Source organism: Paraburkholderia fungorum, assembly GCF_046027215.1.
Lineage (GTDB): Bacteria > Pseudomonadota > Gammaproteobacteria > Burkholderiales > Burkholderiaceae > Paraburkholderia > Paraburkholderia fungorum_D.
This window is the reverse complement of record NZ_JAQQEN010000001.1, coordinates 921,797-1,035,595: the sequence shown is the minus strand read 5'-3', so window position 1 is coordinate 1,035,595 and position 113,799 is coordinate 921,797. Positions and strand designations below refer to the sequence as shown.

The 113,799-nt window shown below is 62.8% G+C and carries 104 protein-coding genes, 1 tRNA gene and 1 pseudogene (2 of these 106 only partly in view); 50 read left to right on the top strand and 56 right to left on the bottom strand.

Annotation, left to right across the window (positions count from 1 at the left end):
* The 6 genes from PQR27_RS04645 to PQR27_RS04620 all read right to left on the bottom strand — a co-directional run.
* Positions 1–559, bottom strand: the beginning of a protein-coding gene (locus PQR27_RS04645) for an FAD-dependent oxidoreductase (RefSeq protein WP_408522553.1). 665 nt of this gene lie to the left of the window's left edge; the window shows 559 of its 1,224 coding nt (coding positions 1–559); its start codon is at positions 557–559; the stop codon falls past the left edge of the window.
* Positions 556–723, bottom strand: coding sequence for a rubredoxin (locus PQR27_RS04640; protein WP_408522552.1), 168 nt, complete (start codon positions 721–723; stop codon positions 556–558). The genes PQR27_RS04645 and PQR27_RS04640 overlap by 4 nt, the downstream gene beginning before the upstream one ends.
* A gap of 27 nt (positions 724–750) precedes the next feature.
* Positions 751–1,818, bottom strand: coding sequence for an aromatic ring-hydroxylating dioxygenase subunit alpha (locus PQR27_RS04635; protein WP_408522551.1), 1,068 nt, complete (start codon positions 1,816–1,818; stop codon positions 751–753).
* 186 nt (positions 1,819–2,004) lie between these two features.
* Positions 2,005–2,505, bottom strand: coding sequence for a free L-methionine (R)-S-oxide reductase MsrC (gene msrC / locus PQR27_RS04630; protein ID WP_408522550.1), 501 nt, complete (start codon positions 2,503–2,505; stop codon positions 2,005–2,007).
* 155 nt (positions 2,506–2,660) lie between these two features.
* Positions 2,661–3,086, bottom strand: a complete 426-nt coding sequence (locus tag PQR27_RS04625; protein WP_408522549.1) for a TOBE domain-containing protein — start codon at positions 3,084–3,086, stop codon at positions 2,661–2,663.
* Between the two features lie 177 nt (positions 3,087–3,263).
* Positions 3,264–3,389 (bottom strand): hypothetical protein, encoded by a 126-nt coding sequence (locus PQR27_RS04620; RefSeq protein WP_408522548.1) that lies wholly within the window; start codon positions 3,387–3,389, stop codon positions 3,264–3,266.
* An 11-nt stretch (positions 3,390–3,400) separates the two neighbouring features.
* Between PQR27_RS04620 and PQR27_RS04615 the strand changes: the two genes are divergently transcribed.
* From PQR27_RS04615 to PQR27_RS04605, 3 genes are all read left to right on the top strand, one after another.
* Positions 3,401–5,005, top strand: a complete 1,605-nt coding sequence (locus PQR27_RS04615) for an SH3 domain-containing protein (RefSeq protein ID WP_408522547.1) — start codon at positions 3,401–3,403, stop codon at positions 5,003–5,005.
* A 172-nt stretch (positions 5,006–5,177) separates the two neighbouring features.
* Positions 5,178–5,648: a VOC family protein gene (locus tag PQR27_RS04610; protein ID WP_408522546.1), complete on the top strand. Its 471-nt coding sequence runs from the start codon at positions 5,178–5,180 to the stop codon at positions 5,646–5,648.
* 42 nt (positions 5,649–5,690) lie between these two features.
* A complete protein-coding gene (locus tag PQR27_RS04605) occupies positions 5,691–6,164 on the top strand; it encodes a VOC family protein (RefSeq protein WP_408522545.1) in 474 nt (157 codons plus the stop codon).
* A gap of 721 nt (positions 6,165–6,885) precedes the next feature.
* On the opposite strand, the gene PQR27_RS04600 is transcribed toward PQR27_RS04605, so the two are convergent.
* The 4 genes from PQR27_RS04600 to PQR27_RS04585 all read right to left on the bottom strand — a co-directional run bounded on the left by PQR27_RS04600 (position 6,886) and on the right by PQR27_RS04585 (position 11,568).
* On the bottom strand, positions 6,886–7,689 hold the full coding sequence (locus PQR27_RS04600) for a transglutaminase-like domain-containing protein (protein ID WP_408522544.1): 804 nt from the start codon (positions 7,687–7,689) through the stop codon (positions 6,886–6,888).
* Between the two features lie 157 nt (positions 7,690–7,846).
* Complete coding sequence (locus PQR27_RS04595; RefSeq protein ID WP_408522543.1) at positions 7,847–8,746, bottom strand: transglutaminase family protein; 900 nt, start codon at positions 8,744–8,746, stop codon at positions 7,847–7,849.
* A 357-nt stretch (positions 8,747–9,103) separates the two neighbouring features.
* Positions 9,104–10,525, bottom strand: coding sequence for an HdeD family acid-resistance protein (locus tag PQR27_RS04590; RefSeq protein ID WP_408522542.1), 1,422 nt, complete (start codon positions 10,523–10,525; stop codon positions 9,104–9,106).
* A gap of 116 nt (positions 10,526–10,641) precedes the next feature.
* Complete coding sequence (locus tag PQR27_RS04585) at positions 10,642–11,568, bottom strand: recombination-associated protein RdgC (protein WP_408522541.1); 927 nt, start codon at positions 11,566–11,568, stop codon at positions 10,642–10,644.
* A 214-nt stretch (positions 11,569–11,782) separates the two neighbouring features.
* Between PQR27_RS04585 and PQR27_RS04580 the strand changes: the two genes are divergently transcribed.
* Both PQR27_RS04580 and PQR27_RS04575 read left to right on the top strand, forming a co-directional pair.
* Complete coding sequence (locus tag PQR27_RS04580) at positions 11,783–12,337, top strand: ester cyclase (RefSeq protein ID WP_408522540.1); 555 nt, start codon at positions 11,783–11,785, stop codon at positions 12,335–12,337.
* Between the two features lie 88 nt (positions 12,338–12,425).
* A complete protein-coding gene (locus tag PQR27_RS04575; protein WP_408522539.1) occupies positions 12,426–12,746 on the top strand; it encodes a hypothetical protein in 321 nt (106 codons plus the stop codon).
* A 33-nt stretch (positions 12,747–12,779) separates the two neighbouring features.
* Here PQR27_RS04575 and PQR27_RS04570 read toward each other — a convergent pair whose 3' ends face one another.
* From PQR27_RS04570 to msbA, 3 genes are all read right to left on the bottom strand, one after another.
* Positions 12,780–13,625, bottom strand: coding sequence for a glycosyltransferase family 2 protein (locus tag PQR27_RS04570; RefSeq protein ID WP_408522538.1), 846 nt, complete (start codon positions 13,623–13,625; stop codon positions 12,780–12,782).
* 63 nt (positions 13,626–13,688) lie between these two features.
* Complete coding sequence (locus PQR27_RS04565) at positions 13,689–14,612, bottom strand: glycosyltransferase family 2 protein (RefSeq protein ID WP_408522537.1); 924 nt, start codon at positions 14,610–14,612, stop codon at positions 13,689–13,691.
* A gap of 446 nt (positions 14,613–15,058) precedes the next feature.
* Positions 15,059–16,852, bottom strand: coding sequence for a lipid A export permease/ATP-binding protein MsbA (gene msbA, locus PQR27_RS04560; RefSeq protein ID WP_408522536.1), 1,794 nt, complete (start codon positions 16,850–16,852; stop codon positions 15,059–15,061).
* Positions 16,853–17,025: 173 nt separating this feature from the next.
* Between msbA and PQR27_RS04555 the strand changes: the two genes are divergently transcribed.
* A complete protein-coding gene (locus PQR27_RS04555; RefSeq protein ID WP_408522535.1) occupies positions 17,026–17,787 on the top strand; it encodes a glycosyltransferase family 2 protein in 762 nt (253 codons plus the stop codon).
* A 13-nt stretch (positions 17,788–17,800) separates the two neighbouring features.
* Here the strand turns inward: PQR27_RS04555 and dnaE are convergent, their stop codons facing one another.
* Complete coding sequence (gene dnaE, locus PQR27_RS04550; RefSeq protein WP_408522534.1) at positions 17,801–21,379, bottom strand: DNA polymerase III subunit alpha; 3,579 nt, start codon at positions 21,377–21,379, stop codon at positions 17,801–17,803.
* A 420-nt stretch (positions 21,380–21,799) separates the two neighbouring features.
* On the opposite strand from dnaE, the gene PQR27_RS04545 reads away from it, so the two are divergent.
* Both PQR27_RS04545 and gluQRS read left to right on the top strand, forming a co-directional pair.
* On the top strand, positions 21,800–22,663 hold the full coding sequence (locus PQR27_RS04545; protein ID WP_408522533.1) for a sulfurtransferase: 864 nt from the start codon (positions 21,800–21,802) through the stop codon (positions 22,661–22,663).
* Between the two features lie 255 nt (positions 22,664–22,918).
* Positions 22,919–23,800 (top strand): tRNA glutamyl-Q(34) synthetase GluQRS, encoded by an 882-nt coding sequence (gluQRS, locus tag PQR27_RS04540; protein WP_408525402.1) that lies wholly within the window; start codon positions 22,919–22,921, stop codon positions 23,798–23,800.
* A gap of 433 nt (positions 23,801–24,233) precedes the next feature.
* Here gluQRS and PQR27_RS04535 read toward each other — a convergent pair whose 3' ends face one another.
* The 6 genes from PQR27_RS04535 to purT form a co-directional block, all read right to left on the bottom strand.
* A complete protein-coding gene (locus PQR27_RS04535) occupies positions 24,234–25,724 on the bottom strand; it encodes a DEAD/DEAH box helicase (RefSeq protein ID WP_408522532.1) in 1,491 nt (496 codons plus the stop codon).
* A 449-nt stretch (positions 25,725–26,173) separates the two neighbouring features.
* Positions 26,174–27,610 carry an aldehyde dehydrogenase family protein gene (locus PQR27_RS04530; RefSeq protein ID WP_408522531.1) on the bottom strand — a complete coding sequence of 479 codons (1,437 nt, stop codon included), beginning with the start codon at positions 27,608–27,610 and terminating at the stop codon, positions 26,174–26,176.
* Between the two features lie 80 nt (positions 27,611–27,690).
* Complete coding sequence (locus PQR27_RS04525; protein ID WP_408522529.1) at positions 27,691–29,343, bottom strand: acetolactate synthase large subunit; 1,653 nt, start codon at positions 29,341–29,343, stop codon at positions 27,691–27,693.
* A 243-nt stretch (positions 29,344–29,586) separates the two neighbouring features.
* Entirely contained in the window at positions 29,587–29,955 is a 369-nt protein-coding gene (locus PQR27_RS04520; protein WP_408522528.1) for an MliC family protein, read from the bottom strand.
* Positions 29,956–30,032: 77 nt separating this feature from the next.
* Complete coding sequence (locus PQR27_RS04515; protein ID WP_408522527.1) at positions 30,033–30,245, bottom strand: DUF6726 family protein; 213 nt, start codon at positions 30,243–30,245, stop codon at positions 30,033–30,035.
* 93 nt (positions 30,246–30,338) lie between these two features.
* Entirely contained in the window at positions 30,339–31,553 is a 1,215-nt protein-coding gene (gene purT, locus PQR27_RS04510) for a formate-dependent phosphoribosylglycinamide formyltransferase (protein ID WP_408522526.1), read from the bottom strand.
* Between the two features lie 229 nt (positions 31,554–31,782).
* Here purT and PQR27_RS04505 point away from each other — a divergent pair, with 229 nt between their 5' ends.
* Positions 31,783–32,322, top strand: coding sequence for an META domain-containing protein (locus PQR27_RS04505; RefSeq protein ID WP_408522525.1), 540 nt, complete (start codon positions 31,783–31,785; stop codon positions 32,320–32,322).
* Between the two features lie 132 nt (positions 32,323–32,454).
* Positions 32,455–36,174 (top strand): DNA translocase FtsK, encoded by a 3,720-nt coding sequence (locus tag PQR27_RS04500; protein WP_408522524.1) that lies wholly within the window; start codon positions 32,455–32,457, stop codon positions 36,172–36,174.
* A 93-nt stretch (positions 36,175–36,267) separates the two neighbouring features.
* Here PQR27_RS04500 and PQR27_RS04495 read toward each other — a convergent pair whose 3' ends face one another.
* A complete protein-coding gene (locus PQR27_RS04495) occupies positions 36,268–37,563 on the bottom strand; it encodes a lactonase family protein (protein WP_408522523.1) in 1,296 nt (431 codons plus the stop codon).
* 227 nt (positions 37,564–37,790) lie between these two features.
* On the opposite strand from PQR27_RS04495, the gene PQR27_RS04490 reads away from it, so the two are divergent.
* A complete protein-coding gene (locus PQR27_RS04490; protein ID WP_073429502.1) occupies positions 37,791–37,943 on the top strand; it encodes a DUF3096 domain-containing protein in 153 nt (50 codons plus the stop codon).
* A 206-nt stretch (positions 37,944–38,149) separates the two neighbouring features.
* On the opposite strand, the gene PQR27_RS04485 is transcribed toward PQR27_RS04490, so the two are convergent.
* The gene (locus tag PQR27_RS04485; protein ID WP_408522522.1) at positions 38,150–38,395 is read right to left on the bottom strand and encodes a hypothetical protein; all 246 of its coding nucleotides are present in this window, start codon (positions 38,393–38,395) and stop codon (positions 38,150–38,152) included.
* A 230-nt stretch (positions 38,396–38,625) separates the two neighbouring features.
* On the opposite strand from PQR27_RS04485, the gene PQR27_RS04480 reads away from it, so the two are divergent.
* Together PQR27_RS04480 and PQR27_RS04475 are read left to right on the top strand one after the other, a co-directional pair.
* Positions 38,626–40,506, top strand: a complete 1,881-nt coding sequence (locus PQR27_RS04480) for a glycoside hydrolase family 15 protein (RefSeq protein WP_408522521.1) — start codon at positions 38,626–38,628, stop codon at positions 40,504–40,506.
* 180 nt (positions 40,507–40,686) lie between these two features.
* On the top strand, positions 40,687–41,964 hold the full coding sequence (locus PQR27_RS04475) for a polyhydroxyalkanoate depolymerase (RefSeq protein ID WP_408522520.1): 1,278 nt from the start codon (positions 40,687–40,689) through the stop codon (positions 41,962–41,964).
* Positions 41,965–42,056: 92 nt separating this feature from the next.
* Here PQR27_RS04475 and PQR27_RS04470 read toward each other — a convergent pair whose 3' ends face one another.
* The gene (locus tag PQR27_RS04470) at positions 42,057–42,689 is read right to left on the bottom strand and encodes a TetR/AcrR family transcriptional regulator (protein ID WP_408522519.1); all 633 of its coding nucleotides are present in this window, start codon (positions 42,687–42,689) and stop codon (positions 42,057–42,059) included.
* A 360-nt stretch (positions 42,690–43,049) separates the two neighbouring features.
* Between PQR27_RS04470 and rsxB the strand changes: the two genes are divergently transcribed.
* From rsxB to PQR27_RS04455, 3 genes are all read left to right on the top strand, one after another.
* Positions 43,050–43,886 carry an electron transport complex subunit RsxB gene (gene rsxB, locus PQR27_RS04465; protein ID WP_408522518.1) on the top strand — a complete coding sequence of 279 codons (837 nt, stop codon included), beginning with the start codon at positions 43,050–43,052 and terminating at the stop codon, positions 43,884–43,886.
* 53 nt (positions 43,887–43,939) lie between these two features.
* Positions 43,940–44,584 (top strand): endonuclease III, encoded by a 645-nt coding sequence (gene nth / locus PQR27_RS04460; RefSeq protein ID WP_408522516.1) that lies wholly within the window; start codon positions 43,940–43,942, stop codon positions 44,582–44,584.
* Positions 44,585–44,823: 239 nt separating this feature from the next.
* On the top strand, positions 44,824–45,258 hold the full coding sequence (locus PQR27_RS04455; RefSeq protein WP_408522515.1) for a DUF1841 family protein: 435 nt from the start codon (positions 44,824–44,826) through the stop codon (positions 45,256–45,258).
* Between the two features lie 131 nt (positions 45,259–45,389).
* Here the strand turns inward: PQR27_RS04455 and PQR27_RS04450 are convergent, their stop codons facing one another.
* Together PQR27_RS04450 and PQR27_RS04445 are read right to left on the bottom strand one after the other, a co-directional pair.
* Complete coding sequence (locus PQR27_RS04450) at positions 45,390–45,773, bottom strand: c-type cytochrome (RefSeq protein WP_408522514.1); 384 nt, start codon at positions 45,771–45,773, stop codon at positions 45,390–45,392.
* Positions 45,774–45,832: 59 nt separating this feature from the next.
* The gene (locus PQR27_RS04445; protein WP_408522512.1) at positions 45,833–46,201 is read right to left on the bottom strand and encodes a c-type cytochrome; all 369 of its coding nucleotides are present in this window, start codon (positions 46,199–46,201) and stop codon (positions 45,833–45,835) included.
* A 386-nt stretch (positions 46,202–46,587) separates the two neighbouring features.
* Between PQR27_RS04445 and PQR27_RS04440 the strand changes: the two genes are divergently transcribed.
* From PQR27_RS04440 to PQR27_RS04420, 5 genes are all read left to right on the top strand, one after another.
* The gene (locus tag PQR27_RS04440) at positions 46,588–47,430 is read left to right on the top strand and encodes an AAA family ATPase (RefSeq protein WP_408522511.1); all 843 of its coding nucleotides are present in this window, start codon (positions 46,588–46,590) and stop codon (positions 47,428–47,430) included.
* 56 nt (positions 47,431–47,486) lie between these two features.
* Positions 47,487–48,662 (top strand): vWA domain-containing protein, encoded by a 1,176-nt coding sequence (locus tag PQR27_RS04435; RefSeq protein ID WP_408522510.1) that lies wholly within the window; start codon positions 47,487–47,489, stop codon positions 48,660–48,662.
* A 40-nt stretch (positions 48,663–48,702) separates the two neighbouring features.
* Positions 48,703–49,923, top strand: coding sequence for a benzoate/H(+) symporter BenE family transporter (locus PQR27_RS04430; protein ID WP_408522509.1), 1,221 nt, complete (start codon positions 48,703–48,705; stop codon positions 49,921–49,923).
* Between the two features lie 235 nt (positions 49,924–50,158).
* On the top strand, positions 50,159–51,112 hold the full coding sequence (tal, locus tag PQR27_RS04425; protein WP_408522508.1) for a transaldolase: 954 nt from the start codon (positions 50,159–50,161) through the stop codon (positions 51,110–51,112).
* 233 nt (positions 51,113–51,345) lie between these two features.
* Complete coding sequence (locus tag PQR27_RS04420) at positions 51,346–51,765, top strand: VOC family protein (RefSeq protein ID WP_408522507.1); 420 nt, start codon at positions 51,346–51,348, stop codon at positions 51,763–51,765.
* A 67-nt stretch (positions 51,766–51,832) separates the two neighbouring features.
* On the opposite strand, the gene PQR27_RS04415 is transcribed toward PQR27_RS04420, so the two are convergent.
* The 6 genes from PQR27_RS04415 to PQR27_RS04390 form a co-directional block, all read right to left on the bottom strand.
* Positions 51,833–52,957 (bottom strand): FUSC family protein, encoded by a 1,125-nt coding sequence (locus PQR27_RS04415; protein ID WP_408522506.1) that lies wholly within the window; start codon positions 52,955–52,957, stop codon positions 51,833–51,835.
* 123 nt (positions 52,958–53,080) lie between these two features.
* The gene (gene mctP, locus PQR27_RS04410) at positions 53,081–54,631 is read right to left on the bottom strand and encodes a monocarboxylate uptake permease MctP (protein WP_408522505.1); all 1,551 of its coding nucleotides are present in this window, start codon (positions 54,629–54,631) and stop codon (positions 53,081–53,083) included.
* A complete protein-coding gene (locus PQR27_RS04405; protein WP_408522504.1) occupies positions 54,631–54,870 on the bottom strand; it encodes a DUF3311 domain-containing protein in 240 nt (79 codons plus the stop codon). The genes mctP and PQR27_RS04405 overlap by 1 nt, the downstream gene beginning before the upstream one ends.
* A 415-nt stretch (positions 54,871–55,285) precedes the next feature.
* Complete coding sequence (locus PQR27_RS04400) at positions 55,286–56,209, bottom strand: class I SAM-dependent methyltransferase (RefSeq protein ID WP_408522503.1); 924 nt, start codon at positions 56,207–56,209, stop codon at positions 55,286–55,288.
* A complete protein-coding gene (locus tag PQR27_RS04395; RefSeq protein WP_408522502.1) occupies positions 56,206–56,679 on the bottom strand; it encodes a DNA-deoxyinosine glycosylase in 474 nt (157 codons plus the stop codon). Before PQR27_RS04395 ends, PQR27_RS04400 begins: the two co-directional genes overlap by 4 nt.
* A complete protein-coding gene (locus PQR27_RS04390) occupies positions 56,679–57,416 on the bottom strand; it encodes a chorismate--pyruvate lyase family protein (protein ID WP_408522501.1) in 738 nt (245 codons plus the stop codon). Before PQR27_RS04390 ends, PQR27_RS04395 begins: the two co-directional genes overlap by 1 nt.
* Positions 57,417–57,628: 212 nt before the next feature.
* Here PQR27_RS04390 and PQR27_RS04385 point away from each other — a divergent pair, with 212 nt between their 5' ends.
* Positions 57,629–58,132, top strand: a complete 504-nt coding sequence (locus PQR27_RS04385) for an OmpA family protein (protein WP_408522500.1) — start codon at positions 57,629–57,631, stop codon at positions 58,130–58,132.
* A 102-nt stretch (positions 58,133–58,234) separates the two neighbouring features.
* Here the strand turns inward: PQR27_RS04385 and PQR27_RS04380 are convergent, their stop codons facing one another.
* Positions 58,235–60,034 (bottom strand): hypothetical protein, encoded by a 1,800-nt coding sequence (locus tag PQR27_RS04380; RefSeq protein WP_408522498.1) that lies wholly within the window; start codon positions 60,032–60,034, stop codon positions 58,235–58,237.
* 288 nt (positions 60,035–60,322) lie between these two features.
* Between PQR27_RS04380 and PQR27_RS04375 the strand changes: the two genes are divergently transcribed.
* Positions 60,323–60,592 (top strand): hypothetical protein, encoded by a 270-nt coding sequence (locus PQR27_RS04375; RefSeq protein ID WP_408522497.1) that lies wholly within the window; start codon positions 60,323–60,325, stop codon positions 60,590–60,592.
* Positions 60,593–60,734: 142 nt separating this feature from the next.
* On the opposite strand, the gene htpG is transcribed toward PQR27_RS04375, so the two are convergent.
* Together htpG and PQR27_RS04365 are read right to left on the bottom strand one after the other, a co-directional pair.
* The gene (gene htpG, locus PQR27_RS04370; protein ID WP_408522496.1) at positions 60,735–62,633 is read right to left on the bottom strand and encodes a molecular chaperone HtpG; all 1,899 of its coding nucleotides are present in this window, start codon (positions 62,631–62,633) and stop codon (positions 60,735–60,737) included.
* A gap of 109 nt (positions 62,634–62,742) precedes the next feature.
* Positions 62,743–64,200: an aminotransferase-like domain-containing protein gene (locus tag PQR27_RS04365; protein ID WP_408522495.1), complete on the bottom strand. Its 1,458-nt coding sequence runs from the start codon at positions 64,198–64,200 to the stop codon at positions 62,743–62,745.
* A 276-nt stretch (positions 64,201–64,476) separates the two neighbouring features.
* Here PQR27_RS04365 and PQR27_RS04360 point away from each other — a divergent pair, with 276 nt between their 5' ends.
* The 6 genes and pseudogenes from PQR27_RS04360 (at position 64,477) to PQR27_RS04335 (ending at position 71,634) form a co-directional block, all read left to right on the top strand.
* Entirely contained in the window at positions 64,477–65,166 is a 690-nt protein-coding gene (locus tag PQR27_RS04360) for a VOC family protein (RefSeq protein ID WP_408522493.1), read from the top strand.
* A 75-nt stretch (positions 65,167–65,241) separates the two neighbouring features.
* Positions 65,242–66,438 (top strand): aminotransferase-like domain-containing protein, encoded by a 1,197-nt coding sequence (locus tag PQR27_RS04355; RefSeq protein WP_408522492.1) that lies wholly within the window; start codon positions 65,242–65,244, stop codon positions 66,436–66,438.
* Positions 66,439–66,481: 43 nt separating this feature from the next.
* Positions 66,482–66,946, top strand: a complete 465-nt coding sequence (locus PQR27_RS04350; protein ID WP_408522490.1) for a RidA family protein — start codon at positions 66,482–66,484, stop codon at positions 66,944–66,946.
* Between the two features lie 159 nt (positions 66,947–67,105).
* Positions 67,106–67,205, top strand: a pseudogene (locus PQR27_RS04345) (PhzF family phenazine biosynthesis protein); the annotation flags it as partial.
* Between the two features lie 593 nt (positions 67,206–67,798).
* Positions 67,799–70,180, top strand: coding sequence for a bifunctional diguanylate cyclase/phosphodiesterase (locus PQR27_RS04340; protein WP_408522489.1), 2,382 nt, complete (start codon positions 67,799–67,801; stop codon positions 70,178–70,180).
* A gap of 245 nt (positions 70,181–70,425) precedes the next feature.
* Positions 70,426–71,634: a chromate transporter gene (locus PQR27_RS04335; RefSeq protein WP_408522488.1), complete on the top strand. Its 1,209-nt coding sequence runs from the start codon at positions 70,426–70,428 to the stop codon at positions 71,632–71,634.
* Positions 71,635–71,702: 68 nt separating this feature from the next.
* Here the strand turns inward: PQR27_RS04335 and PQR27_RS04330 are convergent, their stop codons facing one another.
* The 5 genes from PQR27_RS04330 to PQR27_RS04310 all read right to left on the bottom strand — a co-directional run bounded on the left by PQR27_RS04330 (position 71,703) and on the right by PQR27_RS04310 (position 79,569).
* Entirely contained in the window at positions 71,703–72,161 is a 459-nt protein-coding gene (locus tag PQR27_RS04330) for a CopD family protein (protein WP_408522487.1), read from the bottom strand.
* A gap of 291 nt (positions 72,162–72,452) precedes the next feature.
* Positions 72,453–74,777, bottom strand: coding sequence for a DNA topoisomerase IV subunit A (gene parC / locus PQR27_RS04325; protein ID WP_408522486.1), 2,325 nt, complete (start codon positions 74,775–74,777; stop codon positions 72,453–72,455).
* Positions 74,778–74,842: 65 nt separating this feature from the next.
* Positions 74,843–76,828: a DNA topoisomerase IV subunit B gene (gene parE, locus PQR27_RS04320; RefSeq protein WP_408522485.1), complete on the bottom strand. Its 1,986-nt coding sequence runs from the start codon at positions 76,826–76,828 to the stop codon at positions 74,843–74,845.
* Between the two features lie 231 nt (positions 76,829–77,059).
* Positions 77,060–78,994: an ATP-binding cassette domain-containing protein gene (locus PQR27_RS04315; protein WP_408522484.1), complete on the bottom strand. Its 1,935-nt coding sequence runs from the start codon at positions 78,992–78,994 to the stop codon at positions 77,060–77,062.
* 173 nt (positions 78,995–79,167) lie between these two features.
* On the bottom strand, positions 79,168–79,569 hold the full coding sequence (locus PQR27_RS04310; RefSeq protein WP_408522483.1) for a DUF4399 domain-containing protein: 402 nt from the start codon (positions 79,567–79,569) through the stop codon (positions 79,168–79,170).
* 300 nt (positions 79,570–79,869) lie between these two features.
* Between PQR27_RS04310 and PQR27_RS04305 the strand changes: the two genes are divergently transcribed.
* The 3 genes from PQR27_RS04305 to PQR27_RS04295 all read left to right on the top strand — a co-directional run bounded on the left by PQR27_RS04305 (position 79,870) and on the right by PQR27_RS04295 (position 80,724).
* Positions 79,870–80,088 carry a rubredoxin gene (locus PQR27_RS04305; RefSeq protein WP_408498495.1) on the top strand — a complete coding sequence of 73 codons (219 nt, stop codon included), beginning with the start codon at positions 79,870–79,872 and terminating at the stop codon, positions 80,086–80,088.
* Between the two features lie 241 nt (positions 80,089–80,329).
* Positions 80,330–80,404 (top strand) — tRNA-Arg (locus PQR27_RS04300).
* Positions 80,405–80,544: 140 nt separating this feature from the next.
* On the top strand, positions 80,545–80,724 hold the full coding sequence (locus PQR27_RS04295) for a hypothetical protein (protein WP_408522482.1): 180 nt from the start codon (positions 80,545–80,547) through the stop codon (positions 80,722–80,724).
* A gap of 282 nt (positions 80,725–81,006) precedes the next feature.
* Here the strand turns inward: PQR27_RS04295 and PQR27_RS04290 are convergent, their stop codons facing one another.
* Positions 81,007–81,840 (bottom strand): oxidoreductase, encoded by an 834-nt coding sequence (locus PQR27_RS04290; RefSeq protein ID WP_408522481.1) that lies wholly within the window; start codon positions 81,838–81,840, stop codon positions 81,007–81,009.
* Positions 81,841–81,934: 94 nt separating this feature from the next.
* Here PQR27_RS04290 and PQR27_RS04285 point away from each other — a divergent pair, with 94 nt between their 5' ends.
* Positions 81,935–82,906: an AraC family transcriptional regulator gene (locus PQR27_RS04285; protein WP_408522480.1), complete on the top strand. Its 972-nt coding sequence runs from the start codon at positions 81,935–81,937 to the stop codon at positions 82,904–82,906.
* 115 nt (positions 82,907–83,021) lie between these two features.
* Here PQR27_RS04285 and PQR27_RS04280 read toward each other — a convergent pair whose 3' ends face one another.
* Together PQR27_RS04280 and PQR27_RS04275 are read right to left on the bottom strand one after the other, a co-directional pair.
* Positions 83,022–83,564 carry a carbonic anhydrase gene (locus tag PQR27_RS04280; protein ID WP_408522478.1) on the bottom strand — a complete coding sequence of 181 codons (543 nt, stop codon included), beginning with the start codon at positions 83,562–83,564 and terminating at the stop codon, positions 83,022–83,024.
* A gap of 115 nt (positions 83,565–83,679) precedes the next feature.
* Positions 83,680–84,666 (bottom strand): nitrilase-related carbon-nitrogen hydrolase, encoded by a 987-nt coding sequence (locus tag PQR27_RS04275; RefSeq protein WP_408522477.1) that lies wholly within the window; start codon positions 84,664–84,666, stop codon positions 83,680–83,682.
* Positions 84,667–84,884: 218 nt separating this feature from the next.
* Here PQR27_RS04275 and PQR27_RS04270 point away from each other — a divergent pair, with 218 nt between their 5' ends.
* From PQR27_RS04270 to PQR27_RS04255, 4 genes are all read left to right on the top strand, one after another.
* Complete coding sequence (locus PQR27_RS04270) at positions 84,885–85,841, top strand: GlxA family transcriptional regulator (protein ID WP_408522475.1); 957 nt, start codon at positions 84,885–84,887, stop codon at positions 85,839–85,841.
* Positions 85,842–86,231: 390 nt separating this feature from the next.
* The gene (locus PQR27_RS04265) at positions 86,232–86,573 is read left to right on the top strand and encodes a DUF4148 domain-containing protein (protein ID WP_408522474.1); all 342 of its coding nucleotides are present in this window, start codon (positions 86,232–86,234) and stop codon (positions 86,571–86,573) included.
* Between the two features lie 608 nt (positions 86,574–87,181).
* On the top strand, positions 87,182–87,304 hold the full coding sequence (locus PQR27_RS04260) for a hypothetical protein (RefSeq protein ID WP_408522473.1): 123 nt from the start codon (positions 87,182–87,184) through the stop codon (positions 87,302–87,304).
* 126 nt (positions 87,305–87,430) lie between these two features.
* Positions 87,431–88,528, top strand: coding sequence for a porin (locus PQR27_RS04255; RefSeq protein ID WP_408522472.1), 1,098 nt, complete (start codon positions 87,431–87,433; stop codon positions 88,526–88,528).
* Positions 88,529–88,600: 72 nt separating this feature from the next.
* Here the strand turns inward: PQR27_RS04255 and PQR27_RS04250 are convergent, their stop codons facing one another.
* The 3 genes from PQR27_RS04250 to PQR27_RS04240 all read right to left on the bottom strand — a co-directional run bounded on the left by PQR27_RS04250 (position 88,601) and on the right by PQR27_RS04240 (position 90,117).
* A complete protein-coding gene (locus PQR27_RS04250; RefSeq protein ID WP_408522471.1) occupies positions 88,601–89,305 on the bottom strand; it encodes a glutathione S-transferase N-terminal domain-containing protein in 705 nt (234 codons plus the stop codon).
* Positions 89,306–89,493: 188 nt separating this feature from the next.
* A complete protein-coding gene (locus PQR27_RS04245) occupies positions 89,494–89,715 on the bottom strand; it encodes a hypothetical protein (RefSeq protein ID WP_408522470.1) in 222 nt (73 codons plus the stop codon).
* A 210-nt stretch (positions 89,716–89,925) separates the two neighbouring features.
* The gene (locus PQR27_RS04240) at positions 89,926–90,117 is read right to left on the bottom strand and encodes a CsbD family protein (RefSeq protein WP_408522469.1); all 192 of its coding nucleotides are present in this window, start codon (positions 90,115–90,117) and stop codon (positions 89,926–89,928) included.
* A 175-nt stretch (positions 90,118–90,292) separates the two neighbouring features.
* Here PQR27_RS04240 and PQR27_RS04235 point away from each other — a divergent pair, with 175 nt between their 5' ends.
* The 5 genes from PQR27_RS04235 to PQR27_RS04215 all read left to right on the top strand — a co-directional run bounded on the left by PQR27_RS04235 (position 90,293) and on the right by PQR27_RS04215 (position 94,859).
* Entirely contained in the window at positions 90,293–90,610 is a 318-nt protein-coding gene (locus PQR27_RS04235) for a hypothetical protein (RefSeq protein WP_408522468.1), read from the top strand.
* Positions 90,611–90,884: 274 nt separating this feature from the next.
* On the top strand, positions 90,885–92,183 hold the full coding sequence (dcm, locus tag PQR27_RS04230) for a DNA (cytosine-5-)-methyltransferase (RefSeq protein ID WP_408522467.1): 1,299 nt from the start codon (positions 90,885–90,887) through the stop codon (positions 92,181–92,183).
* Between the two features lie 18 nt (positions 92,184–92,201).
* Positions 92,202–92,648, top strand: a complete 447-nt coding sequence (locus PQR27_RS04225) for a very short patch repair endonuclease (RefSeq protein WP_408522466.1) — start codon at positions 92,202–92,204, stop codon at positions 92,646–92,648.
* 162 nt (positions 92,649–92,810) lie between these two features.
* The gene (locus tag PQR27_RS04220; RefSeq protein WP_408522465.1) at positions 92,811–93,314 is read left to right on the top strand and encodes a YbhB/YbcL family Raf kinase inhibitor-like protein; all 504 of its coding nucleotides are present in this window, start codon (positions 92,811–92,813) and stop codon (positions 93,312–93,314) included.
* Positions 93,315–93,401: 87 nt separating this feature from the next.
* On the top strand, positions 93,402–94,859 hold the full coding sequence (locus PQR27_RS04215; RefSeq protein ID WP_408522464.1) for an MFS transporter: 1,458 nt from the start codon (positions 93,402–93,404) through the stop codon (positions 94,857–94,859).
* A 154-nt stretch (positions 94,860–95,013) separates the two neighbouring features.
* Here the strand turns inward: PQR27_RS04215 and otsA are convergent, their stop codons facing one another.
* The 6 genes from otsA to PQR27_RS04185 all read right to left on the bottom strand — a co-directional run bounded on the left by otsA (position 95,014) and on the right by PQR27_RS04185 (position 99,759).
* Positions 95,014–96,438, bottom strand: a complete 1,425-nt coding sequence (gene otsA, locus PQR27_RS04210) for an alpha,alpha-trehalose-phosphate synthase (UDP-forming) (RefSeq protein ID WP_408522463.1) — start codon at positions 96,436–96,438, stop codon at positions 95,014–95,016.
* Between the two features lie 212 nt (positions 96,439–96,650).
* Complete coding sequence (locus tag PQR27_RS04205; protein WP_408522461.1) at positions 96,651–96,863, bottom strand: hypothetical protein; 213 nt, start codon at positions 96,861–96,863, stop codon at positions 96,651–96,653.
* Between the two features lie 153 nt (positions 96,864–97,016).
* On the bottom strand, positions 97,017–97,268 hold the full coding sequence (locus PQR27_RS04200; protein WP_408522460.1) for a hypothetical protein: 252 nt from the start codon (positions 97,266–97,268) through the stop codon (positions 97,017–97,019).
* A gap of 114 nt (positions 97,269–97,382) precedes the next feature.
* Positions 97,383–98,783 carry a sigma-54-dependent transcriptional regulator gene (locus tag PQR27_RS04195; RefSeq protein ID WP_408522459.1) on the bottom strand — a complete coding sequence of 467 codons (1,401 nt, stop codon included), beginning with the start codon at positions 98,781–98,783 and terminating at the stop codon, positions 97,383–97,385.
* 313 nt (positions 98,784–99,096) lie between these two features.
* Positions 99,097–99,390, bottom strand: a complete 294-nt coding sequence (locus tag PQR27_RS04190) for a hypothetical protein (protein ID WP_408522458.1) — start codon at positions 99,388–99,390, stop codon at positions 99,097–99,099.
* Between the two features lie 51 nt (positions 99,391–99,441).
* Positions 99,442–99,759: an ElaB/YgaM/YqjD family protein gene (locus PQR27_RS04185; RefSeq protein WP_408522456.1), complete on the bottom strand. Its 318-nt coding sequence runs from the start codon at positions 99,757–99,759 to the stop codon at positions 99,442–99,444.
* Between the two features lie 320 nt (positions 99,760–100,079).
* Between PQR27_RS04185 and PQR27_RS04180 the strand changes: the two genes are divergently transcribed.
* The 3 genes from PQR27_RS04180 (at position 100,080) to PQR27_RS04170 (ending at position 102,586) form a co-directional block, all read left to right on the top strand.
* Positions 100,080–101,141, top strand: a complete 1,062-nt coding sequence (locus PQR27_RS04180) for a sigma-54 interaction domain-containing protein (protein ID WP_408522455.1) — start codon at positions 100,080–100,082, stop codon at positions 101,139–101,141.
* A 312-nt stretch (positions 101,142–101,453) separates the two neighbouring features.
* Complete coding sequence (locus PQR27_RS04175) at positions 101,454–102,032, top strand: hypothetical protein (protein ID WP_408522454.1); 579 nt, start codon at positions 101,454–101,456, stop codon at positions 102,030–102,032.
* Entirely contained in the window at positions 102,029–102,586 is a 558-nt protein-coding gene (locus tag PQR27_RS04170; RefSeq protein ID WP_408522453.1) for a hypothetical protein, read from the top strand. Before PQR27_RS04175 ends, PQR27_RS04170 begins: the two co-directional genes overlap by 4 nt.
* A 68-nt stretch (positions 102,587–102,654) precedes the next feature.
* On the opposite strand, the gene PQR27_RS04165 is transcribed toward PQR27_RS04170, so the two are convergent.
* A complete protein-coding gene (locus PQR27_RS04165) occupies positions 102,655–104,001 on the bottom strand; it encodes an ABC transporter ATP-binding protein (RefSeq protein ID WP_408522452.1) in 1,347 nt (448 codons plus the stop codon).
* Positions 104,002–104,020: 19 nt separating this feature from the next.
* Positions 104,021–105,772 carry an ABC transporter permease gene (locus PQR27_RS04160; RefSeq protein ID WP_408522451.1) on the bottom strand — a complete coding sequence of 584 codons (1,752 nt, stop codon included), beginning with the start codon at positions 105,770–105,772 and terminating at the stop codon, positions 104,021–104,023.
* A gap of 698 nt (positions 105,773–106,470) precedes the next feature.
* Between PQR27_RS04160 and PQR27_RS04155 the strand changes: the two genes are divergently transcribed.
* Positions 106,471–108,162, top strand: coding sequence for a sensor domain-containing diguanylate cyclase (locus PQR27_RS04155; protein ID WP_408522450.1), 1,692 nt, complete (start codon positions 106,471–106,473; stop codon positions 108,160–108,162).
* Between the two features lie 160 nt (positions 108,163–108,322).
* Positions 108,323–108,589, top strand: coding sequence for a hypothetical protein (locus tag PQR27_RS04150; RefSeq protein WP_408522449.1), 267 nt, complete (start codon positions 108,323–108,325; stop codon positions 108,587–108,589).
* 96 nt (positions 108,590–108,685) lie between these two features.
* On the opposite strand, the gene PQR27_RS04145 is transcribed toward PQR27_RS04150, so the two are convergent.
* Positions 108,686–110,005 carry an ATP-binding protein gene (locus PQR27_RS04145; protein WP_408522448.1) on the bottom strand — a complete coding sequence of 440 codons (1,320 nt, stop codon included), beginning with the start codon at positions 110,003–110,005 and terminating at the stop codon, positions 108,686–108,688.
* The gene (locus PQR27_RS04140) at positions 109,989–110,714 is read right to left on the bottom strand and encodes a response regulator (protein ID WP_012432166.1); all 726 of its coding nucleotides are present in this window, start codon (positions 110,712–110,714) and stop codon (positions 109,989–109,991) included. The genes PQR27_RS04145 and PQR27_RS04140 overlap by 17 nt, the downstream gene beginning before the upstream one ends.
* A 218-nt stretch (positions 110,715–110,932) precedes the next feature.
* Here PQR27_RS04140 and PQR27_RS04135 point away from each other — a divergent pair, with 218 nt between their 5' ends.
* Positions 110,933–111,460, top strand: coding sequence for a Spy/CpxP family protein refolding chaperone (locus PQR27_RS04135; protein WP_408522447.1), 528 nt, complete (start codon positions 110,933–110,935; stop codon positions 111,458–111,460).
* 166 nt (positions 111,461–111,626) lie between these two features.
* Here the strand turns inward: PQR27_RS04135 and PQR27_RS04130 are convergent, their stop codons facing one another.
* Positions 111,627–112,337 (bottom strand): pirin family protein, encoded by a 711-nt coding sequence (locus PQR27_RS04130; protein WP_408522446.1) that lies wholly within the window; start codon positions 112,335–112,337, stop codon positions 111,627–111,629.
* A gap of 600 nt (positions 112,338–112,937) precedes the next feature.
* Between PQR27_RS04130 and PQR27_RS04125 the strand changes: the two genes are divergently transcribed.
* Entirely contained in the window at positions 112,938–113,627 is a 690-nt protein-coding gene (locus PQR27_RS04125) for an ABC transporter permease (protein ID WP_408522445.1), read from the top strand.
* Positions 113,624–113,799, top strand: partial view of an ABC transporter permease gene (locus PQR27_RS04120; RefSeq protein ID WP_408522444.1) — the 5' portion only. 538 nt of this gene lie beyond the right edge of the window; 176 of the gene's 714 nt are visible here — the first part of the coding sequence; it begins with the start codon at positions 113,624–113,626; the stop codon falls past the right edge of the window. Before PQR27_RS04125 ends, PQR27_RS04120 begins: the two co-directional genes overlap by 4 nt.

The window sequence follows — 113,799 nt, the reverse complement described above, 5'->3', positions numbered from 1 at the left end:
ACGGCGTCGAAGCCGGATCGATCAGACTGACGGCATAACCCGCCGACGCCAGATCGTTGGCGAATTCGCAACCAATCAGCCCCGCGCCCAGAATCGCCACCGACCGGCACCGTGTCAGCGCCAGCCTGAAGCGCGCGTAATCGTCGAGATCGTTGATCGACAGCACGTCGGCTGCGCCGTCGCCTTCCACGCGCAGGCGGCGCGGATCCGCTCCCGTGGCTAGCACCAGCCGGCTATAACCCAGCAATGCGTTATCGACGACCAGCGTGCGCTGCGCCGGCAAAATACGCTCGACGTGCTGCTGCACGCGAATCGACGCACCCAGTTGCGCGGACATTGCCACGGCATCGAAACTCGCCAGCGCGTGCGGCTCTTTCTTCATCGCCAACGCGTTCGACAACATCGGCTTCGAATAAAAGCTGCCGTCGTCGCGGCTGATCATCACGATCGGTACAGTGCTGTCGAGCTTGCGCAATTCGCGCGCGACCGTATAACCCGCCATGCCGGTGCCGACGATCACCACCGGATGGCCATTGTCCTCATGCTGGTTCGTCGTCATGCGACCACCTGCATTTCGAAGTCGTGTTTGCCGGTTGCGCAGTCCGGGCACAGCCAGTCGTCGGGTACGTCTTCCCAGCGCGTACCTGCGGCGATGCCCGCTTCCGGCAGACCCAATGTCTCGTCATAGCGAAAACCGCAAATGACACATTCCCATACTTTCATTGCCTCTCTCCCGAATCACAGCACGAACTAGCGCACATACGCCTGGCCGAGACCAGTCTCGGCCAACGCCCGCCGGTATGCACCCGACGAGCGGTCGGCCAGAATCGGCGCTTCTGCCGCGCGGTCGATCGGCAAATCTTCGGGGCGTTGCTGTTCGACGATCGCGCGGTCCTCTTCGAACACCTGGCGGTTGAACGCGTAGACATCCTCGAGCGGCAGATCCTTGTCGAAGTTTCTGACGATCGGCACGAACAGGCGCGTCTTGCGCGCGGACACCGGGCTTGCGGCATTCAGGATCGACAGCCGCCCGTTTTCGGGAAAGTGCACGGTCAGGCGTGCGAAGAACGGCACATCCACGTCGAAGAAACGGCGCCACAGGTAGCCCTCCGGCGCACGATGCTGCATCGACTTCGGGAAGTTGCTGACCGTGCTCACATACTCCGCGTGCATGCCGCGCTCGCGTCGTTCGACCGAATACTGCGGCACCATCGGGTTCTGCCGGTCCGCGAAACTATCGTGATGAATCCACGCGAAGTGCGCGACGTCGATAAAGCCTTCCGTCTGACGTCCGGCCGATGCGTTGATATCGATCGAGGGTGGCAGGATCTGCTGGAAGTCGGGATCGTCCCAATGGGGAAAGGCGGGCAACGGTTCGGTGCCGCCGCCGAGCGAAACCCACACGAGGCCGTACGCTTCCTGCGTCGCGTAGGTGACCAGATGCAGGCGGTCTGGAATCGGGCCGTCCGTTTGCGACGGAATGTGTTTGCACTTGCCCTCGCTGTTGTAGGCGAGGCCGTGGTACGGGCACACGATATTGCCGTTATCAACCCAACCCTGGCTCAGCGGCGCGCCGCGATGCGGACAGATATCGCGCGCGCTCACCAACTGGCCGTTCGAGCGGAACACCACCAGCGGCTCGTCGAGCAGCGTTACGCTGATGGGTTTGTCGGCGACGTCGGCGGCGAATGCGACCGGATGCCAGTAACGGCTGAGAATCTCCCAGTCGTGGCTATCGAACGTGCAGTTGCGGGGTAGCGCGGCGGAGCGCTGGAATGTCAGCGGCGCAGTGGTGGCTGTAGCGGTGGCGGAACTCATGCATGTCTCCAAAACCTGGTGGGGGTTCGTCGCGGTCATGCGTCGTCTCCCGAGAAGACTGCCTTCGGGATGTCTTGACCGCGTGGAGAGAACGATAGCGGGATGAGGTCCGCCGACCCATCCCCTGACGTGCATCTAGTCTATGTGCGAACGTGCATAGGGTGCTGCCGGCCGGTATCGATGTCTTTACGATGCACGCGGCAATGCGGCTTCGATGAACACCGCGCACAGCGCTTCCATGCCCTTCGCGTCTTCTTCGTCGAAGCGCGCGACGAGCGGGCTATCGACATCCCATACGCCGATCAGCGTGCCATCCGGCGCGACGAGCGGCACGACGATTTCCGATTGCGACGCCGAATCGCAGGCGATATGGCCGGGAAATTCGTGCACGTCGCGCACGACCTGCGTTTGACGGGTTTGCGCCGCGGTGCCGCAGACGCCCTTGCCGAGCGGGATGCGCACACAGGCGGGTTTGCCCTGAAACGGCCCGACCACCAGCTCCTGGCCGTCGTGAAAGTAGAAACCGGCCCAGTTCAGATCGCGCAACGAGTGAAACACGAACGCGGAAAAATTCGCGGCATTGGCGATCCAGTCGGATTCGCCGGCAAGAAGCGAGCGCGCCTGGGCGACCAGTTCTTCGTATTGCGCGGCTTTGGGGAGGTGCGAGGCAGAGGAAACTTCGAACATGACGGTGTCCGTGGTGGAAGCGGAAAGAGGAACAGCAAGGCGTGCAGTTTAATGCAAGCCGCCGTTTCGTTCAGGGCATGCCACGGTGCATGCCGCCCTGTTTCCGTCCAGCTTGCGTGAGGCGTCGTGCAAAACACCTCACGCAAAGGTGTCGCTTACTGATCGACGCCGATGATCACGCTCGATGCCTTGAAGATCGCGGTGGCCGGCTTACCGTTCGCGAGATCGAGGCGCTCAGCGCTTTCGTTGGTGATGATCGCGGCGATCTGCGCGCCATTCGCGCTAATCGTCACTTCCGAATTGACCGCACCCTTCGTGACAGCCGACACCGTGCCGGCAATGCAGTTGCGTACCGACACCTGGCTCTTCACCACGTCGACCATGATGATCACCGACGACGCCTTGACCAGCGCGAACGCCTGCTTGCCAGCCGCAAGCCCGAGCGACGCCGCGCTGCCATGCGTGATGACCGCGACGATCTCAAGACCGTCCTGAGTGCGCAACGTGATTTCGTCGTTCACGGCACCTTGCTTGACTTCGGCCACTTCGCCGGCGAATTGATTGCGTGCGCTGGTTCGCATGTTGCTCTCCTGTTTTGCGGCCTCGCGGATTCCTTTCGAGGCCGGGTGTTAGTTGGATGAAACCACTGTAACGGAACGTTGATCGCCGGCGACCGTGTGCACATGAAGTGCGGTGTGACGCAGCCGCTTTTGACGATTCAAGCTCAATGAAAACACACAAACGTTGTGTATATGCGGTCATAACGCGATGGCGATACAACGCGTGACACGCATGATCCATCGTTCACTTCCGTACAACGCATGCCGCCAGCGGAAGCCCGGCGTGCCGCCCGACACCGTATCATCGAGTCCTTGGCTCATCATCGTCGAACCTCATGCCCGTCGCCGTCCTGTCCCGCCTCGCCGTCAGATTGCCGAATGCCTGCCGCAGCGCTGCATTTTGTGCGGCCCTTGCCGCCGTCACCACCCTCGCCGCCTGCAGCAATCCGGCGCCGACGCATGATGCAAAGGTGCCAGTCGAGACGATCACGCTGTTCCCGATGGCCCATTACGACCAGAACGTCGATCACTGGCTGGACCCGGACGGCCCAGGCTACGACCAGCCGTTTCTGAGCGCGGCGGACCAGCAGGCCCACTTCAGAGCCCTCTACGCGCGCTACTTCGGCACCGGCACGAATGCGCCCTCGCCATGGAACGCCAGCTTTGTGACGATGCGGGTCTACCGCCAGCAAGGCGCGGACATTGCCGCGCTGCAACATCGCCGGCTCGTCAAGTTCGACAATACCGGCAAGAACGGCAGAGAAATCGGCTACGGCGAAAACTTCCGTCCGCACGACAAGGCATGGATCGACGCCATCGCGCAGAACATGGACGTCAGCCAGTTCGAGCACGCGGGCGTCTATCAGCCTGAACGCCGCGCGATCGCCACGGGCAACCTGCTGGTGCGCGAGCTGCCGACCATGGATCCGTCGTTCTACGACCACCGGCTGGCCGGCGAAGGCTATCCGTTCGACAACCTGCAGATCTCGGCGGTGCGCCCCGGCACGCCTCTCTATGTGCTGGGCAGCAGCGTCGACGGTGGATGGCGGTATGTGCAGACGCCCGACGTGCAAGGCTGGGTGCGCAGCGACGGCGTCGGCATGACCGACGACACCTTTGTCGGCACATGGCGCGCGGCGACCGCCAGATCGCTGGGCGCGGTGACCGTTGCCTCGGCGCCGCTGCGCGACAGCCGCGGCGTGTTCCGCTTCGACGCGCCGGCCGGCACGTTGCTGCCGCTCGCGCCGGAGAACGCCACGGCAGGTTCGAATACAGCCTCAATGCCAGGCACGGCTGCGGGCGAACCTGCCGCCCGCAAGCTCTTCGTCCCGGCTCGCGACGTGGACGGTCAGGCGATCATCCGCACCGCGCAACTGAACGACACCCAGATCGCGCCGATGCCGCTCGCCGCCACGCCGCGGCACCTTGCGATACTGATGAAAACGCTGATCGGGCGGCCGTATGGCTGGGGCAATAGCGGCTTCTACAACGACTGTTCGTCGGAACTGCAGAGCATCTTTGCGAGCTTTGGCGTATGGTTGCCGCGCCATTCGTCGACGCAGATGAGCGCCGGCCGCACGGTCGATCTGTCCGCGTCCACGCCGGCGCAGCGGCTCGACTATCTTGCCCAGCATGGCGAGCCATTGCGCACACTGATCTATATCGGCGGCCATGTGATGCTGTACATCGGCAATACGACCCGCAATGGCGTCACGATCCCGGTTGTCTACCAGGATGTCTGGGGCCTACGGCCGGCCGACAACAGCCGGCGCGCGGTAATCGGCGGCTCGGTGATTCTGCCGCTGTTCGAACACATCCCGGAGGATGCGGCGTTGCAGTCGCTCGCGGCGACCTCGACGTTCCAGATCAGCATCCTCGGCGCGCCGGGCGGCGCAGCCGCGCCCGCCACGCCACCGGACGAGGACAATCCCGCCGGTTGAGCACAGCGGGCATGGCGTCCGCAACGGGCGGGAACAAGCCGCACGCCCGTGCGCAAAAATATTTTTTCCGGAGTGTCGATTCAACGATGGTGCAATCGTCGTAATGTTGAAGGCCTGGCTCACGTAGTGGGTCTTTCAACTCACGAACCTGTCATTTCAAGGAGTCGCCGTCATGTCCAGCCCCGCTGTCAAACCGATCCCGGACGGGATGCACTCGCTTACCCCGTATCTGATTTGCGCCAACGCCGCTGACGCCATTGCGTTCTACACCAAGGCTTTTAACGCCGTCGAGCAATACCGCCTGCCGGGCCCGGATGGCAAAGTGATGCACGCGTGCCTGAAGATCGGCGACTCCATGCTGATGCTGACTGACGAATGGCCCGACCACAACGCGTTGGGGCCGAACACACTGAAAGGCACGCCGGTTACGATTCACCATTACGTGGAGGATGTCGACGCCAGCTTCAAACGGGCCGTCGATGCCGGCGCGACCGTGACGCTCCCTGTCAGCGACATGTTCTGGGGCGACCGTTACGGCCAGCTGCAGGACCCGTTCGGCCACCGCTGGTCGCTGGCCACGCACACTCGTGACCTGAGCCCGGAGCAGATCCAGGAAGGCATGCGCAATATGCAGTGCGGCTAGCAATGACCCACATGCTCCATCCATCTTGGACAAGGAGATCGTATGCAGAAGATTGCACCCTGCCTGTGGTTCGACGGTAACGCGGAAGAAGCCGCGCGTTTCTATACCGGCGTATTCGGCAATTCACGCATCGCCACCACGATGCATCACACGGACGCCGGTCCTGGCCCGAAGGGCAGCGTGCTGGCCGTCACGTTCGAGCTTGAGGGTCAGGAGTTCATGGCCTTGAACGGCGGCCCGCAATTTACCTTCACGCCGGCTATTTCGTTGTTCGTGCACTGCGGTTCGCAGCAGGAGATCGACAGCTATTGGGCGAAGCTCTGCGATGGGGGCGCGCCGCAGCAATGCGGCTGGGTTCAGGACAGGTTCGGTGTGTCGTGGCAGATCGTGCCAGATGCGCTTGGACGGATGCTGAGGGATCCGGATGCCGGTAAGGCGAAGCGTGTGATGGAGGCCATGATGGATATGGTAAAGCTTGATATTGGGGAGCTTGAGCGCGCCTATCGGGGCGCGTGAGGCCTCTTTTTGTTTTGCTTTTGGTGTTGTTTGCCTTTTGCGGTGGCATTTTTTGTGGTCGTGCCTGCGGCGTTGGGTGTTTCTATTCTTATTGGTTTATTAGCGTTCCCCCTGTGCGGGGGGGCACCTACTTTTCTTTGCCGGCCGCAAAGAAAAGTAGGCAAAAGAAAGCGGCTCACACCGCCAATTCTTAAGTGGCTCCCCTGGCTTGGAGGGTGTAGTGGCTCCGTAGAGATCGGGCCTGCGCACCTGCTCTCGTGAGTGACCAGGCCGTCATGCTTCCGGCGACGCTGCGCGCGCCGAGGCGGTACTTCACAAAACCAGTCCGATTGGTGTTTTCGGCGCCTCGCCGAGGCGAAGCCGATGGCGCCCACCGCGCGCAAACGAAGCGCCCGGTATCCCTGGCAGACCCGTCCGCGACGCACGTAGTGCGGAGTGGGAGCGGATGACGGCTGTGTCACGGGCGCTAATGGACCGAGGTGTGATCCGTTAATCGCACCACCAGCCCCTCCAAGCCAGGGGACCCACTTAAAAATTAGCGGTTTGAGCCGCTTTCTTTTGCCTACTTTTCTTTGCGGCCGGCAAAGAAAAGTAGGTGCCTGCCCCGCACAGGGGCGAAGCTAATAGACCAATAACAAATCAAGGAAAGGCCAACGCCGTACGCACAAGAACAATGCCGCCGCCAAAGGCAAAAAAAACCACCCACCGCTACGCGGAACCCTTATACGGCTTCACAAACAACCGCGAACTTCACCAACTCAGTCGCCCCAAACGCATTACTAATCGCCACATCCGCGGCATCCCTCCCCCGCGCCATCAACACCCGCCCCGTCCGGGGCGCATTATTCCGCGGGTCGAAGGTCTGCCAACATCCCCCGATATAAGCCTCAAACCACGCAGCAAAATCCATCGCCGCATACGGCGGCGGCAACCCGACATCGCTGATATATCCCGTGCAATACCGCGCCGGTATATTCATCGCCCGGCATAATGTCACCGCCAGATGCGCGAAATCCCGGCACACACCTTTCCTCTCCTGCCACGCCTGCCACGCGGTCTTGGTCGGCCGCGCAAAATCGTAGCCAAACACAATATGCCTGTGCACGTAATCGCAAATCGCCTCCACGCGCACACGCCCAAGCGGCAACTTGCCAAACGTCTGCCAGGCAAATTCGGATAACAAATCAGTCTCGCAATAACGACTGCCCAGCAGAAACACCAGCGTATCGTCAGGCAACGCCTCCACCGGATGCTGCTCGGTAAAGGGCGGCCGCATCTCCGGTTCGGACGACACCTCGAGCACGGCACTCGTAGATAACGCAATCAGCCCCTGCGGCGCCACAATCCGGCTGCACAGATTGCCGAAGCCGTCCCGGTACTGGTTGATCGGCACAGGCGGATTAACCGACAGCAAGTCCGGAATCAACACCTCTTTCGCATGCGAAAAGTGCGTGTTCAACATCAGCATCATCGGCGTCGGTTGCACGCACTTGTAAACCAACTCGTAACCCACGCGCAGTTTCATCGCGGCGCCCTCTTCCAGTTGAAAACGTAAAATCGACGCGCCCGATCAACACCCTCGGTTAGCACCTTCAGTTAGCACCCGCAGTTAGCACTCTCACTTAGCACTCCCTGCCAACCCGCCCGATCATTACAGCCAACCCAACACTCCACGCACACCGTCATCCACCTTCCGTCACGCTCACATCCACCTGCAAGCCGCGAAACGAATGCGGCGCGCCGTGCCATGTGCCCCACAACGGCAACGCCTGGTAGTAATTCCACGCTACCGCCACCCGGATCAGATGGCGATTGCCGACGATGCTATTGGTCGGATCAAAATCGACCCACCCGGCGCCCGGCAAATAAATCTGCAGCCAAGCATGAGTCGAACCGCCACCCTGCGTCGCGTCATGGTCCGGCACGAAGATGTAGCCGCTCACAAAACGTGCCGCGAGGCCGAGCGAGCGCACCGCATCCATCATCAGCACCGCGAAATCGCGGCAACTGCCGCGGCGGCTGCGCAAGGTGTCGCCGGGACGGTTCACGCCCTTCTCCGTGCGACGCGTATAGGCGAAAGTGTTCTTGATCTCGAGCGTCATTGCTCTCAACAGCGCCATCGTGCCGCCGCTGCCAGGCTTTGCGCCCGCGCCGGCACTCGCGAGTCCCGGCACGAAACGGCGTGCCCACGCATCCACTTCGCTGTCCGGATACTGGCGGCTGCGCGCGTTCACGAGATCGGAAGCCTCCTCGTTGGTGTACGCAAACGGCCAGTTCACCGCGTACGGTTCGAGCGCGTAGTCGGGCATGGGCGTTTCGAAATGCTCCAGCGTCGCCTCACTGTCGAAGCGCAATTCGCGCGCCACGCCCTCGAAACTGGCGACCGCAACCGAGTTGTCGAACACGTCGTGCAGCCAATGCAGCCGCGACGGCGTCGGCGTAATCACCAACTGGTTTGTGACAAGACGCAAATCGTGGCTCGCGCGCGGACGGAACATCATCCGGTGTTCGCCGAAGCGCACCGGTTCCGAGTAGCGGTAGACACTGACGTGATGTACCGTGAAACGCTGCGGCTCAGTCATGTGGCCAGCCCTTCGTTGCAAATGGGTTCGTGGTGACCATCACGTTCAAGCGGGTGATACCACTGCGGCCGCAAATAGTCAGCGCCCGACGCGGTGTGATGCTAATGAGCCACGCTCAAGGTTCGGCGTGGTTGAGCGCTCTCGCCGACATGCTTCGCTTTGAGCATACACCCGCCATATTGATTGAAATCACTCATTTCGCCGCGGCGCTTTGCGCGCGGAGTTATCAACAGAATCTGTTCAGAAGCCTGTGCATAACTGTCCGGCAAAATCCGCAAACCATTGATGCATCTAGCGTTTTTACCGTCACGTCGAGATTGGGCAGGCACCGCGCCAGATCCGCTCACAACCCGTGCGCTACTCACGCACGGTGCCCTCCACGCCACCACGCCCTGCGGCTGATTCAGCCGGCGCGCCGCGCGCTTCTTCGCGCCACTGCTGACGCGAGCGCATCATTCTGCGCACGGCGAGCCGTGCCATCTTGACCCAGCCCGACGGCCGCGGGTCGGCCAGCATGCTGAGCGCGCGGGCATAGTCAAGCGTGAGGCCCGGTGTCCACGCCATCGTCGCGGCGCGTTTGCGCAGTTGCGCGGCCACCCACAGTTCCGGTGTCGTGATCACGCGCAGAAACGGCCGCCAGCCGCCAAGGCGCCCCCATACGCGCGCCGATGCGCCTTCGATCGCCGCTTCCAGTGCACGCGACACCGTGCTCGAACAGTTGCGATACGTGAGGTTGTAGGTCGTGTCCTGTCGATAGGTATCCCAGAAGCGGCGCAGGCGCGCCGGATCGTAGTTGCGGATGCGCACCTGGACGGTCGACGGACACCACGCTTTCGATTCGGTCGCGTAGTCCGGCTGGAACAGACCGGGCACGTCGTTCTCGCGCGTGGCGCGCAGGAGCCGCGCAAAATCGTCGGGCGAACGATCGATCTCCACACCCGGATACAGGCTGATATAAACACCCTCAGGCGATTCGAGCGCGGCGTGCCCAGTCGAAATCACCCCGTTGCGATCCACCGCAGCAATATAGCGATCGACGATCAACTGCCGACGCGCCTCGCCTCTCGCCGAACCGACCGGCGTCCAGACATGCACGGTCAACGCGGCCTCATCCGCGGCGGGCGGGCCGTCCCATTCGCGTACCGATGCCCGCCGAGGCGTCGCCTCGCTCGAGGCGGAATTCGCCACTCCCACCGCTTCATCGGCCGAAGCAACGGCGGGGTTCGACGCCAGACGCCGCACGCGCATGCTCAGCAAGAGCATGTTCCAGCCGCCAAATATCAGACCAAGGCCGAGACAGTACGGCACGGTGCCCACATAGTGCGTCGGATACGGTTGATAAAAGAAAATGGCGAGGGCGATTTCGAGGCCGCCGCCGATCATCGCAAGACGCCACGTCCGGTAGCGCACCACCTTCGCGGAGACGATCTGCAGCAGGCCGTCAGCCAGAAACAACGTGCCGAAGATCATCGACAGAATGAAATTGCCGTGCTGATGCCCGACGAGAATCAGCAACGCCGCAAAGCAGAATGCGAAACCCTTCACATAGCGCAGCGTGCGTTGCCCGCCCATGCCGGTCCATGCGACCGCGAGTGTGGCGAGGCCTTCGAGCAGCAGCAACAGGACAAACGGCGTGATCGGGAAATAGAGCGCGCTATCGAGCGCGTCGATGAACACCACCACGCCTAGCACCAGGCTCGCCCAGCCGACCAGTTGCAACGAGCGCCAGCGTGTGCGCAGATAGTCGACACCCAGCAGGATCATGACCAGACGAACCATCGCAAGCCCTCCGTGATTGATGGGGCCATCCGATCACAATCTTATACAGATTCGGCGTGCGCGGCGGCACGCGGTCCGCCTCGCTCGGCGCGCCTCACGTCGACGGGAAAGCCCGCTCAGGCAGCCGCGGCTTGCGGCATCGCCTCGCCGCCCTGCTCGCCGCCGAGCACGTCGAGCAGATCGCTCAGCATGCGGTCGAGCTCGGCCGTCATGAGCGTGACGTCGGAGTCGAAGCGCTCGTCGTCGTTTTGCGCGGTGGGATCGCCCGCCTCCTTGATGACGTCGAGCGGCACGATACGCTTGATCGTCAACGAAGGCGTCAGCACGAACGACACGCGGTCGTTCCACGTCATCGCGAGCCGCATGCACTGCTTGCCGGCTTCGATATGACGGCGCATATCTTCGGCGTCCAAAGCATGGCCGACGTAGCGCACCGTCGCGTTGCCTTCCGCCGGCGAGCGCAATTCGGTGTCCTGGTCGAGCGTGAAGCCGGCAGGGCCTTCGCCGGAAAGCAGCCATTCGGTCATCGCCGCGACCGGCGACTGCGTGACGCGCACGGAGCCGAGCGGCAGTTGATCGATGGATTTGACCAGCAGGCCGCGCACCTCGTCGGCCACCGCTTGCGATGCCGCGTCGATCACGAGCCAGCCGTTCACCGTGTCGATCCACACGCGCGTATCGCGGCGGATGCTGAACGCGCGGGGCAGCAGTTCGTCGGTGACCTGCTCCTTGAGTTCGCGCATCTGCTTGCGGCCGGGTTTGAAGCCCTGCTGCTCTTCGAGTTCGAGCGCGCGCGCCTTGGTCACCTGGGTGACGACCGAAGCCGGCAGCAGTTTCTTTTCGGCGCGAAACACCAGCAACATCTGGCGATTGAGCGAGTACACCAGCGACTCGTTGTCGCGCGGTGACGCCCAACCGTGGCTTTGCATCTCGACGCTATTGCCGGGCGCGAACGCGTGCGGCGCAAGCCACTTCTCCATTTGTTCAGGGGTGACGGACCACGGAGCGGGAAGGCGGTGAAGCTGAAGGTTTTTGAACCACATGGGCGATGTCGTGTACGGGCAAAGCGCGTCATTCTATATGACGGCGGAGCTCACACGTCCGCTCGGCCCGCTTTACCCGGTTGCCGATTGCGCCGCGCCGCGTCACGTATTTTCAAATTAAAAATGAAAATCCTTTAAACAGGAGACCGATTATCAAATCCGGCGATTAGCCAGAGAATGCACCTCATCCACTCACCACTTCTCTGAGCCAGCCATGTCCACCACGCGATCCACCCTGTCCACCATCGCCCGTCACGCACTGATTGCCGCCGCCCTCGCCGGCGCAGCGGGCGCCCACGCTGCCAGCGCGGACAGCTTGCCCGTTCCGCACCACATCGCCGTCGACTCGAGTTCGGCAAAAAGCGCCGCCGTCGTGCTGACTGCGCGCCGCTACGCCGCGTTCTGGAATACCGGCGACGAAATCTACGCGAAGCTCGCGCTGTCGCCGGATTTTATCGACCGCACCTTGCCGGACGGACGCCCGCAAGGCCCCAATGGTCCGCTGCAGGCGTCGAAAGGCTTTCGCGCGGCCGTACCCGACCTGCACGCCGAGATCGACGACCTCGTAGTAGCCGGCGATCGCGCCTCGGTGCATCTGCATTTCTACGGACACTTCACTGGGCAGTTCCAGAATCTCAAAGGCGCGGGCCAGACGGTCGACTTTCAGGCCTTCGATCTCTATCGCGTAAAGGATGGCCGGATCGTCGAAAACTGGCACCTCGAAGACAACCTGACGCTGCTCAAGCAACTCGGCGCGATCAAGTCATAGTGGTTTTGCCGCATCCGTCTTCGAGCCCGCTTGGCGCCGAAATCACCTAGACTTTTTGGGAGACGCGCGACATAAAACGGAGCCGGCCATGTCCGATGAAACCGCCCCCTGGCAGACGGTGGAATACGAGGGTTTTGAAATTCACGTGGCGCCGTTCCCCAAGAACCCGCCCGACGCAGCGAATCCACCGGCGGTGGCCGATAACCGCTACACGTATGTCGGTTACGTCTGTCATCCGGGCGCCGACCCGACGATTCCCGGGCATTCCGTACCATTTCACGCGGACGGCGAAGAGAGCTTCGCCGGTCACGACGAAGCGCTGTATGAAGGGGTGCACGTAGGGCGCAGCATTATTGAAGGCACGCATCCCGACTTGTCCGTGCTGCCACTGGTGACGGGCGGCGTGTGACGCACGCGTATCCACTCGCGCGCGTCTCTGGTGTCAACTGAACGCGCGCTTGATGCGTGACTTGAGCAGCGCGCGCCGCAAGCGGCCGGTCTGCTCGGGGTCGCTCACAGCCTGGCCGCCGTCGACCGGCGTGCCGCGCCGCAGGTAGTAGCGATCGAAAGTGGCTTGAGTCATGCCCCACTTGTTCAGAAACTGGCGGCGTCCGTCGTTCTTGACGACCTTGCCGGTGCTCTTCTGCTGGAAGTGATACACGAGACTGTCGCCGACGCCGAGAAACACCCGGCACCCCGCGTCCCACAGTTTCATCGAGAAATCGTTGTCGCTGCTCATCCCGGGGCTCAATTCGCTGCTGTAGCCCCCCACCTTATGCCACCAGTCGCGGTGCACGAGCGTGGGCGGCCATGTGGCGCCGCGCCAGTCGGCACGCACGAGTTTGGGCGTGGCGGCCACCAGTTCGTCGGCGCGGAAATTCTCGACCTCGCGGCCGAAATTCTGCACGACCACGCACGGGTTGCCGCTGTCCACCGGTTCGATCATCGTGCCCGACAGCATGAACAGGTTGTCGGCCGGCATCTGCGCGAGGCGCTTGACGAGCGCATCGTCCCAGCCGGGGCAACAGTACATGTCGTCGTTCATGTAGACGATGAAATCATGCGTGGCGCGCGCCGCCGCCAGATTGACCGCGTGACAGATGCCGATGTTGCCCGGCGACGCGGTGTGTTCAATGCCTTCGTCGCGGACCCAGGCGAGCGAGCCGTCCGAGCCGTCGTTGACGTGCACGATGATCTGATGCGCGTGCGTCGAATGGCGCCGCAGGCTGTCGATCACGAGCCGCAGGTAAGGCAGGTTGTTCCAGGTCGGGATGATGATTGAGAACATCGAATGTGAATTCCGTGGTGGTTACCCGGTAAGCAGAGCGAGCCTGACCGGCAGCGGTCTGGATCAATTGCCGTCGGGCTTGTCGTCGAACGGCGTCATCAAGGTGAGCTTTGCCGGAAGATCCGGCTCCCAGCCTTCGAGGTCCTCGAACGGATACCGGCCGAGTGCATGGAGCGCGCGCTTGAAGCGGCTTATGAAGGGCGCGCGCGGAACATTGGGCAGCGTGCCCGGCGCGGCGGAAGCCGTCTGCCGGATATAGTCGCGCGTGAAGTCGCGCTGCGAAATGCCCCACTTCATCAGAAACTCGCGGCCTCCACGGTTGCGGCGGATGCGGCCGGTCGATTTGCAGCCAAAGTGATAGATGCGGCTCGCACCGACCGACCGAAACACGCGGCAGCCGACCAGCCATAACTTCATCAGGAAGTCGTCGTCGCTACTCATGCCGGGGCCGAACTCGATGCTGTAGCCGCCCACCGCGTGCCACAGTTGACGGCTGACGAGCATCGGCTGCAAGGCGACGCCGTGGCGATCGGCCGACTTCATGTTCGCTGTGTAGGCAAGCAGCCGCGCTTCGTCGAAATTGTCCGGCCCGGTGCCAAAATTGGCGGCGATGACATTCCCATTGCCGGTATCGATCGGCTCGATCAGCACCGAAGACAGATATGCCGAAGAATGGCCGAGCGTGCGCAGGCTGGCCTCGAATGCGAGATCCCAGCCCGGCGTGCAGAACATGTCGTCGTTCAGGAACAGGATCCAGTCGCGCGTGGCCAGCCGTGCAACATCGTTCAGCGCCAGACAGACGCCGACATTGCCTTCGCTGCGCGTATGGCGGATGCCTTCCGAGCGCACCCATTCGAGCGTGCCGTCGCTGCCTTCGTTGACGTGCACGATGATCTCGTGGTCGAACGCCGAATGGCGGCGAATGCTGTCGATACACAGCTTCAGATACGGCAGGTTATTCCAGCTCGGAATCAGGATACTGAACATGAGGTGGCAAGGTAATTCATTGAAGACGACCGCGCGATATCGGCACGGTCCAACTGGAGCGACGACAAGCCAGGCCGGGCTTTCGGCAAGGCCGGCAATGCAAGCGACATAACCGCGGCTGCGATCGACAACGCGCTCCCGGCACCGTGTGTCAGCAAGGTAGCCGACAGGTACGTAAGCAGGAGTGACGCTGGCAGCAGGCTTCGTAGGTTGACGCTCAGGGAAGAATTTTTGGCGGGCGTCGACATGTCTCTGGAATTTGACCGGTCAGCGCAACGACTGGCGCGCGCATCCGGATACAGTGGCGGCTCCATTGTACCGGGTTCCCGTTCTTATCCGTTTAATCAGGCGGCACGCACGACCCCGTCCTGCGGCAACGATTCGCGGCCCGCTGTCGCAATGGAAAACCGGGGCATTGGAGCGTGTGTCGCCGATGCCCGCGCGGTTCACGCCGCGTTCTGCTGGAACTGGATGCGATGCAAGTGGGCGTACAGCCCGTTTTGCGTGAGCAGTTCACGATGACTGCCCCGCTCGACGATCCGCCCTGCTTCCATGACCAGAATCCGGTCCGCGCGCTCGATGGTCGACAGACGGTGCGCGATCACGAGCGTCGTGCGGCCCTTCATCAAGGTTTCCAGTGCGGCCTGCACATGGCGCTCGGACTCCGAATCGAGCGCCGACGTGGCTTCGTCGAGGATGAGAATCGGCGCGTCCTTGTAGATCGCGCGCGCGATTGCCAGACGCTGCCGCTGCCCGCCCGAGAGCATCATGCCGTTGTCGCCGACCAGCGTCTCGATCCCGTTGGGCATCGCCTCGACGGTGTCCCACAGATTGGCCGCGCGCAGCGCCGCCTTGACCTTGTCCGGATCGGCCGTCTGGCCGTACGCGACGTTGTTCGCCACGGTGTCGTTGAACAGCACCACGTCCTGGCTCACCATCGCGATCTGGCTGCGCAGCGCGTGCAGGCCGTATTCGGGCAATGCGACGCCATCGACCAGAATCTGGCCGCCGGTCGGATCGAAAAAGCGCGGCAGCAGATTCACCAGCGTGGTCTTGCCGCTGCCCGAGGGACCGGCCAGCGCGACCATTTCGCCCGGCGCCACCTTGAACGACACGTGATCGAGCGTGTGGCGGTTTTGGGTGGCGTTGCTGCCGTACACGAACGACACGTCGCGGAATTCCACTTCACCTTGGGCGCGCTCGAGCGACTTGCCGCCGCCGGCCGGCTCGGACGGCTCGTCGATCAGACCGAAGATCAGTTCGGCCGCGGTCATGCCGCGTTGCAGCGGCTGGTTCACGTCCATCAGGTGCTTCAGCGGCGAGATGATCAGCAGCATCGCGGTGACGAATGCGACGAAGCCGCCCACCGTGGTCTGGTCCGACGACGACTGCACCACCGCGATCGTAATCACCACCGCGAGCGCGATCGACGCCAGGAACTGCGTCAACGGCTGCGCGAGGCCGCCGGAGACGGTCATCCGCATCGCGTAACCGCGCAGACGGCGGCTCATCGACGTGAAACGATCGATCTCGTACTGCTCGCCGTTGTGTACCTTGACGACCTTGTAACCGCCCACCGTTTCTTCGACGATGTACGACAGTTCGTTGGTCAGCAGCTGATGCTCGCGATTCAGGCGCCGCAGACGGCGGTTGATCTTGCCGACCAGCCAGCCGATCCCCGGCAGCAGCACCGCGACGATCAGCGTCAGGCGCCAGTTCAGATAGAACAGGTAGCCGAGCATAAACAGTACCGTCAGCGAATCGCGCACCAGCGTGACCAGCACGCTTAGCAGCACGTTGAGAATCTGGTTCACCTCGAAGACGATCGCGTTGATCACCGTGCTCGCGGTTTCGCGCTGGAAAAACGCGACGCTCGTGTGGATCATCCGGTCGAACATCTTCAGGCGCAGTTCGAGCAGGATCTTGTTCGACACATACGCGAGCAGATAGCCGGAGGCGTATTGCGACACGCCGCGGATCAACGCCAGGCCGATCACCGCGACCGGCACAAACCACTTGGCGTTGTCACTGGCATGCGCGCCGAAGCCCTTGTCCAGAAGCGGTTTGAGCAGCGCGGGGATGGCCGCGTCAGTACCGGCGCTCACGGCCATCGCAGCGATCGCACCGATCAGCACCCACAGGAGCGGCTTGACGTACGGCCACAAGCGCCGCAGGAGGACGGTAGGCGAGGACGCCTCACCTGAACCGATGGGTTTGCTTAACGTTGGCTTCGCGCTCAAGGAATCCTCTGGGAATGCGGGACGGCATATGCGCCTTGGACGGAATGTCTGCCGCGCGGAATATCAAAGACAGCATTGTAAACGCTCGGGCATGGCGAAGCGCAGGCGAGCGCGTGTGCTGTGTATACTTGCGCGACCCATTCCGTCACTCTGTCCCTCCACGCAATTCAGGTATGCAAGAAACCACCCTCGGCGTCGCCATCATCACCAAAAACGCGGCGGCGCGACTGGCTGAATGCCTGCAAGCGGTGGCCTTCGCCGATCAGATTGTCGTGATCGACGGCGGCAGTACCGACGGCACCGCCGGGATCGCCCGCGCGCACGGCGCCCGCGTGCTGGAGCAGACCGATTGGCCAGGCTTCGGTCCGCAAAAAAATCGCGCCGTGGATGCGCTGACCACGACCTGGGTTCTCTCGATCGACGCCGACGAGATCGTCTCGCCAGAACTGGCGGCAGCGATCCGCCAGGCCTTGACCGCACCCGTTGCCGAGGTGTACGCGGTGGACCGGCTGTCGAGCTTTTGCGGCCACTGGATTCATCACAGCGGCTGGTATCCGGACTGGATTCCGCGCCTGTTCAAACGTGGCGCGGCGCGCTTTTCCGACGACCTGGTCCACGAGCGCCTGGTGTTCGACACGCCGGCGCAGCGCCTGACCGGCAAGCTGATGCACTACTCGTACGAAGACTTCGAGGGCGTATTGCGCAAGCTCGACGCTTACTCCACGGCGGGCGCGCAGCAACGTCATGCGGCGGGCAAGCGCGGCAGCTTCGGCAAGGCACTTGCCCGCGGCGCCTGGGCGTTCGTGCGGACCTATGTCTTGCGGCGTGGATTTCTCGACGGCCGCGCCGGCTTCATGATCGCGGTGTTCAATGCGGAAACGGTGTACTACCGGTTTCTGAAGCTGGCACGGCTGGGAGAGAAGGCGCGGCGGTAGTCCGCCGGCAGCCTCAATAGACGATTTCGATCGAGCTTCCCGTGAATTCGCCGCGCAAGGCCGCGAGCAGTTCGTCGGTCGGCTTCACACGCCATGCGTCGCCCAGGCGCATTTCTCCTTGTGCGTTCTCGCTGCGGTAGACCACCTGCACGGCCAACCCGTTCGGAATCTGCACGGCCTGACGCTGACGACCGTTGTCGCCCCCGCCATAGCCACCGCTGCGCCCACCGCCGCCACCGCCGCCGCGCGATGAAGCGGCCGGTGCCGCCGCGGCTTGCGGCTCGTCCTTACCCGCGCTATGCGCTTCGAGCACGCGGCGCAACGCCAGTGCGTCCGCATTGCCGTTCATCTGCACCTTGACGGCTTCCGCATAACGGCAGCGCGCACGGCCGAGATCCATGACCGTATCCACGGTGAAGCGGATGCCGCCCGTGAAAGCGTCGTTACGGGCCTGACCTTGCACGACCAGTAATTCGTCTTCCTTGAACAACTGCTTGTGCGCTTCGAAAGTCTCGTTGAAGACGGTGACTTCGCACTGGCCCGTACCATCGTCCAACAGCGCGATCAGCATCTTGCCGCGCTGGGTCATCTGCGTGCGCAGCGACGCGATCACGCCAGCGACCAGTTTGTCACGCCCTTCCTTCAGCTCGCCGATCTTCTGGCGCACGAAGCGGCGCACTTCGTCCTTGTAGGCATCGAACAGGTGCCCCGACAGGTAGAAACCGAGCGCGGCCTTCTCTTCCTGCAACTTCTTTTTCTCGGGCCATTCCGGCTCGTCGACCAGTTCGTGACCTTGCGACGGCGCGTCGCCCATGTCGAACAGACCTGCCTGCATGGCGTTGGCGCTCGCCTGCTCCGCCGCTTCCATGGCCAGCGACACCGATGCGATCAATTGCGCGCGATTCGCATGCAGGGTGTCGAAGGCGCCGGCGCGGATCAGCGCCTCCACCGTGCGGCGGTTCACTACACGCCGGTCGATCCGGTTGCAGAAATCGAAGATGTCGATAAACGGACCGTCTTCGCGCGCGCGCAGAATTTCTTCGATCGCGTTCTGCCCGCTGCCCTTGATCGCGCCCAGACCGTAGCGGATCGTTCGCGAGCGCTTGCCATCCGCTTCGGCGACCGGCTCGAAGCGATAGGCGGACAGATTGACGTCCGGCGGCAGCACGGCCATCTTGTTCGTCAGGCAATCTTCGAACAGGATCTTGACCTTGTCGGTATCGTCCATGGCGAGCGACATATTCGCCGCCATGAATTCGGCCGGATGGTGCGCCTTCAGCCACGCCGTGAAATACGCGAGCAACGCATAGGCCGCGGCGTGCGACTTGTTGAAGCCGTAGCCCGCGAACTTTTCCATCAAGTCGAAGATTTCGTCGGCTTTCTCGGCGGTCAGGCCGTTCTTCGCGGCACCCTCGCGGAACAACGCGCGGTGCTCGGCCATTTCCTCGGCCTTTTTCTTACCCATCGCGCGACGCAGCAAGTCCGCGCCACCAAGCGAGTAGCCGCCGATGATCTGCGCCATCTGCATCACCTGCTCCTGATAGACCATGATGCCGTAGGTCTCTTTCAGGATGGGCTCGACGCGCGGATCGGGATACTCGACCACTTCGCGGCCGTGCTTACGTGCACAGAAGCTCGGGATCAGGTCCATCGGGCCCGGACGATACAACGCCACCAGCGCGATGATGTCCTCGAAACGGTCTGGCTGGGCGTCTTTCAGCATGCCCTGCATGCCGCGGCTTTCCAGCTGGAACACGGCGACCGTATTCGCTTTCTTCAGGATCGAGAACGATGCCGGATCGTCGAGCGGCACTTGCGCGAGCGACCAGTCTTTCTTCGACGGATCGAGGCGGCGAATGTAGCGCTCGGCCCAGTCGAGGATCGTCAGCGTGGTCAGACCCAAAAAGTCGAACTTCACAAGACCGACGGCTTCGACGTCGTCTTTGTCGTACTGGCTCACGACGCCGCTTTCGTCGCCTTGCGTGTAGAGCGGGCAGAAATCGGTCAGCTTGCCCGGCGCGATCAGCACCCCGCCCGCGTGCATGCCGACGTTACGCGTCAGGCCTTCCACACGTTGCGCGAGTTCGAGCAGCTGATGCACTTCGTCTTCATTGTCGAAGCGCTCCTGTAGCAGCGGCTCTTCCTTCATCGCGTCCGCGATCGTGACGTGCTTGCCTGGCTTGAACGGAATCAGCTTCGCGATGCCGTCCGTGAACATATAGCCGAGATCGAGCACGCGGCCGATGTCGCGCACCGCCGCCTTCGCCGCCATCGTGCCGAAGGTGGCGATCTGCGAGACGGCGTCCGCGCCGTACTTTTCCTTCACGTACTGAATCACACGGTCACGGCCGTGCTGGCAGAAGTCGATGTCGAAGTCGGGCATCGACACGCGTTCCGGATTCAGGAAACGTTCGAACAGCAGGTTGTAGCGCAGCGGATCGAGGTCGGTCACGCCGAGCGCGTAGGCGACCAGCGACCCCGCGCCCGACCCCCGGCCCGGTCCCACCGGCACGCCATTGTTCTTCGCCCAGTTGATGAAGTCCGCAACGATCAGGAAGTAGCCCGGAAAGCCCATCTTGATGATCGTGCCGCATTCGAATTCGAGGCGCTTGTAGTACGTTTCGCGCTGCGCGTCGCGTTCGGCCTCGACTGGATACAGCTGTTCGAGGCGCTTCTCCAGCCCCTCTTTCGATAGCTGCACCAGGTAGTCGTCTAGCGACATGCCGTCTGGCGTGGGGAACAGCGGCAATTTCGGCTTGCCGAGTTCGAGCGTCAGATTGCAGCGTTTGGCGATTTCAACCGTATTGGCGAGCGCCGACGGAATGTCCGCGAACAACGCGGCCATTTCTTCCTGCGTTCGGAAGTACTGCTCGGACGTAAAACGCTTGGAACGGCGCGGATTCGCCAGAATGTCGCCTTCGGAAATGCACACGCGCGCTTCGTGCGCGGTGAAATCGTCCGGCGTCATGAACTGCATGGGGTGCGTGGCGACGACCGGCAATTTCAGCGACGCCGCGAGCGCCACCGCCTGCTGGACATACGGCTCGCCGCCCGGCTGGCCACAGCGCTGCAATTCGATGTAAAAGCCGCCCGGAAATACCTTCGCCCAGCGCAGCGCGTTGCGCCTGGCCGCCTCTTCGTTGCCGGCGGCGAGCGCGAGCACGACATCGCCCTGCTGCGCACCGGATAGTGCGAGCAGACCTTCAGCCAGACCGGATTCGAGCCAGCCGGCCTCGACTTCCGCGCGGCCGCGATACTGATTTGTGAGCGAGGCCTTGCTGAGCAGCTCGCACAGATTCAGGTAGCCACGCCGGTCTTTGACCAGCAACAGAAGACGCGAGGGCTTGTCGCGGTCGTCCGGATTGGTGATCCAGACGTCGCAGCCGGCAATGGGTTTGACCCCTTTGCCACGGGCTTCCTTGTAAAAACGGACGAGGCCGAACGCGTTGCCGAGGTCGGTGAGGGCGAGCGCACCCTGACCGTCTTTGGCAGCGGCCTTGACGACGTCGTCAAGACGCACGATGCCGTCGGCAATCGAGAATTCGGAGTGAACACGGAGATGAACGAAGCGGGGATCTGACATGGGCGACATTGTAACTCCACCCTTCCGGAGTTTTCCGGCCAAAACCGCGCGTTAGCCGTTCGGCTTAGGCCTTGGCCGCGCGAGCGCCACGCACCGGTGTTTTGCGGGCCGCTGTGGGACTCGGCGACTGCACGCGGGCGATACACCTTGCGTGCTCGAACGGACCCACCGCAGCCAACGCGGCACGATATCTCACGCGCCAAAACGCCCGGCCCCGAAGCGAATGTGGGGCAAATCCGGCGCAAGTTCGCAGGCCATTTGCGCTGCCGCAATGGCTTGGCCATTCGGCCGAGTCGGGCGAATGGCCAGCTTGAGGGATAATACGGGTTTCGCCTATTCGAAGTGGCCGCGCCGCATGGAGTCCGAATGCGGGCGAATCAATGCGCCCCTTTTTCGCGCCGCCGGCCACCTCTTACCGCTGGACAATTCATGAGTATCGTCAATCTCGCCGCCTATCATTTCGCGACCATCGAAAACACCGCCGACTGGCGCCCGCTTGTCACCGAGCGCTGCAATACGCTCGGCTTGCGCGGCACCATTCTGCTGGCGCCGGAAGGCGTCAACCTGTTCGTCGCCGGTACGCGCGAGGCCGCGGACGCGTTTATCCACTACATCCGTCACGACGCGCTGTTCGAAGGCAAGTTCGCGAATCTGCAATTCAAGGAAAGCCTGTCGGAAAAGCAGCCGTTTCGCCGCATGCTGGTCAAGCTCAAGCGCGAGATCATCACAATGAAAAAGCCGGCCATCCGCCCCGAACTGGGCCGTGCGCCGTTCGTGGACGCGCCCACGCTGAAAGGCTGGCTCGACCGTGGCCATGACGACGCGGGCCGGCCGGTCGTGATGCTCGACACGCGTAATGCATTCGAAGTGGACGTGGGCACCTTCGAGAACGCGCTCGACTACCGCATTACGAAATTCAGCGAGTTTCCCGAGGTGATCGAACAGAACCGTGCTGATCTTGAAGGCAAGACGGTCGTGTCGTTCTGTACGGGCGGGATTCGCTGCGAGAAGGCCGCGATCCATATGAAGGAAGTCGGCATCGAAAACGTGTACCAGCTCGAGGGCGGCATCCTGAAGTATTTCGAGGAAGTGGGCGGCGCGCATTATCACGGCGATTGCTTCGTGTTCGACTACCGCACCGCGCTCAATCCGCAACTGGAACCGACCACGACCGTGCAATGCTTTGGCTGCCGCGCGGTGGTGATGCCGGGGGCGCAACAATCGCCGCTGTATGTGGCAGGCAAGACGTGCCCTGAATGCCACCCTGACAGCAAGGCCGCGCACGCCGCGTGATGACGGCGCCCGGCGTCGCACCATAGCGGCCGAGCGCACACCGAATGGCCGACACGCAGAGCGCTGCAACGGCATGCAACGCGATCGGCGTGGAAACGGCTACGGCTACGGCTACGGCTACGGCTACGGCTACGGCTACGGCTACGGCTACGGCTACGGCTACGGCTACGGCTACGCAATGGTATGCGACCAACTGCCGTCGCGCGGGTGGACAAGACCGCGCGGATTGCCGTCAATAACCTACCGACGAATCTCATGAACTATCGCGGACGTTTCGCACCGTCACCCACGGGGCCATTGCATATTGGCTCGCTGGTGAGCGCGCTCGCGAGCTGGCTGGATGCGCGTGCGCATGCTGGCGCATGGCTTGTGCGTATTGAGGACATCGATGGCCCGCGCACGGTCCCGGGCGCCGCCGAGGACATTCTTTCGACGCTTGAGCGTTTTGGTATGCGTGCGGACGAGCCGCCCGTGTGGCAAAGCGAGCGCATGGCGCGCTATCGAGATGCGCTGGAACAGTTAAAGGCTGACGGCCTGGTTTATCCGTGTGGCTGCACGCGCAAGGAGATTGCCGATTCGCTCCTGAATACGCACGCGCGCAACACCACGCTCGCCTACCCTGGCACCTGCCGCGGCGGCCTGCACGGCAAGCCTGCGCGCGCATGGCGTTTGCGCGTACCGGACGGCGAGGCGGCCGTGATCACGTTCCAGGACCGTTGGCAGCGTCTGCAGACGCAGAACCTGGCCACTGAAGTGGGCGACTTCGTCCTGAAACGCGCGGATGCCCAATGGGCATATCAACTGGCGGTGGTGGTTGACGACGCCGACGCCGGGATCACGCACATTGTGCGAGGCGCGGACCTGATGGACTCGACCGCACGTCAGATTTATTTGCAGCGATGCCTGGACCTACCGACGCCTGAGTATTTGCATGTCCCCGTAGTCACAAACGACCATGGCGAGAAATTGAGCAAGCAGAACGGCGCAACCGCGCTGGACGCGAACACCCCCCTGGACGCACTAACTGCGGCGGCCCACCACCTGGGCCTTAACATAGGCGACGTTAAACAGAAAACGCTGGACGACTTTTACGCAACCGCAACGGCGGCATGGGCCAGGCGAATGGGGATGCGGTAGGAATAGGGATGCGGTAGAAACGGCGAGACGCTTGAACAAGGCGCTAGCGAAGAAGAAAACTCAGGCAACAAACCAAGCCGCAGCACCAGGCAAAAAAAACCAAAACAGGCAACCAACCAGACCGCTGGTTTAATGAAGTACCGCGACAGCGCGCGCAGCGCCGCGGGAGGCATGACGGCCTGGTCACTCACGTGGAAGGGTACGCGGGCTCAATCTCTACGGAGCCAAGATCCCCTCCAAGCCGCGGACCCACTTAAGAATTGGCGGTTTGAGCCGCTTTCTTTTGCCTACTTTTCTTTGCGGCGGCGCCCCGAAGGAAGTCCACTTGGTGGGCAAAGAAAAGTAGGTGCCGCCCCGCACAGGGGCAACACTAATAAACCACAAACAAATCAAGAATCAAAAACGAAAAACGAAAAACGAAAAAACCAAAACCTTAGGAAGAAGACGAAGAAACCTTCCGCGGCATCCCAAACCCACCCAACAGCGCAGCCAACGGCTGTTTGGAAGACGACGACTTCTGCGGAGCACCCCCACCACTACTCGCATCTTCAACCTTCCGCATGGAAGCAGCCGAAGGCTCATAAGGCTTGAGGAAAAAATCATCCACAGGCTGGGCCCGATGATGATGCGGCCGATCGAACGAGCCCGAAGACGAAGCCCCCGAACGCCGGCGACCGCCCCGCTCGTCACGCCCCTCTGCACGGCCATCAACGCGCTCACGCCGCGGCGGACGCTCTTCATGGTGATGCCGAACCGGCGTATCAACAGTCAACCGTTGCACATCCAAAGGCCGCTTGATCAGCTTTTCAATATCAGCAAGCTGCTTGCGCTCATTCGGGCTGCACAACGATAACGCATCGCCGGAAGCCCCCGCACGCCCAGTGCGCCCAATCCGATGCACATAATCTTCCGCGTTAAACGGCAGATCGAAATTGATCACCGCCGGCAATTCGGCGATATCGAGCCCGCGCGCAGCGACATCGGTCGCCACCAGCGCTTCGATCTCACCACGCTTGAACGCATCCAAAGCCTGCATACGTTCATTCTGCGTGCGATCACCGTGAATCGCGGTGGCCACCACGCCGTCGCGTTCCAGACTGCGCGCCAGACGACTCGCGCCGATCTTGCTGTTGCAGAACACGATCACCTGCTTGAGACCGCGCTCACGAATCAGTTGAACGACCGCGCCGGTCTTGTCGCCCTCGGCTACTTCATAAACGATCTGCGTCACGTTGGTGGCAGTCGAATTGCTGCGCGCGACTTCGATCGTCTGCGGATTGCGCAGATACGTGGCGGCCAGTTTCTTGATTTCGCCCGAGAACGTGGCCGAAAACAGCAGCGTCTGACGTTCTTTTGGCAGCAGGTTCAGGATGCGCTGCAAATCCGGCAGGAAGCCCATGTCGAGCATCCGGTCGGCTTCATCGAGCACGAGGATCTGCACCTGACCGAGGTTGGCCGTTTTCTGTTGCACGTGATCGAGCAGGCGGCCCGGCGTGGCGATCAGAATTTCGACACCGCGGCGCAATTGCTCCGACTGCGGATTCATGTCGACACCGCCGAACACCACCGCGCTGCGCAGCGCTGTGTGCTTCGCGTACGACTGCACGTTCGCGGCGACCTGGTCGGCCAGTTCACGGGTCGGCGTGAGGATCAGCGCGCGCACCGGATGGCGGGCGGGCGATGCGCTCGTGCTGGCCTGCGGAAGCAGCCGCTGGATGATCGGCAGCGAAAAACTCGCGGTCTTGCCGGTGCCGGTCTGCGCGGCGCCCATCATGTCACGGCCGGCCAGCACAACAGGAATTGCCTGCTCCTGGATCGGCGTAGGGATGGTGTAGCCCGATTCTTTGACGGCTTTCAGGATGTCGGGCGCGAGGCCGAATTGATCAAAAGTCGCAGTGCTGGGCGTGACGGCTGTGTCGGACATGGTGGCTTTCGCTAAAAATGCGCTTGGCGCGGGTGCGCGCGGCAGCGGTCGGAACCGCAGAGGGCATCAGGATGAAGGCGGAGCCACGGCGTTCCGCACGGAACCCGTCAGTACGACCAGGACGGGAAAAAAATGCGGCCGGCTCCGGCCGGCGGAAACACCCGCCGGAAAGGCCGGTATTGTAGCACTTCAGCAAAAACACTCATGGCGCATCTGGCGGCTTTCTGCTTACGCCCGCGAAAGCCGGCCGTCTGGCCCTGCGTGCGGGCTTCGACAAATCGCCGCAGAGCGCCGGGGCGCCCCGCTGGCAGCGTAGTTCGAACACACGACAGTTACGTGACAAAGGGTCCCGATCTCGCCGGCCGCCCGACACCGGAAACGGGTGCTCAGCCCGCTTCGAGCCCATCATCGCGGCTGAGCGCCGCGGCCCTCGGGGCCAGGCAAGCCCGTTACCACGTCTCACGCATCACCATCAGCCGCATCTCCGTCATGTCCTCGATCGCATAGCGCACGCCTTCCCGCCCAAGCCCGGAATCCTTCACACCGCCATACGGCATGTTGTCGACCCGGAACGACGGCACGTCGTTGATCACCACGCCGCCTACGTCGAGCAGATCCCACGCGCGATGTGCATGCGCGAGCGAATCGGTGAACACGCCGGCTTGCAGACCGAAGTCGCTGTCGTTGACGGTTGCCAGCGCCACATCGAAATCGTTGAAACGCTCCAGAATCGCCACCGGCCCGAAAGCTTCCTTGCGATACAGATCCGTGTCGCGCTTCACGCCTTCGAGCAGCGTGGCTTCGAACATGGCTCCATCCACCTTGCCGCCCGCGACGATCTTCGCGCCCGCCTGCACCGCGCCGTCCATCCAGCCGGCGAGCCGTCTGGACTCGGACTCGGAGATCATCGGCCCGACAAAGGTCTTTTCGTCCTTCGGGTCGCCCATGACAAGCGACTTCGTTTTGGCAATCAGCTTCTCGCGCAGCGCATCATAAACTTGCGCATGCACCAGAATCCGCTGCACGCCGATGCAACTCTGCCCCGACTGATAGAACGCGCCGAACGCGAGCCGGTCGACGACGTAATCGAGCTTGCCACCCTGATCGCCGTCGACGATCGCCGCAGCGTTGCCGCCCAGTTCCAGAATCACCTTCTTCTTGCCGGCCTTTTTCTTCAGTTCCCAACCCACCGCCGGCGAGCCCGTGAACGACAGCAGCTTGAAGCGTTCATCGGTCGTAAACAGATCGGCGCCGTCGCGATGCGCGGGCAGAATCGAGAATGCGCCTTTCGGCAAGTCCGTTTCCGCCAGAATCTCGCCCATGATCAGCGCGCCGACAGGCGTGCGGCTCGCCGGCTTCAACACGAAGGGCACGCCCGCGGCGATCGCCGGCGCGACCTTGTGCGCGGTCAGATTCAGCGGAAAGTTGAACGGCGAAATAAACGAGCACGGCCCGATCGGCACGCGTTTCACGTACCCGTGATAACCCGTTGCGCGCGGCGAAATCTCCAGATTGATGATCTCGCCGTCGATGCGCACCGACTCCTCCGCTGCCACCTTGAAGGTATCGATCAGCCGCGTGACTTCGCCTTTCGAATCGTTGATCGGCTTGCCCGCTTCGATACACAGCGCCAGCGCCAGTTCGTCGTAGCGCTCGCGAAAGCGCTTCACGCAGTGTTCGAGCACGGCCTGGCGCTTGAACGGCGGGAACACGCGCAGCGCGGGCATGGCGTCGACGGCGCAACCGATCGCCCGATCGATCGCCGCGGCGTCGGCCATCGCCACGCGGGTCGCCACTTCGCCGCTGAATTTATCGGTGACTTCGAGATCGGTGTTGGCGGCCACCGCTTCGTTCGCGAGATAGTACGGGTAAGTCTTCTGCAACATGACGCGTTCTCCTTGTTCCGATGCCTGGCCACTCAAACTCAAACGTCATCGCAATCAGCAAGCGTATGCCCCGCCGCGCCTCATAGCTGCGCGGAGAGCCGCTTGATCTCGCGATTGAGCACACGCTCGTTGTCCGAATAGTCGATTGGCAGGTCGATCACGTGCACGCCCGGCGTGGCGAAACATTCGCGCAGCAGCGGCGCGAACTCCGCCGCCGATTCGATGCGATGACCCAGCGCGCCGTAACTCTGCGCGTAAGCGACGAAATCGGGGTTGCGCAGCGTCATGCCGTAATCCGGGAAGTTCATGTTTTCCTGCTTCCAGCGGATCATGCCGAACGCGTCGTCGCGCAGAATCAGGATCACCAGATCGAGCTTGAGGCGCACCGCCGTTTCCAACTCCTGCGAATTCATCATGAAGCCGCCGTCGCCGCATACGGCCATCACCTTGCGGTCCGGATGCACGATTTTGGTCGCGATCGCCGACGGCAAACCGGCGCCCATCGAAGCCAGTGCGTTGTCGAGCAGCAGCGAATTCGGTTCGTGGGCGCGGTAATAGCGCGCGAACCAGATCTTGTACATGCCGTTGTCCAGACACACGATGCCGTCTACCGGCGTGGTCTCGTAGACGTCGTTGACGATCCGCACCGGATACATCGGGAAGCGGTCGTCGTGCTGGCCTTTGACCAGATGCTCCTCGAAATGCTGCTTGATCTCCTTGAAGCGCGCAAAGTCCCAATGCTCCTTGCGCTCCTTGAGACTTTCCTTGAGCTGCCACACCGCGTTCGCGATATCGCCCACGACTTCGATCTGCGGGAAATACACTGTGTCGACTTCCGCGCCGAGGAAGTTGACGTGAATCACGGTCTTCTCGCCCGCCTCGCCACTGCGCATGAAGAATGGCGGCTTCTCGATCACGTCGTGGCCGACATTGATGATGCAGTCCGCGTGGTCGATCGCGCGGTGCACGAAGTCACCGTCGGACAAGGTGGCGTTGCCGAGCCACATCGGGTGCGATTCGTCGATCACGCCCTTGCCCATCTGCGTCGTAAAAAACGGAATGCCGATCTGGTCGACGAATTCGCGCAACATCTTGGTGGTGGTCTTGCGATTGCCGCCCGCGCCGATCATCAGCAAGGGATGCTTCGCTTTCGTGATCGCCTCGACCGCGCGCGCCACGGCCTTTTCCTCCGCGACGGGGCGGCGGCTGAAGCTCTTCGGAATCGGCTGGCCGTCGCCCTCTTCGTGCGCAACGTCTTCGGGCAATTCGAGGTGCGTGGCGCCGGGCCGCTCTTCCTCTGCCTGCCGGACCGCCTCACGGACCGCCGCCGGAATGTTGGCGATCGACACGATCTGCCGCGTGTACTTGGTGAGCGGCTCCATCATCCGCACCACGTCGACGATCTGGAAATGGCCCTGCTTGCTCGACTTGATCGGCTTCTGACCGGTCACCATCAGCATCGGCATCCCGCCCAGCTGCGCGTAGGCGGCTGCGGTCACGAAGTTGGTCGCGCCCGGGCCGAGGGTGGCGAGACACACGCCGAGGCGTCCGGTCAGCCGCCCATACGTGGCGGCCATGAAACCCGCGGCCTGCTCGTGCCGCGTCAGGATGAGACGGATTTTCGAGCGGCGCAGCGATTCCAGCAGATCGAGATTTTCTTCACCGGGGATACCGAACACGTACTCGACACCTTCGGCTTCCAGCGATTTGACGAACAGGTCCGATGCTTTCATGGAGGGTCTCGCTTGATGAAACGGTCGCGGGCCGTGCGCCCAGCTGTTGAGATCTGGGGACGGACTATTAACGGTAGCCACCACCGCGCGAACGAGCCACGGGATGACACGGCGGAAACAGCGAATGCCACGCCGGACAGCTTACTACTCGAACGGGAAAGATGCGCAGCGACGGACAAGACCGCGAGACAGCGGTAAGTCGAGGCGGGCGGCGGCATGATGACGGAGGCCGCCGCATGCTGCTCAGCGATTGATGGTGACGCAGTCTGACAGGATCGGCGGGGCGTTTTCGCCGTCGGTCGCGTCATAGAGATCGGCGCGCGGACCCTTGGTCCACCAGGTGTAACTGCCGGCCTGATATTTCGCGCCCGAGCCCGACAGCGTGTTGACGAACAGCAGTTGCTGCCCCTTGACCGGGACGAGCGCGAAGCTCTGGCCGTTCGCCGTGTTCCAGTATGTCACTTGCAGAATCTTGCCGGTCGCGCAGGTGTATTTGTGCGTTTGCCGGTTTTTCGGCTGAATCTGGGCAAGCTGCGATGGCGCGGACCATGCGTTGCCGCACAGCGCCACGAGACCCGCTGCCACGGTTACCGCAACAAGCGATTTCTTCATTGGATGCCTCGATGGTTGTCGCAGGTCGTGCAGGATGGTGGCACGCCTGCCGCCCAGCCGCACACTTTACGAACCGCTTATGGATCGATCACCGCGGCGCACGCATCGGTCGGCGCGGCGGCAACGTGACCGACCACCGGCACGATCTTCAAACCCGCCGATGCGACCCGGCACGGCGCGGCAGCCAGCCCGCAACCTGTCATCCCGGTGCATAACGCAAGCAGCACACCCAGTGCCCCAAGACGGTTCAACCTCCCACGCCGCGTGTTCCTGCGGAATTTCAGGGCCATGCGTACCTCTACTTCAGTCGGTCAGATTCCGCGCGCTGCGAATTCGCGAGGCGCGCGGGTATTGCGTCGCACTTCAGGACACGTTGATACGTATTACTTCGCGGACACCGGCCGCACCGCCGCCGCAGCCTGCTTCGCACGCGAGCGCGCCTCGTCGACGGACTCACCGGTGGCAAGCGCGACACCCATGCGGCGCTTGACGAAGCTCTCCGGCTTGCCGAACAGACGCAGATCGGCATTCGGCACGGCCAGCGCCGCTGCGACGCCTTCGAACGCGATACCCGCTTCGTCGAGCCCGCCGTAAATCACCGCCGACGCACCCGGCGCGCGCAGCGACGTATCCACCGGCAAACCGAGAATCGCGCGCGCATGCAATTCGAATTCCGAAAAACGTTGCGAGCACAGCGTGACGAGACCCGTATCGTGCGGACGCGGGCTCACTTCCGAAAACCATACGTCATCGCCGCGCACGAAAAGTTCCACCCCGAACAGGCCCCTGCCACCCAATGCCGCAGTTACCTTATGCGCGACTTCGCGCGAGCGTTCGAGCGCGAGCGGGCTCATCGGCTGCGGCTGCCACGATTCGACGTAGTCGCCCGCCACCTGCACGTGGCCGATCGGGTCGCAGAAATAGGTGCTGACGTCGCCGCTCGCCGAATCGATCGCGCGCACGGTCAACTGGGTAATTTCGTATTCGAAGTCGATAAAGCCTTCGACGATCACCCGGCCGTGATTCACCCGGCCGCCGGCCATGGCATATTGCCAGGCGGATTCGACGTCCGCATCGCTCTTCAAGACCGATTGCCCCTTGCCCGACGACGACATCACCGGCTTCACCACGCACGGATAGCCGACCTTGGCGATGCCCGCGCGCAGTTCGCCGAGCGAATCGGCGAATGCATAGGGCGAGGTCGGCAGGCCGAGTTCTTCGGCCGCGAGGCGGCGGATGCCTTCGCGGTTCATGGTGAGCTGCGTGGCGCGCGCGGTCGGGATGACTTCGGCGAGGCCGTCGGTTTCGATTGCGGCGAGCGCGTCGGTCGCGATCGCTTCGATCTCGGGGACGATCAGATGCGGGCGTTCCTGTTCGACCAGCGCGCGCAGCGCAGCGCGGTCGGTCATGTCGATCACGTGCGAGCGGTGCGCGACCTGGTGACCCGGCGCGTTCGGATAACGGTCGACCGCGATCACTTCGACGCCCAGCCGTTGCAGCGCGATGATCACTTCCTTGCCGAGCTCGCCGGCACCGAGCAGCATGACGCGCGTGGCGGATTCAGTAAGGGGCGTGCCGATCCGTTGGCCGATCTGCATGGGAACTCCAGATAAAAGTCGGATAAGAGGTGGGATTGAATAGACCACGATGTTAACATGCGGGCCCCTCGCCGCGCCTTGCTCGCCGCCGGTGCGCTCCGGTCTGCGCGCAGGGTGCGCGCGAACTCCGGAACGCATTGAGTCAGCGCTTTGCACGCGGTCGCCCTCGCGTATGGCGCACTTAGTGCGTTACCCTTACGCCTTCGCCAGTTTGAAGAGGAACGACGCCATGCTCCAAAGCTCCTCCGCGCGACGTGTTGCGCGCTTCATCCCTTATGCGCGCACGGCTATCGCCGCGTTGAGCGTGGCCGCGTTATGCAGCGCCTGCGCGATCCCGAAACATCCCGATGCCGAAGCGGCGCCGCCCGACCCGTTCAACCCGGCCGCGACGCAGTTGCTCGACGACACGAGCTGGGTGCTCAGCGGCTGGAAACAGGCGAATGGCACCGCGCGCGCGATTCCGCCAGCGGATCAGGGCGCGCCAATCACGCTCGTGCTCTCCACCGACAAAGGCCAGCGCCACGCCAGCGGCTTTTCCGGCTGCAACCGCTACATAGGTTCGTACGCGCTGAAAGACGGCAAGCTGAGCTTCGGCACGCTGGGCGGCACGCGCATGGCGTGCATGACGCCGGGCGGTCAGATCGAAGGCGCCTATCTCAACGCGCTGACTCACATCGACCGCACCGGCGTGCAGATGCGCGCACCGCAGCAGATGCAACTGGTGCTCGATAACGGCGATACACTCACGTTCGACCGCAGCGCCAAATGACCGCCGCACGGGTCGATGCGCGGCGCGGCAGGCGGTTGCGCCCGATTGTGTCTGCTTTCGAAGCAGCGGGCTTCGCCGGTTTAAACTCGACGGATTGCGTTCTTGCGCGTCCGTCATTCGTTGATGTCTAGCATGCACACGGTAGTTTTCGGCTGGTTCGGCGGGTCAGCCGTCTGGTTCACTCCTCTTTTGTGGCGCCTCGTGAAGTCGGTGCTGCCAGGCGGCGCAGGCTTGCGCGGCCCAGGCACGATCCGCCTGTGGCTCGGCTTCGTCTGCGTGATGGTGGCGAGCTGTACGCTGGAGGCCTCGCTGCTCGGCGTGGCGGGCGTAAATGGCTTCGGTCACGCGCTGGCCGCGGGCTTTGGCCATCTGCTCGGGCATATCGGCACGCCGCTCGCGGCGCTCGCCGTGCTGCTGATCAGCTTGCCTTGGCTGATTGACTTCCGTTGGCGTGACGTCGCAGTCTGGGCCGATGCCGCGTTCGGCCTCGGCCTGTCACGCGGCCTCGCCAAACGCGACGAGGAAGCGCGCCGGCATCGCAGCGTCGACGATGGTTTGCCCTCGCACGTTTCGCCGTCCACCAACACGATGGCGCCCAAAACCAACGGGCGTTATGCCCGCCCGACGGTCTGGCGACCGCCCGCGAACGGACGCGGCGCGACTGCGGGGGCGGCTGCCTCCACAGTTGGCAAGGACGCGGCGGCGCGAGGCGCGGGGCCGAGCTGGCGCGCCGGCACGGTGAAACCGCGCGGTCCCGCCGCGCCGCTTGAGCCGACTGTGCGCGCGCCTGCCGGAACGCCACCGCGTCAGGCGCCGCGGCGAGCGCCGTTGCAGACACAAGCGCTGAAGGCGGACAAAGCCGCCTGGATGCCCGCCGAGCCGGTTGCTCCAGCAGGTTGGCTGGGCGATCCGGTAACGGTGCCGCGCGCGCCGGCCCCGGCAGGCGGTGTCCATGCCGGATCGGGTCTGCCGCCGTCGACGGTGCGGGCGGTGCGTGAAATGCGCGAAGGCGGCTCCCAGGTAGGCCGGCGCTCGGCGGGTGAGCAACGTCCGGCAGGATCGTCGAACGCCGCCGCGGGCATCGCGGGCATCGCGGGTTTGGCGGCTGCAGCCGCCGCGCCAGCAGTCGCGGCGCAAGCCGCGCACGCGATGGCCGCAATGCCGGCGGCAGCGCGTCGCCCGGCTCCGCTCAAATCACCCGCGCCCAGCTACACGCGGCCGATGGCGACGATACCGCAGGTCACGCCGCCCGCCAGCGTGCAGGAAACGCTTCGCAGCATCGCGGAAAACGCCGCGCGCTGGACCGACATAGCGGGCGTCAGCCTGGCGCGCAGCACCAGCGCGGAAAGCGCGAAGGTGACGCCAGTGCCGGCGCATGCCGGGACGACGGTCGATGTCGTGCAGTCTGAAGCGGCTGCGTCGGTTGCGAACGAAGCTGCCGCCACACCGGCGCCGGACGCGAACGCGCCGTCGCATGAATCGGTACAGGTTCCCGCCGACACCCATCATGGGGAAGCCGCCTCCGAAGCAGCGGTTCCGGAAAGCGCCGCGCCAGTCGTGCAATGGCCGATCGAGCCGCCCGTCATCCAGCCGCCGTCGGTCGCGGGATCCGTGCCGCATCACGCGACGCCCGTCGTCGCCGCCACCTCGTTCCAGATGTTTGCCGCTGAGTTGCAGGCGAGCGTCACATCGGCGTCCATTCCGCCGGAGGCTCCTTCGCAGACCGCCGCAGCGGATGCCGTCATTGCGCCCGACAGCACGATCGCTGCGCACGCGGAGCACGCGGAACACGCCGAGCTCGTCACTTCACCAGCTGTCGAACAGCCAGACGCAGTGATCACCACTGAGACGCGGGTCCCCCAGATCGACCAAGACCACTCGCAAAACGAGGCGCAAGCGCCCGCCGTGACTCCCGCGCCGATCGCCGAAATCGTCACGGCTACCGAAGACGCCGAACTGGCGCCCTGGGAAACCCAGATCGACACCATTGCGTCAGTGCGCTCGGCATCGTCGGCCGGCGGGCCGCGCGTCACCACCGCCGCGTCGAGCGAGTCCGTGTCCCCACGTCATGCCACGCCCTCGCTGCATGTCGTGAGCGCGAGCGAAGCCGACACGGAAGACTCCCCTGCCCTCGCGGACGCGGCGCCCGTGGCAAGCTCGGCGCTCGTGTCGAACGTCGTCCGCTTCCCCGGCTTTGCAGCTCAGACGGAACCGCCGGTCGCCATCCGCCTTACCGAAGCGGCGACCACAGAAGCGCCCGCGCCATTCAACGACGCGCCATCCTCGCAACCTGCCGAGCCCGCAGTCCAGCCCACACCCCTGCGTGGCCACAGCCCGGCCAATGGTTTCGAATTCCGTGCGCCGGCGGCATCGATGGTCGAATTGCCGACGCTCGATCTGCTCGCGCGCGCCGACACCGACGTCGAACCGGTCTCCGAAGAAAAGCTCGCCGAAACCGGCCAGCTGATCGAACAGCGCCTGCAGGAATTCAAAGTGCCCGTGACGGTGGTCGGCGCCTCGGCGGGCCCGGTGATCACGCGCTTCGAAGTCGAACCGGCGCTCGGTGTGCGCGGCAGTCAAATCGTCGGCTTGATGAAGGACCTGTCGCGCGGCCTCGGCCTCACGTCGATTCGCGTCGTCGAAACGATTCCCGGCAAGACCTGCATGGGTCTCGAACTGCCGAACGCGAAGCGCCAGACGATCCGCCTGTCAGAAATCCTCGAAGCAGGCGTCTACCAGAATTCGCATTCGAATCTGACGCTTGCCATGGGCAAGGACATCACCGGTCACCCGGTGGTCGCCGATCTGGCAAAGGCGCCGCACATGCTGGTGGCGGGCACCACCGGTTCGGGCAAGTCGGTGGCGATCAACGCGATGATCTGCTCGCTGCTCTACAAGGCGACGCCCGAGGAAGTCCGCCTCATCATGATCGATCCGAAGATGCTGGAACTGTCGGTGTACGAAGGCATTCCGCATCTGCTCGCCCCGGTGGTCACGGATATGAAGCTGGCAGCCAACGCGCTGAACTGGTGCGTGGGCGAAATGGAAAAGCGTTACCGGCTGATGTCCGCAGTTGGGGTGCGCAACCTGGCTGGCTTCAACCAGAAAATCCGCGACACCGAAGCCAAGGGCAAAAAGCTCGGCAACCCGTTCTCGCTGACACCTGAAGCCCCTGAGCCGCTCGCACCGCTGCCGCTGATCGTGGTCGTGATCGACGAGCTGGCCGACCTGATGATGGTCGCCGGCAAGAAGATTGAAGAGCTGATCGCGCGGCTGGCACAAAAGGCGCGCGCGGCCGGCATCCATCTGATTCTGGCGACGCAGCGGCCGTCCGTGGATGTGATCACGGGGCTCATCAAGGCGAACATTCCGACGCGCGTGGCGTTCCAGGTGTCCTCGAAGATCGACTCGCGCACGATTCTCGACCAGATGGGCGCCGAATCGCTGCTCGGCCAGGGCGACATGCTGTTCCTGCCGCCCGGCACAGGCTATCCGCAGCGCGTGCATGGCGCGTTCGTGGCCGACGAGGAAGTGCATCGGATCGTCGAGTATCTGAAGCAGTTCGGCGAGCCGCAGTACGAGGACGGCATTCTCGACGGTCCCGCCACCGAAGGTGCATCGCCCGACCTGTTCGGCGAAACGCCGGACGCCGAAGCCGATCCGCTCTACGACGAAGCCGTCTCGTTCGTCGTGCGTACGCGGCGCGCGTCGATTTCATCGGTGCAGCGGCAATTGCGCATCGGCTATAACCGCGCGGCGCGCCTCGTCGAGCAGATGGAAACGGCGGGCCTGGTGTCGGCCATGGGCATCAACGGCAGCCGTGAAGTGCTCGCACCCGGACCGGCCGAATAAGGGCGAGCAACCAGCCGCGAAGAAATCGGGCCGCTCAAAGCGGCCCGTTTTCTTATTGAACGCGCAGTTTCAACTCACGCTCCCAGCCGCGACTCACGACGGCGACACCAGCTTGAAATCCACCGGCGAACCAATCTCGATGCGCTTCGGATTCGCGTCGAGCAAACCGCTCTGCTGGTTGCGTCTGAACACGTACACCGTGTCGCTGTTCTGATTGCCGACGATCAGCCAGTTGCCGGTCGGGTCGATGGCAAACTCGCGCGGCGACTTGCCGAGACTCGGTTGATGCCCGATCTTCTTCAGATGACCATTGGCCGGATCGACCGAGAAGATCACGATGTCATTCGCGTCGCCGCGATTGGAGGCGTACAGGAAGCGCCCGTCCGGCGACAGATGGATCGCCGAGGCGCCCACTGCTCCCTTGAAGCCGGGCTCGGTCAGCGACAGGGTCTGCACTTGCGTGAGCTTGCCGTCGTCATAGTTGAAGGTGCTGACCGTGCCGGCCAGTTCGCTAGTCAGGTACGCCTGCTTGCCGTTCGCACCGAATACCAGATGGCGCGGCCCCGTCCCCGCCTTTTCCTGGGTGTAGCGCCAGTCGGTCGGGCCGAACAGGCCGCGGCTGCCATCGGGCGTATAGCGGTACGAGTACAGCTTGTCGGCACCCAGGTCCTGCGCGAACAGATAATGGCCGTCCGGCGAGAACACGGTGGAGTGAACATGCGAATTGTCCTGACGCCCCTTCACCGGACCGCCGCCTTCATGATGCACCGTCAGTACCGATGCGCCGACCTGACCGTCCGCCTGCAGCGGGAACACCGCGAAGCTGCCGCCGGGATCGGCCGCCACCGAATAGTTCGCGGTGAGCAGGTATTTGCCGTCCGGCGACAGGCTCAGATAGCACGGATCATTGCCGTCCGACGAGACCTTGTTCAGCAAGCTCAGTTGACCGCTCGCGGCGTCGAACCGGAACGCGCTGATGCCGCCGCGCTGCGTTGCCGGGCCGTTGTCGCCGGGCAATTCGTTGACCGCGTACACGAAGCGGCGGTCACGGCTGACCACCAGATACGACGGATTGACCGTCTGCGCGACCGACACGCGCGTCGCGTCGCCGGTCTTCGTGTCGAAGCGATAGACATACAGGCCCTCGCTCTTGCCGCCGGTGTAGGTGCCGACCAGCAGGTCGTAAACGCCGTCGGCGGGAACCGGGCCGGCATCTTGCGCAAACGCGTGGGAAGCAACAATCGAGACCATAAGCACGAAACCTTTTATTATCGAGCGGACGGAGCGCAGAGGAGCTGGCCGTCCAGCGCGCCATGAGGTGGATTCTGAAACAGCAGGAAAACGACAGCTCGAATCGGCACGCACTGCGCCCCGGTCGCTACGAAGCATAAGAACTCCTGACATCGGTTATCGGGTTGATCCGGTTATTACGGTGTCTCTGGTCTGCCGCGCGGTTCGGCCGATCTGTTTTTATCGAGGCAAGTATAAAAGCGTTACGCCGGATCATGTAGGCCATCTGGCTCACGGCTTCCGGCATGCCTGTATCGCTGCACGTGCAGCAGTTGTCCCGCCTGGCGGGTCGTTTTTTCAATCGAGTCTCACACCACGGAGTCTTCATGAACGTCACACTCAGCCTGGGCCCGCTCGTTTCGTTGATCGCCGGTATTCTGATTCTCGTCATGCCGCGCCTGTTGAACTACATCGTCGCGCTCTATCTGATCATCATCGGCATCATTGGGATCTTCGGCGTGGGGGCATCGCACTTCTGAGCGGCGTCGACGGGTTGTCCAGCCGACGACAGCAGGCGGCAAGCGGCCGCAGGAGCCGAACGACCGGGCGCAGTGCCGGCCCGGCGCCGGCTCGCATGAATGCGGCGCGCAGCGCAAAACGGCACCCGTATGGACGGTTGCTCCAAGGTAAACAAGAGTGCGGCGTGGCGCCCAACCCGCGTGGAGCCGGCCCGCGCCGCCGATGATCAGCCGTTCGAAAGCTGGTCGAGCCGCAAGCGCCCCTGCAGCGACAGCCCGCCGACGGCATAATGGCCGTCACCTTCCCGATAATGGCGGAAGCAAGCCCGTTCGATCAGAAACGCCGCGGCAGCCAGCATGCCGTTGCGGCTCAGGCCCAGCCGGCCATAGTCCAGCGGCAGCATCGAATCGTCGGCAAGTTCACTGGCAGCCGAGAGAATCGTGATGCAATCTGATTTCGACGGGTTCACCATAGCTTTCTTCCTCGGAAACGGCGTCTCAATGCGCCATGAGCAAGGCCGATGCGCGCTCCGGATGATCGTACGCATCGGTTTGAAATCCGATTGTAGGCAGTGGTTTGCCAGATTACCAACCCGAGTTTTGCCCCATGGCGTGCTGAACCAAAGCCCATGGCGCCGGTCCGGTAATAACAATGACCCCGAGCGCGGCGGCCCTCGCCGCGCCCACGACTGACACACTCCCCATGCCCGCACTCATCGAAGACTATGCGCTCATCGGCGACGGCCACACGGCCGCGCTCGTTTCCCGCGAAGGTTCCGTCGACTGGCTTTGCTGGCCGCGTTTCGATTCCGGCGCCTGCTTCGCCGCCCTGCTCGGCACGCCCGACAACGGACGCTGGCTGATCGCGCCGGTCAGCGACACGCCGCCCACGATTACGCGACGCTATCGCGGCGAAACCCTGATCCTCGAAACCGATTTCGAAACGCCCGAAGGCGCGATCACGCTGATCGACTTCATGCCGCCCGGCAACGGCTGGTCGGAAATGGTGCGCATCGTCGTCGGCAAACGCGGCACCGTAAAGATGCGGATGGAACTCGTGCTGCGCTTCGACTACGGCTTTTCGATTCCGTGGGTCGACCGCCTGAAGCACGATAGCGGCGTCAAGGCGATCGTCGGCCCGGATACCGCAGTGCTGCGCACGCCGGTCGAGTTGCGCGGCGAGGACATGAAAACCGTCGCCGAATTCACGGTGAGCGAAGGCGAGCGTGTGCCGTTCTCGCTCACCTATGCGGCCTCGCATCTGCGCATTCCGCCTGGACACGATCCGCACACGGCGCTCGCGCGCACCGAAAATCACTGGCTGGAATGGTCGGCGCGCAGCACCGTCGAAGGCAAATGGGCCGAGCCGATCCGCCGCTCGCTGATCACGCTGAAGGCACTCGCCTACGGACCAACCGGCGGCATCGTCGCGGCGCCCACCACGTCGCTGCCGGAACAGCTCGGCGGGATGCGCAACTGGGACTACCGCTACTGCTGGCTACGCGACGCCACCATCACGCTGCTGGCGATGATGCGTGGCGGCTACTACGACGAAGCGCGCGCGTGGCGAGCCTGGCTTGGCCGCGTGATGGCGGGCGCACCGGATCAATTGCAGATCATGTACGGGATTGCTGGCGAACGGCGGCTGCCCGAGTTCGAAATTGACTGGCTGCCGGGCTACCAGGACTCCAAACCCGTGCGGATTGGCAACAACGCGGTCGGCCAGCGCCAGCTGGATGTATATGGCGAAGTGATGAACGCGCTGCATCTCGCGCGCGTCGGCGGCCTGCAGGCGGACGACACCGCATGGAACGTGCAACGCGCGCTGCTCGGCCACCTCGACACGATCTGGGGAGAGCCGGACGAGGGCATCTGGGAAACCCGCGGCGGCCGCCAGCACTTCACCTTCTCGAAGGTGATGGCGTGGGTCGCCTACGATCGCGCGATCAAGTCGGCGGAACTGTTCAAGCTCGAAGGCCAGCTCGACGAATGGCGGGCGACCCGCGCGAAAATTCACGCGGAAGTCTGTGCGAAGAGCTGGAATCCGGCCCTCAACGCGTTCTCCCAGTACTACGGCAGCGACCAGCTCGATGCGAGCTGCCTGCTCATGCCGCTGGTCGGCTTCCTGAAGCCGCAGGATCCGCGCATCAAGGGCACCGTGGAAGCGATCGAAAGAGACCTGATGCGTGACGGCTTCGTGATGCGCTATCGCACCACGGAGTACGACGACGGCCTGCCCCCGGGAGAGGGCACTTTTCTTGCGTGCTCGTTCTGGATGGTGGACAACCTGGCGTTGCAAGGCCGCATCGACGAGGCCCATACCATGTATGAGCGCCTGCTCGCGCTCTGCAATGACGTTGGTTTGCTGTCGGAAGAATACGATCCTGCGGCAAAACGCCTGGTAGGCAATTTTCCGCAGGCGTTTTCGCATGTCGCATTGGTACACACCGGCCTGAATCTGATGAAACACGAGCAGGAAATGGCGAAGGCAACCGGTCAGCCGTCCCATAACGGCATCATGGAAGAACAACTGAAGGCTGCGGCAACTCCCGATGGCGGCGCAGCAGCAACGCCAGTAGCATGATTTAATGACGGTTTGCGCGCAGCCCGCACGCAAATTGCTGCATTGCACAAGTACGCTTTGTTCGATATCATCGATCAGTTTGTTGGCCGAAAATCAATGTGCCCACAACCAGAATGGCCCGCCGCAACGCCACACGCGTGTTTGCGAAGCCCCATGCGAACCGCTTAAAACGGAGCACCTATGCTCTACCAACTGCACGAATTCCAGCGGGCGATGCTCAGCCCCCTCACCGCCTGGGCCCAAGCCGCGTCGAAATCGTTCGCGAATCCTGCCAGTCCTTTGGCCTATGTGCCCGGCGCCACCCGCCTCTCGGCCGGTTACGAACTGCTCTACCGGCTCGGCAAAGACTACGAAAAACCCGAATTCAACCTGCATCAGATTGTTAAAGATGGTCATAACATTCCGATCATCGAACAGACCATTATCGAGAAGCCGTTTTGCCGGCTGATGCGCTTCAAGCGTTTCGCGGACGACAGCGACGCTGTTACCCAATTGAAAGATGAACCGGTCGTGCTGGTGTGCGCGCCGCTGTCCGGGCATCACGCCACGTTGCTGCGCGATACCGTGCGCACGTTGCTGCAGGACCACAAGGTCTACCTGACCGACTGGATCGATGCGCGCATGGTGCCGCTCGAAGCCGGCAGGTTTCATCTGGACGACTACGTCGCGTATATCCAGGAATTCATCCGGCACATCGGTGCGAAGAATCTGCACGTGATCTCGGTGTGTCAACCCACCGTGCCGGTACTTGCCGCCATTTCGCTCATGGCGAGCCGCGGCGAAGACACGCCACGCACCATGACGATGATGGGCGGCCCGATCGACGCGCGCAAGAGCCCGACCGCTGTCAACTCGCTCGCCACGCAGCACTCGTATGAGTGGTTCGATAACAACGTGATCTTCACGGTGCCGCCGAACTATCCGGGCGTGGGTCGCAAGGTGTATCCGGGCTTCCTGCAGCACACCGGCTTTGTGGCGATGAATCCGGAGCGCCACGCGGCGTCGCACTGGGATTATTACCAGAGCCTGCTGCGCGGTGACGAAGACGACGCTGAAGCGCATCGTCGCTTCTACGACGAGTACAACGCGGTCCTCGATATGGACGCCGACTACTATCTGGACACGATCCGCGTGGTGTTCCAGGAGTTCCGTCTTGCCGAGGGCACGTGGGACGTCGACGGCGAACGTGTACGCCCGCAGGACATCACGAAGACTGCTCTCTTCACGATTGAAGGCGAGCTGGACGATATTTCCGGCGACGGCCAGACGTTCGCCGCACAAGGTTTGTGCAGCGGCATTCCAGAGCAGAACAAGCGGCACTTCACCGCCGAGAAATGCGGCCACTACGGCATTTTCTCTGGCCGCCGCTGGCGCACCATCATCTATCCGCAGTTGCGCGACTTCATCCTGGAGCACAACAAGGCGCCGAAGGTAGCGAAGGAAAAAGCCGAAGCCTGAGCTTTGCAGCACAGGTAGAAGCAACAACAGACAACGGCCTCTTCGGAGGCCGTTGTCGTTTTTGAAGCGATCTTACGTGGCGGTCGCGCGGCTTATTTTCGCAACAGATAAGCGAGCAGCAACTCGGTGTTCATCTGTATGACTTCGCTACGTTCGCTGGCGCTACTGAAATCGCGGCCGAGCGTCGCTTCGAGCGTGAAGCGGTTCGATACGATGTAGTAACCCATACCCGAGAGCGTCACGTAAAAGCGCAGCGGGTCGACGTTGGTGCGAAACAGACCGGCGCGCTGGCCACGCTCGAGGATGCTGCCGAGCGTAGCGACGATCGGCGAGATCATTTCGCGGATGCGTGTCGACTTCTGCATGTAGCGTGCCTCATGCAGATTCTCATTGTTGATGAGACGCAGCAGCTCAGGATGGTCCCGGTAGTAATCCCAGACGAAATGCGCGAGACGTGTGACAGCCTCGACCGGCGCAATGCCATTCAGTTCGAGCGTGCGCTCTGCTTCGTTCAACGCACTGAATGCGTGCTCGAGTACGGCAGTGAAAAGCTGCTCCTTGCTACCGAAGTAGTAATAGAGCATGCGCTCATTCGTTTCCGCGCGGCGGGCTATCTGATCGACGCGCGCGCCGAACAACCCACCATTTGCAAACTCTTCGGCCGCCGCAAGCAGAATGCGGCGCCGCGTGCCTTCAGGATCTCTTTTGATTTTCGGCTGATTCATGGTGGCATCGTCTTCGTGAGCCGCGTTATCCGGATCGCGCCGCCGGCCTCTCCTCGGGCCTTGCACCGACAGCACTGAACGGGCTGGTTGGGGGAACACCCTTCTGCGGTCTTTCGAAAAAGCGCTTCGATTATGGCACATGGATTGCGGATCGCAATTGGGGAAATCGGCGATAATGTGCTATTTAGTTCAAGCCCCGCGCGCGCGAGCGCTTGCGTGTATCCGCCCGCACCGGCGTGTGTTTACGCGCTCTCGCCGCGCTTTTGTGCGCTTTTCTGTTGCCCCGCCTGCCGCAGGCTTTCCCCAACACCCATCGTAGGCGTGCTGCGCGGCCGCGAGGCAAGCTCCAACGTCGTGACCGTGACTGATTCCATAACACTCGCAGATCGCATTGAAGATCTGCTGCCCCAGACGCAATGCACGAAGTGCGGCTATCCGGCATGCCGTCCGTATGCCGAAGCCGTCGCCCATGGCGAGGCCGATTACAATCAGTGCCCTCCGGGCGGCGCCGACGGTATCGCGCGCCTTGCCGCTCTACTCGGCAAGCCGGTCATTCCGCTCAATTCCGCCAACGGCATCGAACGGCCGCGTCCGTTGGCGGTTATCGACGAACAACTTTGCATCGGCTGCACGTTGTGCATGCAAGCCTGTCCGGTCGATGCAATAGTTGGGGCACCGAAACAGATGCATACGGTCATCGTCGAACTCTGCACCGGTTGCGATCTATGTGTGCCATCCTGCCCGGTCGACTGCATTGCGATGCCGGCCGTCACCGGTAACGCCACTGGCTGGAACGCGTGGAGCCAGAGCCAGGCCAATGCCGCGCGCGAGCGCCACAACCAGCACGAAGCCCGTCTTGCACGCGAACGCGAAGCCGCCGAAGCGCGTGCTGCAGCGCGGCGAGCAGCAAGCAGCGCACCCGTGCAGAGTGCCGCGGCCGGCGCTTTTGCGGCGGCTAGCGCTTCACCCGCCACACCAGCAGCAGATGACGCCGAGGCAAAAAAACACGCGATCATCCAGGCCGCGCTCGAGCGGGCGCGTCAGAAGAAAGAGGAACTGGCTGCCAAAGGCCAAGGCCCGTTGAACACCGAGCGCATCAGCGCCGACGTGCAGGCTCAGATCGACGCCGCCGAAGCGCGCCGCCGCCGTCTCGGACTCGCCGCGGACGACGCCGACGCACCGCCCACGAAGCGCTGACCGCAATCTCACGCAACCAATCGCAACCGCACGCACACACCCGCACGCTCCGCATGAACGCGAACAAACGCCGCGCCATCTACGAGACGCTTCAGAGTCTCAACCCGCATCCCACGACCGAACTCGAGTACACCACACCGTTCGAACTGCTGATTGCCGTGCTGCTGTCGGCGCAGGCAACCGACGTGTCGGTCAACAAGGCGATGCGCAAGATGTTTCCGGTCGCGAACACCCCGCAGAAAGTCTTCGATCTCGGCGAAGAAGGTGTCACCAGTTACATCAGGACGATTGGCCTGTTCCGGACCAAGGCGAAGAATGTGATTGCGACTTGCCGCATCCTGCTCGACCAGTACGGCGGCGACGTGCCGGAAGATCGCGAGGCGCTGGAGAGTTTGCCCGGTGTCGGCCGCAAGACGGCGAACGTGATTCTGAACACGGCGTTCGGCCATCAGACCATCGCTGTCGATACACACATCTTTCGGGTTGCCAATCGAACCGGCCTCGCGCCGGGCAAAGACGTGCGCACCGTTGAAGCGGCGCTGGAGAAATTCACGCCTGCAGAGTTCAAACAGGACGCGCATCACTGGCTGATTCTACATGGCCGCTATGTCTGCAAGGCGCGCCGGCCGGAGTGCTGGCATTGCGTGATTGAGCCGCTGTGCGAATTCCGGCCGAAAACTCCGCCACCCGATCTCTGAGCCCGGCACGCGCGCGGCCGTGCAACTGCTGCCAAAGTACGCAAGCGTTGCAGCCGCGCGACGTGGCCGCACTATTGCCGTGCGCCTGCGGCCGCCGCCAGCAGACCACTCCGCGCCCCGGCGTAAAAATAACGCCCAGCGTAAAATAACGCCCAGCGTAAATAACGCCCAGCGTAATGACGCCCAGCGTGAAATGACGCACGGCAAGCCCGCTCCACCCCAAACGCACCGGTCCCACGATGTTCAATCCCAGCCGCGACGAAGTTCGCCTTTTCTTCACCGACACCTGGCGCAAGCAGCGTCAAGGCGAGATCCTGACGCCGCTGGAGGCGATCGCCGCCGACTGGATCGTTGAGCACCCCGAATACCACGCCGATCTGACCGACTCGCAAGCCGCGCCGACCCAGGATTACTCGCCCGAACGCGGCCAGACCAACCCGTTCCTGCATCTGTCGATGCATCTGGCGATCACCGAACAGTTGTCGATCGACCAGCCGCCCGGCATCCGCGCGGCGCACGAGCGCCTTGCCGCGCGCCTCGGCTCGACGCACGACGCGCAACACGCAATCATGGATTGCCTCGGCGAAACCATCTGGGAAGCGCAGCGCACCGGCACGCCGCCCGACACGGACGCGTATTTGCAGCGTATCGAACGGCGCGCCACCCGCGACTGAGAGCGATTGGCGCACGGCCGGGGGTGGCGGCCATCAGGCAAACCCACCCCAAAAAACGAAACCGCGGCCCTAAAAGCACAACACCCCGCCGAAGCAGGGTGTTTGTTCAATCGGAAAACAGCGCGACGCTGTTACTTCTTCTGCACCAGATCGCCGTCCAGCGATTCGACGTAGGCCGCGATGTCCTTCATGTCGCTGATCGACAGGCTTTGCACCTGCGCCTGCATGATCGCGTTGTTGCGACCGAGGTGCGGGTTGCCATTGCCCATCTGGTACTGGCGCAGCGACCAGTAGACGTAATCGGCGTGCTGACCGGCGAGCTTCGGATATTCCGGGCTGACCGGATTGTTCAGCTTGATACCGTGGCAAGCCGCGCAGTTGTGGCTGTCGGCCAGCACCTTGCCGTTGCCGGCGTCAGCGGCGTGCGCGACGTTCGCTGCAACCAGACCGATCAGTGCCGCCGACGCGCATGCAGCCTTGAACACCGTGTGGAGTGCCTGTTGGGGCTTATTCATGAATTCTCCTATCCCGCGAATATAAATAACCGAGTGACCAGACGGATGACCGCAGCCGATCACTTGTCGGGATTGCTCTTCGAAGCGGAATTTTGCGCTGCGTAGTAGGCAGCGATATCGGCGATGTCCTGATCCGACAGCGACGCGGTGATCGCGCGCATCGTTTCGAAATGGCGGTCGCCCTTCTTGTAGCCGTGCAAGGCATTCACGAGGTATGCCTGATTCTGGCCGCCGAGCATCGGCACGCGGTAGACCTCAGGGTAAGCCGTGCGGTATTCAGGGATGCCGTGGCAGCCAATACACATCGCGACCTTGCCTTGGCCCGCCTTCGCGTTGCCGACGACATCCGCTGCCTGCGCACTGGCCGCATAGCCCGCGAGCACCGACAGCGCTGCGATCACGACGTGTTTGCCGACGAATTTATTCATAGCATGTAACCTGGCATGAGGGGAAACGGGCGCCCAAAAAGGCAACGGCCCGCGCCGTTATTCTTATAGGGTAGCCACGCAGGCCAAAAAAATCGGGCTAATTGTACCGCGACGCCGCGCCGAACGTCCACCTAGCGGGCCAGAGGCGCATCCGGCCACCGCAAAGCCATGGCTAGTGCGGCTCCGCTGCGCGGACGGCCGATGCGCCGCCCGCGCCTCACCAGCCACGATCCGCGCCCGCGCGCCACGCGCCCACCGCGCGGCAGCCGCCCAGCGCGGGCCGGCGCGGTGTCCGACACCGCGGGTGACACCATACGCGAGCCCGTTTCAGCGCAACAGGCCTTCTGACTTATACTGGGTTTTTTCTCAAAAAAGAGCATCTCGCCATGCGTTTCGAAGGCTCATCGCAGTACGTCGCCACCGACGACCTCAAGCTCGCGGTCAACGCCGCGATGACGCTCAAGCGTCCGTTGCTGATCAAGGGCGAACCCGGCACCGGCAAAACCATGCTCGCCGAAGAGGTCGCCGCCGCGCTCGGCATGCCGCTCCTGCAATGGCACATCAAGTCCACCACCAAGGCGCAGCAGGGTCTGTACGAGTACGACGCGGTCTCGCGTCTGCGCGATTCGCAGCTCGGCGACGAACGCGTGAAGGACATCCGCAACTACATCGTCAAGGGCGTGCTGTGGCAGGCGTTCGAGTCGGACGAGCAAACCGTGCTGCTGATCGACGAGATCGACAAGGCCGACATCGAATTCCCGAACGACCTGTTGCGCGAACTCGACCGCATGGAGTTCTACGTGTACGAAACGCACGAGCTGATCCGCGCGAAACAGCGCCCGCTCGTCATCATCACGTCGAACAACGAGAAGGAACTGCCCGACGCGTTCCTGCGCCGCTGCTTCTTCCATTACATCAAGTTCCCCGACCCGGTGACGATGCAGCAGATCGTCGAGGTGCATTACCCCGGCATCAAGAAGGAACTGTTGAGCGCCGCCATGCAGAGCTTCTTCGAATTGCGCAATGTGTCGGGCCTGAAGAAGAAACCGTCCACCTCCGAGCTGCTCGACTGGCTCAAACTGCTGCTCGCCGAAGACATTCCGCCGGAAGCGCTGCGCTCCACGGATCAAAAACAGATCATTCCGCCGTTGCACGGCGCGCTGCTGAAAAACGAACAGGACGTGAGCCTGTTCGAGCGGCTGATCTTCATGAACCGCAACAACCGCTAACACCGCGCTAACACCGGGCCGGGCCGCCGCGCGCCGCCCGTCGTAGAGGAAACAGCATGCTGATCGACTTCTTTTATTCGCTACGCGCGGCCAAACTGCCGGTGTCGGTGAAGGAATACCTGACGCTGCTCGAAGCGCTCAAAGCCAACGTAATCGCGCCGTCGCTCGACGACTTCTACTATCTCGCGCGCATCACGCTGGTCAAGGACGAGCAGTACTTCGACAAGTTCGACCAGGCCTTCGGCGCCTATTTCAACGGCGTCGCGAAAACCTCGGAGCTCGCCTTCGACGTCCCGCTCGACTGGCTGAAGAAAAAGCTGCAACGCGATCTGTCGCCCGAAGAAAAGGCGCAGATCGAAGCCATGGGCGGGCTCGACAAACTGATGGAGCGCCTGAAAGAACTGTTCGACGAACAGAAAGAGCGCCACGAAGGCGGCAGCAAATGGATCGGCACGGGTGGCACCTCGCCGTTCGGCAACGGTGGCTATAACCCCGAGGGCGTGCGCATCGGCGGCGATGCGGCGGGCAATCGCACAGCGGTCAAGGTGTGGGAAGCCCGCGCCTATCGCGATTACGACGACCAGGTGGAAATCGGCACGCGCAATATCAAGGTTGCGCTGCGCCGCCTGCGCCGTTTCGCGCGCGAAGGCGCCGCCGAGGAGCTCGATCTGCCCGACACGATCCGCAGCACCGCAGCGAACGCCGGCTGGCTCGACCTGAAGATGGTGCCGGAGCGCCATAACAAGGTAAAAGTGCTGATGCTGCTCGACGTGGGCGGCTCGATGGACGATCACATCAAGCGCACCGAAGAGCTCTTTTCCGCCGCCAAGGCCGAATTCAAGCACCTCGAGTTCTATTACTTCCACAACTGCGTGTACGACTTCCTGTGGAAGAACAATCGCCGCCGCCACGCCGAACGCATGCCGACGTGGGACGTACTGCACAAGTTCACGCCGGACTACAAGCTGATCTTTGTCGGCGACGCGACCATGAGTCCGTACGAGGTGCTGCAACCGGGCGGCTCGGTCGAGTACAACAATCCGGAAGCCGGCGCCGTGTGGTTGCGGCGGCTGGCCGATCATTTCCCGCATCACGCGTGGCTGAATCCCGAGCCGGAAGGCTTGTGGGCATACCGGCAGTCGGTCGGCGCGATCCGCGAAGTGCTCGGCCACCGCATGTACCCGCTCACGCTCGCCGGACTCGAAACGGCCATGCGCGCGTTGAGCAAATAATCCGCTCACGTTTCACTTCCAACTATAAGAAAGCATTGGCATGAACCCGTCTTCTTCGCCCGAGTTGTCCCCTTCCAGCGCGCACGCCGGGCGCCTCAAACCGTTTGCCGACACCTCCCTGTCCGCCATCGTCGCCGGCTTCGTCGCGATGATGACGGGTTACACCAGCTCGCTCGTGCTGATGTTTCAGGCGGGTCAGGCCGCGCATCTGACCGATGCGCAGATTTCGTCGTGGATCTGGGCGCTCTCGATCGGCATGGCGGTGTGCACCATCGGCCTGTCGCTGCGGTTTCGCGCGCCGATCGTGATCGCGTGGTCGACGCCAGGCGCGGCGCTGCTGGTGTCGTCGCTGCCGCACGTGGCTTATGCGGAGGCGATTGGCGCTTTTATCGTCTGCGCGGTGCTGCTTACGGTGGTCGGCCTGACCGGCTGGTTCGACACGCTGATGAAGAAAATCCCCGCGGGCATCGCGTCGGCCTTGCTGGCCGGGATTCTGTTCGAGATCGGCATTGAGATTTTCCGCGCGGCGCAATTCCAGACTGCGCTCGTCCTGACGATGTTCTTCACCTACCTGATCGTCAAACGTCTCGCGCCGCGCTATGCGATCGTGACGACCTTGATCGTCGGCACGGCGGCGGCCGGTGGCCTCGGCCTGCTCGATTTCAGCCGGTTTCACGTCGCGCTGGCGCATCCGGTGTTCACGATGCCGGCCTTCTCGGTGGCGGCCAGCATCAGTATCGGCGTTCCGCTGTTCGTGGTGGCGATGGCGTCGCAAAACGTGCCGGGCATTGCCGTGCTACGCGCGGACGGCTACACCACGCCGTCCGCGCCACTCATTTCGACAACTGGCATCGCTTCGCTGCTGCTCGCACCGTTCGGCTCGCACGGCATCAATCTTGCGGCGATTACGGCGGCGATCTGCACCGGCCCGGAAGCCCACGAAAACCGTGACAAACGCTACACCGCGGCCGTCTGGTGCGGGATTTTCTATCTGATCGCCGGGATTTTCGGCGCGACTATCGCTGCGCTGTTCGCGGCCCTGCCGAAGGCGCTGGTCGTCTCCGTCGCGGCACTCGCGCTGTTCGGCTCGATCATGAGCGGCCTCGCCAACGCCATGCAGGATCTGCGACAGCGTGAAGCCGCGCTGGTAACGTTCATGGTGACCGCCTCCGGCCTTACCCTCCTGTCGATCGGCTCGGCCTTCTGGGGACTGGTGGCGGGCGTGCTGACGCAACTCGTGCTGAACGCGCGGCGCGCCTGACGCCGCAGGCGGGAAACCGCCCTCGGAAATGCGTATGAACGGATTGCCGGGGACAACTGTCAATACTGCAGCAGGCGATCCGCCATAGAATAGAAGCATCCGGCAGCGTTTCCCGGCAACATGGCGGGCGAATGCTGCAGCGTGACCCGCGGCCGCCGGTGCTGATCTGCCGTTTCAGTCCGGCGGCGACCTCATTTCTCCTGAACCATGGCGCGCGCGCCCTGAAGGCCTGAACATGACAACCGCACTCGATCAACTCAAGCAATACACCACCGTCGTGGCCGATACCGGCGACTTCCAGCAGCTCGCCCAGTACAAGCCGCGGGATGCGACCACCAATCCGTCGCTGATTCTGAAGGCCGTGCAGAAAGACGATTATCGTCCGCTGCTCGAAAAGACCGTGAAAGCGCACGCGTCGAAGCCGGTCGCCGCGATCATCGACCAGTTGCTGATCGCGTTCGGCACGGAGATTCTCAAGATCATTCCGGGCCGTGTGTCGACCGAAGTCGACGCGCGCCTGTCGTTCGATACCCAGGCTTCGATCGCCAAGGGCCGTGAACTGATCGCGCTGTACAAAGACCATGGCATCGGCCGGGAACGCGTGCTGATCAAGCTGGCCTCCACGTGGGAAGGCGTTCGCGCGGCCGAAGTGCTGCAGAAGGAAGGCATCCACTGCAACATGACGCTGCTGTTCTCGCTCGCCCAGGCGGCCGCCTGTGCCGAGGCAGGCGCGCAGCTGATCTCGCCGTTCGTCGGCCGCATCTACGACTGGTACAAGAAAAACGCCGGCAGCGCGTGGGACGAAGCGAAAGACGGCGGCGCCAACGATCCGGGCGTCAAGTCGGTGCGCCGCATCTATGCGTATTACAAGAAGTTCGGCTACAAGACCGAGGTGATGGGCGCGAGCTTCCGTACGCCGGGTCAGATTCTGGAACTGGCCGGCTGCGATCTGCTGACCATCAGCCCGGATCTGCTGCAAAAGCTGCAGGACAGCACCGAGAAGGTCGAGCGCAAGCTGTCGCCGGATGCCAGTTCGGGTGCCGACATCGAACGCGTGCCGGTCGACGAGTCGTCGTTCCGTTTCCTCGTCAACGATGAAGCCATGGCGACAGAAAAACTCGCCGAAGGCATCCGCGCGTTCGCCGCGGACGCCGTCAAGCTGGAAAAGCTGATCGAAGCGCTGCGCTAACAACCAGCGTCTACGCCTGCGCCTGCGTCCAGTCACGCGGCCCTGATCCTGACGGTTCAGGGCCGCGCGCCGTTTACCGGGCGCCTTTGCGACGGGCTCCGGCGCGGCCCTCGCCGTTCAACATAAAGTCACAATCGCTGTCGCAACGGGCGACTACAATCGTCTGCGCGCCCGCCCTTTCGCCCTTTGCCAAAGGCGTGCGGCGCCGCTGATCCACATTCCGGGAGACGATCATGTACGTTCAACCTTACGTATTTTTCAATGGCCGTTGCGAAGAAGCGCTCAAATATTATGGCGAGAAGCTCGGCGCCGAAGTCACGTTCCAGATGCGCTACAAGGACGCGCCGCCCGATGCGCAAGCCCAGATGCGCCCCGGCACGGAAGACAAGATCATGCACGCGGCCATCAAGCTCGGCTCGACGGTCTGGATGGCGTCCGACGGCCATTGCGACCCCGCAGCAGGCCCGATGAACGGCTTCAGCCTGTCGCTGACAGCCGACGACGCGGCATCGGCCGAGCAATACTTCAATGCGCTCGCCGATGGCGGACAGGTCATGCTGCCGTTTCAGGCCACCTTCTGGAGCAAAGGCTTCGGCATGGTGGTGGACCGCTTTGGTCTGGGCTGGATGGTGACAGTGCCGGAAGAGGCGTGAGCCTGTCACGCGGGGCGGCTCGGTTGACGGTAACCGAGGTCGGCCAGTCACACACGAGCGCGCCGCCCTAAACCTGCAGCAACGTTCCTGGATGCTGCTCGATGTTCCAGTTGGGCTCGGTTTCCAGCAGCAAGGCGCGCAGCCGGTCCACCTGCTCGGCCAGACGCTGCCCAAGCCAGTAAGGCCCCTGCAAGTCGGGCGGCAGTTTGGACACCGCGTCGGGGTTCGCCCCGGCGAGCGGCGACGCGGCGGGAATGACCAGATGCGTCGCACGGGCAAACCGCAGCGCACGCGCTATCGCCAGCATGAGGCCGCGCACGGCGCGCACCTCGACGCCGCAGGCCTGCGCGAACGCCGCGCGCGAAGCGGCGTCGGCGCGCATCAGCGGGCCGGTTGCGAGCAATTCCAGCGAACTGAGCACGGAGCGGTGCAGTCGCTGGATCTCTTCGAGCCGCGCCGCCGGCACATCGATCTCTTTCGCCACCGAGGGCATCAGCGCCCGCAATTGCACCAGCCGCTTGTTGATTTGCAGAAAGCGCTTGACCTGCTCTTCCTCGCTGCACGTTTCGCCGTCCAGCAGGCGGGTGTAGATCCGCGCGCATTCGCGCAGATTGTCGGCGAGTCCGTAGCGCCACGAATAGGTTGCGTGCAGCGGCAATGCGAACGAAAACGCCAGCGCGATCACGATACCGATCAGCACGTTCAGCGTGCGCCACAGGCCGACATCGATCTGATTGTCGCCATGGCCCGCGACAATACACATGGTGATCGCCGTCAACAGCCCGATATAGCCGGACGAGCCGATCGCAAACCATGCGCAGATCGCCGCGACAATCGACATCAGCACGTACGTGAGCGGCAGCGAGCCGGTCAGGTTCTGCGACAGGATCAGCACAAGACCGATCGACGCGCCGAGCAGCGTCCCCGCCGCCCGCTCGGCGGCTTTCTTGCGGATATTGCCGTGGTGCTGGAGGCCGCCGATCACCACCAGCAGCGTCACCGACGACCAGATGCCATGCGGAATATCGATGCCGGTGGTCGCGAGAATCGACACCAGCATCGCAAGGCCGACGCGCAGACTATGCAATACCTTCGCGTGCCGATAGCGGTAGTACGGCGACGTAATCGCGCGCACCATGCGGCTGATGGCCGAGCGGCGGGCAATCACGGTATGGGAATCGGCAGAAGCCATGGCGGCGCGACGCCCCCTTGGAAGGACAGTTCCGCTATCGTGCCCTGGAGTGCCCCATAAAGACAAACGCCCGCAGACTTTCGTCTGCGGGCGCTACTTTTCAGAGCGAGGGCAAGCGGCTGGTTAGCCTTCGACCGCGTCCAGGTAATCTTCCGGACGGGTGCGGTCTTCGGCACGCTGCATGCCGAACGCGCGCACCAGCAGACTCACCACCACCGACACCACCAGGTTGACGATCAGCGACCACACCGCCGCGTAGCCCGGGATCGCCATACCGAACAGGTGGATCGTGAAGATCGAGCCCGCCAGCTTGAGCGAAATCGCCATCCACGTGCCGGTTGCAATGCCGACCGCCCAGCCGATCAGCAGGCCGCGATAGTCGAGCACGCGCGTGTACAGACCCAGCACGATGGCCGGCAGCGTCTGGATGATCCAGATCCCGCCCAGCAGTTGCAGCTGGATCGCGTACGTGAGCGGCAGGCCAAGAATGAACGCCACCGCGCCGACCTTGACGATCAGCGACACCAGCTTGGCGACATTGGTCTCCTGCTCGTGCGACATATTGCGGTTCACGAACTCCTTGTGGATGTTGCGCGTGTACAGGTTCGCAGCCGCGATCGACATGATCGCCGCCGGCACCAGCGCGCCGATACCGATCGCCGCGAACGCCACGCCGACGAACCACGACGGGAAGAAGTGCAGGAACAGTGCCGGCACCGCGAAGTTCGGGCCGAACGCCTTGAAGTACGGCGCGAATTCCGGCATGTCCTTCACGCCCGAGGCCAATGCCATGAAGCCCAGCAGCGCGAGCAGACCGAGCACCAGCGAGTAAGCCGGCAGCATGGCCATATTGCGGCGGATCGTGTTACCCGACTTCGACGACAGCACCGCCGTGATCGAGTGCGGGTACAGGAACAGCGCGAGCGCAGAACCCACCGCGAGCGTCGCATAGGCGCTGTAGCCGTTCAGGCTCGACACATCCGGCGCCTTCAGCAGCAGCTTGGCCGGCGGCACGATGCTGAAGATGTGACCGAAGCCACCCAGTTGCGGCGGAATCACGATGATCGCGGCAAAGATCACGATATAGATCAGGACGTCCTTGACGACCGCGATCATGGCCGGCGCGCGCAAGCCCGAGGTGTACGTGTATGCCGCGAGAATCGCGAACGCGATGATCAGCGGCAGATCGCCGACGAAGCCCTTGGTGTCGAAGCCGAGCGCGCCGATCACCACTTCGATACCGACCAGCTGCAGCGCGATGTACGGCATCGTCGCGACGATACCGGTCACGGCGACCGCCAGTGCCAGCATGCGGCTGCCGTAGCGGGCGGACACAAAGTCGGCCGAGGTCACGTAGCCTTGACGTTTGGCGATGCTCCACAGTTTCGGGAACACGACGAACGCGAACGGATAGATCAGGATCGTGTACGGCAGCGCGAAGAAGCCCGTCGCGCCCGCGCCGAACACCAGCGCCGGCACGGCGATGAAGGTGTAGGCGGTGTACAGGTCACCCCCCAGCAGGAACCACGTGACGACGGTGCCAAAGCGCCGGCCGCCGAGACCCCACTCTTCCAGATGGGCCAGGTCGCCCTTGCGCCAATGCGCCGCGACGAAGCCGAGAATCGTGACGCCGATAAAAAACAGGACGAAGACAAAAGTTGCGGTGGCGTTCATTAGCGTGCGCCCCCTTGCGAGCTGCCCGATGAGCGGGTCTTGGTTTTGAAGTACACGAGCGCCGTGATGACGGCGCTGATCAGCACCCACAGCAGCTGATACCAGTAGAAAAACGGAAAATCGAACAGTTGCGGTTCGACCTTGTTATATGACGGCACCCAGATCATTGCGATCCAGGGCAACAGCAGCAACCAGAGCCAGTGCTTGCTGGCTTTGTTCGCGTCGGCGTCGTGAGCCATGACGTCTCCTCTTCCCTATTATTGAAATGTTGGCCCGTGGGTTCACGGATGGTGGATCCCAGAGCGGGTGGTCGCCCCGCTCATAGCCACGGGCGCCCCGAAAGCTTCGAAAGAGTATAGGAGCCGCGAACGTGCGGTCAAGCAGGGACGACCCGATGCGGGACGGTGCTTCTGATGCCGGCGCAACGATGTTTTGCGAGGCGCGGGAAGCCCGGTGCGCAATGGGCCTGCGCTTGGGCTGGGCGATGGCTGGCGGGCTGAGCCGACTCGGGCGGCTGACTGGATCGACGCTTCGATGCGCGCTGGGTTGCAGCCTCGTTGACCGTCGCGCGGGCGCAACGGCAGCGGCAAAGCTGGTAAAGGCTGATGCGCTGCTTTGAGTCGAACCGCATTGCACGGCCCGACTCATGCGCGGTCAGATCGAGAACGAAGCGCCCTTCTGCCCGGTCGATTCCTGCAGACCCTTGATCCACTTGCGAGCCGGCAAGCCGAGTTCCGCTTCGATCAGCTTCGCTCGCGCTTGCAGCGCCGTGAACGGCACGTCGAGCGCCGGACCCGAGAACGCGATCGCGATGCGGTTGCCGTCGTGCACTTCCGGCAGCGCGACCACACGGCCGTCGAACGCTTCGTTCAGACGCTTCATGTTGCGCACGAAACTCGGATGATCGCCGAACAGGTTCACCGTCACCACGCCCGCGTCGGTCAGGCACGCGCGCACTGCGCGGTAGAAGCCGACGCTGTCGAGCACCGGGCCGCGCGCGGTGGCGTCGTAGACGTCGATTTGCAATGCGCCGATGGTGCCGTGGTTGGCCCGGTCGTTGACGAAGTCCCATGCGTCGGTTTCGTGCACGGTCAGGCGCGCGTCGTCGTGCGGCAATTCGAACATCGTGCGCGCGGCCACCACGACCGCCGGATTCAGTTCGACTGCCTCGACCTTCGCGCCCTTCAGGAAGCGGTAGGCGAACTTGGTCAGCGCCGCGGCGCCGAGACCGAGTTGAACGATACGCCTGGGTGTTTCGATGAACAGCAGCCAGGCCATCATCTGCTGCGCGTATTCGAGCTCGATGTGATCCGGCTTGCGCAGACGCATCGCACCCTGCACCCATTCCGTGCCGAAATGCAGAAAGCGCACGCCGCCCTCTTCCGAGAACGTGACCGGTGCAAAACGCGGTTTGCGCGGCGCTTCGATTTGCGGCGCGTCGTGCAGATCGTCGTCGTGCGATGCGCGATTTTTGCTGCGCACTGCTTTCTGTTTGCCGAGCTTGCTGCCGGCGGCGTCAGCGTCATGGTTGCGGAATGCACGTGCTTCAGCCGAAGCGCGCTTGATCAATTTCGTCATGTAAGGATGTCGCGCCAGAGACGCAATTTTTGGTCGAACGAGAGCATAGCATTCGCCGGACTCGACGAAGGCAATACGAGGGTGGCGTAGCCGGCCTCCCCGATCACCGGCGCGAAGCGGCCCGCCGTCTTGCCATTGAAGCAGACTTTGGCAAGCTCGGGCGCATGCGCGCGCAGCGAAGCGAAATCGTTGGGGCTGGCATTGCGGATCGCGGCGTCGAGGCTGCCTTCGCGCGTGCACGCCGCGAGCACGTCCCACACGCCGATGCCGTGCGCAAGGACGCGCCGCAACCGCTCTTCGTACGCGAGTTCGGCGAGCGGTTCGTCGAGCACGGTGCCAAGCAGACGCCAGAACTGGTTACGCGGATGCGCGTAGTACTGCGTTGCCACGAGCGAAGCCTCGCCGGGAAAGCTGCCGAGAATCAGCGTATGCGTATCCGCTGCGACGACGGGAGGAAAGCCGCGCAACATCAGCGGCTCGCCTGGCGGTCCGGTCCGGACTCGTGCGCGCTGTCACGCGTGTGGCCGTCAGCGGAGTGCGCCTGCTCGGTTCGCGGCGCGGCATGAGCGCGCGAGGCCGTGTGCTCGAGCGGCCGTCCGTGTTCGCGCATATGAGTGCGCTGCGGTTCATGAGCGGACCCTGTGCGCCCGGCGGACGCCAGATGCCGCCACAGCGCGGGCAACATGCATTCGGTCACCATCAGCGGCGCGCCGTGGCGCTCGAACACCGACCGCCGCGCAACCAGCGCGTGCGGCCACACGCCACCAATCTCGCGCGCGGCCAATCGGTACAGCGGATGACGCGGCGTCACCCTGCAACTCACCAGCGACGAACGGGCAACGCTGCTATCGCTATAGAGCAACTCGGCGAGCGGCCGCGTGCGCAGCCGTCGCGTGGCTTGCCACACGCCGATGCTCGCCGCCAATGGCGCAACGCTGTGCGCCGCGACAAACGGCACGCCATCCACCGACAACACCACCTCCCGAACCCACGCGGGCGCGCGCGGCGCCATGCCGAGCGCGGCATGCTCGTCGGACCACGGCAAGGCGACGGCTTCGCGCGTCACGCGCACTGCAACCGTGCCGAGCGCACGCAGATGCGCGGTCAGCGAACCGCCACGGGTCAGCCAGTCTTTCTGGTCGGCGCTAAAAGCGGGCAAAGGTGCGACGCGCCAGTGGGCGTCGGCGGCATCGAAACGTGTAGACATGGTGTCGGATTATAGCGGTGACGCCGTCAGGCGATTGCCCGCGCACCCTGCGCGCGACGGCCAGGTCGCGCTCCGGCGCCCGCTTTCGGACAGTTCCGATTCTATTTCCCTTGCTGGTCACGCTAAAAAGATTGCGCACTAAAAAGCCGGCGGTCCGCCGGTGCGTGCAAGTGCGGACCATGTGATGAGATAACCAAGGAGAAAGAAGAAAGATGACAAAGTTCCTAAGCGCAACAACCTGCGCCATGTCGGTCGTGCTGATGGCCGGTTGCGCGGCCCCGCTGAACCGCGACAAGGAAACGGCGCTTAACAAGGCGGTTGGCATCGAGGTGGCGCCGGTAACTGATGGCGTCTCCGTCAGGCTGCCCGAAACCGCACTCTTCGAGTTCGGCCAGTCCGCCGTGCGCGGTGACGCGGTCGCGGTGCTGAGCCGCTCGGCCGTGCTGCTCAAACGCAGCAAAAAAGCCGTTCTGGTCGAAGGCTATACGGACAATGTCGGCACGCTCGACTATAACCAGAAGCTCTCGGAATCGCGTGCCACCGCAGTCGGTTATGCGCTCGTGGAGCGCGGCGTAGCGCTGGATCGCATCCGCACCAAGGGCAATGCGTATAACAACCCGGTGGCGAGCAACGACACGCCCGAAGGCCGCACGCTGAACCGCCGCACCGAGATTGTCGTGCGCGGCGAAACGATGGATACGTTGATGGGTAAATAGCAGGCGCAGAGGGTTTCACAGCCTGATTCAAATAACGCCCGCATCGAGCGGGCGTTTTTGCATGCGCAGGTCTCGCTCATCGCGCGATGAACGGCATTTTTCTTAACCCGCTTTTGACATTGCCAGCAAACGCGCGGCCACTCGTTCGACGACCGATGCCCAATCACCGGGGCGCGGTTGCCTGAACAGCTCGACCGAGTCGTACCACGGCTGCGTCTCATTGCCCCACGACCAGTGCGACACGTGATCGAGCATGGCCAGCACCGGTAGTCCCAGCGCGCCGCCCAGATGCAACGGCGCGCTATCGATCGTCAGCAGCGCATCGAGCGCGCAAAGATGCGCGGCGACGTCGTCGAAGCCGGCTTCGTATTGCGCAGTCAGATCGCGCACGCGATAACCCTGTGCGGTCAGCGCCGCCACATCGGCGCCGCGGCCAGGCGTCAGCGGATGAAATACGACCTTGGGTAGCGCCAGCACAGGCGCCAGCTCCGCGAGCGGAATAGAACGCTTTGCATCGCGCCGGTGCCCCGGGCTGCCGCTCCACACCAGACCGACATGCAACGGCGCATTGCCCTCGCCAACTGCGCTCACGCGCTGGCGCCACGCCGTCACATGCTTCGCGTCGGTCCACAGATACGGCGTGCCTCGGACCTGTTCCGGTTGCAGACCCAGCACGAGCGGCATGCTCATCATTGGCAGGCCATAGTGTGGCTTGCCGAGCGCGCCGTCTTCGATCGCCACGCAGTCCGCGTAAAAGCGAGCAAAGAGCGCCTGCAACGGCCGACGCACCGCCAGCACGAGACGTCCACCTTCGTCGCGCACCCGTGCGGCCAGCTCGGGCACGAAACGGACCATCTGGATGTCGTCACCGTGACCCTGCTCGCTGTGCACCATCAGCGTCTTGCCGGCAAGCGGCTCGCCCCGCCAGCGTGGACCCAATCGCGCCATCACCGTCACGACGTTGTTGGCTTCGCGGTCCTCTCGCTTGAGACGCGCCTCGAAGCGCGGCCACGCGCGCGTCCACTCGCCGCGCCGCAACTCCAGATCGGCCAGATCGACGGCCGCTTGCGTCGCCGAAGGGTCCAACGCCAGCGACGCTTGCAGTTCCGCTTCACTCTCCCCGTACCGCGCCTGCTCACCGAGGTACATGCCGATCGCGGCCAGCACGGCGGCATTGCCGGGCGAGACAGCACCGACGGCACGCATGGTCGCCTCCGCCGCAGCGGCATCGTTACACTGCCACTGCGCATGGCTCAATTGCCAGGCCATCTCGGCATCGGCGGGATCGCGTGCCAGCATCTCGCGACACACACGCTCCACCGTGTCCCAATCGCGGACCTCGCGAAAGGCCAGCACAAGCTGCAACGGCAGCGCGGGATCGATCGCCGGATCAAGCGCGTATGCGCGCAATAACGCCCCACGCCGCTCAGCGGCCCCGTTCGCCCCGGCCTGCGCCGACAGCGAAATCGCCAGCCACCAGGGCGCCCGCGCGTCGCGCGGGGCATGCTGCTCATAGGCGCGCAACATATGCGCCGCCGCTGAATGAGCACCGCAGTGATTGATCAGCCAGACAATCCATGCAAGCGACGCTTCGGCCGACTGAATGCCAACGGCCAGTTCACTGTTGTGCCGGGCAGCGCGCGTATCGCCGAGCGCGTCGGCGAATAACGCGAGGCGCGCATGGCGCACACCGTTCGCGCCGTCCGCCGCCTGGGATGCGCTGTGGTAAGCCGCCTCGAAACGTCCCACGCTCGCGCACAAGTCAGCGTGCAATTGCGGCGTCACGCCCTTTTCGGCCAGTTCGACGGCACGTTGTTCAGCAGCATCAAAACCCTGCTCACGCAGGATCGACCATAGAAGGTGTAGAGGATCAGCAGGTTGCACTACGGTGGATTCGGACATGGCAATAGAGAGAGGTTTCGCGACTCGGCAATCGGTAATCAGCGATCGGCAATCGCATAAATAAGATTCGGTACGTGTATGGCTTAGAGACTGAAAGTAAATCCCTTAATCATCCGAATTCCGGAAGCGCAAGAATAAGATAAAACCGTGCTTTTACATCTCACAAATCCATCTCGATATATGGTCGTTGAATAGTTTTATTTAGTTAACCATAATTATTTTTCAGCCGACGTTTTTTTGACCCGAATGCATCGCGCTGATCTCCAACCAATCACCAGGAGTCGAACTTTGACCAGCACCAACACAAAAGAAACATCCGACCGCATCGCGCATCTGGCCGCCGTGGTTTTACGCAAAGCCGGCGTCTCGCATCAGGAAAAGGAACTGGCCGGATCGGCGCTCGCGCAACATCACACGGCGAAACAAACCAGCACCGCCATGGGTAGTCTCGCGGCGAAAGTTCTAGCCGATCATCATTCGTGCATGGAAGCGAAAGAACTGGCTGGCTCCGTGCTTTCGCAAGTGCGTCATCTGCACGGCACGAGTGCGGCGCATTAAGTTATCGGCAAGAGGCAGTTGATGCGGCACAGGCCAATGCAAAAGTAAGGTACCGCACTGTGCGCCGGCAAAAAAATGCGCTGCCGAAGCAGCGCATTTTTCAACCAGCCACAAGCGTCAACACGACGCTAGCTCATCACGCTCAACCGGCGCGCGTCAGCAGCAGCGCATTCGTGCGCTTCACAAAGCTCGCGGGGTCTTCCAACGCGCCACCTTCAGCCAGCAATGCCTGATCGAACAGCAGGTGGCACCAGTCGTCGAAGTTCGCGCTGTCCGCGTGCAAGCCCTTCACCAGCGCGTGCTCCGGATTCACTTCGAGAATCGGGTGCATCGCCGGCGCCTGCTGCCCCGCGGCCTTCAGCATGCGCTGCAGGTAACCACTCATTTCGCCGTCGTCGGCCACGAGGCACGACGGCGAATCGGTCAGGCGGAACGTCAGGCGCACGTCTTTGGCCTTATCTTTCAGCGCTTCCTTCATCTTCTCGACGAGCGGCTTGAACTCCTCGCCAACCTTTTCCTGCGCCTGTTTTTCTTCGTCGTTCAGCGCACCCAGGTCGAGATCGCCGCGCGCGACGCTTTGCAGCGGCTTGCCGTCGAATTCGTTCAGGAACGACAGCATCCATTCGTCGACACGATCGGTCAGCAGCAACACTTCCACGCCCTTCTTGCGGAACACTTCCAGATGCGGGCTGTGGGTGGCGGCCTGCCAGGTGTCGGCGGTCACGTAATAGATTTTGGTCTGCTCAGGCTTCATCCGCGCGACGTAGTCGGCGAGCGACACGGTCTGCTCAGGCGACTCCGTATGGGTCGACGCAAAGCGCACCAGCTTGGCAATGCGCTCGCGATTGGCGAAGTCTTCGCCGATGCCTTCCTTCAGCACCTGGCCGAATTCCTTCCAGAAACCGGCGTACTTTTCCTTCTCGGCGTCGACTTCCGAATTGGCCAGTTCTTCCAGCATCGACAGTGAACGCTTGGTCACGCCTTCGCGGATGGCCTTCACATCGCGGCTTTCCTGCAGAATTTCACGCGACACGTTCAGCGGCAGATCGCTCGAATCGACCACGCCCTTCACGAAACGCAGATACGCGGGCAACAGTTGCTCGGCATCGTCCATGATGAACACACGCTTCACGTACAGCTTCAGACCGCCGCGATGATCGCGGTTCCACATGTCGAACGGCGCGTGCGTGGGCACGTACAGCAGTTGCGTGTATTCGCTGCGGCCTTCCACGCGGTTGTGCGTCCAGCTGAGCGGATCCTGATGGTCGTGCGAGAGGTGCTGATAGAACTGCTTGTACTGCTCTTCCGTGATGTCGTTCTTCGAACGGGTCCACAGCGCGCTTGCCTGATTGACGGTCTCGTCCTCGTCCTTCGTGACCATCTCGCTCTTTTCGGCGTCCCACTCTTCCTTGGCCATCAGGATGGGCAGCGCGACGTGGTCCGAATACTTCTGAATGATCGCCTTCAAACGATGCGACGACAGCAGGTCGTCTTCATCGGCACGCAGATGGAGCGTAATGGTGGTACCGCGCGCGGCGCGCTCGATCTGCTCCACCGCGAAGTCACCCTCGCCCGCGCTTTCCCAGCGCACGCCGTCTGCCGCCGGCAAACCCGCACGGCGCGTTTCGACCGTGATCTTGTCCGCGACGATAAAGCCCGAGTAGAAGCCCACGCCGAACTGGCCGATCAGCGCCGCATCTTTCTGCTGGTCGCCGGAGAGCTTGCCGAAGAATTCCTTGGTGCCCGAGCGCGCGATCGTGCCGAGGTTGGCAATCGCTTCGTCGCGGCTCATGCCGATGCCGTTGTCGTCGATCGTCACGGTACGCGCGGCTTTGTCGTACGACACGCGAATCCGCAGATTCGAGTCGTTCTCGTACAACGCGCTATTTTCGATTGCTTCGAAGCGCAGCTTGTCGGCCGCGTCGGACGCGTTCGAAATCAGCTCACGCAGAAAAATTTCCTTGTTGCTGTACAGCGAATGGATCATCAGGTGCAGAAGCTGTTTCACTTCTGCCTGAAAGCTCATGGTTTCTTGTGCCATGGTCGGACTTCCTCTCTGTTGCGGTTAATTCGGGTCGGGCACGACGCACACCAAGGGGGCGGGCGGCGCGGCGGATCGTCCGGCTAGCTGGGGACGCGCAGGCGTCTTTTCAAGAGGCGCGACGCGCGACGCTATCCAGATAACGGCACAGGAACGCCGACAGCTCCGGATCGCCGCAGTTGGCGATATTGAAGCGCATCCAGGTGGTCGGCGATTGCTGCGGCGAGAACAGGCTGCCCGGCGTCAGCAAAAAGCCGGCTTCATGGCCGGCGGCGGCCAGCCCGTCGGCGTCGACGCCCGTGTCGGCCCACACGAACATACCCGCCGCGGGCGTCAGAAACAGTTTCAGGCCGGTCTTCTCCAGCATCCGCACGGCTTTGTCGCGCACGGTGTCGAGCCGACCGCGCAGCCGCTCCACATGGCGACGGTAGTGGCCCTCGGTGAGAATCTTGTAGAGCACGCGCTCGTTCAACTCAGGGCTGGTCATGCCGACCAGCATTTTCTGATCGCTGACGGCCGTGGCCACCTCCGGCGCGCAGGCGATGAAGCCCACGCGCAGATTGGGCGCCAGCGTCTTTGAAAAGCTGCCGAGGTAAATCACGCGCTTGAGCTGGTCGAGGCTCGCGAGGCGTGTGCCCGGATAGCTCGGCGGACACAGATCGCCGTAAACATCGTCTTCGACGACGATGAAGTCATAGGCTTCCGCGAGGCGGAGAATGCGGAACGCCTGGGCGGGCGTGAGCGACGTGCCGGTGGGATTTTGCAGCACCGAATTGATCACCAGCATTTTCGGGCGCCAGGTTTGCACCAACGCCTCGAGCGCATCCAGATCGGGGCCCTCCGGTGTGTAGGGCATGCCGACCAGCCGCGCGCCCTGCGACGCGAAGCGCCCGAACATCTGAAACCACGCCGGATCGCCGACGATCACGGCATCGCCCGGCTTCACATAGATGCGCGAAATCAGGTCGATCGCCTGGGTGATGCCCGAAACCATCACGATCTGATCCGGGGAAACGCCGATTTCCAGCTCCTCCAGCCGCGTCTGCAACTGCTGGCGCAGCGGCAGAAAGCCCAGTGGTGTGCCGATGCCGAGCATCTGCGCGCCGCTTTGCCGGCCGAGCGTGCGCAGCGCGTTGGTGATCAGATCGCCGTCGAGCCAGCGTCCCGGCAGGTAGCCGAGCCCCGGACTGCGCTCGGGACGCGCGCCGGTATGCAGCATATTGCGCAGTAACCAGACGACATCGATATTGGCCGGCGCGGGCGCGGCCTGAACGGTCAGCGGGACAACCTCGGCGGTTGGTGCCGCCCCCATCCGTTCGCGCACATAGAACCCGGAACCGCGCCGTGACTCCAGATAACCTTGCGCCACCAGCCGCTCATAGGCTTCGACCACGGTGAAGCGCGACACGCCCTTATCCAGCGCGAGCTTGCGGATCGACGGCATGCGCATGCCCGGCCGGAACACCCGCTCCTCGATGCGGCGGCGCGCCCACTGGACCAGCTGCTCGACTAGCGTCAGCGATGCGGTGTCGTGCGGAGTGGGAATCTGGGCAAGTGGGAAGGACATAACGGGGCTCCAACTGTACCGAACAGTATCGAAACGATTGTACCGTTACTGTGCCGGTGCCCGCCGCTACATTTGAAGATAGGCAGCGGATGATGAGGCGCCTCGCGCGCCGCCGACCCGCGAACGGGCGCAACCGGACGAGGTGGGACAACCCGCCCCGCCCCGTCCACCTGGCCCGCCGACCCGGCAAACGGTTATGCTTACACTCCCGGCGGCAATAGCGCCGCGCCCTGCCGTGCCCTGGCTTACCGCAGAAACCGTGTCCTCGATCCGCCCATGACCGCTCATTCGCTCCGTCTCGATCACCTCGTGATTTCCGCTCGCACCCTCGACGAGGGCACCCAGTACGTCGCCGACACCCTCGGCGTCGCACCGGCCGGCGGCGGTGCCCATCCGCTGATGCGCACGCACAACCGCCTGCTGAACCTGTGGGCCGGGGTGTATCTGGAAGTGCTCGCGATCGATCCACAAGCCGCCGAACCGGCCGACGGCGCCGCACCGCGCGCCCGTCTGTTCGCCCTCGACGATCCAGCCATGCAGGCGCGGCTCGAAAAAGGGCCGTATCTGTCGCATTGGGCTGCGCGCGTCGAGCGGCCCAAGCACCTCGCAACATGGCAAACGCAGTATCCGCAGCGCATCCCGCCGGTCGTGCCGATGACGCGCGGCGATTTCACGTGGGGCCTGACAGTGCCTGACGACGGCGCGTTCCCTTCGTGGCAAGGCGTCGGTGACGGCGTGCTGCCGTCGCTGATCCAGTGGGATACGCCGCTGCATCCGTCGGCGGTCCTGCCGGACACGGGCATCGCGCTAAAAGCCTTGAAAGCCGTGCATCCGCAGGCTGACACGGTGGCCGCGCAACTGCAGTGGCTGGGTGCGGCCCATCTGCTCGACCTGCAGTCCACGGAAGGCGCCGCGGCGCTGGTCGCAGAGTTTGATACGCCCAATGGTCTACGGACCCTTAAATAAGCAGCGCGCGCGGGTCGCAGACTCGCGCGATAATTGAAGTTTTGACCGGTTCCAGACACACCAGCAGAGGAGACCATGGACCAAAGCGACTTGAAAGCCCCCACGTGGCAACTGTCCGAACGCGCACGCAAGCTCACGAGCTCGGCGATCCGCGAGATCCTGAAAGTCACGGAACGGCCCGAAGTCATTTCGTTCGCCGGCGGCCTGCCCTCGCCGGCCACCTTCCCGGCCGAGCGCATGCGCGAAGCGTCCGACCGTATCCTGCGCGATTCACCCGCCGCCGCGCTGCAATACAGTGCGACGGAAGGCTATCTGCCGCTGCGCGAATGGATTGCGCAACGCTATTCCGTCAACGGCGCGCAGATCCGCCCCAGCCAGGTGCTGATCACGACCGGCTCGCAGCAGGCCCTCGATCTGCTCGGCAAAGTGCTGGTGTGCCCGGATAGCCCGGTGTTGGTGGAAACCCCGACTTACCTCGGCGCATTGCAATCGTTCTCCATGTACGAGCCGCGCTATGTGCAGGTGCCGACCGACGAACAGGGCCTGATTCCCGAAGCGCTGACAGCCGAACTGACCGCCGGCGCGCGCCTGCTGTACGCGCAGCCGAACTTCCAGAATCCGACGGGCCGCCGCCTGCCAGTCGAACGCCGCCGCGCGCTTGCCGCGTTTGCAAAGACCGCTCCATTCCCGGTGATCGAAGACGATCCGTACGGTGCGCTCGACTATGCCGGCGAACCGCTGCCGACCATGCTGTCGATGGCGCCGGATCACATCGTCCATCTCGGCTCGTTCTCGAAGGTGCTGGCGCCGGGCCTGCGGGTCGGCTACATCATCGCGCCCGAAGAGCTGATCTTCAAACTCGTGCAGGCCAAGCAGGCTACCGATCTGCACACGCCGAGCTTCACGCAGCGCATCGTCTACGAAGTGATCAAGGACGGCTTCCTCGACACCCACGTGCCGACCATTCGCGAGCTCTATCGCGATCAATGCGCGGCCATGCTGGCGTCGCTCGAACGCTATATGCCCGAAGGCGTAAGCTGGAACCGCCCGGAAGGCGGCATGTTCGTGTGGGTGAATCTGCCCGCGCAGATCGACAGCATGAAACTGCTCGAAGAAGCCGTCGCGCAGAATGTCGCGTTTGTGCCGGGTGGTCCGTTCTTCGCGAACGAAGCGCAACACAACACGTTGCGCCTGTCGTTCGTCACGGTGCCGCCGGCCAAGATCGACGAAGGCGTAGCGCGCCTCGCCGCGCTGATCCGCGCGAAGGTCTGAGGCCTCCGCGCCACCGATTCCACTACTGAAACGAGGACACAAAATGGCCCAAACGAATGTTTACGACAAGCTCAAGGAACTCGGCATCGAATTGCCGAACGCAGGCGCACCGGCAGCAGCCTATGTGATGAGCGCACAAAGCGGCAATACGGTGTACCTCTCCGGTCACATCGCGAAGAAAGACGGCAAGGTGTGGGCCGGCAAGCTCGGCGCCACCCTCACTACCGAAGAAGGCAAAGCCGCCGCACGCTCGATCGCAATCGACCTGCTTGCCACGCTGCACGCGCACGTGGGCGATCTGAACCGCGTCACCCGCATCGTCAAGCTGATGAGCCTCGTCAACTCGACGCTCGAATTCACCGAGCAGCATCTCGTGACCAACGGCGCGTCCGAACTGGTTGCCGATGTATTCGGTGAACGCGGCAAGCATGCGCGCTCGGCATTCGGCGTGGCGCAAATTCCGCTCGGCGCATGCGTCGAGATCGAGATGATCGCCGAAGTCGAATAAGCATTGTTGCCGGGCCAGCCGGCAAGCTGGTTTGAACGCGTCGCAAGGTGTCTCGCACCTGCGGCGCGTTCTGCATTTGTGGCGAGGTGGATCGTTCCCGGATCCCCAGTTAGAATCCGCGAACCCTATCACGCTGCTGGATTCGCCGAACTCCACCCGATGCCCGCCCACACTGTTCGTTTTAAACAAGTCGACGTGTTGACGTCGGTGCCGTTCAAGGGCAATCCGCTTGCGGTCAGGTGCGACGCCGACGCACCCGATACACGCCACATGCAGCCCGTCACGCACTGGAACTCCAAGCTGACTACGGCTTTGCGTAGAGACGATCGTCAATGGCACGTTCCGGCCGCGCTGAACCGCGCGACCCTTGCTTATACAACAGCGAGGACGCGCCTCGCGCCGGTCAGGATCCGTGCCATGCCTCTTCCTGCCACGCTTAACCGCAAACCGCCGCATCGTTTACACGACTAATGCGCAGCGCATGCCGGGAGGCTTGCCAGAGGCCTGGCACACCTGAATGCCGGAATGAGCACACCAGCGAATCCCGATGAAATACCCGAAACCGACGGCGAGGCCTCGAGTCCACAGCTGGCCACACGAACTGCGAAACCAGCCGGACGCGGCGCGCTGTCGCGCCCGCGTATACCCGATGCGCGGACCCTTCCTTAATCCAGTGGCATTCAGTAATATCGAAAACGTACCCGACGACCCGCCGACGGTCAGGCACGACGCCACGCTCTCTCCCCTGCGCAGCAGTCCCGGCGCCTTGGTCACCATGCAGCCACTCATGAAATCAGCGCAGTCAACGCTCGCGCAGTTGCAACTGGCCGGCACCAGGGCACGGGCCATCCGATGAGCCAGCCCCGCTTCTCCGACCGGCGCGAAGGCAAACCTCGGCGCGATCCCGCCGTATCGCGCCGCCGCGCTTTGCTCGCCATTCCAGCGCTCGGCGTGCTGGTGCTGATCCTGCTTTGGACAGTGATCTTCGCGCGCCTCTCGGTCGAGAAAGAAGCCACGAATCGTGAAGCCATGGCCTCTGCCGCGATTCTCTCCGCGGCGCTGGAGCAGCACACGGTCAAGGCGATTCACCAGGTCGACCAGATTACGCGCTTCGTTAAATACGAATTCGAGAAGACTCCGAATCATTTCGATCTTGCCAGCACGGTGGAAAAAGGCGTTGTGCAGAGCGAAACATTGGTGCAGGTGTCGCTGATCGACGAGCACGGCACGCTGATTGCCAACACGGCCGAGTTGAATCCCAAGCGTATCGACCTGTCCGACCGCGAGCACTTCAAGGTCCACGAACACGAAAACGACGACCAGTTGTATATCAGCAAGCCTGTGCTCGGCCGGGTGTCCGGCCACTGGACCTTGCAGATGACGCGGCGTCTGAATCATCCCGACGGCTCGTTCGCGGGCGTCGTGGTGGTTTCCGAAGACCCGAGCTATTTCACCACCGACTTCTACAACAATGCGGCCATTGGTCGCGATGGCGTGATCGCGGTGATCTCGGACAACGGCACCGTGCTCGCGCGGCGCACCGGCAACACCGATACCGCCAGCGGCACATTCACGGCGAGCGGCACGTATCCGACCTCGGAGCACGTGTCGGGCACGTACGTCGATTCGATCGACAACGTCACGCGCATCGTGTCGTACCGGCATATCGACGGCTATCCGCTCGGCGTGCTGGTCGGCCTCTCGCAAGCCGAGGAATTCGCCGACTACAACCACACGCGCAACGTCTATCTGCTGATGGCGGGCTTTATCTCGCTCGCGATGCTGAGCTTCTTCGCCGTCGCCACCGGTTTGATCGGCAAGCTGCTCGGCCGCGAGCGCGAGATGACGCATCTGGTCGAATACGACCTGCTGACCGGCTTGCGCAATCGCTACGCAACACTGCAGAGTTTGCGGCACGACGTGACGCAGCCGGCCAATCTCGGGCGCCTCGCGATTCTCTTCATCGACCTCGACAACTTCAAGACCGTCAACGACACGCTCGGCCACAACGCCGGCGACATCGTGCTGCAAATGACGGCCTCGCGACTCGCCACCGCGGTGGGCGAAGGCGGGACGTTGAGCCGCATCGGCGGCGACGAATTCGTGGTCGTCATCAAGGGCGACGATGTCGAGAAGCGCGCCGTCACACTGGCCGAAGCTGCAGCCGACGCATTTGCCAAGCCTTTCGAAGTACGCGGCAGTTCGTTCGTGCTGCACGCGAGCATCGGCATAGCGCTCTATTCGGTCGCGAACGAAAGCGAGATCGACCTGCTGAAAAAAGCCGACCTGGCGATGTACAGCGCGAAGGACGCGGGCAAGAACTGCTACCAGTTTTATTCGCCGCAACTGTCGCATCGCGCGGACCATCTGATGAAGTGGGAGCAGCAACTGCGCGTCGCGCTCGCCGAAGGGCAACTCTTTCTCGCCTATCAGCCGAAGATCGATCTGACGCGCCGTTGCATCACCGGCTTCGAAGCACTGGTGCGCTGGAATCATCCGCAGCACGGTTTGATTCCGGCTAACGAATTCATTCCGGTTGCCGAATCCACCGGCCTGATCGTCCCGATCGGCGACTTCGTGATCGAGACCGCTTGCCGTCAGCTCGCGCTCTGGCAGCAGCAGGGATACGACACGCTGTCGCTGGCGGTCAACATCTCGGCGGTGCAGTTCTGGCGCGGCGATCTGTACGAAACCATTTCGCACGCCATCGAGGAAAGCGGAATCTCCGCGCGCCGCCTTGAACTGGAGATCACCGAGACGGCGATGATGGAATATCCCGAACTCGTCTCCGAGAAAATCTTCGCGCTCAAACGCCTCGGCGTGCGGATCGCGCTCGACGACTTCGGCACCGGCTATTCGTCGCTGTCGTACCTGAACCGCTTCTCGGTCGACACACTGAAAGTAGACCGCTCGTTCATCCAGGCCATTCCCGGCGACCGCAGCGTCTGCGTGATGGTCACGGCAATCGTCAATCTGGCCCGCTCGCTCGGGCTCACGGTAGTGGTGGAAGGCACCGAAACGGAAGAGCAGATTGCGTGGCTGGCCGCGCTCGGTCATATCGAGGCACAAGGTTTCCTGTTCTCGCGTCCGGTGCCGGTCGAGGCCATCCCAACGCTGCTGGACCGCTTCGGTGTATGTGGCATGCCGGAGCAGCGCCACGCCACGCGCGGTATCGAAGGCGCCAGCGCCACCGCAAGCACCGTCTCCAGCACCAGCGCGAGCACCAACAGCTGAGTGCGCAATCCGCTCGGCGAATGCGGTTTGGCATGAGCCCGATCGTGGTTTGTGACACACGGATGATGCATACGCGGCCACATATCGCCCATGGGAGGCTTGCCGCCCGCTAATCCAACTACAGCCACGCGAAAACGGCTACATTCACGCTGTACTACGTCACAGTGCGATGCCGGCCGCCGGCCGCGCCAATACAACAATGCCCCCAAAGGGCGAGTGCCTGCATGCCGGGCGCTCGCGGCGCCATGCAGACAATCACGAGCCAAGATGCTGCCAGACGAGGAAACCGGGAACCGCTATGGACGCTGTTCCGGGTCGTGTTCGGCCTGTCGGCGCTGTCGTGGGGTGGCCTCGCGCTCATGGCGCAGCTTGAAAACCACTATGTCGAACGCGAGGGCCGGCTCTCGCGCGTCGCGTTTTCCGATCTGATTGCGCTCGCCTGGATGGTGCCTGGGCCAGTCGGCTGCAATGTGGCCGTGCAACTGGGACATGCGTTGCGCGGACGCGCCGGCGCCTGGGTAGCGGGCGCGGCGAGCGTACTGCCCTTCTTCATGCTGATGACGCTATTCGCGATCTTCTATCGCACACCGCTCGTACGCGCCGTCGCATCGCAAACCCTGCTCAATCACTTCAGCGTGGTGCTGGCCACGCTGATCGCGATCACCTGGTACAAACAGACGCGCGCGCTGGTGCGCGGCAAGCTCGAATGGATCGCGGCGGTGCTGGGCTGCGTGGCGCTCTTCTATGCACGCAGTCCCGCAGCCTATGTGGTGATGCTCGGGACGGCTTTCGGCACGGGCTGGTTCGTGAGCCCGGTTCGCAATACGCGCATCGCCGTCTCGATGGGGCGCGGCGACTGGCAATTGCTGGCCGCCTTGTGCGTTCTGCTGGCGCTGTTCGCGCTGCCGTTGCCGCATCGCTATGAACTGGCGCTGCTGTGGCCGCGCCTCGCAGGTGCGGGCATGACACTGTTTGGGGGCGGCTTCTCGGCGTTACCGGTGCTCAAGACGCTCTTCGTCACGCCGGCGATCGGCGTCTCGGACAACGACTTCACGCTGGCATTTTCGCTGTCGCCTTTATCGCCCGGACCGTTGCTGAACGTGGTGCCGTTCTTCGGTTATCTGGTGGACGGCTGGGTGGGCGCGCTGATCGCCACGCTCGCGCTGTTCGTGCCATCGGGCTGCCTGGTGGTGCTCGCGCAGCGTCACCTGCATCAGTTGAAGGCCAATGCGCGATTCGAGCATGGCATGCGGATACTGCGCGCGGTCACGACGGCGTTTCTTGCGGTGGCCGTCCTGCGCATTGCGGGGCACGTGCCGTTCAAGCCGGAATATCTGGTGACCGCGCTCTTCTCCGGCATGTGCTTCGCAAAGCTCAAGGCGCCAGTGTATGTGGTGTACGGAACGGTCGCCGTGGTGTGCGGACTGTGGCTCGCCTACGGCGCCATGCTGTAGGCCTCGCCAGCCCGCGCCCATGTGCACAGACTCACCCAGACTCACCCAGACTCAGAAACGCGCGCGATTCAGAAACCGCGCGACAGCACCGCGACACCGATCGTCACGACGCCCAGCACGATATTCACCAGCACCAGACGCCGGATCGTGCCGACTGCCTGCGCACCGTCGGGCCATTTTTGCGCCTGCACGGCCCGGCGAATCCGCGGGAAAACAGCAAAGCGGATATGCCCGAAAATCAGCATCATCACGATGCCCAGGCCGGCCATTGCGTGCAACTGCCACGTGGCGTGACCGCCGCCGAATTGCATCAACAGAAAGCCGCCGGTGAGGAGAATCACCAGCACGGCGGCGGCGACCCAATTGAAGAAGCGGCCAAACACAGATTCCCACAGAGGCAGCCGCAGTTGCGGCGAAAGATCGGCAATCGCCGGGCGCAAACAGAAATGCGCGAATACCATCCCACCAACCCACACCGCGACGGCTAGCAGGTGCAGAAAGAGTGCGAGTTCGATAGCCTTGTTCATGTTGTTTTCCTCTCCCGACGACGCCATGCCGCTTATAACGAATGATATTAGCAGCGGCTATTGAGCGCATTCGACCGCGCGCTGTGCGTGCAGTTCCATGTGCTAATGGCGTCTTGACATTCTTTGTAGTTGTTATTGCAGCGCGCCCAATGTCGCGACAACGCTGCACCCCGGAATCTTGCTACGCACGGCGTGCGCTTTGGAGCGCGCGCAACTGCTGCTTGCTCCTGCTGCTTGCTCCTGTTTAGCACACGCCGTGTTCATGCATCGCCTTGCTTCACGTCCATGCTATTACGCAGCGGGCACCGGACGCATACCATCGAGCTTCATCTTGCTCTCGGGTGCGCGCCCCTTGCGTGCCCGTTTGCCGACGTGCGCTGCGAGTGTGGCGCCGCTCAGCTTTTCCTCGTCCACCCGGCCGCCGCGACGCGTGCCGATCAATACCACGCCCGCTTTGTTGATGGACAGCGCCTGCACCAGTGTTTCGTTGTCGTCGAGCGCCATCAGCGTGACGCCGCGTCCGCCGCCCGAGAGCGTCTTCATTTCATCGAGGCCGAACACCAGCAGACGCCCACCTGAAGACAGACAGGCGATATGCGTCGCGTCCGGCAGCATCGGCATCGGCGCGAGCGGTGCGGCGCCTGCGTCGATCGTCATGAAGGACTTGCCGGCCTTCACGCGGCTCACCATATCGCCGACCTTCGCGACAAAGCCGAAGCCGTTGCTCGACGCGAGCAGCAACGCCTGATCGGCGGAAGCCGAGTAATAGTGCATCAGATGGCTGCCCGACTCGAGTTCGATCAGCGACGTAACCGGCACGCCATCACCTCGCCCGCCCGGCAGCATGGCAACGGCCACCGAATAGACGCGGCCATTGCTGCCCCACGCGACCAGCGTGTCCGGCGTGCGACACTGGAACGCTGCGTACAAGCCGTCGCCAGCCTTGAACGTGAAGCCCGCCGTATCCAGGCCGTGGCCCTTCAGCGCGCGCACCCAGCCCTTCTGCGACACCACCACCGTGACCGGCTCGTCGACCACACGCGCTTCGAACGTGGCGCGCTTTTCCTGCTGGATCAGCGTGCGGCGCTCGTCGCCGTATTGCTTTGCGTCGCCCTCGATTTCCTTGATGAGCAGGCGCTTCATCGCCGATTCGCTGCCGAGCAGTTCTTCGAGCTTGGCCTTCTCGTCGCGCAGTTCGGACAACTCCTTCTCGATCTTGATCTTCTCGAGGCGCGCCAACTGACGCAGCCGGATTTCGAGAATGTCTTCGGCCTGGCGATCCGACAAGTCGAAGGCGGCCATCAGCGCGACCTTCGGTTCGTCCGATTCGCGAATGATGCGGATGACTTCGTCGATATTCAAAAAGACGATCATCCGGCCTTCAAGGATATGAATCCGGTCGTCGACCTTGGTCAGGCGATGGCGCGTGCGGCGCGTGACGGTGGCGAAACGGAACGCGATCCACTCGTGCAGGACTTCACTCAAGCCCTTCTGACGCGGCCGGCCATCGCCGCCCACCATGACCATATTGAGCGACGCATTCGATTCGAGGCTCGTATGCGCGAGCAGCGTGTTGACGAAATCGGTCTGGTCGATGCGGCTCGACTTCGGCTCGAACACGAGGCGCACCGGCGCATCCCTGCCCGACTCGTCACGCACGGCATCGAGCAGCGCGAGCATGGTCTGCTTGGTCTGCAATTGTTCGGGCGTGAGCGCCTTCTTGCCGAGTTTGATCTTCGGGTTGGTCTGCTCTTCGATTTCTTCGAGCACCTTCTGCGCGGACGTATTCGGCGGCAATTCGCTGATGACGAGTTGCCATTGACCACGCGCAAGCTCTTCGATCTTCCAGCGGGCGCGCACCTTCAGACTGCCGCGACCGCTTTCGTACGCGGCGGAAATCTCAGCGTCGCTCGAAATGATCTGACCGCCGCCCGGGAAGTCCGGACCCGAGATGTGCTGCATCAACTCAGCATGCTCGATCTTCGGATTGCGGATCATCGCGACCGTTGCCGCAGCGACTTCGCGCAGATTGTGCGACGGAATTTCCGTTGCCAGCCCCACCGCAATGCCGGATGCACCGTTCAGCAACGCGAACGGCAGGCGCGCGGGCAGTTGCCTTGGCTCATCCTCCTTGCCGTCGTAGTTCTTCATGAAATCGACCGTGCCCTGGTCGATTTCGTCGAGCAGCAGCTTCGCGACCGGCGTGAGGCGGGCTTCGGTGTAGCGCATGGCCGCTGCGCCGTCGCCGTCGCGCGAACCGAAGTTGCCCTGGCCGTCGATCAGCGGATAGCGCATCGAGAAGTCTTGCGCGAGGCGCACGAGCGCGTCGTAGGCCGACTGGTCGCCGTGCGGGTGATACTTGCCCAGCACGTCGCCGACCACGCGCGCCGACTTGACCGGCTGTGCATTGTTGCCGAGGCCCATCTCGTTCATGGCGAACAGGATGCGGCGCTGCACTGGCTTCTGGCCATCGCACACGTCGGGCAGCGCGCGGCCCTTCACCACGCTCACCGCGTAGTCGAGGTACTGGCGTTCCGCGTAGTTGCCGAGCGTCAGGAAGTCGCCCTCGGGCGGCGGCGGCTCGGTGAAAAGGTCGAGGGTGTTATCGTCGTCCATCTAGATTCCGTATCCGTGTTTGGCGTGAAGTTTCGTGCGAAGGTGGCGCGCTATTTCGAGCGCGCTCAGATATCCGCTTCCACTTCGTTGCCCTTTTCTTCCAGCCAGCTGCGCCGCGACGCCGCTTCGCCCTTGCCCATCAGCATCGTCATACGCGCGACCGTGGCGTCGTAGTCGAGCTCGCCGAGCGCTACCGGCGTCAGGCGCCGCGTGTCGGGGTTCATCGTGGTGTCCCACAACTGCTCCGCGCTCATTTCGCCCAGGCCTTTGAAGCGGCTGATCGACCACTGGGTGTCGCGCACGCCGTCCTTGCGCAGCTTGTCGAGGATCGCTTCGAGTTCGCCTTCGTCGAGTGCATATAGCTTCTGTGCCGGCTTCTTGCCGCGCGCGGGCGCATCGACACGAAACAGCGGCGGACGCGCCACACACACGTGACCGCGTTCGATCAGCTGCGGGAAGTGCTTGAAGAACAGCGTGAGCAACAACACCTGAATGTGCGAGCCGTCCACGTCCGCGTCGGACAAAATGCAGATCTTGCCGTAGCGCAGATTCGACAGATCGACCTTGTCGTCCGGGCTATGCGGATCGACGCCGATCGCCACCGAAATGTCATGCACTTCGTTGTTGGCAAAGAGACGATCGCGCTCGGTTTCCCATGTGTTTAGCACCTTGCCGCGCAGCGGCAGGATCGCCTGGTATTCCTTGTCACGGCCCATCTTCGCCGAGCCGCCCGCCGAATCGCCCTCGACGAGGAACAGTTCATTGCGGCCGATTTCCGTCGATTCGCAATCCGTCAGCTTGCCCGGCAGCACCGCGACCCCCGAGCTCTTGCGCTTCTCGACTTTTTGTCCAGCACGCGTACGCGCCTGCGCCTGCTTGATGACGAGATCGGCGAGTTTCTTGCCGTGCTCGACGTGCTGATTCAGCCACAACTCCAGCGCCGGACGCGCGAACGACGACACCAGCTTCACCGCGTCGCGGCTATTCAGGCGCTCCTTGATCTGCCCTTGGAACTGCGGATCGAGCACCTTCGCCGACAGCACGAACGACACGCGCGCGAACACGTCTTCCGCGAGCAGCTTCACGCCCTTCGGCTGCAGGTTATGCAACTCGACGAAGCTTTTCACCGCCTGGAACAGGCCATCGCGCAAGCCGGATTCGTGCGTGCCGCCCGCGGGCGTGGGAATCAGATTGACGTAGGACTCGCGCATGAGCGTGCCTTCTTCGCTCCACGCGACGACCCATGCCGCGCCCTCGCCTTCCGCGAACGTTTCCTCGCTCGCGCGGGCATTTTCGACGTAACGCTCGCCCTCGAACAGCGGGATCAGCAGATCGCTGCCGTTCATGCCTTCGAGCAGATAGCCACGCAGACCGTCTTCGTATTTCCAGGTTTGCTGTTCGCCGGTTTTCTCGTTGATCAGCGTGACTTCCACGCCCGGCAGCAGCACCGCTTTCGAGCGCAGCAGGCGTTGCAGTTCGCCCAGCGGCAGGTTCGGCGAATCGAAGTATTTCGGGTTCGCCCACGCGGTGACGCGCGTGCCCGACTTTTTGTCGCCTTTCGTGGCGGGCCGCACCTCGAGCTCTTTGGCGACGTCGCCATTGGCGAAACTCAATTCGGCGATCTTGCCGTCGCGCCATACCGTGACGTCGAGGCGCGTGGACAGCGCGTTGGTGACTGACACGCCGACGCCATGGAGACCGCCCGAGAACGTGTACGCGCCGCCGGCGGCTTTATCGAATTTGCCGCCCGCATGCAGGCGCGTGAAAACGATCTCGACGACCGGCACGCCCTCGTCCGGATGCAGGCCGAATGGGATGCCACGGCCGTCGTCTTCGACTGAGACCGAGTGGTCCGCGTGCAGCGTGACCGTGATTTGCCGGCCGTGGCCGCCAAGGGCCTCGTCCGACGCGTTGTCGATAACTTCCTGAATGATGTGCAGCGGATTCTCGGTGCGGGTGTACATCCCGGGCCGTTGCTTGACCGGCTCCAGGCCCTTCAACACCTTGATCGACGCTTCGCTATACGCGGCGTTTGGCTTTTTCGTAGACATGGTTGACTCGGGTCCGTCGGTTCATCGTTGCCCACATTTCCTGTGGACAGGTCCGCAGACAATGCGTTGAGGCGGAAGCCTGTTCGCGGGGTATTTTACTGATTTCGATACAGGCGGCAATTCGCCAGGTGTGAGATTAACCGTCTGGACAAGGGCGGCACTCGCGAGGCAGTGCCGGTGCGGCCCGAGCCGGCGCCGCCCCGCGCAGTGCTTGCGCTATAACTTGCGTGATTACTTGCGCTTGTTCTCCAACTCATCCCAACGTTCGAGCGCGATCAGCAATTCCTCTTCGATCTCCGCGTAGCGTTCGGTCAGACGCGTGCCTTCTTTGGCGTCTTTCGCGAACACCGTGCCGTCTTCGAGATGCGCGCTAATGGATTTCTGTTCGGTTTCGAGTTCGGCGATCTTCGCCGGCAGCGCTTCCAGTTCGCGCTGCTCCTTGAACGAAAGCTTGGCCGCGCGCTGCGTATTGCGGCCCGCGGGCGTGTCTTTCGACGCCGCTTCCTTGCCCGACTCTTTCTGCGCTTCTTTCAATGCGTCCTGCGCCATCTGCTGTGAGCGGTCGCGTTGAATCTGCCAGTCGGTAAAGCCGCCGACGTACTCGCGCCACTTGCCCTCGCCTTCCGACGCGATCACCGAGGTCGCGACGTTATCCAGAAACGCGCGATCGTGGCTGACCAGCAGCACGGTGCCGTCGTATTCGGTGAGCAGTTCTTCGAGCAGTTCCAGGGTCGGAATGTCGAGGTCGTTGGTCGGTTCGTCCAGCACCAGCACGTTGGCCGGCCGCGCGAACAGACGCGCGAGCAGCAGACGGTTGCGCTCGCCGCCCGAGAGCGACTTGACCGGCGAACGCGCGCGTTCCGGGGCGAACAGGAAGTCGCCGAGATAGCTCATGACGTGCTTCTTCTGGCCGTTCACTTCCACCCACTCGCTACCCGGACTGATCGTATCGGCCAGGCTCTTGTCCAGATCGAGCTGCGCGCGCATCTGGTCGAAATACGCGACCTGCAAGTTGGTGCCGACACGCACCGTGCCTTCTTCCGGCGGCAGTTCGCCGAGGATCATCTTCAGCAGCGTGGTCTTGCCCGCGCCGTTCGGACCGACAAAACCGATCTTGTCGCCGCGCATCACCGTGGCCGTGAAGTTGTCGACCACCGTGCGCGCGCCGTAGCGTTTGGTGACATCCGTCAGTTCCGCGACGATCTTGCCCGACTTCTCGCCCTGGCCCACGTCGAGCTTCACGTTGCCTTGCACGTTGCGACGCTCGGCGCGTTCGTTACGCATCTGCACGAGGCGCGCGATCCGGCCGACGCTGCGCGTGCGGCGCGCTTCCACGCCCTTGCGAATCCACACTTCTTCCTGGGCGAGCAGCTTGTCGAACTTGGCTGCTTCCACTTGCTCGACTTCGAGCTGCTGCGCCTTCCTGGTCTGATAGGCGCTGAAATTGCCCGGGTACGACAGCAGACGCCCGCGATCGAGTTCGACGATGCGGGTGGCGACACGGTCAAGAAATGCGCGGTCGTGGGTAATGAAGAGCAGACCCGCGCGCAACGAGACCAGCAGGTCTTCAAGCCAGCGAATGCCGTCGAAGTCCAGGTGGTTCGTCGGCTCGTCGAGCAGCAAGACGTCTGGCTGCACGACCAGCGCGCGTGCCAGCGCAACGCGCTTTTGCATGCCGCCTGACAGCGAACCGACCCGCGCCTCGCCGTTCAGACCGATCTGCTGCAGCGTGGTGGCAACGCGGGTGCTCCAGTTCCAGGCGTCCGAATGATCCAACGCCGATTGCAGCGTGTTCATGCGCGACATCAACGCGTCGTGCTCGGGCCCTTCCGGCTCGTCGGCGAGCTGATTGGCCACTACGTCGTATTCGTCCAGCAACGCGCGGGCATGCGTGAGTCCGGCGGCGACTGCTTCGAACACCGTGTCGTCCGTATCGAACTCCGGCTCCTGCGGCACGTAGACCGACGTCAGGCCCTGCTGGCGCGTGACGAGGCCGTCGTCCGGCTTGGTGAGATCGGCGACGATCTTCAGCAGCGACGACTTGCCCGCGCCGTTACGGCCGATCAAACCGACGCGCTCGCCCGCTTCGAGAGAGAAATCCGCGTGATCGAGCAACGCGACGTGACCGAACGCCAGTTGGGCCCCGGTAATGGTGTAAAGCGACATGGAGAATTGGAGAAGACAGCGATGAGTCGGAACTGCTCATTGTACCGGGCGCACGGGCGGCTGCCTGTATGCCGGACGAGATAGGCCAAATGACCAGCTTGCAAAACGGAGACCGAACGCAAGACCACGGCCGGGCGGTGCCTGCGCACCCTCGGCCGCCTGGTGCGGCGAGCTTACTTCACATGCACCGTGATGGTCTTGCTCATTTCCGGGCCGTACGAGCGATGCGCGCCGTCGCCGAACTGCAGGGTCAGCGTGTGGTCGCCCGGCGGCAGCGTCAGATCGGTCTGCGTCTGACCCTTGCCGAAGTGGAGCGATTTGTCGGTGGCCGGGATAACTTCACCCTTCGCGAGCGGCTTGCCGTCGATCAGCAGATGATGATGGCCCGTGCCCTCGGTCATCGTGCCCGCTGGCGCGATCTTCATGCCGTCGACGCCGAACACCACGTGCACCGGATTGGTGACAGTCGCTCCATCCGCCGGTTGCACGAAAGACACGCTCGCGGCCTGCGCCACGCCCGACGCAGCGAGCAGACCAGCCAGCACCGCGCCGGCCAACCATTTGTTTTTAAACATCGTTTTTCTCCTTTTAGGGGAAACGAAACTAATGCGCCGCTCATGCGGGCGACGATGCCGGCTCCGCTTGCCTGAGGCCGATCGTCGCAACGCATGCCGGCCGCACGGCAGCCCTGTCCAAAAGAATAGCTGCGCAACAGAGCATACACGCTGTGTGTGACCGGGTCCGTTGCGTGGGACCGAGGCTGGGTGGGCCGCTTTGCGGCTCTGCCACATCGGTAGTTGAAGGCCGGTTTGTCAAATTCCGGTAATATTGCGGGTCGCCGCCGTGCCCAAAAAAGGGGCAGACTGAGCGGATCAATGCACCGAACCAAAGAAGAGTACGTCGTGAGCGAAGTAATTGAAGTGACTGAATATAAGAGTTGGGTCTGCCTGATTTGCGGCTGGATCTACAACGAGGAAGAAGGCCTGCCCGAAGAAGGCATCGCCCCGGGCACGCGCTTCGCCGCGATTCCGGACGACTGGCGCTGCCCGCTGTGCGATGTGGGCAAGGCGGAGTTCGCGGTGGTGGAATTCTGAATCGGCTCGGTCGATTTGAGCCGAACGCGCGCTGCCGATTGCCGGCGCGCGGCGGGCGGTTCGCACGGCCCGGTGGGTGATGCCTGCCGGGCCGTTTGCTTTGCGGGAAGGGGCTTCGCTGCTCTCCTCGCGCTCGGGCGCGTTTGATATACTCTGCGCCTCGCTGGCGAATTTGGACTCGCCCTTTCCTCGCGGACCTTGTCCGACTGCAGGATTGCAGCGATGATTCTGGTTCGGTCCTCTCCCCGTAGTTCAATGGATAGAACAAGTGCCTCCTAAGCGCTAGATACAGGTTCGATTCCTGTCGGGGGGACCAATGGAAGTCTCTGGACTTGTCCATTTCGCGCGCTCCAGCGCACTGCTTCTGCATCTTATTCTCAGGGGCGGGCTCAGCAGAACGAATCCTTCTTCGTTTTCGAAGGTCGAGATGGGGCCGAACTCATTGCCGCTTGGGACATGACCGACGGCATCATCGGCATGAAGGCGATCCCTTGCGCCGATTTCGTCAAAGGTTACCTGCCCGCAACTGTCGTCATAAGCGTTGGAAAGCGTTCCGTGAAGGCAACGCTGACAAAGAAAGAAACATCCACTGCTTATCAACGCTTCGAGCAGGATTGTTTCAACATGAAGACTTGATGGCGCCCTCCCGGGAATGCATCACAGCACCCCACCCCACCCCACCCCTGATGCAATAGTACCCGCGCCCCGCCCGGTATGGTTTTGAGTGATGAGCTACACCATCAGCTACGCTCAGTATTTTCTTGTTGGACCGCTCTCGACACGTCTCAGACAGTCACGAGGGAAGCACGAAAGTCCGTTTCACGTTGCCAACGGACTTTCGCATCGGGCAAGCATTGCATCGTTCGCACCCGACGCCGCGGGATACGGTTCTCGACAGATTCTCCGTCTCCGCGGTCATCAGCCGTCCGTCGAAATGGTGATAGCCTCCCACGCACCGATTTCAACGTTCAATGCCGACAACTTGTCTCGAACGAGCCCGAGTGCGTCGCTACCGAGCAATAGATGTGTGGGCGGATGGTCCGCTGCAATGGCGACCAGCATCGCGCGCGCCGCTTTCCGGGGATCTCCCGATTGCTTGCCGCTTTTTTCCTCGCGAGCCTGGCGGATGGGATTGAAGATATCGTCGTAATCCGAAATCGAGCGGGGAGTCCGTGTCATCGAACGACCTGCCCAGTCAGTGCGAAATGAGCCCGGCGCCACAGCCGTCACAGCAATACCGAAGGGCTTGACCTCTTTGCCAAGCGCCTCGGAGATGCCCTCCAACGCAAACTTGCTCCCACAGTAATAAGCGATTCCCGGCATCGTGATGTAGCCACCCATCGACGTGATATTCAGAATGTGGCCGCGGCGGCGCTTACGCATGAATGGCAGCACGGCCTTCATCATGGCGACCGCACCAAATACATTCACATCGAACTGTTGGCGCATTTCCGAGAGCGGCGATTCCTCCATGATTCCCTCGTGGCCGTAGCCGGCATTGTTGACCAGCACATCGATTGGTCCGATGCCAGCCTCGATTTCCGCCACCACGCCGTCGATGGTGTCGAAGTCGGTCACGTCGAGCACACGCCCCCAGGCGGCATTCGCGGAGATGGACTCGAATTCAAGCTTTGCCTGCGCACTTCTCACCGTACCGACGACCTTGTGACCTGCCGCCAGCGCTTCCTGTGCGAGCGCGCGGCCAAAGCCGCTGCTGACGCCGGTGATAAGCAGAGTTTTACTGGATGCCATTAAAGCCTCTCCCGAATGTCGATTGGAGATTGCATGCTAATCTGATGAGCGAGGTAAATTAAGCCGAATTTCGATGATTTTCTTGCATAAAACTATGAACACGTTACACGCTTCGACCCAGCATTCAGCGCTATCCTCTCAGAGCCAGAAACGCATGGTTGCCCTGCTACGCGCGTTGGCGCCCGACGAGGGCTACAACCTGACGGCACTGCCGAGCGTCCGCATCTTGCGGTCGAACCGGGCGCTAGCGCGCACGCCCGTTCTGTACGACCCCGGTATCGTGATCGTCTGCCAGGGTCGCAAGCGAGGTTATTTCGGCGACCAGCTCTACCTGTACGACGAGCGTCACTACCTGGCCGTGTCCGTGCCTGTGCCGTTCAGCATGGAGACCGACGCAACCGAGGAGCGCCCACTGCTCGCGCTGTATCTGCACCTCGATTTCGCATTGGCCGCCGAACTTGCGGAGCGGATCGACCGCGAAGCCGCGGTGGAGCACACACCAGCACCTCAGAGCATGATGTCGACGCCGATGGATGACGCGATGCAAGCGTCCGTGCTGCGCTTCCTCGAGGCGATGCATCAACCGCTCGAAGCTGCTGTGTTGGGCGCCGGGCTGCTGCGTGAACTGTATTTCCGGGTGCTCACGGGAGCCCAGGGAAGCTCGTTGCGCGAGGCCTTGGCGATGCGAGGACAGTTCGGCCAGATAGGCCGCTCACTCCGCCTGATTCATGCAAGTTATGCGCAGCCCCTCGACGTAAAGCAACTGGCCCACGAAGCGGGTATGAGCATTCCGAGTTTCCACAGCCACTTCAAGGCAATTACGCAGGTGCCGCCGATGCAATACGTGAAGTCGACGCGCCTTCATCAGGCTCGCCTGTTAATGGTGCGCAAGGAGCTGACCGCGGAGGCGGCGGGACACGCTGTGGGTTACGCGAGCCCGTCCCAGTTCAGCAGGGAATTCAGACGTCTGTTTGGCTTGACGCCGGCCGCAGAGGCTAAGCGTATGCGCGAGAGCTTCGCGATCCCAGCAGTATTCGCTGATACGGCTTATGTCTCGTCGCACTGAATTTTGCGCGGTTCGATTTGATCGTGGTGAAGCGGCGCGCTCGTCGTCGCGCAGGACAGTGGTGATCGTTCAGGAAAGGCCCGGCGAATTGCCGGCCCTTCCATCCGGCTGATTCTCAGCCTGCAGCATCACGCAAAGGCGCGGGAGGAACGACGGTCTCAACGCGGCCTGTTTTGACGTCGTACACCAGCCCCGACACGATCAGGTTATCGGGAAGGTCCCTGTTCGCGCGGAGTGCTGCGACGTCGAGTGCCACCGCCTTGTACGGCTCCGTGACAGCGAGTTCATCGAGTGCGTCCGTCTCGACACCCAGATGCCTGGCGAGCAACGCAGGCGCATGCCTGTGACAGCCGATGATCCCGCAATCCGTGTGCTGGAGCAGGACGAGATTGCGCGCACCATCGGGACGTCCGGCTGCTTTCGCGACGACGCTCAGCACTGCCAGCATTTCGAGCAGCGATTTGTTGATCCGGCCACCGACATTGCGAATGACGGCCGCCTCACCCTGCTTCAAACCCAGCACGTTGGCGGGATCCACGCGCGGATCGACACAGCCGACAACCACCGTTCCCGTCGATGGCATCATCTTCAGTTCGGGGGCGAACGCGCTATTTGCGAAGTCGGCGTTGCGCTCCAGCATGACATCGTTGAAGTCCATTTTGCTTACTCCTGCGTTGTTGGCTCGATGTGGCCTGATTGAATTTCGCGCGTCTGTCGCATCGCACTCGCGCGATGCGCACTCGACGCCGGTATCCCGCGATTTCACACGCGGCTCAGGCGAGCTCTTCCAGATCGCTGGCTGACTCTTCACCCACTGCGTGCACCGATCGCTCGATGACGTGCAGCTTCGGTGTGCGGTCGATCACCAGTCCGAGCACGTCGGGACGGCTGTAATGACCACGCGAGTCCATCATGCGTTTGCGCTTGTCGATCTGCCAGAAATCCAGATCGGCGATGATCTCGCCCTCTCCTTCACGCAGCGGCGCGCCACCCATGTACTCGCCCTCCGGCGAAACGATGGCGGTGAAACAGCCGCTGGAGATCGGGCCAATCTGGGTTGTATTGGTATCCTGCAGAATCTGCTGTTGCTGTTCGGGCGTCAGCCAGGCGGTCGCGTTGACCACAAAGGCACCCGCCTCCAGCGCGTGCTGGCGGATGTTCACGGAGATCTGCTCCGAGAAAAGATCACCGGCGAACGAACCCGGATACATGGCCGAATGGATTTCCTCACCATCTGCCATCAGCGCGTAACGTGCGAGCGGGTTGTAGTGCTCCCAGCAGGCCAGCTGGCCGACGCGGCCCACGGCGGTATCGATTGCGCGCAGGCCTGAGCCGTCGCCCATTCCCCAGACCATTCGCTCGTGATAAGTCGGCGAAAGCTTGCGGCGCCGCTGCACGAGCGTGCCATCGGCATCGAATAGCAGTTGCGTGTTATAGATCGTGCCGCCATCGCGTTCATTAACGCCAATCGATACCACCATTCCGGCCTGGCGTGCGGCCTCGCCGATTGCGCGAGTCGCGTCCGAGGGGACAGTCACCGCCTGCTCGAGCAGCTTGTAATGCTCGGCACCCATTGCAAATGGCGATTCGATGAACGAGAAGTACGGATAATAGGGAACGACAGTCTCAGGGAACGTCGCGAACTGGACGCCCTGCTTTCCGAGCTCCAGAATTTTGCTGACGACTTTATCGACAGTGCCTTCCCGGCTATAGAGGACAGGCGCGATCTGAACGGCTGCGGCGCGGATGATTTTCGACATGATGGTGTTCCTTTCGCTGGCTATGCGGCGGATGAGAGAAGTGCTTGTACCTTAACGTCGCAGGCCATTACGATGTATGTCGTTGTTGCCACCATTCATGACATCCGTTGCTCGCGCGCAGAAAGCTCGCAGCTCGGATTCGTTGATTGCTATTGGGGAATTCAACCCATACGGCGCTCATTCACAGCACGTTCATGTTGCGAACGGCAGGATCAGATATGCACCGGATTGGCTTCATAGTGCCGAGAAGATTTCAGATGATGAGCCTCGCGGCCCTTACGGTATTCGAGATCGCGAACATGCCGCCGAGAGGCCAGTGCTACGACGTCCATCTCCTGTCTGAACACGGTGGTCCTGTTGTATCTTCAGGTGGGATGGCACTGGAAACCGAGGCGTTCGGCGACCCGGCATTCGACACGGTCATCGTCGGCTCAATCACTGAAATGAAAATGCCCGTTTCGGATGCTCCCGTAGTTGCATTCGTGAAAGAGGCGGCCAAGGCATCCAGACGGATAGCCTCGATCTGCAGTGGCGCGTTTGTCCTTGCCGAGGCGGAACTCCTGGATGGCAGACGCGCAACCATGCATTGGGCACACGCGTCTGAATTCAGAGCGCGATTCCCGAAAGTCCGCACAGAAGAAGACCGGATATTTGTCAACGACGGTCCAGTCTGGACTTCGGCGGGAATGACGGCCGGCATCGACCTCGCCCTGGCGTTGCTCGATAACGACCTCGGCGCCGACGCCGCAAAAATGGTTGCCCGGCTTCTTGTCATGAATCAGCGTCGGCTTGGTGGTCAGATGCAGCATTCCGCGTTACTGGACATGACGCCGAAATCCGATCGGATTGAATTGGTCCTCGCGCATATTCGCCGCAACCTGCGCAATCCGCTCACCATTGAGGAGCTTGCGGATGTCGCAAACCTCAGCCCTCGCCAGTTCAGCCGCGCCTTCGTCGCCGAGACCGGTCAGTCGCCGGCCAAAGCTGTGGAACAGCTTCGCCTGGAAGCAGCCAGATTCATGATTGAGCAAGGCCGCCACACGATTAACGTGGTGGCGCAGGAAACGGGTTTCTCGGATCGGGAACGTATGCGCCGTGCGTTCCTCCGAACGTTTGGTGTACCTGCCGATGTCCTGCGTAGGAGCGCACGGGCGGAGCCGGCCACCGGCCACTGACGTCGCCTCGCGCAGCGACCTTGGCCCACGCGCACGGCTCACCCAAAGGTAGCCGGTGTCCGAGCGAAGCAGACGGTCGGGTGTCAGCGTCGCAGCGATGGCGAACGGCCGAATCGATTCTTCGGAACTCCACTACCGCGTGGCGTCGACCAGTCGACGTATCGTTCCCGCGTTGCGTTCTGCCACGTCGCGATAGCAGTTGTTGAACAGGACGTGAGCGCGCGCAGCTCATAAGAGCCGCAACGCGAAATCAGGGTTTACCCAAATCGAACAACAATCTTCTCCAGATACGGGCCTTAATCTTAAGTGCCTGCCTAACTAGACTGTAGTCACTGAATACGAACAGGGCTGTTCGTAGCAGGACAAAACAAGGTCTGGAGGTAAGTCATCATGAAGTCCCTTATTCAAGCTGTTATTGTTGCCGCCGTACTCGCTGCTCCGGTCGCATCGTTCGCCAAGCAACCGAACGAGCCTGTCACCCGTGCGCAGGTTCGCGCCGAACTGGTCCAGCTCGAGAAGGCTGGCTACAACCCGGCCCGTGGCGAAGATCCCTATTACCCGGCCGACATTCAGGCTGCCGAAGCCAAGGTGGCTGCTCAAAATGCGCAAACCGCTACGGCACAGGCTGGCGTAGCTGACACCAGCGGCGTTGGTGGCATTGTGGGCGGTTCGTCGGCATCCGGCGCCCCCGCAGTCGCTACCGGTCCGCGTTCGCTTTACTCAGGTCATTAACCGTCAGACTGGCGAGTCGCTGCTGCCCTACCCGGTCGCCGCGCATCGCCCTCTGAGGGCGTCGCACCTCCGCGCGCTCCCTAATTAAAGAACTGGCTCGCTATCCCGGCACTGCCCGGTAACGGGCCGGTTTCGTCTTGATACCTCCTCCGGCGGGTGCTCCGATCCCGTTGGATTTGCCCAGGCCTTCGCGGTCTGGGCCTTTTTGCGCTCGCCGCAGACGGCAGACTGTTGGGCATTCCTGGATTGCGAAACACGCGAAACCCGCGATGAATGGATGTGACGGTTTTCGCCAAGTTATGCACCGAAAAAGTGGATGAACCTGTGGATAACCAACCGACGAACCGTCGAAGTCATTGATCCCAAGGGTGTTTGCTGCATCGCATTATCGACAGGCATGCTAATTCAGGTGCTCGCGATCTTGGGCCGCACAAATAGGCCATGTCGCGATTGGATCGTTGCAGGCTGAAAAGGACGAGATGACGGCCCTCAACTAGTTTGTGCTAACGCCCAATACATTATTCGGGTACCACAGATGGTGCGTACCAATGCCGCGCGCACACAAGCGCCGACAGCATTACAATTTGTTTTCACCCGCCGGAAAGCATATGAAGATCGCTATCGCTATTGCCTGCCTCGCGCTGTGTCTTGCCGGTTGCGCCAGTTGGAGCAAACAACCGACCATCGGCGGTTACACGGTTGGCATTAGCATTTGCTGCATCGGCTACTAACAAGGGCAGAGCATTGCGGCGCAAACATCGCCACCCACGCAATCCCCCTGAAAGCCCGCCTCTGTAGAATCCCGCCCGAAATTCGAAACGGCAGACGCTCTGCCCACAAAAACTCGGGGCATCAAAATGAAAATAAAACGCACGCTATTCCTCCCAGCGGCGCTCGGCATCGTTGCAGGTGTCGCTCATGCACAAAGCAGCGTGACACTCTACGGCTCCATTGACGAAGGCTTCGAATACGTCAGCAATCTTGGCGGTCACGCCGACTACGCGCTCGTCAGCGGCACTCAACAGTTGGGCAATCGGTGGGGCCTGAAAGGAAAAGAAGATCTCGGCGGCGGTCTCAGCGCGGTCTTTCAACTCGAGAACGGATTCAACATCAATAACGGCAGCGCATTGCCGAATGGCCAGATGTTCGGCCGTCAGGCGTATATCGGCATTGCTTCCGAAAACATAGGCACGTTGACCTTCGGGCGCCAATACGATTCAGTGGTGGACTACGTCGCGCCGTTGACAGCGACGGCCAGCTGGGGCGGCACGCTCTTCGCGCATCCCTTCGACCACGACAATATCAACGAGACGTTCCGCATCGACAATTCGGCGAAGTACACGAGCGCCAACTATGCGGGACTTCAGTTTGGCGGCGTATACGGCTTCAGCAACCAGGCCGGCGCGTTTGCCGACAATCGCGTATGGAGCATCGGCACGAAGTATCAGAACGGTCCTCTGTCGCTTGCCGCGGCGTACATGAATATCGACAACGCGAGCGCCACTACCGTTGGCGCCGTGACGGGATCGCCTTATCTGTCGGGACAACAGCGCGTCGCTGGCGCAGGCGTGAACTATGCAATCGGAACTGCGACGCTTGGCTTCGTCTACACGCACACCGACATCGTCGACCGGCCGACCTTCCCCGTCAGTACATTGAAATTCGATAACTTCGAAGTCAACGCGAAGTTCGACATCACCGCGGCATGCTACGTCGCGGCGATGTACACCTACACGAAGGAGTCGATCACCTCGTCGATCGGGCACAACTCTCCGCATCGGAACGAAGTGGGTGTGATGGCCGACTACCGGCTGTCGAAACGGACCGACGTCTATGCGCAAACGGTCTACCAGAAGGCGTCGGGGCAGGATGTTTTCGGTGACGTCGGCGACCTCGCGGAATCGTCGTCGCAGTACGAAACCGTGGCACGCGTCGGCATACGAACGTCCTTCTAGGACCGCCATGCAGCGGAACTCTTCCGTGCGAAGAGTTCCCTGTCGACATCGCCCCAATCACCGCAAAGGGCATTACGGACGCTTCGGAATATCCAGACCCTTTGCCACCGCCGGACGCGCGATAAACGCGGCGAGCGCTCGCGTCACATTCGGAAAGTCCTGAATGCCGACCAGCTCGCCCGCTTCGTAAAAACCGATCAGGTTACGCACCCAGGGGAAGGTCGCGATATCGGCGATCGAGTAAGCGTCGCCCATGATCCATTCACGCCCTTCAAGCCGCTGCTCCAGCACGGCGAGCAGGCGCTTCGATTCCGCCACGTAGCGATCGCGCGGTCGTTTGTCTTCGTACTCTTTCCCCGCGAACTTGTTGAAGAAGCCCAACTGACCGAACATCGGACCGATCCCGCCCATCTGGAACATCACCCACTGGATCGTTTCGTAGCGGCCGGCGGCATCTTTCGGCATCAATTTGCCCGTCTTGTCCGCCAGATAGATCAGGATCGCGCCGGATTCGAACAGCGGCAGCGGCTTGCCGTCCGGGCCGTTCGGATCGATGATGGCCGGAATCTTGTTGTTCGGATTCAGCGACATGAACTCGGGCGACAGCTGGTCGTTCGTATCGAAGCGTACGAGATGCGGCTCATACGGCAACCCGATCTCTTCGAGCATGATCGCCACCTTGACGCCATTGGGCGTGGGCAGCGAATAGAGCTGCAGCCTGTCCGAATGCTCAGCAGGCCATTTCTTCGTGATCGGGAAGGCGGATAGATCGGTCATGGTGATGGCGTAACCCTTGTGCGAAAGCTGCGGCTGGAAATTGGGCGTCGGGCGCGAGAACCGGCATGGGACCGGCAAGAGAAGCCCGAACGCGGGACCGCCCAATATAAACCGACTCGGCACAACGCGTGCGAGTCCGCCCCGAGACGGCTCGACGCCAGCGCAACGACGCGATCAGCCGCCAGGACTCACCACAAATCCTTGGTCGCGGCACCGGCGCGCAGGTTATATCCTTCGCGCCACAGGGCCGCACCGACCGTCATTAGCAGCGTCCGCTGCTCCCCGTCGAGTTGTTCCCACGTTGTAGCGAGCCAGTTGGCGAAACTTGCGCAGGTGTACTCGAGGTCGATGGGCACCTTGCCCTCCAGGTACTGCCGTTCGAACATCGAAAGCACTTTCTCGGGTGTCATAGGCGCGCTCCGGTTGGATTGCGCCAAGTCTAAAGGTAGCGCTTCCACTACGGCGCATCCGGGACGCGGAACCCGGGTTACTCCCAGGCGGCGCCTTGGACATTTCTACCCGGTCATGCAAAAAATCAATCACACGCTAGAACGGCAAAAGGCGCCGAAGCGCCCTTTGCCGTCGAGTCAAACACTATCGGGAACTATTCGCGAGCCGAATTACGGCGCGTTGCGCTTGGCATTGTCCTTGGCGTCTTCTTTCGCATCGCCATAGGCCTTCTGCACCTTGCCGGCGCCTTGCTGCAAGTCACCCTTGAGCTCCTTGCCCGGGTTGTCGGTGGCCTTGCCGACAGCTTCGTTGACCTTGCCCTTGATCTGCTCGCCTACGCCCTTCACCTGGTCTTTGTTCATGTTCGGCTCCATCTCGTGGAATGCCGGCGCAACATTACGCCAGTATCCCTGTCGAGCAACGGGTGTGCCCGGCCAGGAGGTTCGCCGCGTCGGTCGCCGAAACAGTTCTGAAAAATATTTTTAAAAAAGTCTAAAGTCCCGCTGCTGTCTGCCGTAAAGGAGCCATGGAGGGGTTATGGACCGCACACTCATTACGCTGACGGGGTCGTCTCAGGCGATGCTGATCGACCGGGATATCGCGCACATTGGGCGCGTCATGCGGCCGGCTTTACACGGCGACCTGGGCGGACCGATCTTGCCGGCCGACTACTGGCGCAAGCGTCTGCACCAGCTGCTCGACACCGGTAATCTGTCCCACGCGCAGCTATGCGCGGTCGACAGCCTGCTGTTGCAAATCGACCAGTTCGACGCAGCGCCCCCACCGGCATGGGACGAACTGGCGCCGTCCGCTGCGCGTTCTCAAGCATCGCACGCTGCCGCCGTTCAGATCTGACACGCTGCGTCCCAAACGGCCGGCGTCCCGCGCCGGCCCCCCGCACGATCCCCTTCACATAAAAAAAGGCCGCGAATCTCGCCGCGGCCCCAACACGTCGCAACGCGGGGAATTCGCGTCACGTTATAAGCCTACACGCCCATCCGTGACACACGCATTTCGACAGAAAACACCCCGTCGACGATAGCGATTTTTCGCTCGTCGTCCGTAAAAACTGAGGAAATGGGACGACCTTAGGTCATAATGTCCGCAAAAATTCCCAGCAAGGACATCCGTGACCCTCGCCGCACCGCTCGACCTGCTCAGGCAGGCGCGCGCCCGCTTCACCCAACGCGAAATCGCCGCGCACGTCGGCAAAGACATCAAGACGGTGCGTCGCTGGGAAAAAGGCGAAACACCCTGTCCGGCGATGCTCGAACCCGCCTTGCGCGATCTGCTGCATAACAGCGCCGGGGCGAAGGCCGGCGCGGCGAATGGCGAGGCCCCGTTCCGTTTTATCGATCTGTTCGCCGGCATTGGCGGCATTCGTCTGGGTTTCGAAGCGCACGGCGGTGAATGCGTGTTCACGAGCGAGTGGAACGAGTTTTCCACCAAGACGTATCGCGAGAACTACCCCGGCGAGAACTACCCCGCCGGCGCCGCGCACGCGCTGATTGGCGACATCGTCTCTTTTCCCGCCGAAGACGTGCCGAGCCACGACGTGCTGCTTGGCGGCTTTCCCTGCCAGCCGTTTTCGATCGCCGGCGTCAGCAAGAAAAACGCGCTGGGACGGCCGCACGGTTTCGAGTGCACAACCCAGGGCACACTATTTTTCGACGTCGCGCGGATCATCGCGGCCAAGCGGCCGGCGGCGTTCCTGCTGGAAAACGTGAAGAACCTGCTCTCGCACGACAAAGGCCGGACCTTCGACGTGATTCTGCAAACCCTGCGCGACGAGCTCGGCTACGAAGTGCATTACCGCGTGGTCGACGGCCAGCATTTCACGCCACAGCATCGGGAACGGATCATCATCGTCGGCTTTCGCGGCAAGACGTCTTTTTCCTGGGACGATCTGCATCTGCCGGCAATCGGCCCGCGCCTCGGCTCGATCCTGCATCGCACGGACGGCAGCGAACCGGTCTTGCCGTGGGACCACGATCGTTTCTTCGACCACGCCAGCCGGCGCGTTCAAGCGAAGTACACACTCACCCCGAACCTGTGGACCTATCTGCAGAACTACGCGGCGAAACATCGCGCGGCGGGTAACGGCTTTGGCTTCGGCATGGCCTATCCGGACAGCGTGACGCGCACACTGTCCGCGCGCTATCACAAGGACGGCTCGGAAATTCTCGTCCATCAAGGCGACGCGTCACGCCCGCGCCGTCTGACGCCGCGCGAGTGCGCGCGGCTGATGGGCTTTCCCGATACCTTCCGGATTCCCGTCAGCGACACGCAGGCGTACCGGCAATTCGGCAACAGCGTGGTCATGCCGGTGATGCGCGAAGTGGCGCGCATCATGCTGCCGCATGTACAAACCCTGCTCGCCGAGGAAACACCGCGCGGCTCGGCGCAAGCCCTTTCGCTGTACGCCTGAGCGCCGCCAATCCCGACCATGGTCGATATCGTCGACAGCGCGACCCGCAGCCGGATGATGTCCGGCATCCGCGGCCGCAATACGAAGCCGGAAATCCTGATCCGCAGCCTGCTGCACCGCCAGGGATTTCGCTTTCGCCTGGACGCCCGCGATCTGCCGGGCCGCCCGGATATCGTCCTGCCGCGCTACCGCGCGGTCGTGCTGGTGCACGGCTGCTTCTGGCACGGCCACGACTGTCATCTCTTCAAATGGCCGCAGACGCGGCCCGAATTCTGGCGCGAGAAGATCGGCCGCAATCGCAGCAACGACGACAAGGTTCGCGCGGCCTTGCTCGCGCACGGCTGGCGCGTCGCGGTGGTGTGGGAATGCGCGTTGCGTGGTGCCAATCGCGATATCGAGGGTGTGCTGCAACGACTCACCGAGTGGCTGCGCAGCGACGCGCCGGAGTTCGAGGCGCGCGGCTGAAAGCCGCTTGTAGCCCACCGGGTTCGGGCAAATCCCGAAGCGGCTGGTGATACACTCATTTAGCTCGCTCGGGGCCTTTCCGCTTGCCGAACCCGCAGCACACCGGCAGCACGGAACCCCACCCCGACCATCTCCAGAACCATCCTTGAAGGGAGGCATACGATGGCTGATTTCCGTCTCTGGTCCGATGAGTTCCCCACCAATGGCTTCATGCCGAAAGCCCACGAATACCACGACAAGGCATTCGGCGTGGACGGCGAGAACATCTCGCCCGCCTTGCAGTGGGACGCGCCCCCGGCCGACACTCAAAGCTTCGCACTCACTGTTCACGATCCCGACGCGCCGACCGGCAGCGGCTTCTGGCACTGGGTCGTCGTCAACATTCCGGCTGACGCACGTTCGCTGCCGCGCAATGCCGGCAAAGCGGATGGCGCACTGCTGCCGCAGGGCGCGCTGCAGGTGCGCAACGACTACGGCACGGTGGGCTTCGGCGGCGCCGCGCCGCCGCGCGGCGACCGGGCGCACCGCTTTATCTTCCGCCTGCATGCGCTGAAGGTGGCGCATCTGCCGATCAACGCGGACACCACCAACGCGGTCGCGCGCTTCATGACGCATCTGAACGAAATCGACTCGACCACGCATACGGGTCTTTACGAACTCAAATAATGCGTGAGACGCGATGCCGGTACGCTTTAGCGGCGCCGGCATCGCCGCGGCAGCCGGCGAGCCGCCCCGCTATAACTCCAAAGAACGATGCAAGCACAACCATCCCGCAAGGACGGTTCGAGTCCCGCCGACGCCGCCGATTCCGCGAATCACCCTGCCCATGGCGCCTCGCTTCCGGACAGCCCGGAACAGGGCTTGCCCTTGCCGCAACGTTACTGGGCGATGCTGGTCATCGCGCTCGCGCTCACGCTCGCGGTGCTCGACAGCGCGATTGCCAACGTGGCGCTGCCCACCATCGCGCGCAATCTGCATTCGAGCGCGGCCGGCTCGATCTGGATCGTCAACGCCTATCAGCTCGCCATCACCATCTCGCTGCTGCCGCTTGCCTCGCTGGGCGATCGCATCGGCTACCGGCGCATCTATCTGGCTGGGCTGATCCTGTTCACCGTGGCGTCGTTCGGTTGCGCGCTGTCCACCTCACTGCCGACGCTTGCGCTCGCTCGCGTGATTCAGGGCTTCGGCGCCGCGGGCATCATGAGCGTCAACACCGCGCTGGTGCGCATGATTTATCCGCCCTCGCAACTGGGGCGCGGCGTGGCGATCAACGCGGTGGTGGTCGCCGTGTCGTCGGCCATCGGACCGACGGTTGCCTCCGGCGTGCTCGCCATCGCCACGTGGCCGTGGCTGTTCGCGATCAATGTGCCGATCGGCATCGCGGCGATTATCGGCGGCTTCAAGGCGCTGCCGCTCAATCCCGGCCACGAATCGCCATACGACTACCTGAGCGCGGTCATGAACGCGTTCGTGTTCGGCCTGCTGATCTTTGCCGTCGACGGTCTGGGCCACGGCGAGCGGCTGGGCTATGTCATGTTCGAAGCGCTCGGCGCGCTTGTGATCGGTTACTTTTTCGTGCGCCGTCAGTTGAGCCAGCCCGCACCGCTGCTGCCGATCGATTTGCTGAGGATTCCGGTGTTCGCATTGTCGATCGGCACCTCGGTCTGTTCCTTCTGCGCGCAGATGCTCGCCTTCGTGTCGTTGCCGTTTCTGTTGCAGAACACGCTCGGCTTGTCACAGGTGCAAACCGGTTTGCTGATGACGCCCTGGCCGCTGGTGATCGTCATCGCCGCTCCGATTGCCGGCTTGCTGTCGGACAGGGTGTCGTCGGGCTGGCTGGGCGGCGTGGGGCTTGCCGCGATGACCGTGGGCCTGCTTCTGCTCGCCACACTCGGCGCGCATCCGGAGCCCATGCAGATTGCCTGGCGCATGGCGCTGTGCGGCGCGGGCTTCGGCATCTTCCAGTCGCCGAACAACCGCACCATGCTGTCGGCCGCGCCGCGCGAGCGCAGCGGCGGTGCGAGCGGCATGCTCGGCACCGCGCGCCTGACTGGGCAGACGCTCGGCGCGGCACTGGTCGCGCTGATCTTCGGCGTCGCGCCTGTGAACGGGTCGACGGTTGCGTTGTATGTGGCCGCCTGTTTCTCCGCGCTTGCCGCGGTGATCAGTACGCTGCGCGTCATGCAGCGTGTGAATGCGCTGCCGGCCTGACTGCTCTCCCCATATGAAGAAGGGCGCGGATCGCTGGCTGCGATCCGCGCCCTTCTGGCAGTCATCTTCTCAAACATTTCTCAAAACCGCTTCGCACGGACGTGACCGGCATGCGCGGATTCGACGAGCGACGCGCCGCCGCCCGCCGAGCGGGCTACGATGCCGTCACGTCAGCGAGCTTCACCGCCTTGGCCGTCACTGACGAAGCCGTCGCGACGTGGCGAAGGTCGGCGAGGAACGTATCGCGCCAGACCGACAGATTGTTTTCGCGCATCGGCGCCATCATGTCTGCGTGACGCGCCTGCCGTTCGGCGAGCGGCATCGACAAGGCGCGTTCCAGCGCCTCAGCCATCTGCGACAGATCGAACGGATTGACCACCAGTGCGCCCGGCAATTGCTCGGCAGCGCCCGCGAATTGCGACAGCACCAGCACGCCGGGATCGGCGGGGTCCTGTGAGGCGACGTACTCCTTCGCGACCAGATTCATGCCGTCGCGCAGCGGCGTTACATAGCCGACGTGCGATTGGCGGAACAGCGCCATCAGCAGATTGCGTTCGTACTTGCGGTTCAGGTACTGGATCGGCGTCCAGTCGAGTTGCGCAAAACGGCCATTGATGCGGCCCGCTTCGCCCTCCAGCGTCTGACGAATCCGCTGATAGGTCTGCACGTCCGCACGCGTAGGTGGCGCGATCTGCACCAGCGACACGCGCCCGTGCCAACCCGGCGCATTCAGCAGCAGGCGCTCGAAAGCCTGGAAGCGTTCCACGAGCCCTTTCGAATAATCGAGACGATCGACGCTCATGATCAGCCTGCGTCCGCGCATGCCGTCGCGCAGGCTCCGCACCGGCTTGCGGTCGGTGAACTGTTCAGCGGCTTTGGCAATGGCGTCGGGATAGATACCGATCGGGTACGCGCCAACCTTCAGGAAGCGGTTGTACGCGTGCATCATGCCGTCTTCACTCGAGGTGCCATGCTGGCCGCGCTCGATATAGTCGACGAACGACTGACGGTCCGCCTCGGTCTGGAAGCCGACCACGTCGTAGCTGCACATGGCCTTGAGCAATTCCTCGTGCGGCGGAATCGTGCGCAGCACTTCCGGCACCGGAAACGGAATATGCAGGAAGAAGCCAATCGGATTTTTCACGCCAAGTTCACGCAGACACCGCGCGAACGGCAGCAGGTGATAGTCGTGCACCCAGATGATGTCATCCGGTTTGAGCAATTCCTTGAGCTGCTTGGCGAGCGTCGCATTCACGCGCTGATAGCCCGCGTATTCCTGCCGGTCATAGCGCGACAGATCATTGCGATAGTGGAACGTCGGCCACAGCGTCGAATTCGAAAAACCACGGTAGTACTGGTCGTAATCGCGCTTGGTGAGGCCCACCGTCGCGTAAGTCACATTGCCCTGCTTTTCAATCACGGGCGCGGACGGCTCTGCAACCGTCTCACCGCTCCAGCCAAACCAGACTCCGCCGGTTTCCTTCAACGCGTCCAGCACGCCAATCGCCAGCCCGCCAGCTGCAGGACGGCCTTCCTGGGTCGGCGCGACACGATTCGATACCACGATCAGTCTGCTCATTGGTGCTCCACCTCAGTCAGTTGTTTCGTTGCATACGGATATGTGCCAGAAAGGTGCATGCAATTCGCGTGCCGTTTTACGAGATCACGGAAATAAAAATGTATGCAAATGTGACATGCGAGCAGAAACGCGCAACGCCGTGGCACTGCGAAGAAATTTTTTCTGCTTTGAATGACGAAAGCGCTGGTTTTCTTACCGGCCGTCAGATGGATTCAGGCGTCCTGCTCCGAGCCCAGATCGCGCTGGTACTCCAGCCCTTCCCGACGCACGCCGCCCTGATTGTGCTCGCCGTCTGGCGGCGCGTCGGGCGCGGGGCGGTTCTGCGCAGCCGGGTCAGGCGATGCTGGCGGACCGCTCGTGCCGCTGCCCGGCCGGGAATCGCGCTTCGAGTGGCGCGCGGAGCGTCGCAGTGCTGGATGTCTCATGATCGATGCCTCCGAAGGAAGCCTGCCGCCGCAGAAGGCGGCGTCAATACAGTCTAGGGGTCACCACGGTAAATTGCCGGTAAAAGATGCGCCGACTTTGTAACACGTACATAAAATCGCTGCGCCAGTATGCGGCGCAGCGGAGAGGACACGTCAGCGTTGCATACGCAGCGGCGGAAGCTGACTGGCTTGTGGCGTCTGCGTAGGTTGCGGCGGCGGATCGCCGATCGGCGGCGCGATCGGTTCGATGGGCTCGATCGGCTGGGGGGTCGGATCGGGGATCGTGTCGGGCTCACCGGGCGTGGCCGGCGGAGGCGGCTGCGGCGGAGAAGGCGGCTCGATCGGCTCGGGACGATGAGCGTGTTTGGCAAAGGGAAGCTCGGGGGCGGCAGCGTATCGCGGCATGTCGGTTATCCTCGTTTTAGCGTTCCATGGGAGCGCAGCAAGGCCTATGCCGTCCTCTGCGCGCCCCCGGCTCGAAGGCGCCCGCGCGTCCGGACTTAAGGGGGAGCGGGCGTCTCAGGCGTCCGCGCCGCCCAATGCGCGCGATTCGTCGGCCGCATCGGCGTCTTCACGCGCGTCGTTGCCGTACTCGACAAGCCGGTTGTACAGCGTCTTCAGGCTGATGCCGAGAATCTCCGCCGCGCGCGTCTTCACGCCGCCGCATTGTTCAAGCGTCGCCAGAATGAGCTGACGGTCCGCTTCGGCGAGCGAGGTGCCGAACGGAATCGTGATCGACGTGCCGGCTGCGGGTTTGGACAGCGTGATCTGCAACGGTACCGTTGCCGTGCTGTCCGAATCCGTTCCCGACATGATGTGCGCGCGCTGCACGTAGTTCTTCAGTTCACGCACGTTGCCCGGCCACGGATACGACAGCAGCATGTCCTTCAATGTCTCCGGGAAATGCTTCTTTGTGCTGTGACGCTCGTTGAGTTCGTCGAGGAAGGCCTGGGCCAGCAGTTCAACGTCCTTGCCCCGATCACGCAGCGGCGGCAGGCTGATCGGAAACACATTCAGACGATGGTACAAGTCAAGGCGCAGCTTGCCTTCGAGCACCGCCTGTTCCGGATCGCGGTTGGTCGCCGCGATCAGGCGCACGTCGGTTTCAATTTCCCTGGTCGTGCCGACCCGCATGAACATGCCGGTTTCCAGCACGCGCAATAGCTTGACCTGCAACTCGATCGGCATCTCGGTGATTTCATCGAGAAACAGCGTGCCGCCGTTCGCGCGTTCGAAATACCCTTTGTGCTGGCGGTCCGCGCCGGTAAACGAGCCGCGCTCGTGGCCGAACATTTCCGATTCGATCAGGTTCGGCGAAATCGCGCCGCAGTTCACCGCGAGAAATGCATGCTTACGGCGCAGGCTGAGCTGATGCAGTGTCTGCGCGGCCACTTCCTTGCCCGTGCCCGATTCGCCCACCAGCATCACCGAGGCGGCCGTCGGCGCGACCCGGCCGATCTGGTCGTAGACCTCCTGCATCGCCGGTGAATTGCCGAGCATCAGGCCAAAGCGCCCCATGCGGCGCAGTTCGCCACGCAACGTGCCGATTTCCGCCTTGAGGTCGCCGGCGCGCGGCAGGCGCGACAGAATCGCCTTTACGCGCTGCATGTTGATTGGCTTCACGAGGTAGTCGGTGGCGCCCATTTTCAGCGCGTTGACTGCTGACTCTACCGTCGCGTGGCCTGTAATTACGATCACTTCCACGCCCGAGCGTGGATCGAGATCCTCGAACAGATCGACCCCACTGCCGTCGGGCAGCTTCAGGTCGGTAAAGACAACGTCCGGCATCTGCCGGACCAGTTGAATGCGCGCCTCGCGCAAATCGCCCGCGGTGGCGGTGGTCAGGCCGTCTTCCCCGATGATGGCGGAAAGCGCCTCGCGGGTACTTGCATCGTCATCGACAATCAGTACGTGTGGCATCGCGTCTCGAAAGCCAGAAAGCGTGGATGGGGAACATGCCAAAGCGCATGCAGAACAAGCCGTTCGACGATTGGATGCCGGTCAGCGAAGCGCCCCGATGTGAGCACACGGTGAGCACACGCCAACTCTCAGCAAAAAACGCCGAGCCTCCGACTTGATGCAATATCGCAACAATGAATGGGGAAATCTTGCATATCCCCCTGTCATTGTTGTTTATTTGCCTATTATACGGCCTTATCGAGACAAAAAAACAGACTTGGCCAGCGTCGCCGATCAATGCGGGACGCCGGCCACAACCCCTGCGCAGCGCCGCTCAACTACGCGGAAACGGCCATGCTCCACCGTCGCCGTTCGGATGCGTCGAGCCGTTCGTGCCGTTCGGCCCGCTCGTGCCGTGCGTCGCGTCCGGCGTCGCCGGGCCTGCGCTAGCTGCCGCCACGCTTCCGGCTGGCACCGCCGGCGTCGCCACCGTGCCGCCCTCACCTTCCCAACGGCTCAACTCGCGCGCCGCCGGACCCTGCGAACGGCCTCTCTGCACATAACGCACAGCCAGAAAGCCGCCGAGAGCCAGCAGAGCGCCGAAGATACCAATTTTGGGTCGTGCCATCGTGAACTCCTTGTTTGTCGTGAAGCGGGTCGGTACGTCGAGAATGGCGCGTTAGCGCGCGCTCAGGACGCCCAGCAGGAAGCCGACGCCCGCGGCAATGCCGAGCGCGCGCCACGGGTTGCGCCGCACATACCGCTCGGTATTGACGGTCGCGGCCCGATAGCGCCGCTGCGCATTCTGCTGCGCGTCGCCGAGGGCCGATTGCAACGTTTCCACGTGCGCGCCCAGCCGGTCGCGCAATGCGCCGACACCCTCGCCGGGCATATTTGCGGCAAGCCGCAGCATTTCTTCCGAGTCCGTCAGCAGCACCCGCAGATCCTCGACAATCTTCTGTCCGCCGAGTGCAAGCTGTTGCGTGGTATCAGTCATCATTTACTCCCATGTCTGAGTTCGGCGTTCGCGTATGAATCCCGGCGCCTCTGGCGGCCCTGTGCGGAAACACACGCGTGTCGGGTGGGAGACGCAAACGCCGTGCCCGGTAAATTTGCCGCCCACACGCGACGCAGACGCCTTTCCAGGCACTTTCGACCGACCGCGCGCGCGTGGATTTTGCCGACTGTCACATGGATTGCCGGAAACCGCGCCGAAGTGGTTAAATCAACTCTTGTGAGATACCGCTAATCCGCTTTATCTCGTTATAGGCCTGCGCGCCGCAACAACGAACCTCATTTGCACAGGACTTCCCGTTTATGGCGTCAATCGATCTGGACTCGCACACCGTCTCCGCTGGCGGCAGTGCTTCGGCACAGGCGAAGCAGCGTGTCGCGGACGGCATCGCGGGACTGAAATCGTACGGGCTGCTGTATGGCTCTTCGCCGGTGATGCTGGATCTGTACGAACAGATCGAACGCGTCGCCGGCACGGACGCGACCGCGTTGATCATCGGTGAATCCGGCACGGGCAAGGAATTGATCGCCCGCACGATTCACGATCAGAGCAGCCGCAAGGACGCCCCTTTTGTCGCTGTGAACTGCGGCGCGATTCCCGACGAACTCATCGAAGCCGAACTGTTCGGCCACGAAAAAGGCAGCTTCACCGGTGCGGTCCAGGGCCGCGTCGGTTACTTCGAACACGCGAACGGCGGCACGTTGTTTCTCGACGAAATCACGGAGATGGCGCCAGTGCGCCAGGTGAAGCTTCTGCGCGCGCTCGAAACCGGCACGTTCTATCGGGTCGGCGGCAACGAACTGATTCGCGGCGACGTGCGCGTGATTGCCGCCACCAATCGCGACCCTGCCGTGGCCGTCAAGGAAAACGGTCTGCGTGAAGATCTGATGTACCGGCTGGCCGTTTTTCCTCTACGCGCGCCGCCGCTGCGTGAGCGGGAAAGCGATCGCGAACTGCTCGCACAGCACTTCCTCGCCTTGTTGAATCACCAGGAAGCGGCGAGCAAGAGTTTCAGCAAGCGGTCGATCGAAACACTGCGCACCTGGTCGTGGCCCGGCAACGTGCGCGAGTTGAAGAACGCGGTGTATCGCGCGTTCATTCTTGCCGAGAAGACGGTTGAGTTGCCGCATCCGCATCTGGCGTCGCGTGTGAAAAAGCCCATCACCCAGGGCGACGCGATGAGCGTATGGATCGGCACACCGCTCGCCGATGCGCAAAAACAGATCATTCTCGGCACACTGAAATATTGCGGCGGCGACAAACGGCGCGCCGCTAAAGCCTTGGGCGTGAGTCTGAAAACGCTCTACAACCGTCTGAGCGCGTACGGCGGAGACGACGCCACGGAAGGTGACATCGAGCCATGAGCCGCGCTGCTGCGCGAGCGTGACGTGCTCGCGCAGCAGCGCCACCAAATTGTGGTTTGAGGCCTGATTTAGCGGTCATTTCTGCGCACTTCACCTCGTTTCCAATCCCTTCGCACCGCCAATCAAATCGGCTTTCTGCCCACCAGAAACCGATTTGTCCCGCACTATCTTTTGCAATTGCTTGCATTTTCCCACTGCCAATTACAAATCGCATCCTGCAAAATGCGGCAGCGTATTGGATCGGCGTGCCGTGCGTTCACACACTGGTTTGATGCGTGAACGAAAGGCACTTGCAGGAGTAGAGACAGGGAAATGCAAAAAAGTATGGTGTGGGCTGAACGGGCAAAACACGTGGCCGGAGGCGGACGTCCGAATGCAACGGCGCTCATCGCACTGGTCGTGGCGATCTCGTCGGCATTGAGCGGCTGTAGTTCGCTCTACTCTGAAGGCGCCACTGCAGGCGCCGGTATCGCAGGCGCCGCGCTCGCGGCAAAAGTCACCAGCAACGCGGCGGTCGCCACCGGTATCGGTCTCGGCGCCGTGGCCGCGGCCCGCGCGGGCGTGCAGTACTCGGAGCGCGTGGTCCACAAGAATACGCAGGACGGTATCGCTAAAATTGCCGGGCCGCTCGATGTCGGCGCGATCGCACCGTGGAACGTGACCCACTCGACGCCGATCGAAGACGACGAACACGGTCGCGTCACTGTCAGCCGCGCGATCAGCACCGGCGCGCTCGACTGCAAGGAAATCGTGTTCTCGGTGGACACCACCGCCACCAAGAATGTCCCGGCCAGCAGCGCGTTCTACGTCGCTTCGATTTGCCGCGACGGTGACAACTGGAAATGGGCATCGGCCGAACCGGCCACCGAACGCTGGGGTGCGCTGCAATGACGGCGCGTTCGCTTTCGGTCCGGCGCGCTCTGGCGCGTGGGCTGTCCGGCAACCGGCTGCGGCTCGTGCTGATGGGTGCACTCTGTGTCGGCGCCAGTCTGTTGACGAGCGGCTGCTCGTCGGTCGGCGCAATGAGCGGCGCGGCGGCTGGCGTCGCGTCGGGTCTCGTGACGTCCAACCCGGCTGTCGGCATCGGCATCGGCATTGCTGTGCAGGCCGCCACCGACGAAGCCGTTGGCCGCTACATGCGCAACATGCACACGGATCAGCAAAACCTGATCGCCGCTCTCGCGGGTGCCATGCCGGTCGGCGAAACACGGCCCTGGGCGATCAAACACACGCTGCCTATCGAGAACGGCCACGGCGTGGTGCGCGTGACGCGCGCGTTCGGCTCGGCGCTCACGCTCTGCAAGGAGTTCGTGTTCTCGGTGCAGGATGGCGACGGCCCCGGCGCGCACGAAGACTGGTACTCGGCGAGTGCGTGCCAGCAGGACAAAGGCTGGAAGTGGGCGTCCGCAGAACCGGCGGTCGAACGCTGGGGCAATCTGCAATAAAAAAAGCGGCAGGGTCTCCCTTGCCGCTTTTCTTTCTTAGACTTCTCGATGGCGCCTAAGACTCAAACTTAAGATTCCACGTCTTCCAGACTGAAGATTTCCGTCTGGTCGTTGTACGAGAAAATCTCGCCATAACGGCCCCAGTTGATGACCGCGTCAAGCGTTTCTTCCGCGGCGCTGTCCGACAGAAAATCTTCCAGTTCCTGTTCGAAGCGCACGCGCGGCGCACGATGCCCCGGCCGTTCGTTCAACACCTTCTTGATCCGCGCGGCGAGCGGCACGTGACGCAACAGGTGCTCGGCGAACATCATCTTCCGTTCCTGCGTGCCGAACTCGGAGAACACGCGTGCCGGCGGCGTCAGGAAAATATCGCCTTCGCGGATGTCGGCGAAGCCTAGGTGCTGCAGCACTTCGGCGACCGGGAACAGATCGTCCACCTCCAGATGCAGCGAGCGGGCGATTTCCGGCATGTCGGCACGGCCGTGGTACGGCGCGGCGGCCAGCGTTTCGATCAGACCGGCCATCAGGTTGGTCGACACATGCGGCAGCCAGCTGTGCAACTCGAGCCCCTTCTTGGTCTTCTCGTCGGTCTGGCGCGCGGTCATCTTCGCGTAAATTTCGTCGACGAGGCGGCGGAATGCCGGGTCCAGACGGTTACGCGGATGCTTGAACGGCACCTTGATCTCGGCGATCACACGGCCAGGATTCGACGACAGCACCAGAATCCGGTCGCACATGAACACCGCTTCCTCGATGTTGTGCGTGACGATCAGCACGGCCTTGATCGGCATGCGGCCTTGCGTCCACAAGTCGAGCAAGTCGGTACGCAGCGTTTCGGCGGTCAGCACGTCGAGCGCGGAGAACGGCTCGTCCATCAGCAGCAACGTGGGGTCGACCACCAGCGCGCGTGCAAAACCGACGCGCTGACGCATGCCGCCCGACAACTCGCGCGGATACGCGTTTTCGAAACCGTCGAGACCGATCAGGTCGATCGCCGCCAGCGCGCGCGTACGGCGATCACTCGCGCCGACGCCTTGTGCTTCGAGTCCCGCTTCCACGTTTTGCAGCACGGTCAGCCACGGGAACAGCGCGAAGGTCTGAAACACCATCGCCACACCCTTGGCCGGGCCGTCGAGCGGCTTGCCCATATACGTGACTTCGCCGTCGGTCGGCTCGATCAGGCCTGCGATGATGCGCAACAGCGTCGACTTGCCCGAGCCCGAGCGGCCCAGCAAACCGACGATCTCGCCTTCGCGCAACGACAGATTCGCGTCGTCGAGGACGAGCAGTTCGCCCTGCGACTTGTTGAACCCGCGGCACACGTCCTTGACGCGCAGGATCTCCTCACCGAGGCGCGGCGGCATCGGCGGGGTCTGGATCGGCGCGGCGGTCATAGCAGCTTTAGGATTTTGCATCGCGTTTAGCCTTTAATTCTCAATCTAGCCGGAGCTTCGCTTCGGCGTAGGCGAACATCGGACGCCACAGCAGGCGGTTGAACAGGGTCACGAACAGGGACATCACGGCGATGCCCACGATGATCTTCGGATAGTCGCCCGCTGCGGTGGTCTGCGCGATGTATGCGCCCAAGCCATGCGCGGCAACCTTGGTGTTGCCCCACTGGACGAATTCCGCGACGATACTGGCGTTCCACGCGCCGCCCGAGGCGGTGATCGCACCGGTCACGTAATAGGGGAAAATGCCCGGCAGCATCGCCTGGCGCCACCATTGCCAGCCGCGAATGTGGAAGTTCTTGGCCGCTTCGCGGTAGTCGTTCGGATACGAACTCGCACCGGCAATCACGTTGAACAGGATATACCACTGCGTGCCGAGCACGATCAGCGGCGAGAGCCAGATGTCCGGGTTCAGATGAAAGCGCACGATGACGATGACGAACACCGGGAACAGCAGGTTCGCCGGGAACGCGGCAAGAAACTGCGCGAGCGGCTGGATCTTTTCCGCCAGCGCCGGCCGCAGCCCGATCAACACCCCAATCGGCACCCAGATCACAGAGGCAATCGCGATCAGCACCACCACGCGCAGCAGCGTAATGAGACCGAGCACGAACACGTGGCCGACCTCGTCGAGCGAGACGCCGGTACGCACGTAGAGGAACACGCGGTACACCACATAGACCGTGGCGACCAGCACCAAGGCGGCCCAGACCACGTCGCCGATACGCGAAGTCTTTTCGCGCTGCGGAATCTGGAAGCGCGGGGCGCTGAATGCCGGCAGCTGGAAACGCACCCGCGCGGCCTTGGCGAACATCCAGCCGAGCGGCACCAGCAGACGGTGGATCAGGCGCGTGCGGCGAATCAGATCGAGCAGCCACGATTCCGGCGCGTCACCCGAACTGGTGGTTTCCATACGGAACTTGTCGGCCCACGCGACCAGCGGGCGGAACAGGAGCTGGTCGTAGGCGAGAATCACGACGGTCATCGCCAGAATCACCCAGCCGATTGCGTGCAGATTCTTGTCCGAGATCGCCTGGGCCAGATACGCGCCGATCCCCGGCAGCGTGATCGTATTGTTGCCGACCGTGATGGCTTCCGAAGCGACCACGAAGAACCAGCCGCCCGACATCGACATCATCATGTTCCAGATGAGGCCCGGCATCGAGAACGGCACTTCGAGTTTCCAGAAACGCTGCCACGAGGTCAGATGAAAGCCGCGCGAGACTTCGTCCAGGTCGCGCGGCACCGTGCGCAGCGACTGGTAGAAGCTGAACGTCATGTTCCACGCCTGGCTCGTAAAGATCGCGAAGATCGCCGCCAGTTCGGCGCCGAGCACGCGGCCCGGAAACAGCGCAAGGAAGAACGTGACCGTAAACGATATGTAGCCCAGCACCGGCACCGACTGCAGGATGTCGAGAATCGGCACCAGCACCATCCCGGCGCGACGGCTCTTGGCGGCCAGCGTGCCGTACACCAGCGTAAACAACAGCGAGGCGACCATGGCCGCGAGCATGCGCAGCGTGGTGCGCATCGCGTATTCAGGCAGATTCGACGGGTCGAGCGAGATCGCCTGCGTCTTGAGCGTCGACATCGGCGCCAGGGTCTCGTGAAAGCCGATCGCCGCCATCGCGATCACACAGATGATCAGCGGAAAGGCAACGAAGTCCCAGCGATTGGGCAGCACCCGCCATGCCGAGGCATTGGCGGTGCGCTTCAGGTTGAAGCTGAAATCCATCAGACACCCTCCTTTTTGAAGCAGGCATTCAAACGCACCAAGGAGGCCGCGATGATGGCGCGGCGGTCTGAAGATCGGTCCGGAAAGCGGAAATCAGGCATGGCAAAACGCGTGTGCGCGGTAAATCGTTATCGTTGGAGACACGTGGACCGGTGACGGACGGGTCCGCGGGCAAGCTGCCCGGAACCGTTGCCGCGAAGCCGGACTCCTGTCGCCGCGGGCGCCACCCGGAGGCTGGCGAGCGTTCCTTGTTTTGGACGGCACGACACTACACCATCCTATGTTTCAGGCACAACCTTTCACGTTAAATAGCGGCAAACACCTGGCAACGACCTCCGGCGATCACCCGCAAGTGCGATACGAGCCCTCACCGTCGCGCGCCAGCCACAGCTTTGAGCCACCCCGCATCTCCCGCCACTCCCCGGAAAACCCGCAGAGCCATTCAGAAACCGCGCTTGCTGCCGTTAAGAACCTGATGGGCCATGCGGATGTCATTCGCATTCCAGCAATAACGGTGGCGTCAGGCCCTTTGACGGTTAAAATCCACACTGGGATCGACACTGGGCGCACATATTTGCGATTTATCCCGGGTCACAGCGGTGGCATATCGCCACCGGCTTCCACAGGAACGACACAGCGCCGGCGCGCTGCCACGAATGAGCTAGTTGCATGTCACAGCCAGACGGATCAGAGGGTCGATGAACAGGACAACCTTGCGCCAGGCAACCGGGCCGATCAGCTTCGTGCTGATCGTGGTCGTTTGCTGGTTCGTGGCCGGCATGGTCGCGGACCGGATGGTACAGCAAGAGCTGGACGCGGCCTTGCGCACGCAGCGGCAAATGTCCACGTCGATCGTCGACAACATGGCCGAAGTGATTGCGAGCGACCTCGCCATGTCGCGCGCCATTCCGGCAACCATGGCCGAAATGGACGTGGTCCAGCGCGCGCTGGTGCAATCCCAGAATTATGCCGCGAACGGCGAAGCGGCGGAACCCGGCCTGCGCACCGCCCTGCTAAAAGACTCGCAGATGATCGCAGTGAGCAACTTTCTGCACGACGCCCAAGGCTTCTCCGGGCTCGACCAGATCTGGCTCGTCAACGCCAACGGCATTTGCGTCGCATCGAGCGACTCCATCAACAACCCGCTGGCCGCCGAACGCTCCTTTGTCGGCATCGACATGCGCGTGCGCGGCTACCTGACGAATGCACTCCTCGGCGCATTCTCGGAAGCGTACGGCGTCGGCCGCGCGAGCGGCGAGCCAGGCATCTTCATCGCGGCGCCGGTGTATGCGGAAGGCTTACTGGTGGGCGTGGTCGTCGCCAAGGTCGGCATCGCGCGGTTGCGCCACTGGGTTGCGCATGCCGGGACGTTCGTCGCCGACGACAATGGCGTCATCATCATGGCGCACAACAGCGCACTCGAGGGGCGCGCGCTGCCGGACTCGCGGGTCCAGCAGATGAGCACCGCCGATCGGCTCGTGACCTATCACCGGGAGTCGTTCCCCAACGTACGGATTCAGGTCGACGCCCAGGTGCGCGACCAGGCGCCGTGGGTACCGTCCGCGATTGCCGGGCAGCTGTTTGGCATGATCGAGCGGCCCGTGCCTTCTCTCTATCAGTCGCGTGGCGGACTGAACTCGGGGCTCTCCGCTCACCTCGTCGATCCGCTCGCGGCCTGGCCTGAACTGCTGCGCAATCACAAGCGCGATCATCTGCTGGTGTTTCTGACACTGGCCGGCACTGTCGCGCTGGCGTGGGTGATCACCGTGTCGTACGTGCGCGAGCGGCGCCACCATCGCGCCACGCGTGACCTTGCGGAACAATTGCAATCGGCCAATACGCTGCTGTCGGCCGAAGCGCGCCACGATGCGCTGACCGGCGCGCTGTCGCGGCGCTACTTCCTCGATCTGCTGCGCCATGAGATCGAACGCGCGCATGCGGCCAACGAGCCGTTGTGCATGGCGATCGCCGACCTTGACCACTTCAAGCAGATCAACGACCGCTTCGGCCATGCCGCCGGCGACCGCGCGCTCGAACATTTCGTCGACACCTGCCGCGCCGAACTGCGTGGCGCCGACGCGATCGGCCGGCTCGGCGGCGAAGAGTTCGGCTTGCTGCTGCCGGCCACTGATCTGGCCGACGGCCGCGCAGTGGTCGAACGGCTGCGCCTGCGTCTGAAGGCCATTCCTTCGCCGAAGCTGCCGGCTTCGGTGGGCCTGAGCGTGAGCATCGGCATTACCGAACTCTCGCGCGACGATCTGCCCGAGCGGATCATGAGCCGCGCCGACACAGCGCTTTACGCCGCGAAGACAGGCGGACGCGACCGCACCGAAGCGCTGCCACCCGACGACACCGCGCCGCCCGCCCGCACGGTAGCCACCGCCTGTTAATCCCGCCTGCTTTCCGCATGCTTCCCGCTGAACGCCGCCACCCGCATCAATGCGTGTGACGGCTGACGCAACGCAATCCCCGCCGGGGCGCGCCGCGACGAAGCAGGTATCATCGACCCTGATATCGAGGTTGCCGCTACCGCTCTAACGGGAGATTCGCATGAAGGGAAATCTGGTCATCGTCTGTCGCGATCACGATGCTGACGCGTTCGACCATCTGCTGGCCGAATACGGCGCGTTTCAGACGCGCCTGTCGTCCACCGCGTGGTATCTGAAACTGGAAGTTGCGCCGGAACTGATTCAGGAAGAGATACTCGCCCGTCTCGGCAAATACACCACGCATTACATCTTCGAAGCCGAAACGGTAACGTGGAATACGGTGGATGTGGACGCGGCGAATGCGCTGAACACGCTGTTTTCAGACTAGCGCGCCGATTGCCGAACGCGCGTTGTCACATCTGTTTCACACACATCTAACGTCTATATAGCGGGGCTGGCACCTGCCGCCCGCATCTCATCCAACCTACCAGACGCTTTCCGAGGCCACCATGACGCGCGGCACCGCTTCGAACGGAAAGCTCATCAAGACGCGCAAACCACGGCCGCCGTGGTTGCCAATCTCCCACTCCCCGCCCGCACGCCGCACCAACCGCTCGACGATTGCGAGCCCCAGACCGCTATGGCCGTTGCCGCCGCGCGCCGGATCGAGCCGCACAAACGGACGGCTTGCGTTGATCAGGTCCTGGGCGGCGATGCCACTGCCGTTGTCGCGCACCGAGAGCGTGAAGCCCTGCGGCGTGCGCGCCGTGGCGACAATAATTGGCGGCGCGCCATAGGCATGTGCGTTGTCGATCAGGTTCGACAGAATCCGGTCGAGCGTGGCGGCGGGCAACAGGAAGCCTGGCCCCGCATTGAGTTCGGTCTGCACTGTGGGCGCGCCGGCCGCCACCGCGCGATAGCTGCGCACCACGCGCTCGCACTGCGCATCCACCTCGACCGCTTCGCTGCGATCCGCGCCGTCGTGAGCAAACACCAGGAATTGCTCGACGATGTGTGTCATTGAATCGACGTCGCGCACCACGCCGTCGCGCATTTTCACTTCTTCCATCATTTCGGCGCGCAGACGCAAGCGCGCAAGCGGCGTTTTCAGATCGTGCGCGACACCCGCCAGCATCACGGCCCGGTCGTTTTCAGTGCGTGCCACTTCCTGCACCATCTGATTGAAGCCGTGTGTGAGTTGGCGCAATTCGCGTGGGCCGCGCTCGGGCACGGGCGGGACCGGCAGGCCGCGGCCGAAGCGCGCCACCGCCTGCGCGAGCGAGCGCAACGGCTGCTGCAATGCCCATGCAGCGAAGAGCGCCGCCATGACCGCGAACGAAAAAATAATGGCGAGCCATAGCACCGTGCGGTCAAGCGAGCGCGGCGGGCGCAACGGCTGCACCGGCACGACGATCCAGTTTTTATCCGACACGGCGCGCACCCATAACGCGGGTGGACGGCCCGGCTGGCCGATTCGCACCTGGGTGCCGGACGGCATCCGGTCGCGTACGTCCTCGATAAAACGCTCGAGCGGCGCCGGCAAATCCGCACTCGTCTCCGGCGGCACGTCGGGACTCGACGGGTCGACCAGTTTGACGCGCGACGGCAACGGTTGATCCGGCGTACGGGCGACGTGCTGACGCACCGCGTCGACGAGAAACACCGCTTCTTCGACCGCGTAGCGCGTTTGCAGTTGACTGCGTTCGAGCCGCATCAGCGAGTACCACGCGAAATGCGACAAAAGCAGCACCGCGACGACTAGCAGCGCCAGTCGCCCGAACAGCGAATCAATGGGCCGGCGCATGCTGTTCGCCGTCGGGCACGAACACGTAACCGCGGCCGCGCACTGTTTGAATGAAGCGTGGCGTGGACGGATCGGTTTCGAGAATGCGGCGCAGGCGCCACACCTGCACGTCGATGCCGCGGTCGGTGCCGTCGTATTCGGGGCCGTGCAGCAGTTCGAGCAGGCGCTCGCGCGTGAGCGTGCGCATGGGGTGATTGACGAAAATTTTCAGAAGCGCGAACTCGCTGCCCGACAGGGTGAGCGGTTTGTCTTCCAGATGCAGCGTGCGCGACTGGAAGTCCAGCGTAAAGCGACCGAAGTTGAACGGCTCGCGCTGTTCCGGCGCGGCCGCGGACGGCAGCGTACGGCGGCGCCGCAGCACAGCCTGCACACGCGCCAGCAGTTCGCGCGGGTTGAACGGCTTGCCGAGGTAGTCGTCCGCGCCGAGTTCCAGTCCGACGATCCGGTCGACGTCATCCGCACGCGCGGTGAGCATGATCACGGGGATGTCGTCGCCCGACGCGCGCAGCTTGCGCAACGCGGTCAGCCCGTCGACTCCGGGCATCATCAGATCGAGCACGATCAGATCCGGACGCTCGCGTTCGAGCCTGCGCTCGAGCGAGCCCGCGTCATGCAGCACCGAGACCTCGATGCCCTGACGGGCCAGATAGTCGCGCAGCAGATCGCGCAATTCGACGTCGTCGTCGACAACAAGTATTTGAGTAGCCATGGAATGAAGTTTAACGCGCAGCAGCGGGGTTTTCGTTTCCGGACGGCCCTCAAGGGTTACCGGGTGTTACGGTGAAAGGCGCACGTAATGCTCGGTAATAGCCGCATCCGTCCGCGTAACACAGCGCCGGGCGCAGTTCTCTACGCTGTGTCTTACCGAATGCAGGCCGTTCTCGTTACCGGTTGCATCGTCGGCTATTCCATTACAGGGAGTCTCACATGTCTACCAAAAAAATGTCGCGCGTTCTCGCCGTTGCTGCTACTGCCCTCGCCATCGGCGCGGGCGCTGCCTATGCCGCACAACCCGCCGGTCAAGGCGGCCCCGGAGGCTGGCATGGCCACTTCATGAAGGAACTGACGCAACTGCACGACCAGTTGAAGCTGAACGCCGATCAGGAAAAGCAGTGGCAAGCCGCGCTCGACACCATGAAGCAGAACCATGAGGCCATGCGCGCCAACCACGAACAGATCAAGAATCAGTTCAAGGCGGCACAGCAGCAGCCGATTCTGGATCTGAACGCCATGGCCGCCGCACACCAGCAAGTCGAGCAGAAAGACGCACAACTGCGTCAGCAAACCTCGGACGCCTGGCTCAAGTTCTATAACGGCCTGAACGACCAGCAGAAAACCACCGTCAGCACGGCGCTGAAGCAGCGTTTTGCGAAGATGGACGCGCGTCACGAGAAAATGCGCGAGCACTGGGAACACCGCAAGGGCGCAGCGTCGGCGCCGGCCGCCAACCAGTAAGCGGCACCACGGAGACGGAAGGCGGCTTGGGTGGCCGTCGTCCGGATGCAAAAACGCCACGGAGAATTTTCCGTGGCGTTTCAGTTTGCGTTCGCCGCATCTCCGCGAACCCAGGCACTGGTTGCGTCCTCAACCATCGGTCATGAACGCTGCGCTCCTATATTGACTAGCCGTTGAGCGGGCCCAGGTCGAACAGCAGGACTTCCGCGTCATCACCCTGTTCCAGCGTGATCGTATCCGTGTCGCTGAGCTTGGCCGCGTCACCCGCGTGAAGCGCCTCGCCATTCACACTCAGTGCGCCGCGCGCGACGTGCACGTAAGCCTGCCGTCCTTTCGGCAACGCGAACTCGGCCCGCTCCGCACCGTCGATCAGCGCTGCGTAGATCGACGCGTCCGCATGGATCGTCACCGAGCCATCGCGGCCGTCGGGCGAGGCGACCACGCGCAGGCGGCCGCGCTTGTCGGCGTTGTCGAAGCGCTTTTCTTCGTAGCCGGGCTGATTGCCCGCGCGTTGCGGGATCACCCAGATCTGCAGCAGGTGGACCGGATCGGTCTGCGAGGCGTTGAACTCACTGTGCATCACACCCGTGCCGGCGCTCATGCGCTGCACGTCGCCATGGCGGATCGTCGAGCCGTTGCCCATGCTGTCGCGGTGTGCGAGCGCGCCGTCGAGCACGTACGTGACAATCTCCATGTCGCGATGACCATGCGTGCCGAAGCCCTGGCCGCCGGCAATCCGATCTTCGTTGATGACGCGCAGCGGCCCGAAATGGACGTGCTGCGGGTCGCGATAGTCGGCAAACGAGAAGCTGTGATACGAGTCGAGCCAACCGTGATTGGCGTGGCCGCGTTCGTCGGAGCGGCGAATCTCGATCATGGGGTACTCCTGGTCGGTAAATAGCGATGCCCAGAATGTATGGGCGCGACGCGCACTAGACAATCCGCGCGGGCGCACCGGATCGTTTCAGAAATCCACGTAATCGGGGCGTGGACTGGCGCCCCGCCGCTGTTCGGGTAAAATACCGCGCTTTTCGAGAGAGCGTCGGCGCGCGGGCTTGCCGGCGGCCCCGGTCAACCGGGCCGCGGCCGGCCAGGCGGCGGCCACCAGGCGGCACCCGCCCCGCGCACAGGATCCCCGGTGCGTCGAAACGGTGTCCCCGAAACGGGCGCGCAAACCTCGTGCGGCACGTCAATTTTGACCGCCTAGAATAGCGACGGCCCGTCACCAGCGGGCGGTCGCCGAGATCGAACCACCCCGGCGATCAGTTTGATCCAGGAGAAACATGAAAAAGCTCGCACTGCGCGCGACGCCTGCTGTCATGGCGCCCGGCAACGCCCGGCACTCACGAAACTCGGGGCTCGCCCGCATGGGCTTTCCTCTAGCTTCGTAATACAGTCGGTCATAGAGTCACACACGCGGCGCCTGACTGGCCGCTTCTTTCGCGGTGCGTCCCGCACGCATCGTCAAGGACCCCATATGTTCCTTCAAGGCTACGGCCCGCTGCTTCTTAGCGGCACCTGGCAAACCGTCAAACTGGCGGTGTTGTCGCTGGCGTTCGCTTTCGTGCTGGGCCTCCTCGGCGCGGCTGCGAAACTGTCGAAGAATCGCATTTCATATAGTGTCGGCGCTGTGTATACGACGCTCGTGCGCGGCGTGCCCGACCTCGTGCTGATGCTGCTGCTGTTTTACAGCATCCAGATCTGGCTGAACAACCTGACTGACGTCCTCGGCTGGGAACAGATCGACATCGACCCGTTCGTGGCCGGCGTCGCGGTGCTGGGCTTCATTTACGGAGCGTACTTCACCGAAACCTTCCGCGGCGCATTTCTCGCGGTGCCGCGCGGCCAGCTCGAAGCCGGCTCGGCCTACGGCATGACCGGCTGGCAGGTGTTCTCGCGCGTGATGTTCCCGCAGATGATGCGCTTCGCGCTGCCCGGCATCGGCAATAACTGGCAGGTGATGGTCAAAGCCACCGCGCTGGTGTCGATCATCGGTCTCGCCGACGTCGTCAAGGCCTCGCAGGATGCGGGCAAAGGCACGCTGCGCTTCTTCTTCTTCACCCTGTTCGCAGGGGCGATCTATCTCGTCATCACCACCGTGTCCAACTTCGTGCTGATGTACCTCGAAAAGCGTTACTCGACCGGCGTACGAAAGGCGGATCTATGATCGAGATCATCCAGGAATATTGGCGCAACTATCTGTTTACCGACGGCTACCGCATCACCGGCGTCGCCATCACGCTGTGGCTGCTGGTAGTGTCGATCGGACTTGGCTTCTGCCTGTCGATTCCGCTTGCCGTCGCGCGGGTCTCGAAGAAGAAGTGGCTAGCCCGTCTCGT

Bases quoted from the DNA above. Each gene is read 5' to 3' on its own strand.
- PQR27_RS04640 (WP_408522552.1), bottom strand. From the start codon at position 723: ATGAAAGTATGGGAATGTGTCATTTGCGGTTTTCGCTATGACGAGACA.
- PQR27_RS04635 (WP_408522551.1), bottom strand. From the start codon at position 1,818: ATGAGTTCCGCCACCGCTACAGCCACCACTGCGCCGCTGACATTCCAG.
- msrC (WP_408522550.1), bottom strand. From the start codon at position 2,505: ATGTTCGAAGTTTCCTCTGCCTCGCACCTCCCCAAAGCCGCGCAATAC.
- PQR27_RS04625 (WP_408522549.1), bottom strand. From the start codon at position 3,086: ATGCGAACCAGCGCACGCAATCAATTCGCCGGCGAAGTGGCCGAAGTC.
- PQR27_RS04620 (WP_408522548.1), bottom strand. From the start codon at position 3,389: ATGATGAGCCAAGGACTCGATGATACGGTGTCGGGCGGCACGCCGGGC.
- PQR27_RS04615 (WP_408522547.1), top strand. From the start codon at position 3,401: ATGCCCGTCGCCGTCCTGTCCCGCCTCGCCGTCAGATTGCCGAATGCC.
- PQR27_RS04610 (WP_408522546.1), top strand. From the start codon at position 5,178: ATGTCCAGCCCCGCTGTCAAACCGATCCCGGACGGGATGCACTCGCTT.
- PQR27_RS04605 (WP_408522545.1), top strand. From the start codon at position 5,691: ATGCAGAAGATTGCACCCTGCCTGTGGTTCGACGGTAACGCGGAAGAA.
- PQR27_RS04600 (WP_408522544.1), bottom strand. From the start codon at position 7,689: ATGAAACTGCGCGTGGGTTACGAGTTGGTTTACAAGTGCGTGCAACCG.
- PQR27_RS04595 (WP_408522543.1), bottom strand. From the start codon at position 8,746: ATGACTGAGCCGCAGCGTTTCACGGTACATCACGTCAGTGTCTACCGC.
- PQR27_RS04590 (WP_408522542.1), bottom strand. From the start codon at position 10,525: ATGGTTCGTCTGGTCATGATCCTGCTGGGTGTCGACTATCTGCGCACA.
- PQR27_RS04585 (WP_408522541.1), bottom strand. From the start codon at position 11,568: ATGTGGTTCAAAAACCTTCAGCTTCACCGCCTTCCCGCTCCGTGGTCC.
- PQR27_RS04580 (WP_408522540.1), top strand. From the start codon at position 11,783: ATGTCCACCACGCGATCCACCCTGTCCACCATCGCCCGTCACGCACTG.
- PQR27_RS04575 (WP_408522539.1), top strand. From the start codon at position 12,426: ATGTCCGATGAAACCGCCCCCTGGCAGACGGTGGAATACGAGGGTTTT.
- PQR27_RS04570 (WP_408522538.1), bottom strand. From the start codon at position 13,625: ATGTTCTCAATCATCATCCCGACCTGGAACAACCTGCCTTACCTGCGG.
- PQR27_RS04565 (WP_408522537.1), bottom strand. From the start codon at position 14,612: ATGTTCAGTATCCTGATTCCGAGCTGGAATAACCTGCCGTATCTGAAG.
- PQR27_RS04555 (WP_408522535.1), top strand. From the start codon at position 17,026: ATGCAAGAAACCACCCTCGGCGTCGCCATCATCACCAAAAACGCGGCG.
- dnaE (WP_408522534.1), bottom strand. From the start codon at position 21,379: ATGTCGCCCATGTCAGATCCCCGCTTCGTTCATCTCCGTGTTCACTCC.
- PQR27_RS04545 (WP_408522533.1), top strand. From the start codon at position 21,800: ATGAGTATCGTCAATCTCGCCGCCTATCATTTCGCGACCATCGAAAAC.
- gluQRS (WP_408525402.1), top strand. From the start codon at position 22,919: ATGAACTATCGCGGACGTTTCGCACCGTCACCCACGGGGCCATTGCAT.
- PQR27_RS04535 (WP_408522532.1), bottom strand. From the start codon at position 25,724: ATGTCCGACACAGCCGTCACGCCCAGCACTGCGACTTTTGATCAATTC.
- PQR27_RS04530 (WP_408522531.1), bottom strand. From the start codon at position 27,610: ATGTTGCAGAAGACTTACCCGTACTATCTCGCGAACGAAGCGGTGGCC.
- PQR27_RS04525 (WP_408522529.1), bottom strand. From the start codon at position 29,343: ATGAAAGCATCGGACCTGTTCGTCAAATCGCTGGAAGCCGAAGGTGTC.
- PQR27_RS04520 (WP_408522528.1), bottom strand. From the start codon at position 29,955: ATGAAGAAATCGCTTGTTGCGGTAACCGTGGCAGCGGGTCTCGTGGCG.
- PQR27_RS04515 (WP_408522527.1), bottom strand. From the start codon at position 30,245: ATGGCCCTGAAATTCCGCAGGAACACGCGGCGTGGGAGGTTGAACCGT.
- purT (WP_408522526.1), bottom strand. From the start codon at position 31,553: ATGCAGATCGGCCAACGGATCGGCACGCCCCTTACTGAATCCGCCACG.
- PQR27_RS04505 (WP_408522525.1), top strand. From the start codon at position 31,783: ATGCTCCAAAGCTCCTCCGCGCGACGTGTTGCGCGCTTCATCCCTTAT.
- PQR27_RS04500 (WP_408522524.1), top strand. From the start codon at position 32,455: ATGCACACGGTAGTTTTCGGCTGGTTCGGCGGGTCAGCCGTCTGGTTC.
- PQR27_RS04495 (WP_408522523.1), bottom strand. From the start codon at position 37,563: ATGCTTCGTAGCGACCGGGGCGCAGTGCGTGCCGATTCGAGCTGTCGT.
- PQR27_RS04490 (WP_073429502.1), top strand. From the start codon at position 37,791: ATGAACGTCACACTCAGCCTGGGCCCGCTCGTTTCGTTGATCGCCGGT.
- PQR27_RS04485 (WP_408522522.1), bottom strand. From the start codon at position 38,395: ATGGTGAACCCGTCGAAATCAGATTGCATCACGATTCTCTCGGCTGCC.
- PQR27_RS04480 (WP_408522521.1), top strand. From the start codon at position 38,626: ATGCCCGCACTCATCGAAGACTATGCGCTCATCGGCGACGGCCACACG.
- PQR27_RS04475 (WP_408522520.1), top strand. From the start codon at position 40,687: ATGCTCTACCAACTGCACGAATTCCAGCGGGCGATGCTCAGCCCCCTC.
- PQR27_RS04470 (WP_408522519.1), bottom strand. From the start codon at position 42,689: ATGAATCAGCCGAAAATCAAAAGAGATCCTGAAGGCACGCGGCGCCGC.
- nth (WP_408522516.1), top strand. From the start codon at position 43,940: ATGAACGCGAACAAACGCCGCGCCATCTACGAGACGCTTCAGAGTCTC.
- PQR27_RS04455 (WP_408522515.1), top strand. From the start codon at position 44,824: ATGTTCAATCCCAGCCGCGACGAAGTTCGCCTTTTCTTCACCGACACC.
- PQR27_RS04450 (WP_408522514.1), bottom strand. From the start codon at position 45,773: ATGAATAAGCCCCAACAGGCACTCCACACGGTGTTCAAGGCTGCATGC.
- PQR27_RS04445 (WP_408522512.1), bottom strand. From the start codon at position 46,201: ATGAATAAATTCGTCGGCAAACACGTCGTGATCGCAGCGCTGTCGGTG.
- PQR27_RS04440 (WP_408522511.1), top strand. From the start codon at position 46,588: ATGCGTTTCGAAGGCTCATCGCAGTACGTCGCCACCGACGACCTCAAG.
- PQR27_RS04435 (WP_408522510.1), top strand. From the start codon at position 47,487: ATGCTGATCGACTTCTTTTATTCGCTACGCGCGGCCAAACTGCCGGTG.
- PQR27_RS04430 (WP_408522509.1), top strand. From the start codon at position 48,703: ATGAACCCGTCTTCTTCGCCCGAGTTGTCCCCTTCCAGCGCGCACGCC.
- tal (WP_408522508.1), top strand. From the start codon at position 50,159: ATGACAACCGCACTCGATCAACTCAAGCAATACACCACCGTCGTGGCC.
- PQR27_RS04420 (WP_408522507.1), top strand. From the start codon at position 51,346: ATGTACGTTCAACCTTACGTATTTTTCAATGGCCGTTGCGAAGAAGCG.
- PQR27_RS04415 (WP_408522506.1), bottom strand. From the start codon at position 52,957: ATGGCTTCTGCCGATTCCCATACCGTGATTGCCCGCCGCTCGGCCATC.
- mctP (WP_408522505.1), bottom strand. From the start codon at position 54,631: ATGAACGCCACCGCAACTTTTGTCTTCGTCCTGTTTTTTATCGGCGTC.
- PQR27_RS04405 (WP_408522504.1), bottom strand. From the start codon at position 54,870: ATGGCTCACGACGCCGACGCGAACAAAGCCAGCAAGCACTGGCTCTGG.
- PQR27_RS04400 (WP_408522503.1), bottom strand. From the start codon at position 56,209: ATGACGAAATTGATCAAGCGCGCTTCGGCTGAAGCACGTGCATTCCGC.
- PQR27_RS04395 (WP_408522502.1), bottom strand. From the start codon at position 56,679: ATGTTGCGCGGCTTTCCTCCCGTCGTCGCAGCGGATACGCATACGCTG.
- PQR27_RS04390 (WP_408522501.1), bottom strand. From the start codon at position 57,416: ATGTCTACACGTTTCGATGCCGCCGACGCCCACTGGCGCGTCGCACCT.
- PQR27_RS04385 (WP_408522500.1), top strand. From the start codon at position 57,629: ATGACAAAGTTCCTAAGCGCAACAACCTGCGCCATGTCGGTCGTGCTG.
- PQR27_RS04380 (WP_408522498.1), bottom strand. From the start codon at position 60,034: ATGTCCGAATCCACCGTAGTGCAACCTGCTGATCCTCTACACCTTCTA.
- htpG (WP_408522496.1), bottom strand. From the start codon at position 62,633: ATGGCACAAGAAACCATGAGCTTTCAGGCAGAAGTGAAACAGCTTCTG.
- PQR27_RS04365 (WP_408522495.1), bottom strand. From the start codon at position 64,200: ATGTCCTTCCCACTTGCCCAGATTCCCACTCCGCACGACACCGCATCG.
- PQR27_RS04360 (WP_408522493.1), top strand. From the start codon at position 64,477: ATGACCGCTCATTCGCTCCGTCTCGATCACCTCGTGATTTCCGCTCGC.
- PQR27_RS04355 (WP_408522492.1), top strand. From the start codon at position 65,242: ATGGACCAAAGCGACTTGAAAGCCCCCACGTGGCAACTGTCCGAACGC.
- PQR27_RS04350 (WP_408522490.1), top strand. From the start codon at position 66,482: ATGGCCCAAACGAATGTTTACGACAAGCTCAAGGAACTCGGCATCGAA.
- PQR27_RS04340 (WP_408522489.1), top strand. From the start codon at position 67,799: ATGAGCCAGCCCCGCTTCTCCGACCGGCGCGAAGGCAAACCTCGGCGC.
- PQR27_RS04335 (WP_408522488.1), top strand. From the start codon at position 70,426: ATGCAGACAATCACGAGCCAAGATGCTGCCAGACGAGGAAACCGGGAA.
- PQR27_RS04330 (WP_408522487.1), bottom strand. From the start codon at position 72,161: ATGAACAAGGCTATCGAACTCGCACTCTTTCTGCACCTGCTAGCCGTC.
- parC (WP_408522486.1), bottom strand. From the start codon at position 74,777: ATGGACGACGATAACACCCTCGACCTTTTCACCGAGCCGCCGCCGCCC.
- parE (WP_408522485.1), bottom strand. From the start codon at position 76,828: ATGTCTACGAAAAAGCCAAACGCCGCGTATAGCGAAGCGTCGATCAAG.
- PQR27_RS04315 (WP_408522484.1), bottom strand. From the start codon at position 78,994: ATGTCGCTTTACACCATTACCGGGGCCCAACTGGCGTTCGGTCACGTC.
- PQR27_RS04310 (WP_408522483.1), bottom strand. From the start codon at position 79,569: ATGTTTAAAAACAAATGGTTGGCCGGCGCGGTGCTGGCTGGTCTGCTC.
- PQR27_RS04305 (WP_408498495.1), top strand. From the start codon at position 79,870: ATGCACCGAACCAAAGAAGAGTACGTCGTGAGCGAAGTAATTGAAGTG.
- PQR27_RS04295 (WP_408522482.1), top strand. From the start codon at position 80,545: ATGACCGACGGCATCATCGGCATGAAGGCGATCCCTTGCGCCGATTTC.
- PQR27_RS04290 (WP_408522481.1), bottom strand. From the start codon at position 81,840: ATGGCATCCAGTAAAACTCTGCTTATCACCGGCGTCAGCAGCGGCTTT.
- PQR27_RS04285 (WP_408522480.1), top strand. From the start codon at position 81,935: ATGAACACGTTACACGCTTCGACCCAGCATTCAGCGCTATCCTCTCAG.
- PQR27_RS04280 (WP_408522478.1), bottom strand. From the start codon at position 83,564: ATGGACTTCAACGATGTCATGCTGGAGCGCAACGCCGACTTCGCAAAT.
- PQR27_RS04275 (WP_408522477.1), bottom strand. From the start codon at position 84,666: ATGTCGAAAATCATCCGCGCCGCAGCCGTTCAGATCGCGCCTGTCCTC.
- PQR27_RS04270 (WP_408522475.1), top strand. From the start codon at position 84,885: ATGCACCGGATTGGCTTCATAGTGCCGAGAAGATTTCAGATGATGAGC.
- PQR27_RS04265 (WP_408522474.1), top strand. From the start codon at position 86,232: ATGAAGTCCCTTATTCAAGCTGTTATTGTTGCCGCCGTACTCGCTGCT.
- PQR27_RS04260 (WP_408522473.1), top strand. From the start codon at position 87,182: ATGAAGATCGCTATCGCTATTGCCTGCCTCGCGCTGTGTCTTGCCGGT.
- PQR27_RS04255 (WP_408522472.1), top strand. From the start codon at position 87,431: ATGAAAATAAAACGCACGCTATTCCTCCCAGCGGCGCTCGGCATCGTT.
- PQR27_RS04250 (WP_408522471.1), bottom strand. From the start codon at position 89,305: ATGACCGATCTATCCGCCTTCCCGATCACGAAGAAATGGCCTGCTGAG.
- PQR27_RS04245 (WP_408522470.1), bottom strand. From the start codon at position 89,715: ATGACACCCGAGAAAGTGCTTTCGATGTTCGAACGGCAGTACCTGGAG.
- PQR27_RS04240 (WP_408522469.1), bottom strand. From the start codon at position 90,117: ATGAACAAAGACCAGGTGAAGGGCGTAGGCGAGCAGATCAAGGGCAAG.
- PQR27_RS04235 (WP_408522468.1), top strand. From the start codon at position 90,293: ATGGACCGCACACTCATTACGCTGACGGGGTCGTCTCAGGCGATGCTG.
- PQR27_RS04225 (WP_408522466.1), top strand. From the start codon at position 92,202: ATGGTCGATATCGTCGACAGCGCGACCCGCAGCCGGATGATGTCCGGC.
- PQR27_RS04220 (WP_408522465.1), top strand. From the start codon at position 92,811: ATGGCTGATTTCCGTCTCTGGTCCGATGAGTTCCCCACCAATGGCTTC.
- PQR27_RS04215 (WP_408522464.1), top strand. From the start codon at position 93,402: ATGCAAGCACAACCATCCCGCAAGGACGGTTCGAGTCCCGCCGACGCC.
- otsA (WP_408522463.1), bottom strand. From the start codon at position 96,438: ATGAGCAGACTGATCGTGGTATCGAATCGTGTCGCGCCGACCCAGGAA.
- PQR27_RS04205 (WP_408522461.1), bottom strand. From the start codon at position 96,863: ATGAGACATCCAGCACTGCGACGCTCCGCGCGCCACTCGAAGCGCGAT.
- PQR27_RS04200 (WP_408522460.1), bottom strand. From the start codon at position 97,268: ATGCCGCGATACGCTGCCGCCCCCGAGCTTCCCTTTGCCAAACACGCT.
- PQR27_RS04195 (WP_408522459.1), bottom strand. From the start codon at position 98,783: ATGCCACACGTACTGATTGTCGATGACGATGCAAGTACCCGCGAGGCG.
- PQR27_RS04190 (WP_408522458.1), bottom strand. From the start codon at position 99,390: ATGGCACGACCCAAAATTGGTATCTTCGGCGCTCTGCTGGCTCTCGGC.
- PQR27_RS04185 (WP_408522456.1), bottom strand. From the start codon at position 99,759: ATGACTGATACCACGCAACAGCTTGCACTCGGCGGACAGAAGATTGTC.
- PQR27_RS04180 (WP_408522455.1), top strand. From the start codon at position 100,080: ATGGCGTCAATCGATCTGGACTCGCACACCGTCTCCGCTGGCGGCAGT.
- PQR27_RS04175 (WP_408522454.1), top strand. From the start codon at position 101,454: ATGCAAAAAAGTATGGTGTGGGCTGAACGGGCAAAACACGTGGCCGGA.
- PQR27_RS04170 (WP_408522453.1), top strand. From the start codon at position 102,029: ATGACGGCGCGTTCGCTTTCGGTCCGGCGCGCTCTGGCGCGTGGGCTG.
- PQR27_RS04165 (WP_408522452.1), bottom strand. From the start codon at position 104,001: ATGCAAAATCCTAAAGCTGCTATGACCGCCGCGCCGATCCAGACCCCG.
- PQR27_RS04160 (WP_408522451.1), bottom strand. From the start codon at position 105,772: ATGGATTTCAGCTTCAACCTGAAGCGCACCGCCAATGCCTCGGCATGG.
- PQR27_RS04155 (WP_408522450.1), top strand. From the start codon at position 106,471: ATGAACAGGACAACCTTGCGCCAGGCAACCGGGCCGATCAGCTTCGTG.
- PQR27_RS04150 (WP_408522449.1), top strand. From the start codon at position 108,323: ATGAAGGGAAATCTGGTCATCGTCTGTCGCGATCACGATGCTGACGCG.
- PQR27_RS04145 (WP_408522448.1), bottom strand. From the start codon at position 110,005: ATGCGCCGGCCCATTGATTCGCTGTTCGGGCGACTGGCGCTGCTAGTC.
- PQR27_RS04140 (WP_012432166.1), bottom strand. From the start codon at position 110,714: ATGGCTACTCAAATACTTGTTGTCGACGACGACGTCGAATTGCGCGAT.
- PQR27_RS04135 (WP_408522447.1), top strand. From the start codon at position 110,933: ATGTCTACCAAAAAAATGTCGCGCGTTCTCGCCGTTGCTGCTACTGCC.
- PQR27_RS04130 (WP_408522446.1), bottom strand. From the start codon at position 112,337: ATGATCGAGATTCGCCGCTCCGACGAACGCGGCCACGCCAATCACGGT.
- PQR27_RS04125 (WP_408522445.1), top strand. From the start codon at position 112,938: ATGTTCCTTCAAGGCTACGGCCCGCTGCTTCTTAGCGGCACCTGGCAA.